Consider the following 88,661-nt stretch of genomic DNA (forward strand, 5'->3'; position numbering starts at 1 on the left):
TGCCTGATTTAACAAAGCCGCGCTGCTCATAATCACGGTAGTACCAAAACTCCTGTGTTTCGCTACTGCCATCATACTTAATCGTCTTCTCTGGTGCTGTCATGGCACCGACTTTTAGACCACTGTCATTAATATCATAGAAGAAGGTATCGACCGAGTTAACCGTAGCCTCATCTTCTGGGAATGTCGGCGCTGTGGTGCCGTTCACACTTTCAAACGTTGGCATCCACTCATTGCCAACGGCAGTAAACGTAAAGTTGTTAGCGATAATAGGAAGGTTAACCGAATAGCTAATGGTTTCAGAGTCCGCCACCCCATCTTCAATGTCGATAACACCATCATCATCTTCTGACACTGTAAGTTTCTTTTTCCCTTTAGCCGCACCTACAGCTTCATCATTCGCATTAACAGCCATACCATAGCCGTTACGGGTATTATCGATGGTGCCATTGAGATCATAAGTGTCTAGGTCGATATTAATAATTTCATAAACAGGCGCTGCTTGAGCTCCCTGTAGTACGCTTAATACACCAACAGCTACTAACGTTAGGGTTTTATCCAACTTAAACTTCATTAACTCGCTTCCTATTTCTTATTTTTTAGCTTACTTCAATGACTCGAGCTCTTCCCATCGCTCAAAGCAACTTTCAAGCTGGCTTTCCTTATCGGACAATGCTTTCAAGTTTTCATTCACTATTTTTTGCTCCTGAGCATAAAACTCAGGTGAACTAACAACTGTTTGCAGTTGTTCGATTTCCACCTCTAACTGCTCCATTAAGGCAGGTAGAGACTCTAATTCGCGTTGTAACTTGTACGAAAGTTTCTTCTCGGCTTTTTTAGCCACTTTCGCTGGCGCAACGGCTTTGGCTTCACTCACAGGAGCTTCGACAGCTTTTGTCTCTTGAGGTTCCTCAGAATAAAATCTGGCTCCTTGAGAAACTGCATCTTGGTAGCCGCCTACATACTCACTCCAGCCACCATTACCGGTAAACCACCAACTACTGGTTACTGTATTGTCGATAAACGCACGATCGTGACTTACCAATAACAGCGTTCCCTTATAATCGGCAAGCAGCGACTCTAACAACTCTAAGGTTTCAATATCAAGGTCGTTTGTTGGTTCGTCGAGAATAATTAAGTTTGCAGGTCTTAGCAATAAACGCGCTAACAGCAAACGGTTTTTCTCACCGCCTGACAGAGCCTTAACTGGCGTTCTCGCACGCATAGGCGAGAACAAGAAATCTTGCAAATAACTTAAGATATGGCGATCTTGACCGTTGATGGTTACCGTTTTCTTACCTTCACCAACGTTATCTTCAACTGTTTTCTCAGGATCTAAGGCTTCGCGATACTGGTCAAAGTATGCAATTTCAAGTTTCGTACCGACTTTCACACTACCTGATTGTGCTTCTAATTGACCAATAAGTAGTTTAACCAGTGTTGATTTACCACAGCCGTTAGGGCCGATTAACGCGATTCGGTCACCACGCATTACCGTCGCGCTAAAGTTTTTAACTAAATTCTTCTCTGGTAAATTGTAATCAAGGTTTTCGATATCAAACACCAACTTACCTGAGCGCTCGGTATCGGCAACGGTCATCTTGGCATTGCCTTGACGATTAAGACGCGCCATTCGCTCAACTCTAAGCTCTTTAAGCGCACGTACGCGCCCTTCATTGCGGGTACGGCGTGCTTTAACCCCTTGACGGATCCAAGCTTCTTCCTCTGCTAACTTCTTATCGAAATGAGCATTTTGCTCGGCTTCTACTCGAAGCCATTCAGCCTTACCATCAAGATATGCTTGATAATTACCAGGCCAAGAAGTCACCACACCACGATCTAAATCGACAATTCGAGTCGCCATACGTTGAATGAAGCCACGGTCGTGACTGACAAACACTATGGCGCCACGATAACTCAGCAGGAACTGCTCTAACCATTCAATCGTGTCGATATCTAGATGGTTGGTAGGCTCATCGAGTAATAAAAGATCTGGATCGCTAACTAAAGAGCGTGCTAGAGCAACCTTACGCTGCCAACCTCCCGATAGTTCAGACAAAGGAGCATCAGGGTCAAGGCCTAGTAATTCGCAGTTTTGGTTAATGCGATTATCTAACTGCCAACCATTAAGGTGGTCGATATCTTCCTGCAAACGCTCCATCTGCTTAAGCATCCGCTCCATCTCATCTGGAGTAGCGCTACCAATATCGTGAGAAAGTTGATGGTAACGCTCAAGTTTCTCACCGACCTCTTTCAAGCCTGCGGCGATATAAGCATAAACAGTACCTTGCTCGGCCTTAGGTGGGTCTTGCTGCAAACGACTTACTTTAACGTCGGTGGCGATATTAAACTCCCCCTCATCCAGTAATACGTCGCCACTTAAGATCTTCATCAGGCTAGATTTACCGGCACCATTACGACCAACGATACAAACACGTTCGCCAGCTTCAATTGTAAAATCAGCATTTTGTAATAATGGGGTATAGCCGTAGGCTAAAGATCCGTTATTAATACGTACAAGACTCAACTTACGCTCCTAAAAATTCTTCTAATGCTTCGAGATCAAACGGCCAATTAAGTTCACTTTGGCTATCGGCAATTTTTACGACCGGGATTCGAATACCATATTGCTCAGCTAAATTGTCATCATCACAGATATCCAAGGCATCATATTCAACGCCGGCCTGCATGAGTAAATCTGCTGCTAATTCACACAGATGGCACGCATCTGTGTGATATAAAATAACTGAGGCATTAACCTGCATGGGTAATTAACCATGTGTTATGGATATGCGGATTGCGTTTGTAATCCAGTGGCAGTGTTTGATTATCGATGTTTTTGATCGACATACCTTGTGCTTCCAACTCCGCAATTTCCATCTTAAATTTACGTTTGTTGTTAGAGAAAATGATCTCCCCACCTGGATTTAGCAACTTGTACACATCAGTGAGCATCGCAACATGATCACGCTGAACGTCAAATGAGTCTTCCATACGCTTCGAGTTTGAGAAGGTCGGAGGATCGATAAAAATCAGGTCAAACCTATCATGAGTGCGTTTTATCCACTGAAGGCAGTTTGCCTGAACAAACTGATACTTATCACTGTTTAAGCCATTTAACGCAAAGTTCTCTTTCGCCCAATCAATATATGTATTGGACATATCGACTGTTGTAACAGACTTCGCCCCACCAAGCGCCGCATGTACAGATGCAGAACCTGTATAAGAGAACAGGTTACATACGCTGCGTCCCTTAGACTTGTCCCCTACTAACTTACGCGTTAAACGGTGATCCAAAAACAGCCCGGTATCTAAGTACTCTTTCAGGTTTAACTTAAACTTAGCGCCATACTCAGTAGTAATAAGTTCAAGCTTGCTTGCGACTAACTTCTCATATTGATTCGTGCCCTTCTTACGTTCACGGGTCTTCAAAATAATATGGTTAGGGTCGATGCCTATAGCGCCTGGTAGTGCAATAAGCACATCGGTCAATCGGCGTTTTGTGACAGCATCTGGAATTTGTGATGGAGCTGAATACTCTTGAATAACCACGTAATCGAGATACTTGTCGACTGCAACATTATACTCAGGTAGATCCGCATCATAGAGACGATAGCTATCGATCCCCTCTTTCTTAGCCCATTTTTCTAACTGTTTAAAATTCTTTTTAATACGGTTAGCAAAAGGCACTGCGATATCACTGACATCACCTTCGATCTTAATGTTTGCAGGGTCTACACGGCGGGTATTTTGTGCATGAACTGTATAAAGATTGAACGCACACTCAAGCGCACCGTTGTTCATCTTCATCTGCTTATCAGCTTTAAGCTTCAATGCTGATAAAAGTTCGACATCGCTATTTAGGATCGCAATGTTCCAGCCGCCAAATTCAGCTTTAAACTTATCACCTAGCTGGTAATACAGTTGAAGTAGTGAAGTCACATTGCCTAAACGCTCACCGTATGGTGGGTTTGAGATTAAATATCCCGTTTCTACCGGTACTTTTACATCAAGCGCGTTACATACACTAAAGTCGATAAGCTCGAGTACACCTGCATTTTCAGCATTACGTTTTGCTAGCGCAACCAGCCTAGAATCAATATCTGAACCGAAGAACTTGATACTACAACGGGTTTTACCGATCGAAGCACGTGCCTCGGCTTCATTTAACAGCTCTTGCCAAACTTTTTTGTTATGAGGTAACCAATGGTCAAAACCAAAACGCTCACGATGGATACCTGGCGCAATATCACAAGCCATCATTGCCGCTTCAATCAAAATGGTGCCACTACCACAGAATGGATCGAGTAGATCCATTGGTTTAGCCTGCCAACCACTGCGAACTAGCATATTCGCTGCAAGGTTTTCTTTCAGGGGAGCCTCACCGGTAGTCGAGCGATAACCGCGTTTGTGCAGCGCTGGGCCAGAGAAATTAAAACCAATAGTGATCTCACCACGTCTAAAGTGGGCATCGATTCTAAAGTCGGCGTCCACTCTTTCAACATTCGGACGAGAGAAATCATCATCTCTAAAACGGTCCACAATCGCGTCTTTGATTTTCAAGGCGCCGAATTGGGTGTTCTTAATGAAGCCGCCTAGACCATGAAAGTCGATGCTAAAGGTGCTGCGATTGGAAAACTGCATCTGCCAGTCAATACCATAAGCAGCGTTGTAAAGTTGCTCAGGTGACTCACAAGGACCTTTATAAATGACAAAAATGATTCTGCTCGCTAAACGCGACCACAGCGTAATACGATATCCAAGCTCTAATGAAGCCGAAAAATAAACTCCGGCAACACTTTCTTTAATGTCTGAAGCGCCAAGCTCGGCAAGCTCAAGTGATAACGCGTATTCATAGCCCCGAGGAGCTGCAGCAAAAAAATTTAACATTGATAATCGACACACAGTAAAAATTAGTTGGACATTATACCTGTTAGCGCCGTTAAATGATAAAAGTTATTGGCTAAAGCTTAATTTAAAAACAGTAATAGCAATTTAAGCGCCTATAAATCGAAAAAGGCTCAAAAAACAGCCGAGTAAATCATTTATTTAAAATGTTTCTTGCAATGTACCTATGCCATCGCTATAGTTCGCCACCTCTTCGGGGCAGACACTGAGTACTAACTCTATAGAACTGCTTTGAAGTTTAAATTCGGACGCGGGATGGAGCAGTATAAAAGCTACTCGGACTCAACTATTTATAAAAGAAGGCGAAGGTCGTTGCCAAGCTTTTGTAGAAAGTAATCCAGCTGTCGAAACCACTTCCTTATGATGAAGTAAAACTGATAATTACAATTCGGACGCGGGATGGAGCAGTATAAAAGCTACTCGGACTCAACTATTTATAAAAGATGGCGAAGGTCGTTGCCAAGCTTTTGTAAAAAGTAATCCAGCTATCGCAACCACTTCCTTATAATGAAGTAAAACTGATAATTACAATTCGGACGCGGGATGGAGCAGTTTGGTAGCTCGTCGGGCTCATAACCCGAAGGTCGTTGGTTCAAATCCAGCTCCCGCAACCACTTCCTTATAATGAAGTAAAACTGATAATACAATTCGGACGCTGAATGTAGCTGTTTGGTAGTTCGTCGGGCTCAGCTCTTTATGAAAGGCAGGCAAAGGTCGTTGCCAGTTCTGTTATCGAAAGTAATCCAGCTCCCGCAACCAATTCCATTTCGAAGAATCTAGCTAACAACTAGGCCAGCGAAATCTGGTTTTTTGTGTCTGAATTTATAGTTTTCTCCTAGAGTCCAAGCTTTAGCGTAAAAAACTCATCAACGACAAAAATATCAGTAATGCACCAACCTGCGACAGTTTGTAACCATTAGCACTATCTTATTGCCCCTCTTTCCCAAATTGTTAAAATCATACGCGCTACAAAACCACAACATAATAAATACAAATAAGAACCACAACAATTTGTTGATGTCCTAATAGAGAGAACAAAATGAATAAAGCAATCCCTCTCCTACTGTGTGTTAGTTTAACTGCTTGCGGTGGCAGCGATGGTGAAAACACAGAAACTCCACCACCGGCTCAAGCACCCGATTTACAAGCCGATGTCTGCTATTTGATGTCGACAACTATGGGAGATATCACCCTAGCGATCGACCTAACGAATATGCCAATTACCGGAAGTAACTTTAAAACCTATGCAGATGAAAACTTCTATAACGGCACTCTATTTCATCGAACCATCAATAACTTTGTAATACAAGGTGGCGGCTTCACTAGCGGCTTAGTAGCCAAGCCTGGAAACGACCCCATCACAAATGAAGCAAATGTCGGGATCAGTAATGAACGTGGCACCATAGCAATGGCAAGAACGAATGCGGCTCACTCTGCTACCAGCCAGTTTTTCATCAATGTTTTAGACAACCCTCAGCTTGATGCTTCGAGTTCTAGTTATGGATACGCGGTATTTGGAAAAGTGTTGCAAGGAATGGATGTTGTCGATCAGATAAGCATCGTTGATACCGATAGCGCAGATGTACCAACAACTGAGATTATTATAAACACGCTAATCGAAACAAGCTGTGCGATTGATTAATAGTCAATAAATCGATTGCCGCGTCATATCAAATATGACGCGGTATACACTCATTAAAAATCAAAACTCAGTAAGCTCTATCACTATTAATCGGAACACTTATATTTAGCCATTAATAAAAACCAGCATTAAAAGAAGCTCCTTTCTACTGTAATCGAAGCTTCAAAATTTAAGTGATTGATTAACCGAGTCGTCAAATCTTACGACAAAAGGTTTCGGCGGCTCGATTTATTGAAGCATAAAGAAGAAACAGGAGAAGTAAACCGAATATAATATCGGCCTAATAAAGCTTAGTGCTGTGTGATTTTTAGGCTGCTCGAAACTGTTGCTGAGTCTTAACCGATAAAGGTGCTAATCTATCATGCATTACTTTTATCGTCTCAAACTGTTTTAAGCTTTTCGAATCCGTTAAACGACACTCTGCAGACAGGATCATCACTAAAGATGCCTGCAAACCAGACTCAATGACCATAGCTAGAACTGTATGTTCGCTCGTAGTTAGTTGAAATAACTTACCAACTTCACTATAAACGCATTGATTTGACGTATTAAAAAACCAAGACTTTGGCATCTGAGGTTTTAATAAAAAATGTGCAGCGGTTGCATTTAAGGCTATTTGAACTAATAGCGCATCATTAAGTGCAAGTGTTTTCGATAAACGGTCAACCAGATCGATATAGAACTTAGCATGCTCGACACTAAACTCCATTATTTCTTTGGCATCAGGTATTAGGGACTTCAATTTATAAGGTGACAAAAACTCCATGTCATCTCCTAATGAAACACTTAATACACCATACGTTTCATTATATCCCCATTGCCAATCCCTTTTTGGCATTAATAACATAACGTTTACCTTTATTTAGATACAATTGGATAATAGATGATTATTTCATCAATATCAAAATAAATTTTGTTCGAAATGATATTTAATTTTACAAGAAAAAACGATCATTAAGATCCAATTAAGATCCTAATGATCATTTTATGATCTAAATATTAAATTTAGATCGAAACAGACTTATTTAATTCGGTATGCTTCAACAATATCTTTAATTAACTTTGGACCTTGATAAATAAATCCAGAGTAAATTTGCACCATTTCAGCGCCAGCATCTAATTTATCGAGTGCGTCTTCTGCGCAATTAATGCCGCCAACACCGATAATTGGAAGTTTCCCCTTCAAACAATCGGCAAGTTGTTTGATCACTACTGTTGATAATGAATTCAATGGCTTACCACTCAAGCCACCTGCTTCATTAGCATTTAGCAATCCGCTAACACCATCGCGAGTCAAGGTTGTATTGGTTGCAATTGCCGCATCAAATTCACTTCGAATTAATGCTTCCGCAATTTTTTCAATCTCTTCGCTAGACAAGTCTGGTGCAATCTTAAGTGCAATAGGTACGTACTTACCATACTTTTCAGCCAGTTCTTTTTGCTTCTGTTTAAGAGATCCAAGTAGATCATCCAATAGATCGCCATATTGCAGTGAGCGTAAACCAGGCGTATTGGGTGATGAAATATTAACAGCAATATAAGCTGCGTAGGGATAAACCTTATCCATACAGATCAGGTAATCCTCTTTACCCTGCTCTACGGGTGTGTCTTTATTCTTACCTATATTGACACCCACCATCGCATTTGACTTGGCAGCTTTCAGATTAGCAACAAGATTATCTACACCTTTGTTGTTAAAGCCCATACGATTAATAATCGCTTTTGCAGGCTTAAGTCTAAAACAGCGTGGCTTATCGTTTCCTGGTTGAGGACGCGGTGTGACTGTACCAACTTCAATATGGCCAAAGCCCATCGCATGGAAAGCATCGATACATTCGCCATCTTTATCCATACCAGCAGCAAGACCTACAGGGTTTGGAAAAGTCAGACCCATCATAGTAACTGGGGCAGGCTTAATATTTTGCGCATAAAAGCAATTTAAAGGTGAATTACCAGTAGATTTTAAACTGCCGATAGCAAAATTATGGGCCAGTTCTGGATCCATCTGAAACATGAACTTTTGTGCGATTTTATAAAACATGTTTTCTCCTAGACCGAAAAAAGCCCCGGCATCTGCCAGGGCTTCTGATTTAAATCAGATTACTTTTGACCTTCACAATGAAGGATCAAAAGGTTAAGTTCACGTAAGGCTACAGAGAACTTTGCAAACTCATGGCTTTGCGAAGTCTTAAAGTCAGCGAGCATATGGAACCAACGCTCCAATAAGCTCTGATTTGACTCAATCCATTCTGAAATGATCTTATTCGCATCACAGCTTTCAGTACAAGTTCTCAATACGACAGAACTAAGTGCACGCTGCTGCCAATCAAGCTCTTCTCTAAAGGCCGCTCTAGCAAGCGCTTGCCAGTGGTTCGAAACTGGTTGAGCACTGATTTGCTCTAGGAACCAATGTAAATCAACACTCGCTCCAAGCTTAAAGTAAGTTTCGGCCACTAGCGGAACTGGCTTGCTTTCAAGATCACAGATTTGGGCAATATCCAGCGCAGAGAATAAGGTGCTTACATTTGCGACAACCATGGCCACATCTTCTGGTACACCTTCATTAATCAACGCATTCGATTCAGCACGAATACCTTCGACTTCTTCGTTAACCATATATTGGTGAACGCTTGCCTTCAACTCATCAAATACTGGCTTGAAGAACTCAATCGTCTGTTCGATATTCAAGTTACGATTGCGATGACGCAAGAACCAACGACTCGCGCGGCGAATATTACGGCGTAACTGATGCAGCATTTCACACTGTACAACAGCTGGAATGACGCCATTCAAATCTGTAATTGATTTAGTTAAATCTGCTAAACCAAACACTTCGCGTGCCATAGTATAACAAATGGCAGCTTCCGCTACTGAGGCACCTGTCTCATCTTGCATACGTTGAACGAAATTAAGACCCATATCATTGACTAACTCATTTGCCAATGAAGTGGCTATAATTTCCCCTCTCAGTGGATGCGATGCCATATTTTCGATGTACTTTTCCTGTAACTGCTTAGGGAAGTACTCGATCAATAGCTGACTCAAGAAGCTATCTTCGGTGATCTCAGGAGTTAACAACTGCTCCTTTAACACCATCTTAGCGTAAGCAACTAAAACTGACAGTTCTGGTCTAGTTAATGACTTTCCGTTAACTAGACGGTCGGCCAACTCATCTTCATTTGGTAAGAACTCAAGTGCTCTATCTAGCTTACCCTCTTTTTCTAAGTGATGGATGAAACGAATTTGCTCTTTTAACTGCTCAGCACCGCGCACCTGAGTGACAGAAATTGTTCTGGTTTGATCTTTACAGTCCTGTAGAACAATACGGCTCACTTCATCGGTCATCTCTTCAAGCAAGCGGTTACGCTGTTTAAGCGTCATCTCGCCATCGGCAACCAGAGCATTAAGCAAAATCTTAATATTCACTTCGTTGTCAGAGCAATCAACACCGCCAACGTTATCAACGAAGTCAGTATTCATACGGCCGCCATTAGCACAGTACTCGATACGGCCTAGCTGGGTACAACCTAAGTTACCACCTTCACCAATAATCTTTGCTTTAACTTCATTACCATTAACACGAATAGCATCGTTAGCACGGTCACCCACTTCGGCGTGAGATTCGCTTGTCGCCTTAACGTATGTACCAATACCACCGTTCCAAATAAGGTCCACTTGCATCTTAAGTAACTCTTTAAGTAACTCAAGTGGTGTCATCGATGCTTTCTGGCTCCCCAACATCTTCTTCATCTCTGCAGACAAAGGAATTGACTTAGCAGAGCGTAAAAATATGCCGCCGCCTTTGGAGATAAGCTCTTGGTTGTAGTCTTCCCAGCTTGAACGTGGCAGTGCGAACAAACGCTCACGCTCTTCATAACTGGTGGCAGCATCAGGATTTGGATCGATAAAGATATGCATATGGTTAAACGCTGCAACTAAGCGCGTATGCTTTGACAGCAACATACCATTACCAAACACGTCACCCGCCATATCACCGATGGCTAAACAGGTAAAATCGGTTGTTTGACAGTTAATGCCCATTTCACGGAAATGGCGCTTAACCGACTCCCATGCACCACGCGCGGTAATGCCCATCTTCTTATGGTCATAACCGTTACTGCCACCCGATGCGAAGGCATCACCTAACCAGAAGTTATATTCGATGGCGATCTCGTTTGCGATATCAGAGAAAGTTGCCGTGCCCTTATCGGCTGCAACAACAAGATATGGATCATCCTCATCATGTCGAACGACATTGTCAGGGGCGATCACTTCACCATTGATAATGTTGTCGCTGATATCGAGTAAACCACGAATAAATAAGCGGTAACATTCTTGCCCTTCAGCAAAGAATGCCTCACGACCACCGTCTGTTGGCAGCTGTTTACAAACGAAGCCACCTTTTGCACCAACAGGCACGATAACCGTATTTTTAACTTGCTGCGCCTTAACTAAGCCTAGTACTTCGGTACGGAAGTCTTCACGTCTATCAGACCAGCGCAAGCCACCTCGAGCCACTTTACCACCACGAAGATGCACACCTTCAACACGTGGCGAGTAAACAAAGATTTCGTACTTAGGCAGCGGCTTTGGCATCTCTGGGATCATAGCCGGTTCAAACTTGAACGAGATGTATGTTTTTGGTAGACCGCCTTCGGTTACCTGATAGAAGTTAGTACGATTTGTCGCATTAATAAGGTCAAGGTAACGACGAATGATACGGTCATCATCTAAGCTAGAAACGTCATCTAAGCGTAGATCAATCTGCTCAATAAACTTGTTTAACGTACGCGTTTTCAACTTAGGGTTGAACTTACGAATGTACATTTTAACTAGTAAATCAGCAATTTGAGGGTAACTTGCGAAAGTCTCTTCAATATAGGCTTGGCTAAATGTAGAATCGATTTGACGCATATATTTAGCGTAGGCACGAAGTACCGATACCTCTCGTCCAGTAAGGCCAGTAGAGAGAACAAGACGGTTAAAGCCATCATCTTCTAACTCTTTCTTCCATACATGAGACAAGGCCGTCTGGAAACGTTCTTGGCTATCGGCCAAATCATCAGAGGCAACACCTTGAGTCGTCATCAAGAAGTCTAAAATCCAGAATGTTGCACCATCTGCGGTTTTAACTTCATAAGGCCTTTCATTAATCACTCGTAAACCGAAGTTTTCAAGCATAGGCAACACATCTGAAAGATGGATCGGCTCATCCTTATGGAACAGCTTAAGTCGGACTTTATTGTCGTTTAACGCTGTTTCCTGAGGCTGATAAAACAACATACCCAACTTATGGTCATCATCAAGCGCTTCAAGGTGCTGAATATCCACAACTGCTGAGCTTGGCAATACATCTTCTTTATAGCTACGTGGGAATGCATCTACATAGCGCTTAATCAGGCTGTTACCTAGCTCTTCACCTTGGGCACTGAACACTGCGCTCGCTAGCTTGTCTTCCCAAGAGCGAGCCGCTTCGGTCAAATTATTCTCAATCGCTGCCACATCGACGTCCATATTATTATTGTCAACTTTGATGATGTAATGCGTTCTTGCCAAAGTAGACTCTGAAAAATAGGTGGTGAACTCCACATCTTCACTACTATTAAAGTGTTGCGCCAAAATACGCTGAGTATCTTCACGTAACTTGGTGTTATATCTATCTTTTGAGACGTAAACCAAGCATGAAAAGAATCGCCCAAAACCATCTTTACGAACAAACAGTTTTAGCTTGTCACGATCTTGCATCTCCAACACGCCGTGAGCGATTGAGGCAAGTTGTTCAACACTGGCTTGGATTAATTCATCACGAGGCAGAGTCTCGAGAATATGCATTAGGGCTTTATAGTCGTGTGAACGTGGCGCTAAACCAGAACGATCCAATACGCGCTGAACTTTTTGCGCTAACAGTGGGATTTCACGTGGGCTGCGGTTATAAAGATTAGAGGCATACAAACCGATGAATCTATCTTCACCAATTACATTACCTTGCTCATCGAAGCGTTTAACACCGATGTAATCGACATAAGCTGGACGGTGGACACGACTCTTCTCACTGCTCTTAGTCAATACCAATAGGCTGTTATCTAAGGCTTCTTTGCGTGCATTTTCCGAGAAGTTAGACAAAAGCAAACCTTTTTCGCTTTCTGCTTTTGTCGATTTACTCATCAAACCCAAACTGGTCGACTTATCAGCAACAAGTTCTAAGTCACCTTCCACTTTATGTAAGTCGTATCGGCGATAGCCGAGCAAGGTTAGATGATGATCATTAAGGTAAGAGAGGAAGTTTCTCGCTTCATTAAGCTCTTCCTTTGTACCGGGATAAGGACGATTTTCTAGCTCAGTGATTGTCTCACCAAGCTTTGCCGACATCGCTTCCCAATCGTTAACCGCTGCTGCAACATCGCCAATGACCGACTCAATCTCTGTAGTGAGAGCCTTGATATCGTCATCGCTACTTTGACGGTCGATCTCAATTAAAAACACAGCAACTTTATCGACGTTTTCTTGTTGCTCAGGGCTATAACTTACATGGGTTACCACGCCGTCTTTACGCTCGATAGCCATCGGCGTATGCAGCATCATATGTGCGGTAATGCCTAAACGATTAATTGCCATTCCGACAGAATCAACCAAGAAAGGCATATCTGGCTGAATAATTTCAATGATCGAGTGGCTTGACTGCCAGCCATGCTTAGACTGACTAGGGTTAAACACTCTGATATGACCTTCCCCGACGGCGGTCTTATTCAGTGCGTTCCATTGACTTAAAACAGCGCCATATAGGTCACTGTCGTTACGCGCATTAAGGTCGTCTTTCGACATATGCGCATAGAGGCAGGTGGCGAACTGTTCTACTTGTTTAGCTTGTGAATTGGGTACTTTAGAGTGAATTAGGTTGACTACGTTTTCGAGCAGTACTGAAGGCATTGCATCTTTCAAGGCCATGTTGCTATTTCCTTAGGGGCTATGGCAGCGCTTTTTAATTTTTATGGATGCTTCGTAAACTGACCTGAGCCTATTTCTGTGACCTAGGTCATAGCGCGAAGTTTATTACTAAATCCCCTTCATTTCGAGAACTATTTTAGTGGTACAGCCTCCAAAAATGGCCCTAACCTCGAATTTTCTCCTTATATATGAAATAACAATCGGTAAGAACGTTTTTTTATGCATAAAAAAAAAGGAGCTAACGCTCCTCTTTTATCTGTTCTACTTGGGCTGCCGCCAAAACATAGCGGCTATCGCTGGCAAGATAATTATGGCTCCGAGCATATTTACCAAAAACATGAATGTGAGCAAGATCCCCATATCCATTTGGAACTTAAGAGCCGAGAGGAACCAAGTACTGACACCTATCGCTAATGTAAGCCCTGTGAAAATAACGGCGCTACCACGTTCGACTAGCGCTTCATAATATGCTTGTTTTACAGGCATACCATCTCGTAAACGCACGGCCATTGTCGACAAAATATAGATCCCGTAGTCAACACCAATCCCCACACCCAGTGCTATCACTGGCAAGGTGCTCACCGCTAGGCCAATATCAAGCTGAGTCATTAATGCTTGAGCTAAGGTTGATACAACATACAGAGGTAAAATCACTGCAATAGTTGCTCTCAATGAACGGAAACTGATTAGACAGAGAAAGAAAACGGCGCCATATACATATAACATCATAGGTAGCTGAGCCTCAGCTACAGCTTCATTGGTTGCCGCCATCACTCCAACAGGACCCGATGCCAACTTAAACTGAATTTTATCTGTATCCATCTGCTGTTGAAGCTGGTTCACTTTATCGATAACCACTTCAATGGTTTCAGCCTTATGATCTTTTAGGAACAGATACACAGGCATAACCGAACAATCGCTGTTAAGAAGCCCTGATGTTGTAGGAACCTGGCCTACCGCCTGCACTAAGCTAGCTGTCGTTCGGGGCAGAACGCTCCACTTAGGGTTACCCTCATTGAAACCTGAGTTAACACGTTTTGCTACCGATGCCAAACTCGCTGTCGACTCAACGCCAGGTGTGTTACTGACCTGCCACTCGAACTCATCTATTTGAGTCAGCACCGAGTGATAGGTACAAGCCTCTGGAAAAGCCTCTACAATAACTGTCATCACATCGGTTGTGATTGAGAACTTATCGGTAATAAAGAAAGTATCTTGATTATAACGAGAGTCAAGATGCAGCGCAGGCGCACCACCTTGCAGATCGCCAACCTTCATCTTATTCGCCTGCTGTAATCCTGCCGCATACAAAGCTGCAGTGATCAATAACACCCAAACCGCATATTTTGGTGTTGCGAAATTTGAAAGCTTCAGCCAGATATCATTAATAGGATTGGGTTTGTTCTCTGGCTTTGGTTCAACATGGGTAAAAGAGATCACTAACGGCAAGAGCACCAAGTTAGTTAAGATGATAACTGCCACACCTAAGGATGCAGAAATTGCCAGTTCGCGAATGATCCCAATATCAATTGCCAGCAGGGTCATAAAACCTATGGTGTCTGATAGTAAGGCGACACCACCAGGGATCAATAGGCTTCGAAATGCGAGTGCTGACGCTGCCTTTGTAGTTTGCCCATCGGTAACGCGCCTTCTAACCGCGTTGATCATCTGTACGCTATGACTAACGCCTATCGCAAACACCAAGAACGGAATAAGAATAGACATTGGGTCTAAACCAAACCCGACAACCGTAAGTAAACCTAACTGCCAAACCACCGCTATCAAACTACAAAGCAGTGGTAAAATAGTCAGCACAACCGACTTGGAAAAGTAGTAAACCATCACAGCAGTAACTAGGATCGCGATCAGGAAAAATAGCAATACACCTTTTGCGCCATCCGCAACATCGCCAGCCATCTTGGCGAAACCTATGATATGGATCTTTATCCCATCGGCTTCATACTGCTCACGTAACTGCTTTTCTAACTGTTCGGCAAACGCTAGCGTATCAAGTGCCTCGCCAGTTTGTGGGTCGAAATCCATTAACTGGGCGCTAACCATAGCTGCTGAATAGTCCTCAGCAATTAAACGGCCAACGATGCCCGCTTTCTCAATATTGCCACGAACAACCTTTAACCCCTGCTCAGTGGTTGTGAAATCCGCAGGGATCACAGGTCCGCCAGCAAACCCATCTTCAACGACTTCGGTAAAACGGGTAGAGGGTGAAAATAGAGACTTAACCTGCGCACGATCCACTCCAGGGATAAAGAACAACTGATCATGTACATTCTTGAGTGCATCGAAGAAGTTGGCATTAAAAATATTACCGCTAGTGTCTTCTACCGCCACCATGATGCTATTCGCACCACCAAATTGTTTTTGGTGCTTCAGGTACGTCTGCATATAGCTATGGTTAAGAGGGATATTTTTTACAAACGCAGCATCCATTTTAAGATTACTCGCCTGCATCCCAAGGAAGATTGTCGCTAGTGCAAAAAGAAATATGACAAATGCTCTATGACGAAATAGATAAGATTCGAATCCATTAACTAATTTATCTAACATAGTAAGGTCCTATTATTTTTGTTCTAATTTGATGAGACCTTTATTGCCCGCCACCCATAAGTTTCCTTTTGAGTCTTCAGCAATCGCGACTAGGTTTTCCCCCTGACGCTGCTCTACAAGTTGACTTTCACCTGTTACAGATATGTCGATAATAACGCCTGCATTACCCACTAATCGCAACATACCTTCACCAAGCCTAATTCCTGCATTTATCGTTGAATCAACTGGTAAGCTAACCCTTTGCCAATCTGTTAAGCCTAAATCGGATTTAAACACATTACCCCTAAGGCCCATGACAAATGCGGTATCATCTACCACTGCGGCATTAAACAAAGAGCCTTCATAGATAAAGTCTTGCTTTAGCCAGTTGTGGCCTTGATCAGTTGAGGTAGCAACGAGACCTAACTCCCCCACCATAATGAGAGTATCCTCTGTTGCGTGAATAATACGGTTAAAGTGCGGCAGTAATGTGCTCCTCTCTGAAAGGTAAAGCGCTTCATCCTCGGCTTTAAGCTCTTCCAAATAGGCGATATCCTCTTCAAAAAGGAGCTCTTGGTGGTATTCACTATTCCATGTTTGGCCGCCGTCATTGGTGCGGTAAAATAAACCGTAGGCACCTACCGCAATACCATGTTGCTCTGTAAAAAATAGAATATCTAAGAAAGGTTTCTCTATCTCTTGAGACTGCATCTGCAGCTGCCAAGACTTCCCGCCATCATCGCTGTGGAGTATGGTCGCGTCATGACCCACGGCCCAGCCCTTATCGGGTGTGATAAAAAAGGCCTTAGTCAACAAGGCTTGTGTTGGCGTATTGACCTGTTTCCAAGAATCTTGATAAATGAATGCGTGACCTCGATCGCCAACGGCAACCAAAGTCTGTTGATTATTTACGATGTCTAAGACTAAAGAGTTCGCAGCAAGAGGCTGAATTTGTTGTTCTAATCTATTCTCTTGTGCCAGTACAGGAAATGCCTGAGAAAGACTCACTAAACTCAATATTGAGACAAATCGAAGCATGCTAAACGACATACAGACTTCCTTTAAAATAGTGAGGGGCTTTCGCCCCTCTACAAGCTGGTTTAACGAATACCTGCACGGCGTAATGCCGCCGGAGTGAAGTTAGCTTCACTCAACTTGGCATCGAAGTCATACATACGGCCTTCATTATCTAAGCCCATCGCGATATAGCGACGTGATTGAAGATCATGGAATACTTCTAAAGTGCTCCACTGAGTAGGAACTTCGTAGTAGTTTAGGCCATGGGCAATCGCAACTCGGTAAAGCTCATCTCGGTTATCATATAGATCCGCGACAGACACCTGCCATGAGTCCTCATCGATATAGAAAGTACGTGTCTTATAGATATGACGCATGCCCTCTTTCAACGTCGCCTTAACCACCCAAACACGGTGCTTCTCATAGCGGACATATTCTGGATTGATATGACCAGGCGTGATGATCTGCTTATACTCAAGCTTATCTGAGTGAAGCTTGTAATCATTGTATGGGATGTAAAGCTCTTGCTTACCAATTAACTCCCAGTTGTAACGTACTGGAGAGCCATTAAACATATCAAAATCATCGGTTGTTCTTAGGCCGTCAGATACAGTACCGGGCGTATCAAATGCGACATTAGGTGCTTTACGGACGCGGCGCTGGCCCGTGTTATAGGTCCAAGCTTGGCGTGGAAGCTTCTCTTGGTCCATCGTCTCTTTTACTAGCAGTGCAGTACCCGCTAAGCGGGCTGGCTGGGTAACAACTTGCTTAAAGAAGAACAATGTATTGTCTTTTGAAAGCTTATCTAGTGTCATCTCTGGACGAGAGTATTGAAAGCGGATCTCTTCGGCAGTCTCAACCAAAGTGTAGCTACCGCCAGCAGTTGGTGCAGCTTGGCTTCGCGACGTCTTAATATCTATGCCACGGAAACGTAAAACGTGATTCCAAATCACCTCCAAACCGTTTTCAGGTATAGGGAATGGAACACCAATTGACGCTCCCTTAATCCCATTACCACCGTCAATAAGCTCAGCGCGAGTCGCGTTTTCTTTAGTTGCATCATAAACAAACTGAGGCACTGAAGCAGAACGGCGGGTCTTATAAACATTCATTTTGAATGTTTCTGGATATAGCTCAAACAACTTGATCTGCCCATCTGATAAATACTCTTTGTACTTATCTTTATTGGCATTAGTAATCGTAAATTCGATTTTATCTTCGGGGAAAGGATCAAGGTGATGCATTCCTTTACTGTAACCCGCAACAGGTTTTGTAATGCCACCATCCCATGCAGGGATAGAACCATCGGCATTCGCCGCCTTCTCTCCACCTAACGGGGTTAACTCAGTACCTAGTTTTGCAGCATCTGCTTCAGACACTTTAGCCAAAGCACTTGGTGCGCTTAAAGCAAACATCACTGCTACAGGCAATATCGCAAGTTTATTCATTGTTATTGTCCTTGTGATTTAGATTGAATACTTAATGTTGAACGATACATAATCTCTATCGGCCATTGCATTGGTTGTCCCTACGCCACCGAAGAAGGTGTTGTAAGAGATATCAGCGCCCCAGCGGCTCTGATAGTCAAAGTTAACGCCAACGGCAACCGACTTCTTACCTTCGGTAAACAGGAACATAGGGTCTGGCGTAATACCATCTACGTCATGAGAGAAAATGACTCTAGGTGCAATATTCACCCCACCCCATACGTTGTTGTAATCGGCCTTAGCCACGAGACGATAGCCCCAAGCAAAATCGGTTGGGAACGGGTTAGTTTCAGGGCCATTGTGCAAGGCTTCAATAATGCCTGGCATATCTGGGTTGCCACCGGAACGAGAGGTACCAGGTCCGTTGAGTCTAAGTTCATCATGACTCGGCATGTCGTGGATCCACACACCACCGATCTCTGCCAACATGGTCAAGTTGTCTGTACCAAGAGTCGGCCCAAATAGGTGGGTAAACGTGGTTTGTGCTTGAGTGGTGTCTAAGCGGATAAAGCCTTCTGCATATTCACCTGGACCATAGTTTTCAACTTGTGAAATACCATCAAAATCCGGACGAATTCCAGCATTAGCTAGCTGCTGCGGCATAGCGGCAAAAAGTAACTCTACATCATCAATCTGTAGCGGCTCATCAAGACGGTGAGCAATTTCACCGGCCACAGAAGTATCACCTAGAAGCGTGTTAAAGCTAAAGCCCATTAACTGAATATCTTCAGGATAAACAATCTGTGCCTTTGAGAAGGTCTCTAGCGCTAGTAGATCTTCGCGCGTCATAGCTTCGCCCGACTGTGCTTTACCACCTAGTCGCTGCAGGTCGCGGCCAATCGCTCCTTCAGTAAAGTTAGCCGTGGTACCACTAATCAGCGGACGACGACTATGATAGTTCATGTAATACAAACCAAACTCGGTTTCACCCAACTCAGGAGAGTAGTAACCAAGTTTTACACCCCATTGACCATCATCACTTGCCTCGGCAGGATCTTCGACCAATGTGGCCTTAGTAGGGTAAGCTAATGCTAGCTGTGCTAGATCACTTGGATCAACCTGACCCGAGCCCACCATGCCGACAAGGGTATTGTATTCAGACATTAAAAAGTCGAGATTCATATCAGGGTTAGCGTTAAAACCTAACTGGGCGTTCTGGTTATAACCACCGTAGCCTGCAAAATCGTTAGTTGAGAAAATCGATCCAGGTGTTGGCACCCAAACTGGTTCCCAATCGTATTGATAGAAGCCTTCTACCGATAGATTGTCGGTTACACCGAACGAAGCCCAAACCATACCTTGTGGTCTGAAAGCCTCTTTTAGTTCCGCACCTGGAGCATTAAGGATATTAAGATCGACTGGGTTGATCACACCAATACCGTGTGCAATCAAAGTGCTTTCTCCCCAAGAGACAACTTGATTACCTACACGGATAGACAAAGGGTTCGCACCATCATTGAAATCAAAGTCAGCATAAACAAATGCATCCAATAAACGGATATCTTTACACTGAACTTCTGACGCCTTGCTGTCTGCGCAAGGATCAAACTCCTGACCTGTTAAGGGATCATTAAAGCCGAAATCACCATCATTAAGTTTGCGATCATAGAAATACATACCACGGGCAAACAAACCAAAATTCTGGTATTTCAATGATAACTCGTGAAGGCCCTTAACGATCTCAGAGGTGGTGTCCCCTTGAGAGTACAATAAGTTACTCAAGTCACCGTTACTCGAATAAGACCCTGGTTGGGCCCAGATCTCTGCCGAGCTATATTTAGTGTCACTAAAAGCAGAATAACCAGACCAATCGAAACGCGGATGGTTTACCTTACCAATTTGGTTATCCCAATCTCTACCCTCAACGCGCCAACTTGCACCAGCAGTCCAAGTCGAATCGAATGTGCCTTCCACCTCGCCCCAATTAAATGAGACCGCATTAGCATGGTCTGTCATGCCAAAACCAAGCGCTGCGACTATCCCCAAAGCGAGCGCCGACTTATTAAAGCCGTTTTTAACCTTTTTCATTTTAGCTTCTCTCCGTAACCTGCTGGATTCTTTTGTTATAGGAATTAGTAGCCAACATTTCGTTAACCTACAGGTGACACCATTGTTACAGCATTTATACGAAGTGAGCAAGGATGAAACATAGAAAATCTTCAAAAGATTTCGTTACTTAAGGGAGATCTTATTGATGGTTTTCGCCGCTGTATTTAAATCAGCAAGAGATTAACTGCCAGATGAGGGGTTGAAAGGCCATTTTCCTCGTAATTACAATGACCTGAAATTGTGTGACTAGTGGTTGCCGAGACGTTTTAAATAATCGACCGTTTGAAGTAATTACTCTAAATCTTTGTAAGGCTGATCAAGTTGCCCTGCCCATCGACAACCATATTAAAGTAAGCTTTTATTCCTGTACTGGATAAAAAAGGCCGAAAATGACGTGCGTTGATCCACAGCGTGCGCCCTTTAATATCGATAACTTCTACTTTATTAACTTCACCACGATAGTAAGGAAGAAACTCTTGATAACTGATATTAAGTGGAAATTGAAAAACTTGATGGGATGATGCCAAAACCTAATTCTCATAAAATAGTTGGATCTCAATTAAGTCAGCGTATCATACGATGACTGTAATTGAGATCCAATATATCATTGACGCTTTAAACTAATGCTTTAGTAACCTTCTCGTAGAGATCTTTCGATAAACCTTCAACAGCGAGAATACGTTGAAGCTGTTGTTTCATCATTGACTGTCTATCGGCATCGAACTTTTTATATTGAATTAACGGCGTAATGATTCGAGCAGCAACTTGGGGGTTAACGCTATTTAACTTAATAATAGCGTCAGCCAAAAACTGGTAGCCCAAGCCATCCTTTCGGTTAAATTCGAAGGTGTTCGCTGCAGCAAAGGCACCAATCAAGGAGCGGACTCTATTGGGGTTATTGAAGCTAAACGCGTCATGTTCAAACAATGACTGCAATTGGTGAATACATTTACTGCAGGCCAATGTTGCATGTAACACGAACCACTTATCCATAACCAATGGCGTATCTTTCCATTGATCCTCAAATTGACTCATCAACTCATCACGAATAAGTGATGACTCACCGTTGAGCGCTGATAGTGCAGCCAAGCTATCTGTCATATTCTCTGCAGACTGGAATTGCTGTTTTGCAAGGGCGGCGTAACTTTGCTCTACCTTAAGCAATAGACTCAAACAAACATTCTTAAGTGCCCTAGCCCCTGCATCGTCGACCTTTTCTAACTCACGAACCCGAGCTAACAATTCATCTTCGCAGTCAGAAGCGATCTCAAATACAACAAACTCTCTCGCTAAAGCAAGACTGTCGAGATCTACCACCTCTTTTTGCTCAATAAGCGAGCCTGCACTCGGTAGCGTTAAAATTTCTGCCATCAAGGACTGGTCGAGATCGTTCGCTAGAATGACCCCCTTAAATGCATCAAGGATCCTTGGGTCAATGTACATAGCTTGATTATTTTGCAGACGCTCGACATTTTGCCAAACAGACTGGCTAAACAGTGAAACAGATGCTTCCCATTTAGCTACTTCACTGGTGGCAAAGCGCATGATATGGACAAGATGTTCAACAGTGTAATTAAAGTTAAGTTTTACTGGCGCAGAGAAGTTCTGTAGTAACGACGGGATAGGTTTATGCATAATCCCATCGAAAGTGAAGACTTGTTTTTCTTCTTTAACATCTAGCACCTTATTAAATACTGTGTTGCCGTCAACATCTAGAAGCTCGATATCAAAAGGAATATGCAATGGCAACTTTTCCGCCTTATCAGGCGTTGAGGGTGTCATTTGTGATAGCGTCAGCTGATACAGATTAGCCTGTTCGTCATAGTGTTCCTCGACGTCAACTTGAGGCGTTCCAGCTTGACTATACCAACGCTTAAATTGGCCAAGATCCACATTACTGGCGTCTTGCATAGCAGCAACAAAATCATCACAGGTCACGGCTTGACCATCATGGCGCTCAAAATATAGCTTCATACCTTGTTGGAAAGCAGCTTCGCCAAGAAGCGTATGCATCATGCGGATCACTTCGGCGCCCTTGTTGTAGACAGTGACCGTGTAAAAGTTATTCATTTCTATAACGGACTCTGGCCTAATAGGGTGTGCCATTGGTCCTGAATCTTCCGCAAACTGCTGGTTTTTCATAACCTTAATCGCATGGATACGATTTACGGCACGAGAGCCGAGGTCAGAACTAAACTCTTGATCTCGAAAAACAGTTAAACCTTCTTTCAGACTCAGCTGAAACCAATCACGACAAGTGACTCGGTTGCCCGTCCAATTATGGAAATATTCATGACCTACAACAGACTCGATACCATGATAATCATCATCGGTTGCCGAGGCTTTATCGGCTAGGACAAATTTAGTATTAAAAACATTTAGACCTTTGTTTTCCATCGCCCCCATATTGAAGAAATCAACCGCAACGATCATATAAATATCGAGATCATACTCCAAATTAAAACGGCTCTCGTCCCAAGCCATGGACTTTTTAAGTGAGGCCATGGCATGGTGTGCTTTGCTTAGGTTGCCCTTATCAACAAAGACCTGCAGCTTCACCTCTCGATTACTACAAGTGATAAACTTATCTTCTAATAGGTCAAAATCACCGGCAACCAGTGCAAATAGATAAGCAGGCTTAGGGAATGGGTCATGCCATTTAGCATAGTGACGTCCCTCCTGCGTATCGCCACTACCAATCAAGTTGCCATTGCTTAGCAAGTATGGGAATGCTTGCTTGTCAGCCTCTATTTGTACCGTATAGATAGCTAGTACATCCGGCCTATCCAAGAAGTAAGTGATACGCCTAAAGCCTTCTGCCTCGCATTGAGTACAATAGGCACCATCAGACATATACAAGCCTTCAAGACTAGAGTTAGCCTCCGGATCTAACTGCGTGATAACCTCAAGTTCAAAATCTTCTAGAGCAGTTTCGATAACAAGCTCTCCAGGCAACTGCTTATAGTCTGCCTTCTTGCCATTAATCATTACACTAAGCAGCGTTAACTCATCGCCTACCAACACTAATGGCTCTTGATGCTTGCCTTGACGAGTCACTTTGCTGATTGCAACAACTTTTGTCTGCTTCTCTGCAAGAGTGAAGTCTAAATCGATATGGGAAATCTGAAACTTAGGTTTCTGGTAATCTTTGAGGAATTTAGCTTGTGGCTGTGACATGAATAAACCTCTTATCTATTATTTTTGTATTAAAAAAAACGCGCTTTAAGCGCGTTTTTTTATTTACCCAATTTTACTTTTTTTGGTTTTTAGCTAACTTTTCGATATCAACCAAATCTAAAGTGATATACGCCGTTTCATCTAAGAAGGCATCGGCGACTTCAACATCATCAGGGATATCATCCAGAGACTTAACTTTTTCCTGCCCTTCTCTAACGAGTCTATCGTTAGCTCGGGCAAGCTGCTTCGCGTCATTCTCTTCACGTTCGGCTAGGCGCTCGCTCTTAACCAAAGAAACCGTTTTGTCATCATGGTTTTCTTTAAATTCAGCAATGTCTTGGAAGATATAGCCAAATTCAACATCAGACTTAATTCGAGCTTTATGCTTACCATCTAAGTTAGCAATCAACTGCGGATAAATTTCACCGAGCGTACCATATTGGGCTACAGGTACTTTGTCCCAAGGTAGTGCATTTTCCTCTTCCGCCTCGCCATACTCGCCTGGCTCTAACGCACTCGGGAATGGAATATCCGGTGTCACACCTTTAAGCTGGGTACTTCCGCCGTTGATGCGGTAAAATTTTGCAATCGTGTACTGTACGTGGCCAATAGGCTTCTCATACATATCATAAATACGGCCTAAACTCTTATGTTGCTGTACCGTACCCTTACCAAAGGTCGACTCACCAACAATCAAGGCACGATCGTAATCTTGTAATGCCGCGGCGAAAATCTCAGAAGCCGATGCACTATATCTATCAACCATCACAGTCAAAGGACCATCATAGGTTACACGACCATCGTTATCGCGATTTTGTGAAACCCTGCCATTGGCATCGCGAATTTGAACAACTGGGCCTTGCTCGATAAATAAACCAGTCAACAAAGTCGCTTCGGTTAAGGCTCCGCCGCCATTACCACGAAGATCAATGATGACTCCTTCAACTTTGGCTTCTTTTAGCTCAGCTAACTCTTTAGAGACATCTTTCGACAGATCCATATAAAATCCAGGGATCTGAATAACACCGACTTTACGATTCGCATATGGTCCGTCTGTAGGTTCAATCACTTTAGACGTTGCGGCACGATCTTCTAAACGAATTTTATCGCGAACGATAGTGAGTTCGAATGTCTTAGCGCTCGTTCCGCCTTTCTTTGGCAAGATCTCTAGTACGACCTTACTGCCCTTAGGCCCTTTAATGAGTTCAACAACATCGTCCAATCGCCAACCGATAACGTCGACAATCTCTTCACCTTCCTGACCAACACCGACAATTCTATCTTCGGGTGACAACTTCTCACTCGTAGCAGCGGGACCGCCAGCAACAAGACTCTTAATAACGGTATAATCGTCATCCACTTGAAGCACCGCACCAATGCCTTCTAGACTTAAATTCATCTCCATTTGGAAACGTTCGGCATTGCGTGGAGATAGATAACTCGTGTGCGGTTCGACCGTACGAGCAAAGGCGTTCATCACACCTTGAAACACATCTTCACTATGTGTCTGACTCAGGCGTTTGATGGCATTGTTATAGCGCTTTTCAAGCACTGTAACGATCTCGTCCCAGTTTTTACCAGTAAGGGAAAGGTTTAACGCATCATATTTTACGCGTTGACGCCAGAGTTCATTTAACTCGGCTTCGTTTTTTGGCCAACTGGCATCTTCTCTGTCGTACTCATATTTATCGCCAGGAACATCAAATGCCATCTCGTCATCAAGCAAAGACAGAGCATAGGCAAAACGTTCGTAACGACGTTTTTGCACCAGCTCATACATAGCATAAGCTTGATTCAAGTTGCCACTTTTCAACATATCGTCGAACTGAGTCGAGTAAGGCTTAAAACTGTCTATGTCTGACTGCAGTAATACATTCTTACGGTAATCTAACTGTTTTAGATAACGCTCGAATACTTGCTGCGAGAATACATCATCCATATCAAAGCGATGATAATGAGAACGAGTGAATAGCCCGGTAACACGCTTACTAGCTACCTTATGTTGCGGCTCCTGCTTAAGAGCGGGTAACTCGCTGAATTGAATAGTGGGACTCACCGCCCACGCCGAGAATCCGACAAAAATACCGGCAATGGATACAGCCAGAGAAAGTTTTCGCATCAACAAGTCACTCCTTTATGTGCTTTTAAGCCATTACAGCAGTATGTGTTCAGCTCTAACTTTAATGGTTAAACCAGAGTCTAACTGAACTTGAACATCTTCTTTTTTGATGTCCAAAATCACACCAGCGACTGGTGCCTTACCTAGTTTGACATTCACGCGCTGATTTGGTTTCAATTCAGTTAAAACAGCAGGCGTTAAATTTTCTGCCACAACGGCTTCTTTTACAGGTTTGCTGCTTTGAGCGGTTTTTGGACGCTTAGCAACTGGCTTCTTAACCGGCTTTTTAGTAGCTTTAGGTGCTGGATTAGCACTCTTTGCCTGAGCCATTCTCTTAGCCTTAGCTTTGTCTTGGCTCTCTTTAAGTGTAGCTGCCGCGTGGTCAATATGCTCTTGCTCAAGCTCACCACAAGCATTGCCATCTAAATCGATACGCTGTGCACCAGCTTTTACGCACTTAAGGTAACGCCAGCTGCTGGTGTACCTTCTTAACGCGATTCTAAGCTGAGTTTTACTGACTTTAGAATCATCAGCTAACCTTTCCGCTAAATCTTGAAACAATCCAATTTTTAATGGCTTCGTTTCGCCTTCAGCTATAAAGCACAAAGGAAATGTTTCGTACAAATACGCAAGAATAGCGTTGGTATCGGTCAACTTTTCTGTTGATTCCATCTTTACTTCCACAGTTTAAAAAAGGGACACCGCCGACAACCACAAGGGCATGTATCAACTTATGTGTCGTTTATATTCGTTTGATCAAGGCACAAATAACAAATGAAAAATTGTTAACATCTGTTTTCGCCCTTAAAACCAAACCTACCTTAGCAACAACAAATCACAAACTCCATGCATTCAATTCTAGAATACAGATGTGTTCGCTTAATTTCATTACTCAAAGCGCTTATTATAGAGAGGCTTCAAATGATTGCGACCTACAATTAGCGATAATTGGTCGTAGATTAATCAATTAGGCAAATTTCGAGACTTTTAACCAAAGTTTCGATGCCAAGTTGATCAATTTCACTGAATCTTGATAACGAAGGGCTATCAATATCCAGCACTCCAATAACCTTTCCATTTCGACGCAGCGGTACGACTAACTCAGAATTGCTGGCACTATCACAGGCGATATGACCAACAAACTGATGAACATCATCGACTCGTTGTGTGCTGTTGGTCACAACAGCCGTACCGCAGACCCCCTTGCCAACGGGGATGCGCGAACAAGCAACCTTACCTTGAAATGGCCCCAGCACTAACTCATTGTTCTTGAGTAAATAGAAGCCAACCCAATTTAGATCCGTAAGGTTATCGTTTAATAGCGCAGAAAAATTAGCTAATGCTGCAATCGTATCGTCTTCACTGGCCAGTAATGCCTGAACTTGACGATTCAGAGTGTCGTAAAAGTCATTCACAAAAATACTTCCTAACAGTTTTATCTACAGCTAAAAATACAATTGCAGCATTCTAACAACAAATCCTAGCTATTTAACAAGCAGTTTTATTTAGGTTCTTTGTTTTCAGGCTTTTTGACTGCTTTTTTAGGCGTTGCCTTCTTCGTCAGTGAGCCGCCCTTGAGTAATATTTGCAGGTCATCCTTGTTCTGAGCAAGGAAAAAGCTTAGCTTCTCCACATCACGTTCATCGAGTTCTAATTCGCTCTTACTTAAGAAAGGAATAAGGTTGTCAGCGATATCTAGCATCTTATCGTAGGCATCAGCCTCCTTCTTCGATGTAAAAGTCATCTTTTCAACCCCTTCTCTAACGACAACAAATTGAGTTACAACGGCCATATCCAACCTCACACTGTTTTTATATACAGTGGAGAGTCTCACATATTGAACTTCTTATGCAAGTTTTCTTGATTATCTGATAAACTTATCGGGTTAATGGCTCTGTAATTTCAATCGCATAGGCTCAAAGTACAGCGCGTGCGTATGATTGACGCATATACTGTACACTTGGATATTAAAACGAATGGGAAAGGAAACTGTAGATAGCAGTATTACTTTGTGCGGTTCCTGTGACTTAGTCATTCGGAAACGAGCACTACCAACTGGCGTACGTGCTGTATGCCCACGATGTCACACCGCGTTATACGATACACCATACTGCTCAATAAACGGTATGTTAGCCTTATGCTTAACGGCCATTTTCTTTTTTGCTCCAGCCAATTTATTCCCGGTACTCGAGTTAGAGTTCTTAGGGAGTATGAGAACCACAACAGTCATTGAGGGGGCGTTATCGGTCTACCATCAGGGCTATTGGTTGGTGGGGATTGCCGTTTTAACCTCTGCTGTCATCGCACCTGGCCTATTACTGCTCTCGATACTGATGCAGATTTTAATCGTCAAATATGGATTAAGCTCCCCTTCTCTGAGGACGGCTCTAAAACACGCCTTAAAAATACAAGGGGTACTCACTCAGCTTACCATGTTAGAAATTTTTGTGATTAGCTTCTTAGTGGCGGCTTTTAACTTAGCCGACTTTGCCACAGTTTCTTTTGGGTTCGGCACGTTCTGCTTTACTATGTTATTTGTAATGACACTATTTTTAATGCGGGAGTATGATTTAGAACATATGTGGAGCTATCTCGATGAGTGATAATCACTCGACCATGTTAGGCAAAGATATCGGTCTTACCTCATGCCCAACTTGCCATAAGGTGACCTGCGCTAAATCGACCAACTGCAGTCGCTGTGACGCAGCGCTGACTGTTAGAGACTATTCCAGTGTGCAAAAAAGCTGGGCCTTACTCATAACGGCGATGATTTTGCTGATCCCAGCCAATGTTTACCCTATCTCTACCTTAACCAATCAAGGGCGGGTGACCCAAGATACTATCTTTTCCGGTATTGCCCACTTAGTCAAAACCGATATGATCCCAATCGCGATCATACTGTTTGTTGCCAGTATCTTAGTGCCCATCCTCAAGATTGTCGGCTTAATAATTTATTTGTCTGCGATCAGTTATAAATTGCCTATCTCTAAAAAGAAGCTGATGACAGGATTTCACGTCATTGAATGGATCGGCCGCTGGTCGATGTTAGATCTGTTCGTTATCTCTCTTACCGTTGCTGTCGTTAATATGGGACAGCTATTAGACGCTAAGCCTGCCCCCGCCGCCACAGCGTTCGCCTTAGTAATTTTACTCACGCAGTTAGCTGCAAAAGTCATAGATACCCGTTTACTCTGGGATAGATTGGAAGCAAAAGATGACTCAAGTACAAACGCCTAAAATCGTAAAGAAAAAACTATTTTCACCGATTTGGTTATTACCTATTATCGCCCTCGCATTAGGGGCGTGGCTCGGTGTGAAGAGCATACGCGAATCGGGCGTAGAGGTGACAATTCACTTTCCTAGTGCAACAGGCATGGACATAGGTAAGACTCTGGTCAAATATCAGGGGCTGACTGTCGGCAAAGTCGTCGACATGAGTATCGATGATGATCTGCAAGGCGTAAATGTTGACGTTCTCATGGACTATCGCGCCGCCCCATTTGTTAATGAGGGAACAAAGTTCTGGTTAGTAAAACCTAAAGCATCAATTACTGGTGTAGAAGGGTTAGATACCCTATTTTCCGGTAATTACATTAGCATTTTACCCGGTGAAGGTGACTCTCGCTCCTTCTTCGAAGCCGAAACCACGGCTCCAGTTATCACCCCTGGTGTTGAAGGCCTAATCGTACATATCACCACTAAAAAGTTAGGGTCGTTAGATGTAGGATCACCGGTTTTTTATAGACAGATCCCTGTGGGACAAGTTGTGGGCTATCATCTAGAAAGTGCCGATGAAATTTTAGTTACCGCCTTTATCCAGCATCAATATGCTCAACTTGTAAAGGTCGACTCCCAGTTTTGGAACGTATCAGGAATAAGCGTTGATGCCTCTCTCTCTGGCGTGAAAGTCAGTAGCGAAAGCCTAGCCTCGATACTTGCCGGAGGAATTAGCTTTAGCTCAAATGATACCGCTAAGTCCGCAGAGAATAAGCATGAGTTTACCCTTTATGATAATCAAGAAGACGCATTGGGCGGCGTGCAATTTACCCTTAAGGCAAGCGGTGAAGAATCGGTCGCTCAAAATGCACCTATCGTCTATCGAGGCATAAAGATTGGTCAAATAACCCAAAAGGACTTGAGTGATGACGGCATTACTTTAACTGCAAAAATTGATAACACCTATCAGGAACTCCTAACCGAAACGGCAGATTTTTGGCTAGAGGGGGCCGACATTTCGCTATCTGGGATCAAACATCCTGAGCGTTTAATCACTGGCAGTGTGATCAATTTTGTGCCTGGAACCGGACCAGCAAAACAAGAATATAACCTATTAACACAGTCACCTGAGCCAAACAACGTCAGCAAGCTTGCTCTAACACTCTATTCGGAGTCAAATCCAGGAGTCGGTGCTGGGGCCGAGATCCGCTATAAACAGATAAAAATAGGCCAAGTACTTTCTAGTCAACTTAATAATGCCTTAACCCAAGTTGAATACCAAATAGAGATAGATCCCGATTTCACTGACTTAGTCAGTGCAAATAGCCACTTTATCGCAGAGTCAGCTCTAGCTATTGACGCCAGCCTAGAGGGTATTCAAGTCAAAACCCGCGATTTAAATACTTTAGCCAACGGTGCATTAAACCTAGTGAGAGGCTCAAGCAAAGCTTTAGCGACCAACAAAAGTTCATTACGTGTATTTGCGAGTAACGATGAGGCCAAGGACTTTTATGCCAGTCAAAACCTCATCAAAAAACGTCTTCTAAGCCAAGACGCAGCAGACTTATCCGCGGGCTCCCCCATCTATTATAAGAAGATGCAAATTGGCCAAGTAACTGGTGTTCAATGGCAAGCGTCCGATAACGACTTTGTTATTGATATGACAATTGAGCGAGCCTTTGAAAGCTTACTGAACAGTCAAACCGTATTTTGGCGAAACAACGCCGTATCTATTAATGCAAGCTTATCTGGGGTCGAGGTTGACGTTGCTCCGTTAAAAGGAGCATTAAAAGGTGGCATTAGCCTTGGACTAATCGAAGGCGAACGAGTGGCCGATGGTCGCTATCTGTATGACAGCCGATTTTTAGCCCTAAGTCAGGCACAAGCAATTAGCCTTACCTTCCCCGCCAGTGTAAAGCTCGCAGCAAAGGCACCTATTCGTTACCTTGGCCATAAGGTAGGTGAAGTAGACCAAGTCACCTTAAGCCAAGATCTGAAACAGCTGAATGTAACAGCCTACCTGTATGGTCAATATGCTGCCAACTTTAACCAAAAGGATGCTTCCTACTCGATCATCGATGCCGATATCTCGTTAGCGGGTATTAAGGCACCTGAAACCCTTATCACAGGCCCATATATTGAAGTGTTCCCAGGACAAAGTGCAGTAAAGTCATCTAGCTTTACTGGCCAGATTGAAAAGCCTTTCTATAATATCGACGACGCCCTAACCTTTAGCTTAAGCAAGGCTAATCTCGGCTCGGTAAAAGCAGGAACCGCTATCTTCTTTAGAGGGGTAAAAATCGGTCAAGTCGATGGTTACCAACTATCTGAGCAAGGAACTGGCGTAATTATGCACGCCCATGTTAAAAATGAGTATCGACACTTAGTTAATCAATCTAGCGTATTTTGGGATCTTTCAGGAGTAAAGGTCGATGTGGGTCTTTTCTCAGGTGCACAGATTGAAACCGGCTCTTTGGAAACCATCTTGGCCGGTGGCATAGGGATGGCTACGAAAGAGACCACGACAGCAGCTAACGCGCTAGCTAAACAACAGACGTTTAAGCTTAACGCCAAAGTCGATCCAAACTGGCTCAATTGGTCACCAGTGCAGACAAGCCTGACTAAGTCAAATTAACTAACCAAATTCGAGCTAAGCGCTCACTTAAAGCAAGTGGGAAAGAGTACGTTGAGTACTCACAAATAAAAACGAGGCCATTAGCCTCGTTTTTATTTGTGCTTTGCTCTAAACAGGCTGAAGCATTGAGAATGCTTAGCCATAGAACTGATAACAAACCATTATTGCCGCGATGATCCCTGCTAGGTCGGCAAATAAGCCACAAGCCAGCGCATGCCTTCCATTACGGATCCCGACAGCGCCAAAATATACCGCTAACACATAGAAAGTCGTTTCGGTACTTCCCTGTAATATTGCCGCCAAACGCCCAGCAAATGAGTCGACGCCATAGTGCTGCATGGTTTCAAGCATCATAGCCCTAGCACCAGAACCACTGAAAGGTTTCATTATCGCTGTTGGCATGGCATCGACAAAGCGTACATCTCCACCTGCGAACGCGACTAAACCTGCGATCAGTTGCAGCAAATAATCTAACGCGCCAGAGGCCCTTAAAAGTGCAATGGCGAGTAACATCGCGAGTAAATAGGGGATAAGCTTAATCGATTGTTCAAAGCCCTCTTTCGCCCCCTCAATAAACTCATCATAGACAGCGACTTTTCGCATCCCAGCAACGAGGACAAAACTAAAGATAAGTAGCAATAATATGCCATTACCAAGGCCGGTGCTCACCTCACCGATGGCCGCTACTGTCAAGGTACTTAAATAAAATACTAAGCCTACGATAGAGGAGAGAATAATACCCGCATAACCAAGCACAACCATATTGATTAAAGAGAGTCTTTGAACCAAAGCCACAGCAGTTAAGCCAGCAAGGGTTGATGCAGTTGTTGCGAGTAAAATCGGCAAAAAAACATCAGCAGGTGCTGCCGCTCCTTGCTGGGCACGGTATAAAAATACGGTCACAGGCACTAAGGTGATCGAAGAAGTATTTAAGACTAAAAACAAGATCTGAGCATTGGTGGCCACACTCTTATTAGGATTTAAGGTTTGTAAGTCCTGCATCGCCTTGAGTCCTAGTGGCGTGGCAGCATTATCTAAACCTAGCATATTCGCCGTAAGATTCATGGTGACGCTACCGAAAGCGGGATGCCCTCTTGGTACCTCTGGCATCAATTTTGACAATAACGGCTCAAACATTTTCGAAAAAACGGCAACGACACCGGCTTTCTCACCCACCCGCATTAAGCCCATCCAAAGCGATAACACGCCGATTAATCCTAGCGCGATTTCAGCCGCTAATTTAGAGCTCGAAAAAATGGCACTCACGCTTTCAGACAGTATCTGCGTGTGTCCCGTTAGCACTTGAACCAGAATTGCAATGAGTGCGGTAGCGAAAAAGCCAAACCAGATCTTATTTAGCACCCAAGTTCCCTCTTATCATTTAGTTAATCTGTTATAATCCCGCTACTTTACCGCATTATCTTCGACATATGGCTCATTTTAATCAGAATTTTCTCGATAGTATCGAACGTGATCTTCCATCTCACTTATCAATGGAAGACTTTATCGCCTTTAGCAATAAGCCGTTGCGACTTTCTATCCGAGTCAATACGCTCAAAATCAGTAGCGATAACTTTATCGACTTGATGACGCAAAAAGGCTGGCACTTTGACCCTATTCCTTGGTGCAAAGACGGCTTTTGGGTGACCTTGAGCCAAGACATTCAGTTGGGCAATACCATCGAGCACCTGCAAGGTCTATTTTACATTCAAGAAGCCAGCTCCATGTTGCCGCCAACAGCGCTGTTTGACGCCAGCCAAGAGCAGCAAAGCATTTCTTGCGATAGCTTAGTGCTCGACATGGCCTCAGCACCGGGCTCTAAGACCACTCAGATCGCTGCCCTTATGCAGAATCGAGGCCTACTCGTCGCCAACGAGTACTCGGCAAGCCGCGTCAAAGTGTTACATGCCAACGTGGCTCGTATGGGCGTGGCTAATTGTGCCTTAACCCATTTCGATGCTCGGGTGTTTGGTGAGTATATGTTCGAGACCTTTGACTCGATTCTACTCGACGCCCCTTGCAGCGGTGAAGGCACCATTCGAAAAGATCCTGACGCACTCAAAAACTGGGATAACAATGACGCAAAAGGGATTGTCGACACTCAAAAAGAACTCATAGAGTCGGCTTTTCTTGCATTAAAGGTTGGGGGAAGTCTGGTCTACTCCACGTGCGCACTTAGCCGCCAAGAAAACCAAGATGTTTGCCATCACTTAAAAGCCTTATATGGTGAAGCCGTTGAGTTTCTCCCTTTAACGGATCTATTCCCGCAAGCTGAGAAAGCCTGCACCGAAGAGGGATTTTTACATGTCTGGCCGCAGATCTATGACAGTGAAGGTTTTTTTGTAGCCAAGATCCGCAAACATGTGGCCGTAGAGCGCCAAGTTCCGGAGCCAAGAAAACAGAAGAACTTTCCGTTTACCCCTGCAAAGCCCAAACAAGTTGAAGAGTTAACACAGTACTTTAAAGACAGTTTCTCTATTGACTTACCCGATAGTGCCCAAGTGATGGTACGAGATCTGGAGTTTTGGCTGTTTCCAAACCCTGTTATGCCATTAATAGGTAAGATGCGTTTTCAGCGCATAGGAATAAAACTCGCCGATGCATTAAAAAAAGGCTACAAAGTCCGCCACGAAGCGATCTTAGCGCTATCATCTCCCACGCGCTTTGAGCTTAGTGATGAACAGGCTAAGGACTTCTTGATGGGGCGAGACATCGGCCTGCAAGAAAGAGTTAAACCTCAAGGGGAAGTGATCGTCAGTTACGCTAACAATCCGCTTGGCGTTGCCAAGCACTTAGGCAATAAATTAAAGAACAACCTTCCTAGGGACTTAGTAAAAGATAAGATTGCACTGTATCAATAATACACAATTACTTACATTTGCGGGTGGCTTGTCAAAAAATAACCACCCACAATGCTAAAAGCTAGTCTACACTCTATATCATTAGTCTTTAGCGAAGATGTGGTTTAACCTTTTTTTACCAGCAATGGTAAACAACAGTAGCGCACGGCTCCTTGTGAGCCATTCCCCTAGACCCAGAACAATCGGAATAGTTTTGGGTCTTTTTTTGTTTGGAATTCGTGCAAAAGCTAAAGCTAGCGCCCCGCTAGCCTTGCTGCATCTTTAAATAACCTGAAGAAATTATCTGTGGTGTACTGGGCTAGTTCAGGGTACTTCTCCCCTCTTAGCTCTGCCACAAACTCGGCAACATCTCGCACAAATGCTGGTTGATTCTCTTTGCCACGATGAGGAACTGGGGCTAAATAGGGAGAATCAGTTTCAACCAACAGCCTGTCTTTTGGTACCTTTCTGATCACGTTGCGAAGCTCAGCGGCATTTTTAAAGGTCACAATACCTGAAACTGAAATGTAGAAACCTAAGTCGATTGCCGCCTTGGCCATCTCCCAATCTTCTGTAAAACAATGCAATACGCCGCCAACAGTATCCGCGTTACCACGCTTTAGAAAATTAATGGTATCTTCTCGGGCATCTCGAGTATGAATAATGAGTGGTTTATTGACTTTGACAGCAAGATCGATCTGCTGTTCAAAGCAGGTCTGCTGTAGACTTTTAGTTTCATTGGCATAGAAATAATCTAAGCCTGTTTCACCGATAGCGACAACTTTTTCATCACGAGCAAACTGCTCAACCTCTTGAATATTCAAACCATCTTGTACATCTAGAGGGTGAACGCCGGCTGATAGAAATACTTCATCAAATGCAGCCATCTTCTGCTTCATTTCCACAAAGCCCTGCTGTCTTACGTTGACACAAAGAAAGTAGGCGATATCCCGCGCTTTAGCCGCAGTGATAATCTCTTGAAGTGATGCCTGATCGGGGGCGATTTTTAAACGATCTAAGTGACAATGTGAATCGATAAGCACGATGAAAATCCAACAAACAACAAAAAGGACCGCAAGTCTACCCAGCTACATAGTGCAGGTCAAATCACCCGAGGCAAGTTGCCGTGACAGGAGCTGCTCAATTTGATGTTTATGAAAATCAGGCTCAGTTAAAATTTTCACCCCTATTCCGGCCGGACGCCCGCCGGAGGCGCCTAAGGGATTAATCCAAATAACCGAACCTGAAAAGTTATGAGCTTGAATATCACCAGGGAGTTGATAGGAAACCTGTATCTCTTGACCAAGCGTGAAACTTTCGCTGCAACTGACAAATATACCGATAGGTTTAATAAACGGCATATAGGCGCGGTAGAGTTGCTGTAAAGAATCAAATTTGACAACAAGATTAGTCATAGGTGTTTATTGGCTCATTAACTGATTATACTCAATGGTTAACCCCTCAAATAACGCTAACGAATTCACGTTTGGCATTACCGATAAGCGGGTTTCTAGCTGCATCACTTTCGCCGCAAAATTAGCGAGGTTAGCTCTAATCAGTGGATCACTATCTTGCTTCTTAACTAAAGCCCTGTGTATCACTAGATATAAAACTTTAAGAGCATCAGAAACTTGCTTTTCATTTACATTTATTAAACTAGCACACAGATGCCCTGACGACAAACTTTGTGTCCAACCCTTTCGGTAGCTAAGCAAGCTTTGATATCGCTCTGTTTCAACAGCAGACAATACCGCCATAGGCCCCCCTACAACAGGTAAACACCAAGATGGATCATCTTCGAAGCGGTGTTGCTCTTTTAACCACTGTTTTACCTGCAATTTACTTGGAAGTTCAACACGTAACCTCTGACAACGGCTACTGATGGTTGCTATTAGCCGACTCGGAGAATTGGCTTGTAACAGCAAAATAGTATCCTTTCCCGGCTCCTCGAGTGTCTTAAGTAAGGCGTTAGCCGAAGCCTGATTTAAGCGTTCGCTATTTAAAATAACGGCAACTCGTCTGCCTCCCTGCTGGGCGGTGGTCGTCAGCTTTTGACAAAGTTCTCGAACCTGATCGACTTTAATCTGCGCTCCATCGGCTTCAAGCCGATAAAGATCGGGATGACTATTGGCTTCAATCAGTTGGCAAGCCTTGCAAAAGCCACACGCACCGCCGTGACCAAGCTGATTACAGAGTGACATTTTGGCTAATTCGAGCGCTAATGACTCTCCGCCATAGCCAGCATCCATGCCTATCAGATAGGCATGACCGACTCTAGCCGTGTTGATCTGCTCAGCAAAATTATCCAGGGTAGTTTGCAGCCAAGGAAGCGTGGTCATATTACCAACTCTGCTCTTGAAGGATTGCAATGATATCTTTATGCACCTGCGCCATCGTTTGGCTCGCATCGACAATCTTTATAGACTCATCGGCATCGGCAAATGACAAGAAGGTTGCCCGTGCACGATTAAAGAAATCTATTTCCTGCTGCTCAATTCGGTCCAGCTCTCCACGACGAGCGGCACGCTCTAAACCGAGCTTAGGCTCGATATCCAGATACAGGGTTAAATCCGGCTTAAAGCCTTTTAGGGTCGCATCACTAATTGCCGATACTAGCGGCATCAAGCCTCGCCCACCACCTTGATAGGCAAGCGAAGACAAATTATGTCTATCACCGAGTACCCACTCACCATTGGCTAAGGCAGGCTTAATCACGTTCGCTACCAGCTGCGCTCTAGCTGCGTAAAACAGCAGGCATTCAGCTTCGTCACACAGAGGGTCAGTGTCGTTGGCAACCTTTACAAGATCTCGCATCTGCTCGGCGAGCGGCGTGCCGCCTGGTTCACGAGTACAGATTGGTGCTTTACCTGTATGCTTTTCTATAAAGTCTCTAACAAGTGCGATGGCGCTAGATTTTCCTGCTCCCTCTAACCCTTCAATGACGATAAACTTGGCTGACTGAGCTGCTTGTGATTGTGTATTCATCGATTTCTCTGATATTTGTTCACTGCGCGATTATGCTCGTTCAGCGTTCTTGAAAAAACATGGCTGCCATCATTTCGTGAAACGAAATAAATGTAATCAACATCCGCAGGGTGTGCGGCGGCCTGAATAGCCGCTAAACTCGGCGCGGCAATCGGCGTTGGTGGCAAACCATTAATTCTGTACGTATTAAAGGCCGTAGTTTCGCGCAAATCTTTGCGGGTAATATTGCCTTCATACCTATCACCCATACCATAGATCACAGTCGGGTCTGTTTGCAGACGCATCCCTTTACGCAAACGGTTAACAAAGACAGCCGCTATCCATGGGCGCTCGCTGGCTTTGCCCGTCTCTTTCTCGATAATGGACGCTAAGATAAGTAGTTCATAGGCCGACTTTAGTGGCAGATCCTTTTGACGGCTCTGCCAAGCCTTATCGAGCTCAGCTTGCATCTTAAGATAACTCTTATTGAGCAACGCTTTTTCACTACTGCCTGCACGGTAGTGGTAGGTATCTGGAAAAAACTTGCCTTCAGGCAGTCCTGAGTCATCGCCATTTTCCCGCAACACTTGGATAAACACCTGATCTTGTTGAGTCAGTCTTGGCTGTAAGTCCAGAACCTGGCGCCACTCTTTAACCGTTTGCCCCTCTAATAAAGTTACACCGAAAGATTTCTCTCTCCCGCTAATGACTTTATCAAGCAGACTGTTGACGGTGTCCTTTGGTGTGACATCGTATAGTCCTGAGCGAATATTGGCCAACTCAGGTTTTAAACGAACCAACCATTTTAACTTCCAGCCCTCATCGATCAATTTCTCTGATTCTAAAACAGCAATAAACTGACTAAAGGTGGTACCACGTTTAATATCAAGCTCCTGTGAAGCCGTTATCTTAATCGGTTGTTCACCATATGCCTGTAGCGTGCTATATCCCCAATATGCGCCAACGGCAGCTAAAGTTAATAGCGTAAAAAGCGTTGCAAAAAGACCTATTATTGCTTTTTTCATAATGTCAGACTGAGATGTTCTCTTATTCTAGAAGTCCAAGATGCTAGGCTAAAACGCCTATCGGCGATAGCTACAACATCAACGAGCCCAAATAGGCTATTGGTTATAAATACATGCTTAGCGTCCGCTAGCATGCTGTAATGAAAATCGGTTATTCGAACGCTATATCCCATCGCTAGAAGTTGATGGATGACTTGTTCTCGCATCATACCTGCCACACCGGAAAAACTGATGCGAGGAGTAATTATTGCTTTATCCACCACAAAAAATATATTGGCCATCGATGACTCAATAACATTGTCATCGGAATCTAGCACCAGCCAATCTTGAGCATTCTCTGCTAAGTCCACAGACTTAATCAGTACCTGCTCTAAGCGATTGCAGTGCTTTATGCCAGCTAACTTAGGCTGCCGACCTAACCTAACATCAGATAGCGCTAAGCGAATCCCCTGTTGTTGCCACTGTTCGTAGTGAGTCGGTAAGGCATGAACAGAGACAACCTCTGTAACATTGAGTGGCGCAGAGGCTAGAGAACTGGATTCAAGTGAGTCACGGTCGCGCTGCGCGCTATCAAGAATGATTGCCGAGTTGTGCCGAACAACGGCGGCACCATAACCTCGACCGCCTACGCCTCGCGTCAGCAGCAATTTGATACAAGCCTTGGGGTTAGCCTTAGCTAGAGCCTTGAGTTGCAGTGTCAAAGCGCTCGATGGTTGCCAGTTGAAACCAAGTCGATAAGCGCCTTGAGTAAGACGCTCAAAGTGGGTGTTTAAGAATTGGATCTCGCCTTGATGCACTCGCATCGTCGCGAATAAACCATCACCATAAGCCAATCCCCTATCAAGGGGATTAACATTCTTATCGGGCTGTCCATCGACCCAAACTTGTGTCATTAGCTATCCTGGCTAATTCGGCTAGCGACAGCTTCTTGTTGATCCTTATATTTAGCGCTTTCACGCTTGTTATAAGGTCTGGCAACAGCATGTGCTAAACGCTCGAAGTTAAGTGCGCCAATCGTCATGTTAGGTTTCAGTGCCAAGGGTAATTTACCATTGTTATAAAACTCTAATACGATTTTACCCTGCCAACCCGGGTCGATGCGGTGAGCAGTCACGTGTACCATCAAGCCCAAACGAGCAAGAGATGAACGACCGTCAAGCCATCCGACAATGTCTGCCGGTAACGTCACGGTTTCGTGGGTAATAGATAGCGCCAACTCTCCAGGGTGAAGAAAAAATGACTCACCCTCTTCGATAACTATGGTCTCACTCATCACGCGATCCAAGGCCTCTTGCACTTCGGTGCTCGGGCCGCTCAAATCGATATAAGGGGCGGTGTGATCTTTAAAGACTCGAAATTGATTACCTAGCTTAACATCGACACTCACACCACTGATCGCCTCAGGCGCGGGGCGTGGTTCCATAGTGATAGTGCCATTGTCTAAACACGCTTCAATCTCAATGTCTGTTAAACGCATGATCCCTAGGCTCCCTTATATTGATAAGTGATCTTATTTTGCTAATAAGTGCTGAATACGCGCCTTTAAGATATCAGTAGCGATACGGTTCTTACCACCACGCGGTACGATGATATCGGCATACTGCTTTGATGGCTCGATGAACTGCAAGAACATTGGACGGACAGTCTCTGTGTACTGTGACATGACCGACTCCATTGTTCTACCTCGCTCAGCAACATCACGAGAAAGACGACGCATAAAGCAAATATCTAGCGGTGTATCCATAAATACGGACGCATCCATCTCTTTACGCAGAGCTGGATCGGTTAGTAACAAAATACCTTCAAGAATAATGACTTTCTTTGGTGTAAGGGTCACTTTCTCATCAGTACGAGTGTGCTCGTTATAACTATAAACAGGAATATCGACCGCATTACCCGCTTTAAGCTCACGCAGATGACTGCATAACAACTCATGATCCAAGGCTTTTGGATGGTCGTAATTTGTCAAAATACGCTGGTCCATCGACAGATGACCTTGATCACGATAATAGGAATCTTCTGCAATCACGCCAATTTGATCTGTGCCTAAATCGCGGCAAAGTTCTTCATAAATCGTCTTAGCGATAAGACTCTTACCCGATGCTGACGCACCTGCAATACCAATAACAACACAATCTTTAGAGTTCATTAAACTAACCTTTATTCGTCATCAGACATGCTGATTGATACTTTTGGCTGCGCTTGACATAGTGCAAGCTGAGCCCCAACTTTTCTCGCGATTTCACGATAAATCCCTGCAACTTGGCTAGACTCATCGGCAACGACTGTAGGCGTGCCTTTATCCACATCTTCACGAATGTTTAACTGTAGAGGCAATTGACCTAAGAGAGGTACATTGTAGCGAGTCGCCATTTTCTGGCCACCCTCTGCACCGAACGGGTGATCTTTATGGCCACACTCAGGACATAGATGGAAACTCATGTTTTCCACGATGCCTAATACCGGAATGTTCACTTTTTGGAACATGCTGACGCCTTTCTTAGCGTCTGCTAGCGCGATATCTTGTGGAGTGGTAACAATCACCGCTCCGCTAACAGGCACTTTTTGTGAAAGCGTCAATTGAATATCACCAGTTCCTGGTGGCATATCAATAACGAGATAATCAAGCTCTGGCCACTCGGTTTCGGTGAGTAGCTGAACTAATGCGCCGGCGGCCATTGGACCGCGCCACACTGCCGCTTGGTCGCCATCGAGCATGAAGCCGATAGACTGCGCCGCAATACCGTGTGCAGGAGCAAAGGTCATGATCTTGCCGTCTGGTGAGACGGGCTTGAAATCTTCCACACCCAACATCATCGGAATCGATGGACCGTAGATGTCAGCATCCAAAATACCGACACTTGCGCCCTCTGCTGCTAATGCCAACGCGAGGTTAACTGCAGTCGTCGACTTACCCACACCACCCTTGCCTGAGGCAACGGCAATCACTTGCTTGATATTAGGTAGCGGCTCAACGGCACTGATAGCCGAAACGGTATCTGGTTGGAAGTCAATTTCGCATTCAACTTCATCAATTGCATCCAATACAGCTAACGCTTTCGTCACGGCCATCACGATGTCGCGATACTGAGTTTGACAAGGGTATGAATAACATAATCCCAACTGCAGTCGCTTACCTTCAATCGCAAGTTTAGTGACCATACCTGCGCTTAACAGACTCTTATTCAGATACGTGTCTTGAAAGGTATCGAGAATTGCTAATACAGGGCTAAGAAGATCATCATCAAGATGATAATTTGGATGTGTTGAAGACAAAATACGGACCCCCTAAATATAATTTGCGCAATTGTACCAGATATTCTGGCAAACATTAGTCTAGATTTAATCCACTTGTGCGAGCTTTTGATGAAACTATGCATTGGATCGGTTAGTATCTATGCCATTCCAATTAGGTTCCCAGCGATTTTGAGAAAAGATGGCAAATTCACAACGTAAAATCCTAGTCACAAGTGCACTTCCGTATGCTAATGGTCCAATCCATTTGGGTCATATGCTTGAGTATATTCAAACCGATATTTGGTCACGTTTTCAAAAGCTACGTGGACACGAATGTCACTATATCTGCGCTGACGATGCTCATGGCACGCCGATCATGCTTAAAGCACAGCAGTTGGGGATAACTCCTGAAGAGATGATCGCTCAAGTTCAAAAAGAACATGAGAAGGATTTTGCTGACTTCAATATTCAGTTTGATAACTTCCACAGCACTCACAGCGATGAAAACCGTGAGCTAGCGAGCCAGATCTATATCAAGCTGCGCGACTCAGGCTACATCAAGACCAAAACGATTTCTCAGTTATTCGATCCTGAAAAATCGATGTTCCTACCTGACCGTTTTGTTAAAGGTACTTGCCCGCGCTGTAAGTCTGAAGACCAATATGGTGATAACTGTGATAACTGCGGTGCAACCTATAGCACAACTGATTTAATCAACCCTAAATCAGCAGTATCTGGTGCGACACCTGTAATGAAAGACACTGAGCATTTCTTCTTCGATCTGCCTGCATTCGAAGGCATGTTAAAAGAGTGGATTAACTCAGGCTCTTTACAGCAAGAGATGGCCAACAAGCTAGGTGAATGGTTCGAGCAAGGTTTGCAACAGTGGGATATTTCTCGTGATGCCCCCTACTTCGGCTTCGAAATTCCTGATGCACCGGGTAAGTTTTTCTACGTATGGCTAGACGCACCAATCGGTTACATGGGCTCATTTAAGAACCTATGTGACAAGCGTGACGATCTAAACTTCGATGATTACTGGAGCAAAGACTCAACTGCCGAGGTGTACCACTTCATCGGTAAAGATATCGTCTACTTCCACAGCCTATTCTGGCCAGCCATGTTAGACGGTGCAGGCCTGCGTAAACCAACTAGTGTTTATGCGCACGGCTATGTGACGGTGAACGGCGCTAAGATGTCAAAATCAAAAGGCACCTTCATCAAGGCGCGTACTTACCTAGACAATCTAGATCCTGAGTACCTTCGTTACTATTATGCCGCGAAGTTAAGCAGCAGAATTGATGATCTAGACTTGAACCTTGAAGATTTCGCCCAGCGCGTTAACTCTGACCTAGTCGGTAAACTGGTTAACCTAGCGTCACGTACCGCAGGCTTTATCTCTAAGCGTTTCGATGGAAAACTTGCAAAAATTGCAGATACTAGCCTGACAGAGAGCTTCTTAGCTAAGCAAGAAAGCATCGCTAACTTCTACGAGACCCGTGAATTCGGCAAGGCAATGCGTGAAGTGATGACACTTGCAGATATCGCTAACGCCTATGTGGCAGACTCAGCTCCTTGGCAATTAATTAAAGACGATGCTAAGCAAGAAGAAGCACACCAGGTTTGTAGTAATGCACTTAACCTGTTCCGTATCTTAGTGACTTACCTTAAGCCAGTACTCCCTAAGCTTGCGCAAGATGTTGAAGCCTTCCTACAGATGGAACTGAAGTGGGATAACCTAGACATCGATCTTGCAGGCCATGAAATCGCTAAGTTTAAGGCGCTAATGCAACGTGTTGAGATGAAGAGTATTGAAGCGATTATCGAAGCTTCGAAAGAAAACCTTCAAGTTGCTGCAGAGCCAGAAGTGAAGAAAGAAGTGAAATCACCGCTTGAGCAAGACCCAATTAGCAACGAGATCAGCTTCGATGATTTCGCCAAGATCGATCTTCGTATCGCGCGTATAGCTAAAGCTGAGCACGTCAAAGAAGCCAACAAGCTTTTACGACTTGAGCTAGATTTAGGCGGCGAGACAAAGCAGGTATTTGCAGGTATTAAGTCTGCTTATGCACCTGAAGATCTAGAGGGTAAGCTCACGGTTATGGTAGCAAACCTTGCTCCACGCCAGATGCGCTTTGGTGTATCTGAAGGCATGGTACTCGCAGCTGGTCCTGGCGGAAAAGATCTGTGGATTATGGAGCCACACGAAGGTGCTCAACCAGGTATGAAAGTTAAATAAACTTCTCACCTTGACACCTCGTTAAAACACTAAAAAGCCGCTTATTTGATAAGCGGCTTTTTTATTGACGGCCCGTCGTTCCCCATTGACTCGAATTAATTTCGGAACATGGGCGCTCAAACGAGCAATAATCGATGCTAACCTGTTAATTTAGACTAAACAGGATTTACGATATCGACAAAATGATGCTTAATGCCAAACTGCTCGGCTAGGTGATCTCCTAATGCCTGAATACCATAAAGCTCTGTCGCGTGATGACCCGCTGCATAGTACTGGATCCCCTGCTCAACGGCGCAGTGATAAGTACGCTCCGAGACCTCTCCACTGATAAACGCATCGAGTCCCATATTCGCCGCGATATCGATATAATCTTGCGCACCGCCCGTACACCAGGCAACCTTGCTCACTACGGCATCGCTATCGCCTAAGTGCTGACATGGACGATTAAGCTTTACTGAAATTTGTTCGTTAAAGGCTTTAGCCGATAGAGGCGTTGCGAGCCGACCTTGCCACATCAAACCTTGGGCAACATTCTCAATGGGCTTTGGTTCAACAATGTCTAACACTTTTGCCAACTGCGCATTATTACCCAAGTCAGGGTGAGCATCTAACGGTAGGTGATAGCCAAATAAGCTAATATCGTTTACCAGTAGGGCTTTAATACGCTTTTGTTTCATACCAACGATAATTTCAGGCTCACTTTTCCAAAAGAAACCATGGTGAACCAAAATCGCATCGGCATTGAGTTCCACAGCCGCATCAATTAATGCCTGACATGCTGTGACCCCAGTAACAATAGTATTAATCTCTGCCTTACCTTCGATCTGCAAACCGTTTGGAGCATAGTCTTTAAAATTAGATACTTGTAAAAAATCGGCCAAGTATTGGCCTAATTCGGTCCGAGTCATAAATCCGCCGAGAGTAGCAAAAAGTCTATTTTAACCTATTGTTAGTATAAATAGACAGTTAACTCATAGATAAGACGCCGAGCGTGTCTGCTTAAAAAGCAAACCGATTTAACTCACTATTTACGCTAAAGTGCTCAAAACGTCATATAAATACAGCCAGTTCCGGCTAAAATTGGACTTTACAGTGCATTAAACGATAAAATCAGTACAAACCTTCAAGTACACACAAAAATAAACAGGTTATTATTATGTCAAAACTGACCAAAGAAGAAGTTATCAGCTCACTTGAGACTGCGCTAACTCAGCGTGATGGCCAAGCTGTTAAAATTGAACAGAAAGGTAGCTGGTACAAAATCGATGGCGGTAAATCTTTACGCTTTAGTGATTTAGAAGCGATGTTAGCTGAAGTCGGTGGCGATAGTGCACCTGTTGAGGCTAAAGCCGAGAAAAAGGCTGTTGCAGCTAAACCTGCGGCTAAGAAAGCCCCAGCGAAAAAAGCAGCTAAGCCTGCAGCCAAGAGTGGTGGTAAAACACCAAAAGAACTCTGGCGTGAAAAGCTAGCTGGTAAGGGTCAACTCCCTCGCGGTTTTTAATCCTGTTCGATTAAAACTGTCACAGCGAAGGCACTTAGTCTAAAACTTGTAGGCTTCGATTCAGCTTAGCTGGAATTAAAAATAAAAAACTCCGTCACTTTTTTAAAGCGATGGAGTTTTTTATTTTGAGCCACTCTCTTTTTAGTCCTAAGCTAAAACAACGAACCAATACTCACTGGCTATGTAGCTGTTCTCATTGTTGAGTAAAATACTCCCCCTTGTTACGACAGACCATGAACCCTTACGCCGCTACTATAAGATGCTTTTGCTTACAAATTGCAGTTCCAAGAGTGCAAGATAACCGAGTATTAGGATTGATTATTGAGTTTAAAACGCTACTATGATTGCACCAGCCTCTTTAAAGATTCAGTACATTTAAAGGGGTCCTTTCATTCGCCAAATCGGGTGTTTAACCTTTTGGTCGGCAATGTAAGCACCACTAAAAGATGACATATTTTTTAACCCAAGTTTTTTTAACTTAAGTTTGGTTTTCACAAAGCTGTTGTCTATAAAACTAAGTATTTCTAAAGCAGCGTACGCAGAAAGATTAGATTTAATTCGTAGGATAAGCAGTATTTTATTGAGGTACTTTTGAACAACTCTCCCAATAGTTCGGCCACTCACAAGCAAGCATTTGGTGTTCACTTAGCTTTATTGATCCCTATGTTGTCTGCCATTGTCGCTATCACACCGCTTGCTATTGATATGTATCTGCCAGCAATGGCAACACTTGCCTCAAGCTTTGACACCGATATCACCTTAGTGCAGCAATCACTCAGCCTGTACTTAGGCGGCTATGCATTAGGCATGCTCTGTTTCGGCCCCTTAGCGGATAGATTTGGGCGTAAACGGCTAGTAGTGCTTGGTTTAAGCGGTTTTATGCTCAGCAGCCTCGCAATCGCCTTTGTGACCTCTATCGAATCATTTCTAATTATCCGCTTTATACAGGCCTTTATCGGAGCGGCAGCAACGGTGGTGGTCCCTGGTTATATTAAAGAGTTATACGGTAAAAATACCGCTAAAGGCATGTCTTACGTCAGCCTAATTATGATGTTGGCGCCACTGATAGCGCCGAGTATCGGCAGCCTTATTTTAGAAGTTGGCGAGTGGCAGCTAATCTTTTTTATATTGGCATTCTATGCCTTTGTTTTGCTAATGCTGGTTAGCCTTAAACTTAAAATGCCTAGCGATACAGACAACAGCTGCCGAAGCACTCAATCATTTTTTGGTGCCTACGCGACTGTGTTTACTAAAAAAGGCGTCAAGCTCAATATTGCTAGCGGCGTACTGACCTCATTTGCATTTTTCTGCTACCTCACAGCTTCGCCTTTCGTGTATATGGAAGTATTTGGCCTAGACAAATCACTGTTTGCGGTTCTGTTCAGCACCAATGTCGGCGCATTAATGCTGGCCAATGTGGTTAACAGTAAGATTGTCGGGCGCTACGGTTCTAAACGCATGCTTAAAGTCTCGACGTTTTTCGGAGCTATCGCAGGCATAGCCCTGCTAAGCGTGAACCTGATTGACTTAAGCTATCACTTTACTGTACTCATGCTACTGCCACTTATGGCTTGTCTCGGTATTATGTCGGTTAATGCCGATGCTATCGTGTTGATGAAGTTTCAAAAAGAAACAGGTACAGCAACGGCTGTCATCGGCACATTACGCTTTGGCTTTGGTGCATTAGCAGGCCCTTTGCTCGCACTGTTTTATAACGGAACCGCAGTGCCCTTCTCCGCACTAATGCTAGCTGCAGTACTGTTAGTGGCACTGTGCCAGTTTTTAAGCCGTCACGAGCCAGCGACCTTAACAGAATGAATTAAGCTCTTTAAAGCCCCCCTGCCTGTAAGACTCAGGCGAGCATAGGGGGAAGTGGTGGTCACTTATCTCAATATGAGCGTAAATTAAAGAGAGGCTGGCGAAGCTTTATGTTGCGATTAACAAGAAGCTAAAGCTTAACTGTGTAAGCCAGCAATCTCTTATCACCTTCAAAGTGAGAAAATTATTACTCGCCCGTTAATTCTTCACTGTTTTTGCTCACTATTTTGTTATCAATAATGAATTTTCTTCATTCAGAACAGTTTTTCCCCTAAAGCACTTGTAATAACACAAGGGTTTTATATGATGAAAACGCACTCATTTGTTGAGTGTTTGCCACGCAATTCGATTGCGCATTAATCTCTATCTTAGATTATTTGGCATTTCGCGAGCAAAGATTACCGTCTGAGCTTAATTATTAGAGCGATTACCGTCGCTGTATCAAGATACTGCATACCGTAGCGGTAACTTAAGAGGAAATACTATGGAGAAGTTATCAGGCGCCAGCATGGTCGTCCGTTCTCTTATTGACGAAGGTGTTAAACATATTTTTGGTTATCCAGGCGGTTCCGTACTGGATATCTATGATGCCCTGCACGAAAAATCTAATATCGAGCATATTTTAGTCCGTCACGAGCAAGCCGCCGTTCATATGGCCGATGGTTATGCCCGCGCCACCGGCGAAGTTGGCGTTGTCTTAGTGACCTCAGGTCCCGGTGCTACCAATACAATAACCGGTATTGCAACGGCCTATATGGATTCAATCCCTATGGTGGTGATCTCTGGACAGGTTCCAAGCCACCTAATCGGTAATGATGCGTTTCAAGAATGTGACATGATCGGTATTTCACGCCCTGTCGTTAAGCACAGCTTCTTAGTGACCGATCCCCGTGACATTCCAGCCATTATCAAAAAAGCCTTCTATATCGCCTCTAGCGGACGTCCTGGCCCTGTCGTTGTCGACGTGCCTAAAGACTGCATGAACCCACAAGTTCTGCACGATTACCAGTATCCTGAAGATATCAGTATGCGTTCATACAACCCAACGACATCTGGCCATAAAGGGCAGATCCGTCGTGGCCTACAAGCACTGTTAAACGCTAAGAAACCAGTACTCTATGTTGGTGGCGGCGCGGTGATATCTGGGTGTGATGCGCAAATACTAGCGCTGTCTGAAAAGCTTGGGATCCCCGTTGTCAGCACCTTAATGGGCTTAGGTGCATTTCCTGGCACCCACAAGAACAGTGTTGGCATGTTAGGCATGCACGGCTGCTACGAAGCCAACATGACGATGCACAACAGTGACCTTATTTTCGGTATTGGTGTGAGATTTGATGATCGAACCACCAATAATGTCGAGAAGTACTGCCCTAACGCCAAAATTTTACACATAGATATCGATCCTTCCTCTATCTCAAAGACCATAAGAGTCGATATCCCTATCGTTGGCTCTGCTGAAAAAATCCTCGACGATATGCTTAAGCAGATTGAAGCAAACGATTATGGCATCATAGATCCTGCAGCCAATGATGAGTGGTGGAGCGATATTGCTAAATGGCGTGCAGTTGATAGCCTCAAATACTCCACCAACGACAAAAAAATTAAGCCCCAGCAGGTTATAGAAGCCCTTCATAAGCTAACCAATGGTGATGCCTATGTGGCATCCGATGTGGGTCAGCATCAGATGTTTGCTGCGCTCTACTATCCATTTAATAAACCTCGTCGCTGGATCAACTCTGGCGGCCTAGGCACCATGGGCTTTGGGTTACCAGCCGCCTTAGGTGTAAAGTTGGCGATGCCTGAAGAAACCGTTATCTGCGTGACGGGTGATGGCTCGATTCAGATGAATATTCAGGAACTTTCTACTGCACTGCAATACGATATACCTGTAATTATTATTAACTTGAACAATCACTTCTTGGGTATGGTGAAGCAGTGGCAAGACATGATCTATGCTGGTCGACACTCACAGTCCTATATGGACTCGGTACCAGATTTCGCTAAAATTTCTGAAGCTTATGGCCATATAGGTATGACTATTAGTAACCCAGCTGAACTTGAAGCGGGTCTTGAGAAAGCGCTTAGTATCAAAGACAGACTGGTATTTATGGATATCCATGTCGATGAAACAGAGCACGTCCACCCAATGCAGATCCGTGGCGGGGCAATGAATGAAATGTGGCTAAGCAAAACGGAGAAAAGCTAATGCGTCGTATTATATGTGTATTACTTGAAAACCAGCCCGGCGCCCTTTCACGAGTTGTTGGATTGTTCTCTCAGCGTGGTTATAACATCGAAACCTTAACCGTTGCGCCAACCGAAGATAGTACCCTGTCGCGCCTTACGGTTACCGTTAATGCCGATGAATATATTTTGGAACAGATTGAGAAACAATTACATAAGCTTATCGATGTCCTTAAGGTCTCAAATATCACCGAGTCCGCTCATGTCGAACGAGAACTTGCCCTCATTAAAGTTAAAGCACACGGAGATAACCGCGAAGAGGTGAAGCGTTTAGCGGATATTTTCCGTGGCCAAATCGTCGATGTCACCCAAAGTCTTTATACCATGCAGCTAATCGGTACCAGCGAAAAACTCGATGCCTGTATCGCAGCACTCGCAGATTTTACAAAGGTGGTCGAGATCTCTCGCTCTGGTGTTGTTGGCTTAGCCCGCGGCGAAAAGGCGATGAAAGCCTAGCCTTCTAATAGAGACATAGCAAAAGGGAGCCAAATGGCTCCCTTTTTAAATTCATGTATTAGTAATAACCTAGGGGCTTAGCAGCCATTACTCGCTATCGAGTAATTTTGAGCTACCAATCTCAATTTTACGCGGTTTCATCGCCTCAGGGATTTCACGCTTAAGATCGATATTCAGTAAACCATTCTCTAAGTTAGCACCAATCACAGTAACGTAATCGGCAAGCTGGAATGTACGCTCAAATCCGCGCTCAGCGATACCTTGATACAGATATTTTCGCTCATCGGTTGCCTCGGCTTTCGTGCCCTTGACTAACAGCTTGTCACCTTCGCTTGTGATCTCAAGTTCCTGCATCGAAAAACCTGCCACAGCCATAGTGATACGGTAGCGGTGTTCATTAATCAGTTCGATGTTATAAGGAGGGTAACCAGAATTGCCTTTATTCGATGCGGCATGCTCGGCAAGCTGTGCTAAACGGTCGAATCCAATAGCGCTACGGTATAGTGGTGTTAGATCATAATTTCTCATGGGTATATCCTTGTCTTAAGCAATATTTTTAAAAGTTAGGTGGCCGACAACTGTCGCACCACAACGAAGCGGTTATTCGCTTCTAACTTATCCTTTGCCCCTAAGGCACAAAGTCTAAGTCAATTATTTAGGCCCTCATCGAGCGACCCTACAACATATATGTGGACGTAAAAAACGTTTTCAAGAGAATTTATAAAAAATTTATTTTCTCTTTTTATAAAAACCAAATAACAGATAGGAAAGCTTAACTTTAACACTGAGTCTAACTTGGACACGTTTAAATGAATCTTTAAGCCATTAAACACAACCTACTCCGTCATTTTCATTCGTTTTGTCGTTGGCCCAATTGATGATGCCCTATACTGAAGTCGGTTGTTTAGGGCTGAAAAAAATCCAGTACCTGCCAAGGCAAGTACTGGATTTTTAAACGGATCAAGTTAGTAAGCTTTAGCTCCTACCTTAAACAAATACTACTGTTTAACCTAGGTGCTAAAGCTTGGCCATCAAGCAATATACTGCTTATTTGGCACAGCTCTTAACTTCTGAACCACCACGGAAGAACTTAGGATGTCCACCGTTAGCAGGCGCGTATTCAGCAACCTTGATATTTGGATTTTTCTCAAAGTATTCACGAAGTACCGATGCATCACTACGTTGCGTATCAATGTAGTTCGCATGAGCGGTAACAACTGGATAATCATCGCCACCTTTAGCGCTGAAGTTAATCAGTGAGAAGGTGTAATTATCTGCAAGGTTGAACTCACGGTCACCTAGAGAAGCGATCTGTACAATATCTGCAGAAGTTGCGTCTGGGTTGATCTCTAACGCATCACAAGACACATTCATTTCCATTGGGTAAAGCTGTGGCATACCGCCACCGGTCTTAAGCGCTACGTTTGCTAGGTAATCTTGAACTTCAGCACCTGTCATGGTCACAAATGCAACATCATTGGCAAATGGCTGTACCGTGAGTACATCGCGGTATGAAATCGTGCCTTCCGCAATCGAATCACGGATACCACCTGAGTTCATCACACCAAAATCAACCGTTGGTTCAAAATTAGCAGTAACCCAATCTGCATAGGCGCGTGTTAGCAACTGGCCTAAGTTTGTTTGCTCAGCACGAACAACACCACGATCACCTTCTAGCTTACCGTCAGTGCTTGAAATCGTCACATCGAGTAATTCCTGCCCAAGATCTTGGTAGTGCTGCAATGCATCGAGTACAAGCTGGTCTTGTTCAATTTCTTCTGTAATGAAAACAAGCTCTTCGTTTTCATTCTCTTCTTTCAAGTTAATTGGGATCAGCTTATAACTTGAAAGTGATAGTTGTCCGTCAATGTATTCGAAGTCAGCACGGCCTACATACTTACCCCACTCATGAGCTTGCATGATGAAAGTACCATTCTTTTCATCAGGCTTACATTCATCACCTGGTTTAAAGTCAGCGTAACCATCACCTTCCATACAAACTGGGTTTTGTGAGTGACCACCGATAATCGCTTGTAACTTACCTTTTGCGACTGATTCAGCTAACTTAACGTCGCCTGGTGCTTCTGTACCATGCTCGCCATTAGCGTAGTGACCCATATGAGTAAGAGCGAACACCATATCAACTGTTTCATTAGTTTCGATTTCAGTTAATACTTTTTGAATTTCTTCTTGAGGATCGGTGAAATGTAGGCTTGCTACGTTATCTGGGCTAACAACTTTTGGCGTATCTACAGTGGTAAAGCCGATAATAGCAACCTTAAGGCCATTAATTTCAAATACGCGGTAAGGTTCAAAGTAGCGCTCTTGAGTTGGATCGCCATTTAAGTCTTTTTTGTAGATGTTTGCCGCTAACATTGGGAATTGAGCAATATTAGCTTGCATGTCTAATACTGTTAACGGGTTATCAAACTCGTGGTTACCAACAGCCATGGCATCATAACCCAGCATACTCATACCGATAAAGTCCGGTACAGCATCTTGCATATCCGACTCTGGTACACCTGTATTAATATCACCACCAGATAGCAGGATAGTGTCACCACCAGCACGTTCTACTTCGTCACGAATACTGTCGATAGCAGTCTTACGTGCTGCCATCCCATATTCACCGTCTTTATTAGCCCAGAAGCGGCCATGGTTATCATTGGTGTGAATGACGGTGAAAATTGTACAAGCATCGCCCGCATCGGCACAGGCTTTAGATACGTAACTATGGTTATCGTCATTGTCACTACCACAGGCTGTTAATGCAGACACAACAGCCGTTGCAACTAGTCCTTTTAGCAAAATCTTATTCATTACAATCAACCCCTTGATTATTTTTTTATATTTTGTCGCTTAAAATTTATCACCTACAAAATGCGATGATTTTTTACCGCGCCTCATCTTAGCAAAGCTTAGGCACAAATTGTGTCACATTTATTACACATCGTGATCTAAACGACTCTTTTATATACAAATTCTGCAATTGACAGTTCTCCATATAAAACAGGGGGTAGTTTATAAATTAACTGAAAAAGCATTAATCCAAATATAGGAAGGGGAATAAAAAATAAATCACTAAAATACACTGAGTTAGAAGAAGTTAGAAATAACGCGCATTATCCTAAAGACAGAACAGGCAGCGACCAAAGTCGCTCCCCGGAACTGCACAAAAAACAGGCTAACAGATTTTATTTACCGCATGCCAACACAGATTGTAACCAAAACGAAATATCTTGAAGTTGCTCAGGCAGAACATTGTGACCCATATTGTATGTTTTCCATTGGGTATTAAACCCTGCGCGTTGCAGCAATTCAAAGGCCATCAGACCTGCATCCACTGGAACCACATCATCTTCAACACCGTGGTGTTGTAAGATTGAGGTGTCACGATTCAAATCTGTAAGCCCTTTAGGCAAGGAATCACCACTTGGCAGATAACAGGACAACGCCATGATCCCCGCCAGTTTGTAAGGCAACCTAAGCCCGGTATATAGGCTCATCACCCCACCTTGACTAAAACCTGCTAATACAATGTTTTCCGACGGGATCCCAAGCGCTATTTGTTCTTCAATCAAAGCAATGATCTGTTGCTCACTCTGCTCAACACCTTGCTTATCTGCTCGTTCATGCAGATCCATGCTCTTGATATCGTACCAAGCCCGCATGATATATCCGCCATTAATGGTCACCGCTTGCTCTGGTGCATGGGGAAAGATAAAGCGGATGCTATGAGCATTACCTAAACCTAATGCTGGCACCACAGGAGCGAAACCTGCACCTGAGTCACCTAGGCCATGAAGCCAGATAACGCAGGCCTTAGCGGCGACTGTGGGTTCAATGGTAATACGTTCTAATTGATTGGCAGACATATGGTTCCTTTCTTTTTAGTATGCTCGCAAAAGCAAAGTAATAGCTAAGCGATAATGCGTATTGGGTATCGAAGCAGTAAAAGATAATATTAACGAAGGTAACACTCGCTAGTTACGCAATACCGAGCTCGTCTTTGATCTCTTGTAGTTGCTCGTTTGAATCGAGCTTAATATTCCATCGAACCGCGCCAGCATCGGCCACCAGCATCAATGCGTCTTGATGAAACTTAATGTCATCTACCATGGCATAGAGCTGGCAACCATTGTCCAGTCGTACCTGAACTTCAAATGGCGAGAGAATGAGCTTTCCCGCGGAAAATTGAATAATCATAATGAACTATCTTCTTTAACCATCACAAAAAAGCCCAACATTGTTGGGCTTCAATCAACTGATTGATATCAGTTTAATGTTGATGCCCGCCTTTTCCGTGAGCATGGCCATGGGCGATCTCTTCGCTGGTTGCATCACGTACGTCCATAACTTCCAGATCGAAGGTTAACTCACGGCCCGCAAGCGGGTGATTGATATCAACAGTCGCCATGAACTTACCGACTTTTAATATAGTCACTTGGCGCTGACCTTGATCAGTGTTGATCAATGCACGCATGCCTGGCTTCCAGACGCTTGCACCTTGCAAATGCTTTACAGAAACACGCTGTTCGCAATCTTCGTTACGCTCGCCATAAGTTTCGCTCGCTGGCAGAGTCACAGAAAACTTAGCCCCAACCTCTTTGCCTGTTAGCGCATCTTCGACGCCAGGCATCATGTTGTCATGGCCGTGAAGGTAAGCAATCGGGTCTAAACCTTCGTTAGTTTCTAATACTTCACCCTGCTCATCGCGTAGTGTGTAGTTAAACTGCACAACTGAATCGTCTTTAATACTCATGGTATTCCTTAACACTGTTAGCTCAAATTTAATGGCCGCAGCTTAGCAAAACTGACTAGAAGCCTCTAGTTTTATCTGCTGTTATGCCTATACCCTAAAGGGCTTTGGGGCCATTATAGGTTCAATGCCTCGCGCCTGGCACGATAGCGATATGTTCAATCTGTTGCAGTACCTCTGTGTTCGCCAACGCAAGCTGGCAAACGCCAGAGGTGATTTGATGCTTAGTTGAACAGTCAACACTCCACTGGCGCAACAGGTACCCCGCTAAAGCGGCTCTTGAGGTTAATGTTAGCTGTTTATCTTGCATTTGATAGTCCAGCTCAATCGCTTCGGGGTGGGTCAATGATGGGTGTGGAACAAGTACTAGCTGTACCTCTTTATGCCACATTAAATCATTCTCGCTGCGCTCATTGTCGTTGATCTCTGCGCAGATAAGCTCAATGGACTTAATACGTGTTGCAACAAAGTCACTAAAGACCCCATTAACCCTGTCATAGGCCCTTACATGCCAGCGTTGGCCATTATTCACCAACGCATGGGGAACGATTTCGCGGATTTTTTCCCCAGAGGAGACCGACACATAGGCTACCTTTACCGCCTGTTTATCTTGGATGGCTCGCATCAGTGCAGCAACGACTGAGGTGTGGGGATGAATCAGTTGCACCGCATCTATGCATACCCGACTCGGCTGTACGGGATGAGAAAGACCGTCACCGAACCCTTTCGCTAATCCGTGCAGAATTGCTTGGGGCTCATGCTCAAATAGCGGGGTGAAGTCACTGAGACGATGGTAGCTCTTAGTCTGATGCACTAGGCGCATATTATCTGGCGCTAATGTTTTGTAACTTTGAAGGTCTCGGGTTGCAGCTGCGAGTCCTGTGGCAAATTTCTTAATCAAGTCTTGACGAGAGACTTGGCCAAAATACTGCAAACTAAAGTCGATAAAAGCTAAACGTTGCCGCTGTGCGTGCGTTAAATCATCCATAATATTCCCCAACAAAATTTTATGGATGTTAATCTAAGCGACAATGAATAAGGGTGCAATCGTTTTGATTACACCCCTAGCATTTTACAACTCTATTTAACTTTCAATGCGTTAAACGTAGCCTCGTCGGGATAGCCATCGGCAACTAATCCTTGGCTCTTTTGGTAGGCTCTCAGCCCTTTCAATGATTTCGCCCCTAAAATACCATCGGGCTTGCCGACATCATAACCTAGGGCATTTAATTGACTTTGTAACTCTTTCACACGAGCGCGGCTAAGATTTGGCATCTTAGGCGGCGTGACATTAAGTGCTACACCACCATTGATCCTGTCGGCAAGATGGCCGACTGCAATGGCGTAAAAGGTTGAGCGATTCCAGCGCATGATCACATCAAAATTGTCATAGCCTAAAAATGCAGGCCCGGTATGCCCCGATGGTAGATACAGTGCAGCCTGCATATCCGGCGTACTTAATGGAGAGCCATTAGCCTGAGTGATCCCAAGTTCCGCCCAGCGAGCCAAAGGCTGCGCTTCGGCCTTACCTAGGTGAGCATAAGTGAAATTTGCCGGTAACGTCACTTCTCGTCCCCAACGCTCATTGCGCTTCCAGCCGAGATTTTGTAAGAAGTTTGCCGCAGAGGTTAACGCATCTGCAGTACTGTTCCACAGGTCTGCTTTACCATCTCCATCGCCGTCAATGGCGTATTTTGCATAGGCCGATGGCATAAATTGAGTGTGCCCCATTGCACCAGCCCAAGAGCCGACCATATCGGTTTCGGCAAAGTTATAACGCTCTTTAAGCTTTAACGCCTGCATCAACTCAGTAGTGAAATAGCCACTGCGCCTTGGATCGCATGCAAGGGTTGCCAAGGAGTCTAGCACTGACATCTTGCCCTTGTAGGATCCAAAGTTAGTTTCTAGTCCCCAAAACGCTAGCAGGTACTGAGGCGGAACCCCATACTCCTTTGCCAATTTTTGTAATAGCACTTTATGCTCGCGATAGAGCTTACGCCCCTGCTCCACTCGCCAATCGGTAACACGTTTACTGAAGTAATTCTCAAAAGAGCTACTAAATTCCGGTTGCTTTTGATCTAGCTCTATCACTCTTGGTACATATTTCACGTTTGCCAAAGTGTGCTCGATAGTTTGCTGAGATAAACCCTCAGATTTTGCCGTCTGTTGTAGACTGGCGACACAACTAGCCCAATTAGGCTGCTCCACCGCGTAAGCAGTAGAGGTCGAAAGAAGAAGCGCTGTAGCCAGGGGGATTGATTTTAACAATTGAAGACTCCCAAAATGAATGACTGTAACGTATAAAATGACTCTGTTTGATTAAACTTTCCTTAAACACACTTAATCTCGCCTAAGCCTTGAGTATTGTTTAATCAAACCTTTGTAAAATATCATACTATGTTCGCTGCATAATATAGACTAAATTCACTTAAATATTACGACCAAATGATGTTTGTGTTGCAAGTGCTCAGTTTGCAAACGAATGTCGCTGAATTATCCTACTTTTATCCTCTTTCAACTTAGATATATACTTTAAATAGCTTGCTAAAATCCGGCGCCAACTGCAGACTATTACTCATTAAAGCTCGTCTTTCGATAGCTTATCGATATCTAACCAAACAAGAGATTAATCATGACTGAAATGACTCCTGCATTAGAAAGTTTCATCAACAACGTAAAACTATCCCAAGTTGTTTGGGGTCTTCAAGATGAGACAGGTGAAGGCTGGGTTGTCTGCGACTCTTCTGAATATGAAGCCACAGACGTGATGCCTTTATGGTCAGAAGAAGCGCAAGCTAAAAGCCACTGCACCGACGAATGGAAAGACTACAAAGCTGTCGCGATCACTCTTGAAGAGTTTCTAGAGTTCTGGGTTAGCGACCTTAACGATGACGGCGTACTGATTGGCGTAGATTGGATTGCCGATCAAGATTGCCAAGAGGTCGACCCTATCGTTCTAGCCACATCGCTTGTGGACATTGAAAAAGAGTAAGCCCTAGTCTTAAAATGATAAAATTGCCAAAGCGCACAATCTAATCCGTTGTGCGCTTTGTTTTTATAAAAAAGGAAACGTTTCAGTGCAGGATTTAGCCCCCTTAATCGATATCCCCTTTGATCGTAGGCATAGTTGCTGGTTTTGCGGCGAGCCTAGTAATCAGCAATGGAGTTATCTAAAAGAAACCTACACTCCTCACCCCTCTTTAACGGTTCCCTGCTGCGGTGAATGCTTAAGACTCGCTAAACAACATAAGCTTACTTCGATTTGGGACTGTAAAATGGCGGTCAAAGATGAGCTAATGCGGATCTACGAGAAACACCTTGCTATCGGCGTTAACTGGACCAAACAGGAGCTAGAGGAATCTGAGTTCGAGGACAAGGTCTTCGGTGGCTTTAAGAAAAGCGGCTGGATGATGTATGAGATCGCACGGGATAGGGTGAACTACAGCGGTTGGCCTCTGAGCCTTAATGGTGTTGTCATCGACGATTATGGCTATAACGCCTCATTTAGCTTCGATGGCGTTAGTTATCGTTCGGTCAGCCAGGCTATAGCGTTTTATGCCAAGCAATTTACCCTCGACAAACGCTTTTTAGAAGATGTTATCGCTATTGTGGGTAAAGATAGGTTTGGCTTTGCGGTGCGTATCGCCCAGATAAATATTGCTGCAGTGCCTGAATTAAAAAAGCAGGTATTACGAGAGTTAAGAGAAGAGCACGCAGAATAACTTAGATCTAAATTAGTTTGCGACTCTTCCATTGCAGAGCTTAGCTAAACAGCTAAGCTCTCTCTTAATCTGTCCTGCACCACCTCTACCAACAGATCCGGCTGAAACTTAGAGATAAAGCGATCGCAGCCGACTTTTTCGACCATGGCATTATTGAAACTACCACTAAGCGAGGTGTTTAAGGTAATAAACAAGTCTGCCATGCGTTTGTCACTGCGTACCTCATGGGTAAGCTTGTAACCGTCCATCTCGGGCATCTCGGCATCAGTGATCAGCATTAAGATGTGATTGGTTATCACTTTTCCCTCATCGCACCAACGCTTTAGAAGGTTCAGCGCGACTAAGCCATCTGTCGCCTCAATCACCTCTAAACCTAATTGCTCGAGCGTTTCGCGCACTTGTCGCCGCGCGGTTGCCGAGTCATCGACAATTAACACTCTACGACCATGCATCTGAGGTAAAAGGCGCTCATCGAGGACTCCCTCTGACAGCTTAATGTCGTAATGAATGATCTCAGCAAGCACCTTCTCTACATCGATAATCGAAACCAGCTCTTGCTTATCTTGATATTCGATACGTGTTATTGCAGTTAAGTAGTTATCTCGGCCTACCGTTTTCGGTGGCGGCATGATGTCGCCCCAGGTCATGTTAACGATGTGTTCAACCTTATCGACCAAGAATCCCTGAACGGAACGGTTATACTCTGTAATGATGAGATTACTTTCAGGCTGAATAACGGACTGCCTAAAACCTATCGCCTTTCGCAAATCGATAACAGGTATAGACATTCCACGCAGGTTTGCAACGCCGATGATACTGTTATGGCTGCCCGGCATTGCACTTAATTTAGGAACTTTAACCACCTCTTTCACTTTAAAAACATTAATAGCGAAGAGCTGAGTGGCACTGATCCTAAACAGCAATAGCTCAAGTCGGTTTTCACCAACGAGCTTAGTACGTTGATCGACACTTGCCAGCATTTGCGTCATAACAGTCCCTTACATTTTTATTGTTTTAGGCCAATTATAAAGAATTTCCCTTAGAAATCATTTACCCACGCCACAGTTTAGCTAATTTATTAACATCCACCGCTTGCCACAAAAATAAACACCAATAATAGAAACCATAAAATGATCGGGACTACTACTACTGCCGTATATAACTATAGTCCTTAACTTGTGTGAGTATTATGTTATTACCACTTTTTCCACTTTCAGTTTGTATTTTACCCGGCGGCTTTGCGCAGCTGAGGATATTTGAAGTGAGATATCAAAGACTAGTAAAAGAGTCATTAAACAATGAACTCGGCTTTGGTGTGTGCATGTTAGATGAGGACAAAAAAACACTGCTTCCTATCGGAACTCGGTGCAAAATTATTGATTTTGAAACCTTAGAAGATGGATTACTGGGAATAACCATTACTGGAGTCGATAAGTTTAAACTCGATTACTTCAAACATGAGAACGATGGCTTAAAGCGAGGCAAAGTGACAATTATGCCGTCGTGGGAGCCCACACCAATAGCGATTAACCAGCAAAAGTTAACGCTAGTATTAAAAGAGCTATTGACTCATTACCCCACTCATTTAAGCCGGTATAACCTAGAGAACTTTACTGACTTATCATGGGTTTGCCAAAGGTGGTTAGAGATCCTTCCTTTACCACTTATTGAAAAGCAGCATTGTATTGCAAGCAACGACCATCGGATTGCGTTAAGTCTCTTAGACGATATTCTAAAAGAAAGTGATCTAAACTAAAAATGCTTACGTACACACCTTTATCCTATATGGCGAACAATGACCGCCTTTTCACATAAAGAGTGGTAAGAATGCAAAATATTCAATCACAAAGTCGCCAAAGTGATTATGATAAAGCATATTTAGTCACAAATAATCAATCTATGGACGACAAAGATGCAGAAGCGATTATAGACAAGCTGTCAAAAAGCTTGACTGAGGTAGCCGAAAGTCGCGACAGGCAGGCTTATGCCCAACTGTTTAGTTATTTTGCGCCAAAAATTCTCAGTTTTGGAAACCAAAAACTCGCTAATCAAGGTTTAGCCAAAGATTTAGTTCAAGAGACAATGACAACTGTTTGGACCAAAGCGCACCTTTTCAACCCAGAAATAGGTTCTATCACCACTTGGGTCTTTACGATAATGAGAAACCGTTGCTTCGATATGCTTAGAAAAGTTCAACATAACAAAGAAGACACCTATGCTGATGATATTTGGCCAGTATTCGAAACCGTCATAGCTGATGAACATCCTGACCACATTCTCACAAGCAAGTTACTCAAACATGTAGATGCGTTGCCCCTACGTCAAAGACAAGTTGTCAAAGGGATTTATCTTCAGGAATTAAGCCAACAAGAACTCGCCAGTAAATTAGACGTGCCTTTAGGCACAATAAAGTCAAGACTCAGACTAGGCCTTGTAAAGCTGAGAAGCATTTTGGAGAAAGATTATGATTAAGTATCATCCAAAAGAGGAGATGCTATTACAGCATGCTCAAGGGCAGTTGCATCTCGGTCTTGCAAATGCAGTATCCGCTCACTGTGAGCTTTGTGCTGCATGTAGGAACAAGCTAAAAAAGCTTACCGAACAGTTAGCGCTAGATAACCTTGTAGACGATGAACCTTTGGTTGAGTCTAAAATTACTGAGTTGGATTTCAATGACATGATGGCTCAGATCATGGAATTACCTGCAACGGCCCTGCCGAGCCACTCCACAACTAGACAACTTGTGCAAGTCAATGGCTATCAATACCAACTACCTCGCGCGTTAGTTCAACAAGCAAATAAGTCGTGGAGCGGATTTGGAAAAATAAGTCGTATGCGACTAGATGCAGATGAAGGCTCTGCACGGGCAAGTTTATTACATATCGATGCTAATGGAGAGATCCCCGAACACACCCACGCTGGTCGAGAAATTACCCTACTTATAGCAGGCACTTTTGAAGATGAGTTTAGCCAATATGTACCTGGTGACTTTATTGAACTTGATGGCCAACATAAACACTCACCTAAAACAGCAAATGGATGCTTATGCTACACAGTTGTGGATGCGCCACAGCACTTCACTAAGGGCATAAGTAAGCTCCTCAACTCGATTGGCGAACTGATTTATTAACACTGACTTTAAAAGTTAAAAGGCCGCAAATGCGGCCTTTGTTATCAATATGCCAAAATACTAGGTCTGAGTCGCAGCAACAGGCACTACAGGTACAATACGAGAACCATGTTTAGTTACCACATTCATTATCCCGAAATGTAACTCTTCTGACACCAACTGAAACTCAGCAAAATCAGTGGTTCCAATATAAGCGAACACATTGAGTTGTAACCCATATAGGCCAAAGCCTTTAAAAGTCACTCTCAGTGGACTCTCCTCCACTTTTTCATGTTCTTCTAATAGGGTGCGTATATCATCGATGATATTGTGGATCTGCTCTGTCGTTGTCCGATAGTCTAGGCGAATATCCGTTTTCAGACGGATTTTTTCCCTTTCAGAAATGTTTTCAATATCCATTTCTGACAGTCGAGCATTTGGTACATTGATCACCGAACGGTCTATGGTTCTAATGCGAGTACAACGAAGTCCAATCTCTTCTACCGTACCTGTAATATTGCCAAAACGGCCAATATTTCCCACTTTAATTGGTGCCGATGAATAGAGGGTTATCGTACCGATAAAGTTTTCAATCGACTGCTTTGACGCCAAAGCGATAGCGATACCGCCAATTCCTAAACCCGCCAATATCGTTGATGCATCAAAGCCCAAATGTTCTAGCCAGATAAGCACCGATAATGCTACCAGCATGACTCGAGTAAAATTAGCAAGAGGCCTCAATAAAGACGCACTCTGACTATTGCCTCGCTTTATCCAACGTAAACGCAAACTGTTTTGAATGACGTCGGTCAAAGACCAGATGAACCAGATCACCGCAATTAAGAGTAAGACGCCTGTATTCACCACCTCAATCACGTTAGCAGACAGTGTAGTGTGTGCCATCCAGGCTCTTACCAGCAATAATGCAACCAGCAAACGAAATGGACCGACAACCAGATGAGCGACATCTTCTTTATACTGGTAATCACTGCGCAAAATGACCTTTTTAGCGATCCAAGTGATCGGTATGACCACCAATAAAGCCAGTAGTAGGTAGCAAATGAGTAGTGCCCACTCCCAAAGGTTTAACTTAAACAGGTGCCCCTGCGGAATATGCTGTACAAACCACTCTACCACGGGGCCATAGCCCAACTCGCTATATAGCAACGGCACTTTTGCAACCGTTGCGTTAGAGACCTTCCAAATTGAGCCTAACTCTTTGTCTGGAACCTTTTGTAGTAATAGCGTAATTTCACTGCCTTTCACCTCGACTCGGCCGAAGGCGTCCCGGTAATTGGGTAACTGATCATTACTGCTTCCGCTGGGTGTATCATCGACCTCTTGCAAATTAACCCAGATATTACGCTCGATAATGGCGATTAATTGCTTAGCATATTCAGGCCCGAGTTCGGCATCCATGCTTTCAGGCAGGTAACGTAAATCTAAGTATTTGGCAGCCTTGTCATAATTTTGCTCAAATGCCGCTTCAAAAAGGCCTGCGAGCGTGCCTCTTGGCGTGTCTCGAAATAGACTGTCTTTATAGTCATAGGATTCCTGTTTGGGTAACAGAGGTTCAGACGCTTCGGTAGGTTGTTTAGCTTTATTGGCTACCGATACAATTCCAGTTGCATGAGTAAAAAACGAGGTCGAAAATACCATAAGCAGGAGTACGGTATAGATAATTCGCAGCGGCATATAGACTCCATTCAAAAATAGGTTCCCTTGCTGTCACAGCAGCACTACCGTTACCTTAACAAACTCCAACTCCTTGTTAACACTTTATTATGGCAATTATTTAGACAAAAATTCCATTTAGCTTATTGACAAGGCTTTTTTACTGAATATAATTCGCCCAGTTTTTAAGAAAGTCCCTTTTAGATAGTCAGTTGTAAAATCCACGATTCGTCGTTCGATCCCCACATAAGCGTTATCTCAACAGGTTAGATCATCTTTACTGACAGTCATATCACTGTCATAACTTTATGCTTAACTTTAGCTGCTTGTTTTATGTTTATTTTGAGATCTAGTAAGCAAATTTACAGATATTATTGAACACAAGCTGCTTGTATAAGCATAAAAAGATGAGTACTCTCACATAGAACTTAAAATTCATCTTTCGCAAAAATGCTAAGGATATCTTATTGTTAAAAAACACTACCGATAATAGGTAGCAATAAATATAAGGAGTGTGGCCATATGTCATACCTAGTAAATGGACATGAAATTACCGTTAACTTTCCAGTAGACTCAATTTCAGTCAACAAAACATCAATCGCCTTTACCGACAGTCGAGGCAAAAATAGACAGACCTTTTCTAAGCGTACCGAAGCGCTATCATTTATGAAATGGTTATTGTCTGGTAATAAATAAGCTAGCAACAGCTAAAAACTGACTCTTCGATACACCTCCTCTCACCGTATCGAATGTTTGTCTTCATAGGCAAACGAATAGGACTGAACATCTACTCAGCTATTTAGTCAAATTCATTTGGGTTAGGCCATACCTTAAAAAGGTATTAAGCCTAACCAAATGGAAACTTTCGTTCTGTTCCAATTTCCCTTACTAATAGCCATATTTACGTTGGTACCTAGGTAGCATAGTCGCATTACCTAATAAGCCACCTTGATGAATGTAAAGCATTGGCGACTTCGAATCGACCTCGAGTAATTTCTCAACACACATCCAGCCAAGAGGATCGTACAGCAGTTCAAACTCAATACCTGATGCACAAACCTTGTTATACATCTCGTAAAATGGCTTATACAGCTTACCGAAATGGTACTTCTTATCTAACTCGACAATCTGTGGGTGCAAACTCTCATCCGCAACAAGGTAGGTAAACTGCTGTTTTAAATATTCACGGTCTCCGACACACGCACAGGTAGATACTTGGATATGAGGCGCATTTATCGCGAGGAACTCACTGAGAAATACTGCAGTCGTTCCCGTACCAGAGGGTAAGAAAACCCGTAACTGACTTAATTGCTGCGCATTAGCCCACTCTATAACCTCTTGAGCCAGTTTGTGGACACCATATCTTGCATACTCACAGCGCCCACCCTCAGGTACAAACAGCAATTCATCGTTCCCTGGCAGCACTTTTTGTTCGATATATTCGATGCAACTCAACTCTTCTCGGTCGGCAACTTTAGATAGGTCAATCACATTGGCGCCATTAGCGATAGCCTGTGCATAATTGCCAACAGTCGAAGTGAGTACCTGCTTGGCTATATGATCGACATAGAAATCTAACTGTAATCCCTTAATTTTGGCGAGCGCCGACATGGAATATAGGGAGTTGGCAACGGGTGAGCCATGACCTACCAAAACCTTTTTCCCTACGACATCATTATCGAGAAAGTAAGCAAATTTTCGGGCTTTATTGCCAGAAAACGCTTCACTAAGCAGATCGTCACGTTTTACATAGATCTGAATACCATTAAAACTAATTGACTCTACAGGGGTATTAACTAACAAAGGCGATTTACTCACATTCCATTATTAATGCTTAACGAGGGTCACTTCAAACGACAACGTCCTGAAGATGAACTCGATAGCCGTTAATTTATCGATTGATTCTGACTAATGTCGCTATTGTAAACCTTATCTCTCACTGTGCGTAACCATTTAACGCGGTGATAAATAGCGTGTTTGAATTGAAAACATCAGTTAGTCAATCGCAATTATTAATCGTGTTTAAATCGCTAACAATTAGTCAAACCCGCTACTCCCACCCAATAACAATCTAAATAACTCTTTAAAATACAATAAAATACATTTTTGGCACGAAAATCGCTAAAGTATGATTTGCCCACATGGGCAAGTGTAAATATAAGGAGCCGTTAATGGCAGTACTTCGTTTAGTGTTTAATATTGCTTGGTTTGTTTTAGGTGGATTTGTGATGGGACTCGCATGGTGGCTCGCTGGGCTGCTCTGCTTTATCAGCATTATTGGCATCCCATTCGGTAGAGCCTGTTTTGTGATCGGCGAAATGACATTCTGGCCTTTTGGACAAGACTCCATCAACAGACGCACACTGACAGGTAACGAAGACATTGGAACCGGTGCATTTGGTATGGTGGGGAACATTATCTGGTTCCTATTTTTCGGGATCTGGTTAGCGATAGGTCATATCGTCCATGCGCTGGCTTGTGCCGTCACCATCATAGGGATCCCATTTGCCTTTCAGCACCTAAAGTTAGCCATTTTGAGCTTAACGCCTATCGGTCAAACTGTGGTTGCAAAAGCTTAAGGTTTTGCAAAGAAACTCTCGATTAGCTGCTGACAAAGCTTTTCGGGACAATCCAAGCTCAGGTCATGTCCAGCGTAGTCAAACTCTATAAGCTTGCTCCGATAATGCCGAGCAAGCTTTTGACTGCAGTCAGGATTAACCAACTTATCCTCCAAACCGCTCACTAGCGTTATCGGTACACCAATCACCGCCGGACAATTGAACTGCCAACAGGCCCAAAGTTGCCGTAGCACATTGGTAAAACGCGTATGGATTTTTGCTCGGTATTGAGTCCACTTAAGCGCTAGGCGGAGGTTATTTTTTTGAGTCACACTCGTTAAGGCAATAATCGTGGCTTCCAGTAGACTGCTCTTCGGGGCTTTAACTCTGCGGCGAAATGCGCTAAACACAGCACCAATTTGAAAACGCTGATACCAAGGTGACAAATTCGCCGCGCTAGTGTTGAGCACAGCCAGACCTTTTATTTTACCGTCACGGACAGTGCACTCAGGCTGTGGCTCTAGACTTGCCATCTGCAGGGCTACCATGCCGCCCATTGATAGCCCGACGAGATAACAGTCATCACTGGTCATCCGGCGAAGGCGTAAAAGGAGTTCCTTGGCATATTCATCAATATTCAATGGGCTCTTGCAATGAACAAAGTCGCCATTACCTAAAATATCTAGCGAGATAACCTTCCCTCCATTAGGCACTCTCTTTTGCAGCAAATGAGCAAACTCGCTCCAATGTCGTTTATCCCGCATCAAGCCACGAATTAACACCACAGTTGCCACCTATGCTCCTTTTTTACTCAAAAACGTACTTAGTCCCCTATTGGGCCATGTTTTGCTTCAAAATCTTTTGTATATCTATCTTAGTTATTCCCAGATTAAAGCGATCCCGCCATTTGCGACCATCCGCATCATTTTTAAAAGCAATGAACAGCTCTTTGTAGGTCAATAATTTCTTATTAAATTGAAGTTTGTCTCGAATATGTGCCATGTTCGGTTGGGCAAGCAGATACTGCAGCACATGCTCATCGATAATCGCTGCATCTATCCGGCCAGTAGCCACCTTATTCAAATTATGCAGATCCGATGCGACCGCTTCAAAAGGCTGGCTGCCTTGAGCAATCATCTTGTCAAGCTCACTGGTATTCACATAATCTTTAACGATCCCTATCGTATAGTGATTAAGATCCCTTTGTTGCATCCAACTAATAGGGTGTGACTTTTGCTCCACTATACCTAGAGCACTTCTACCCATCGGCAGTGAGAAAATAAACTTATCGGTCGGGTAAGCATATTCAGGAAGGTAACCTGAATATTTAGAGTCATTACGCGATGCCATTCTTACGGCTCGACTCCAGGGGTAGAAATCTACAACGAGTGTATGTCCTACGGCCTCCAGAGCAGCTCTCGCGACTGCAATGCTGGCGCCTTGGTTCTTTAACTGTGCGCCTGAAAAAGGCGGCCAGTGTAGTGACGTTAAATATAAGGTCTCTGCATAAAGGGGATTTGAAAAACCGATAAACCATAGGCACAAACAGACTCTAGCGAGCCTTCTACAAAAAGCTCGCCAAACGGTTGAAAGCTGAATAGACACGTTAAGAGCGGATCTCACATTCCCACCTTAAACTCACAGCAACTGCCGATATACTCTCCCTTGCTACGCTGTCAGCACTTTGCTTTAACTACTCCAATATTTTAGTCAAAACCTTGGATAACACCAGTCGCAGCCCTGCTCTCACCAAGAGTTCAGGCAAAAATCCACCTAGGTTTCATCTAAGGAGTCTTTGTTACAATTAAGCCAAATCATCACTTTAACTTTGGTTTACACTAATAGTTAGCAATGACAAACAGATTACTGAAGAAAGGTGACTATATGATGAAAAAAGCAATTATTACGCTAGTTGGCGCAACGCTGACGCTAGCTGGCACGCTATTAATCATTCTGCCTGGTCCGGCTTGGTTGCTGCTGCCCATAGGCCTTGCAGTATTGAGCCTTGAATATCCTTGGGCACGCCACTGGCTGAAGAAAAGCCAAGATCACCTCAGTCATACAGCACGTTGGATAGATAGAAAAATACTACTGCGAAAGCTAAACAAATAATAATGAGACCGTTTTGGCTTTTCTTAAACGGTTTTTTATCTCAATAAAGCTCTAATGAGGATTAGGACTGCGACTCTGACTTAATACTTGTTCAACCTACCTAACATTAGGTAGCCTGTCTGCGACCTATATCGCAAAATATCAATCCAAATCCACGATAGTCCTAATCGAAACAAAGCGTTATATTCTTTTTCCAAAGCTCATTATTATTGCCTCATAAATTAACCCTACAAACTGCAATGTTTACTTGAGGTCATTATGAATAAGCTTAGTTTACTCTCCATCGCACTACTTTCTACCTTATCTGTCAGCGCAAATGCCGCGAAAGAACCCATTGAAATCATCCCTGCGGCTGTGATCACCAACCCAGAGAAAGTAGAACTTGGTAAAATGCTGTTTTTCGAACCAAGATTATCCAAGTCAGGTTTCATTTCATGCAACTCTTGCCACAACTTATCAATCGGTGGCGTTGATGCACTACCGACATCAATCGGTCATAACTGGCAAGAAGGCCCAATTAACTCACCTACCGTACTTAATGCAGAGTATGGTCTAGCACAGTTTTGGGACGGTCGCGCCAAAGATCTTAAAGAGCAAGCGGGTGGACCGATTGCCAACCCTAAAGAGATGGGCTTTAGCCATGAGCTAGCCGTAGACACTGTACGGTCTATGCCTGCTTACCAGGCACGCTTTGAAAAAGTGTATGACTCTAAAGATGTTAACATCGATATGATCACCGACGCGATTGCAGAGTTTGAAAAAACCTTAGTCACACCAAACGCACCGTTCGATCTATACCTTCAGGGTGATAAAGATGCAATTTCGGAGCAGGCCAAGGCGGGTTACCAACTATTCAAAGATAAAGGCTGCGTAAGTTGTCACAATGGCCCAGCTGTTGGTGGCACCATGTATATGAAGATGGGCCTTGTTAAGCCATTCCACACCAATAATCCAGCTGTGGGTAGAAAAGGCGTTACAGGCAAAGAAGCCGATAAGTTTGTATTCAAGGTCCCAACATTACGTAATATCGAACTTACCTACCCGTACTTCCATGACGGTAGCGTTTGGGAGCTTGAAGAAGCAGTTAACACCATGGCCGATATTCAGCTTGGGCAGAAACTATCAGATAAAGAGGTGAAAGAGATGGTCGCATTCCTTAACGCTTTAACTGGTGAGCAGCCACAAATCGTGTTACCAATCTTGCCACCTTCTAACAAGAACACGCCTCGCCCCGTGCCATTTGAAGGCTAAGCGCGCTTAATCATAAGCAAACCAAAAGAGCCGCATTTTGCGGCTCTTTCTATTTTATAGCTACAAGGGCTTGGGCGGAAAATATCTTATTAAACAGCCTTTTGATAGTAGAGACTTTGAAAACGATCCAAGATGGCAATTAACACCCCTTGGCAACGCATGTTACTTAAGATGCCGGGACTAAACCTATCGATACGAGCCATGGCGGTTAACAGGAGCTGGCACTCGTAAAACGACGCATCGGCTATGTATTCGGGTCTATCCACCATATAGCTATTCTGATACCACTCGCTCCAGTTAAATGACTCCAGTAAGAGACCAGCCTTGTTAAGATCGGCGACAAATTCTTGAAGCCTTTTATCGGAGACATGATGCTCTCCTAGCTTAAGATCGCTTACATACTTACTGTACAGGCTAGTAACGTAACCTTGCAAAATTGAGTTGTTCATCATAAACCTCCACCTAACCTAGGTAGCTATACATCTTAAATTGACGCCGAGCCATAATCGGCTACTAACTTAAGTCTGCATATGCTGTACCAAGCTTCATTAAGGCTATTCTAATAAATGTAAACTGAACTCAAGCTTAACGTTTAGAGTTGAGTTAAAAATCTTAATTTCAATCATTTAATTAATTCCTTAGTCAATTAACATTTAACACCTAGAGACAAAAGAGCTGCTATGTAGGCTCACTTCGAATCTTGTTGCATAGTGGTAATGCCAGAGGCGTAGTCGCATTTCTATATCCATTCTGCAAATCTAGTGTGGGTAAAATTGACAAGCGCTCGACAATAAGCACAGGGGTTTCCTCGTGCTAGGTATTTTCCGAAGCAAACTCCTCCATAATTAAACTAGTAAACAGGCGTCCCGCTCGACCGAGTGGACGCTCCATGGTTGAAACCAGCTGAGGGGTAAAGCTGTAGCGACTGCCACCGCTAAAATCCACTTCAACAAGTTCGCCACGGCTAAGCTCCTCTTCAATAAGAAAGTCTGGCATCCAACCAAAGCCAAGCCCCATCATGAGTGCGTCCTTCTTCATCATAAAGCCTGAGAGGTAAAACACCTTATCTCCCCCAAACTGCAACTCATCTCGGTAATGTTTATCGGCCGAAGAGTCTTCAATGGTCAACTCCACATGGTGCTGTAGTTCGAATAAACTCAGGCTTTGCTCTTTCGCTAAAGGGTGCTCAGCACTGACCACCAATACACTGGTGATCTGCGGCAGTGGTTGAGGACGATAATTAGGGCCAGTGCGGTAATCTTTAACTAACATCAGATCGGCACTGTCCCGCTCGAACCTATCTTGAACGCCCCCCAAGAACTCCATATTAAGTTGAACCTTTGTCGGCAACTGTAGTTGCGACAGCCGTTTAAGCGCCCGCATTATCGGATTCATCGGCAGAGCACCATCGATAATAATCTCAAGTTTAGGCTCCCAGCCTTCACTAAATCGACTGGCTAGATGTTCAATATTGGCCAGATACTGCAGCAGCTTTTGCCCCTCAGCCAAGATAACCTCTCCCTCGGGGGTTAGCTCGGCCCGGTATTGGTCGCGACAAAAAAGGTTTACACCAAGATGTTGCTCGAGCTTCTTCACTTGATAACTCACCGCAGATTGGGCTTTATGCAGGCGCTCTGCGGCCTTAGCGAAGCTGCCCTCTTCGACTAATACCTGTAACACTTTAAAAGCGTCGACATCGATGCGCATAAACTTCTCTCCCGTAAACCAAAGCTGACCATCAAAAAATTAGATTGAGTTAGGTTAATTATTATTCTTTTTTTTGTTCATTCAAGCAACTAAATTGAACCTAGATCACATTATTATCTTGATAAGTGCGCTTGAGCGCCGAAGGAAAGCGAATATGCCATCTTATGTGAAGCAAGGAATGGTGCCCCCTAAGCGCCATATCACATTTAAAAAAGACGATGGAGAGCTCTATCGTGAAGAGCTGTTCTCTACCCATGGCTTTTCTAATATCTACTCCAATAAGTACCACCACAACATGCCAACTAAGGCATTAGCGGTGAGTCCTTACAGCCTATCTCATGGTGAAGACTGGCAAGATTCTTTAGTACAGAACTATAAACTCGACACTAAAAAAGCTGACAGCAGTGGTAACTTTTTTAGTAGCCGTAACAAGATATTCTTTAATAATGATGTGGCCATGTATACCGCCAAAGTCAGCGAAGATTGTGACGAGTTTTACCGTAACGCCTATGCCGATGAAGTGATCTTTGTTCACGAAGGTCAAGGCACACTCTTGAGCGAATATGGCGCACTAACCGTTAAAAAATGGGACTATCTCGTGATCCCTCGGGGCACGACTTACCAATTAAAGTTTGATGACTACAGCAATGTACGCCTATTTGTCATCGAGTCATCGAGCATGGTTGAAGTCCCTAAGCATTTTCGAAATGAATATGGCCAAATGCTTGAGTCTGCTCCCTATTGTGAGCGCGACTTGCGCACACCTGAATTACAAGATGCCATCGTAGAGAAAGGCGATTTTCCGCTTATTTGTAAATTTGGCGACAAGTATCAACTCACCTCACTTGAGTGGCATCCATTCGACTTAGTGGGTTGGGACGGCTGCGTCTATCCTTGGGCGTTCAATATTCAGGAATATGCGCCTAAGGTTGGTAAGATCCACCTTCCACCGTCGGATCACTTAGTCTTTACCGCACACAATTTTGTGATCTGCAATTTCGTTCCCCGTCCCTACGATTTTCACCCTGAGTCGATCCCCGCGCCCTATTACCACAGTAACATCGATAGCGATGAAGTGCTGTATTACGTTGACGGCGATTTTATGAGCCGCACGGGGATCGAAGCGGGTTATATGACATTGCATCAAAAAGGAGTTCCCCACGGACCACAGCCTGGTCGCACTGAGGCCTCTATCGGTAAAACCGAAACCTACGAATACGCAGTGATGGTCGATACTTTCGCCCCACTGAAACTAACAGAACATGTAAAACATTGCATGAGCGACGACTACAACCGCTCTTGGATTGAAAGCTAACCAAGACGATTTTTTCAAGACTTTAAGCTATCAAAAGAAGCCATCAATAGAATGGCTGGTATGTAGCAACAAATTGACAGAGGACACAACAATGGCAAGCGAACAAAACCCACTGGGCCTACTCGGCATCGAATTCACCGAGTTTGCGACACCAGAACAAGACTTCATGCATCAGGTCTTTATCGACTTCGGATTTTCACTACTAAAGAAGTCTAAATCAAAAGACATTCTGTACTACAAACAGAATGACATTAACTTTTTATTGAATACCGAGCGCAAAGGGTTTTCTGCCGAGTTTGCTAAGAGTCACGGCCCAGCGATTTGCTCTATGGGTTGGCGCGTTGAAGATGCACAGCTTGCTTTCGATGGTGCGGTAGCACGCGGAGCAAAACCTGCCGATGAAGCCGCAAAAGATATGCCTTATCCTGCAATTTACGGCATTGGTGATAGCTTAATTTACTTTATCGATACCTTTGGTGCAGACGATAATATCTATGCGACTGACTTTGAAGACTTAGACGAGCAGATCATCGTTCAAGAGAAAGGTTTTATTGAAGTAGACCACCTTACCAATAATGTCTACAAAGGCACTATGGAGTATTGGTCAAACTTCTATAAAGATATCTTCGGCTTTACAGAGGTACGCTACTTTGACATCAAAGGTTCGGAAACTGCACTTATCTCTTATGCACTGCGCTCGCCAGATGGCAGCTTCTGTATCCCTATTAACGAAGGCAAAGGCAACGAAAAGAACCAGATCGATGAGTATCTACGTGAATACGATGGTCCGGGCGTACAGCACCTCGCGTTTAGAAGCCGTGACATAGTAGCTTCACTCGATGCGATGGAAGGCACATCGATTCAGACCTTAGATATTATCCCTGAGTACTACGATACCATCTTCGACAAATTACCGCAGGTAACCGAAGACCGTGATCGTATTAAGCATCATCAGATTTTGGTCGACGGTGACGAGAGTGGTTACCTACTGCAGATCTTTACCAAGAACCTATTTGGTCCCATCTTTATTGAGATCATCCAACGCAAGAATAACCTAGGCTTCGGTGAAGGTAACTTTACCGCCCTATTTGAGTCGATTGAGCGTGATCAAAAACGTCGCGGTGTGCTTTAACTCAAAAATGATTTAGTACTAAAGCGACTCAACACTAAAAGGCAGAGAGTACGCAAACTGGCAGCAGCCCAATCGCTAAAGCGCTAGGGCTGCTTTTAACCTTGTGTTGCTAGCACTTTTACCACATGAGCTTTCATATAAATTTGCTCATTTAAGCATTTGGATTATTTTTTTCCTCTAGTAACATCGCTTTTAGCCTATTCAGCCCTTTGCCTTTATTTGTTATTTTCCACGCCATAAACAACTCTTGAGGTGCTGGTTTGTCTTCTAATTCAATTGCAACCAACTCTCCAGATGCAAGGTAGGGGTGAGCCATAGATAGTGGTAAGTGACCAATACCTATCCCAGCAAGAATCGCAGCAATCTTTTGCATAATAGAACTCACATAAAAATGTTGACTGCCTTGGAGCAAGTTAGCTGACCATGGAATTTCATGTTTCGCCGTATCATGCACAATAATGTTTCGATATTGACTTAATTCACTTGCTTGAATCGGCTCTATAGCGTGCAATACTTTGACAGCAAGCTCATGCGATTTGCTAACAACCAATACACTGTTTAACTCCCCAGTCTTTATTGCTCTGATCCCTTTTTGATTAGGTACGGGAGCTGGCGCGCCAATCACTAAATCCACTTTATCTTCAATTAATGCTTCCCAAGTGCCATTCATAACCTCTTCTTGCACATCAACTTCAATGTTTTGATGTTCAGATAAAAATTCTTGTATGACAGTAAATACAGGCTTGATATCAATAATGGAGTCGCAAGCGATGCGAATTTTAGGCTCCCAGCCATTGGCGATGGTTTGCGTTTGCTCTGACAAAGTATTGATTGCAGATAAGAGCTTACGGCCTTCCGCTAATAAATGCTTACCAGCAGGTGTAAGCACTGCTCGCCTTCCTTGTCGTACAAACAAAGTTACGCCTAATTGTTCTTCTAGTTTTTGCACTATATAAGAAAGTGCTGAAGGGACTTTATTTAATTGCTCTGCTGCTGCGGCATAACTGCCGCGATGTTCAATCGCATCTAAGACCATTAATGCTTCAATGCTAAGCGGAGGCGTATTCATTGTTTAACCTTCATTGTTTTTTAGCCAAGTTTTATGTCGACAATGAGTGAGCCACTCCCCCTCATTAAATGTTCAATTTTTTTGAACAAACAAAACAAATATTAAGGGTTATTCAATGATCATTCAACTTATACAATAGCGACATATTAACAAGAACCCATTATTAAGACGTCACTAATAATGACGTTGAATTACTATTAAGGTGAAAATCATGAACATTAAAAGCATTGCTCGCATCATCACTAAAACTGAACAATCAGCATCAACACTACCACTACGTTTAATTGCTGGAATAATTTTTATGGCTCATGGCGCACAAAAACTATTTGCTTGGTTTGGTGGTTATGGCTTAGAAGGAACGGGGCAATGGATGGAATCAATTGGACTTGCCCCCGGTTACTTAATGGCATTAATGGCTGGTAGCGTAGAGTTTTTCGGCGGTATATTATTAATAGTCGGGTTGCTGACCAGACCAACCAGCTTTGTTTTAGCTATCACTATGATCGTCGCTATTGTTAGTGCCCATATTGATAACGGCTTATTCATGGCAAACAATGGTTACGAGTTCGCGCTGACATTGCTCGCTATATCAATCTCATTAGTGTTTAGTGGCGCAGGTAAGTTGTCTGTTGATAACGCAGTCGCGCAGCGTTTAGCTTAATCAATCGTAAAAACAGAAACCAACTTATCACTCGAGGCTCCTACCATGACATCAGTAAAGAACAGCTGGAACAGCAGTATCAAAAATGGCGAGTATCAGCGTAAAGAGTCACAATTTAGGCATTGGATAACCCCAGATGGCAGTGCCGGCATTAGCGGGCATGGAGGATTTAAAGCAGAAGCTGACCGTTATCATTTATACGTATCACTTGCTTGCCCGTGGGCGCATCGAACCTTAGTTTTCCGCCAGCTAAAAGGCTTAGAGGATTTAATTACCGTAAGTGTTGTGCATCCAGATATGCATGATAAAGGCTGGAGCTTTAAGCATGATGAATCATCTGCACAGCTTTATGGCACAACGGGTGATGAGTTATACGGAGATCGCTATATTGCTGACAAGTATCTCTCTCAAGACCCCAATTATAGTGGCGTGAATAGCGTACCAATTTTATGGGACAAGAAAAACAACGTCATCGTTAACAATGAATCATCAGAAATCATTCGCATGTTCAATAGTGCCTTTAATGACATTACCGGCAATACACTTGATTTTTATCCAGAGCATTTACGGGAAAAAATTGATATTGAGAACGAGCGGATTTATCACAACATTAATAATGGTGTGTACAAAACAGGTTTTGCAACGACACAAGAAGCCTACGATAAAAATGTTAGCGCCTTATTTTCAGTACTTGAACAGCTTGAGAGCAAACTATCGACACAGCGATATTTAACAGGGGATGAGCTGACAGAAGCAGACTGGCGCTTGTGGGTTACCTTAGTACGTTTTGATTCGGTTTATCACACGCACTTTAAGTGTAACCTAAAGCTAATCGAGCAATACAACAATCTTTACCGCTTTATGTTAGAGCTATACCAAATACCTAATATTGCTAAAACTGTTAATCAAGCACATATAAAACGTCATTACTATGCCAGCCATTTAGCTATAAACCCCTACGGTATTGTACCAATAGCCCATAAACAAGATTGGACAGTTCCTCATGCTAGAGATGAGCAATTTAGCTAAAACATACGAGCAAACGCAGATATGTCACCCAATATAATATTTGATGCTCGTATAGCTCATTGATAACAAGAATTACCGCTCTGTTTATCAATGAGATTTATATTTAAAGCGCAAGGAGATCTTATGATCAAACATTATCCCTATAACGGTTTAGGCTATGCTAACCACGGCTGGCTCAAAACTAAACATCACTTTAGCTTTGCTCATTACTATAACCCTGACCGTATGGGCTTTGGTAAACTACGTGTTGTCAATGATGACTGGGTTGAAGCTGGCATGGGATTTCCATCTCACCCACACAGGAATATGGAGATTATCAGCTTCATTCGCTCAGGCGCGATCACCCATCAAGACAGTAGCGGAAACAAAGGCATCACTGCAGCGGGTGAAGTGCAAGTAATGAGTGCAGGCTCAGGCATTATGCACTCGGAATATAATCGCACCAAAGACCCATTAACCCTTTATCAAATTTGGATTGAGACTAATAAGCAAAACGTTGAGCCTCGCTGGGAAAGTCAAAAATTCCCTACGCTGCAGCAAGAATCACTAACGCTGTTGGTATCAGGGTATAATGAGGACAAAAGCAAGGGAGAGAGCGAGCCGCTTTTTATCAACCAAGAAGCACGTATCTATGGTGGCCGATTAGCCCAAGGGACAATGATAGAGCATCATATTAACAATCAGGCTTACATTTTAGCCTCTAGCGGTATGTTCGACATTGTAGATACCTCGGGGAGGCAAATAGACAAAACCTCCATGAATAAAGGTGATGGCGCGGAGGTCACTCAGTCAAAATCCATTTTATTAAGCGCTACAACCGATTGTGAAATCATTATTATTGATACAATCGATTAGCCAAGTTATTACCACGATACATAATCAATCCTTAAGTGTTTCAAGCTATTAACCAACCACCAGCATAAACAACGGCCCTATCATCAGCTCAATTTCACCGTGAGAATTGGCCTTCTAATGTGACAGCACCTCATGATCATTCGTGGTGAAATTCTGCACTTTAGAAAAGCTCGCTAGAGCGATATTGACTGGGTTAACCATAGCTTTGCTTCCAGCGTGCTTGATATTACTAAAAACCTGCCTCTCGGCAGATTTTTAGTAATATCAGCTCTACCCTAAGTTAGGTTTATTCTCTACACTATGCCCCTTTTCTATCTATGCTCGATTAATCTCAATTTAAACTAAATAATGCCAGACTTAACTTTATTAGCGGTGTTTTTACCGACCTTCTTCTTTGTTTCTATTACCCCAGGTATGTGCATGACCTTAGCCATGACACTTGGCATGAGTATTGGCTTTCGCCGCACCCTATGGATGATGGTTGGTGAGCTGGTTGGTGTCGCCTTAGTTGCCGTTGCTGCGGTGATGGGCGTTGCTAGCATCATGCTTAACTACCCTGAACTTTTTGCCATATTGAAATGGGTAGGCGGGCTGTACCTGTGTTATATCGGCGTCAATATGTGGCGTTCAAGAGGCAAGATGGCCATCATTGAAGGTCAGCAAACGCCTAGCGTCAGTAATGTAGAATTGATCTCACAGGGCTTTTTCACCGCTATCGCCAACCCTAAAGGCTGGGCGTTTATGGTGTCACTACTGCCGCCTTTTATCAGTGTCGAGCGAGATGTTGCTCCGCAGCTTATCGCGCTGGTCAGCATCATTCTATTCACTGAGCTCATTAGCATGATGGCCTATGCCGCTGGTGGTAAGAGCCTGAGAATATTCCTAAGTCGTGGCGACAATATCAAATGGATGAATCGCATCGCTGGTAGCTTAATGCTCGCCGTTGGTATCTGGTTAGCGCTGGGCTAATCCTAATTTAAGCGCGAGACGTAAGTTTACTCCAATAATGCCAAGCCAATGCTTGGCATTTTTATTTATCTTTTTCGGCTACCCCACCATTTACAGCCGTCATCATTGGGTAATAAACAAGGCAAGGCTATCAGAAACAAGTAGTGAATATCGACTGAGCTATGACAGAGCTCGCCAAGCAGACAGTTGGTTATACAGGTGTATTACCATGATGGGTTACACACCTGTATAATCACCTGAATACAACTTACAGAGAACTGCGATATGCCCAGAAAATTAATCCTAAGTTTCACTTACACTATTAATGCCTTAATCATGACTATGGGTTTACTCACCTCAACCACCTCAGGTGCAATGACCATCGAAGGCAAGAAAGTATCGGTCATCGCCAATGACGCAACTATCTATGTATCAGCCTACATGGCCCCCGTGCTGTGCTCAAAAGGTGGCATAAAACTAACTGCCGTTGGCGAGTATGCTGTCGATATTGTCTCGCTCTACTGCCTAAATGAAGCGCAGGTAGATAAACTCATCGAAGGGCTACAAGAAGCGAAAGCCGAATCGGCAAGACTAAAGGCATTGTCGAAATAGAGCGTTGGCAAACACGAGTAAAAAATAGCACTGCGAATACTCATAGGCTAACGCTGCACACTTGCATTTGTTTTCTATTAACGTCACATTGCTGTCATAAGGTTTGAAATAACAATGTCATCACTAATTGTATTCAAGCCTTCATAGACAACGACTAGCGTTTAGCGATAACAATAAATACAAAGGATTGAAAATGTGCGCCTTTAAGACTCTCATGTTTACACCACGCTCGCTTAAATCTGATTCCCTTAAAGCTTATTCGATTAAAGCATTGGCCTTCACCATTTCAATGGCTATCCCCTTAGCGCTTACGGCCACAACTCCCCTGCCAGCGATGGCCAAAGAAACCTCTATCTATAGCCATATTGCCACCGCTCAGCCTATCTGGGCCAAACACGGCATGGTGTCGAGTCAAGAAGCCCTTGCCACGCAAGCGGGGGTTGAAATCTTAAAACAGGGGGGAAATGCCGTCGATGCGGCGGTAGCCGTTGGCTTTAGTTTAGCGGTAACCCTGCCAAGAGCCGGCAATATCGGCGGTGGCGGATTTATGCTGGTTCACTTAAGCGAGCCTAACAAAACCATCGCCATCGATTACCGCGAAATGGCGCCCGCTAAGGCCCACCGCGATATTTTTCTCGATAAGGATGGCAACCCCGTTAACAAACTCAGCCGCGAGCACGGTTTAGCTGTCGGCGTTCCCGGCACTGTGATGGGCATGGAGCTGGCTCTCGAAAAATACGGCACCATGACCATGAAACAAGTAACCGATACTGCGATTAAAATGGCTAAAGATGGCATTATCGTGACCCCTGATCTACAAGCCTCATTATCGGGACTTAAGAGGCGCATCGCACAATGGCCCAGTTCTGCCGAAATTTTTTACAAAGCCGATGGCAGCGATTATCAAAGCGGTGAGTTATTAAAACAGCCCGAACTTGCACACTCCTTGTCACTCATTGCCAAACACGGCAGTAAAGGCTTCTATCAAGGCGAAACCGCAGACAAGCTGGTTAAAGCCATTCAAGAGGCTGGTGGGATCATGACCTTAGCCGATCTCAAAAACTATAAAGTGATTGAGCGCGAGCCTGTGGTCGGAGAATATAGAGGCTATCAGGTAGTATCTATGCCACCTCCCTCTTCTGGTGGCATCCATATTATTGAGATGCTCAATATGTTAGAGGGTTATCCGATTAAGGAGTTAGGTCACAACACCGCCGCCACATTGCACTTAATGACCGAATCCATGAAACGCGCCTATGCCGACCGTAGCGAATACTTAGGCGATCCAGACTTTTATGATGTGCCTGTCAACGCACTGCTCAGTAAAGATTACGCCAAGCAACTCGCCAAACAGATCTCACCCGACAAGGCGACACCTAGCAGCGAAATTAAGCCCGGCAAACTTGCCCCCTATGAGAGCAATCAAACCACACACTACTCTGTGGTTGATAAGTGGGGTAACGCCGTCTCTAACACTTATACCCTCAACTTCAGTTATGGCTCGGGTCTCGTGGCAAAAGGCACGGGGATTTTGCTCAATAATGAAATGGATGACTTTTCAGCCAAGCCTGGCACCCCGAACGGTTATGGTTTAGTGGGCGGCGAAGCCAACGCCGTTGAAGGCAATAAGCGCCCATTGAGCTCAATGAGCCCAACCATAGTGATGAAAGACGGCAAGCCCTATATTGTCACGGGTAGCCCAGGCGGGTCGCGCATTATCACTACAACCATGCAGATCATCATGAACGTCATCGATCACGACTTGAATATTGCCGAGGCGACCTATGCCCCTCGTGTTCACCATCAATGGCTACCGGACGTACTGCGGGTTGAGCACTCTCTTAACCGCGATACCCAAAGCTTGCTAAAAGCTAAAGGTCACGAGGTGAAAGTCAACAATGCCATAGGCTCTACTCAGTCGATTATGCTGACAGAGCAAGGCATATTTGGCGCCAGTGATCCCCGCCGCGCAGGTAGTCAGACAGCTGGTTACTAATAGTGATTTCTAGAGAGCTATTTATTTACTGAAGCTTTGCAATTAAGCCACTAAAACATAAGAGCGACACTCGGCCCTTACTAATATCGCGATAGTAAGGGCCGTTTTTATGAGTTGTGCAAAAGCTAGACAAACACGTAAACATTAAGCAAAACATCTGCGTAGCAGCCCAAAGCGATTACTCAGTCACAGTTTTCGATTCTATAACTCACTAGGATGCTAAACAAAGCTAAAACAGCCATTTAAATAGTCACTCATTTTGCGGAGCCAAACAATGAGCCCTACACAAGCAAACCAACAATCCCAAAAAGTAACCCCCATTATCCTCGACTGCGATCCAGGCCATGACGATGCCATTTCCCTAATTTTGGCCATGAGCAGCAGCGCATTAAAGCCGTTAGCCGTCACCACCAGTGCGGGCAACCAAACCCCAGATAAAACCTTAAACAACGCACTACGTATTCTAACGCTACTAGAGCGTCACGATGTCCCAGTTGCTGCGGGAGCACCTAAGCCTTTAGCTCGTGAGCTGATCATTGCCGATAACGTTCATGGTGAGAGTGGCCTAGATGGCCCAAAACTACCCGATCCGGCTTTTGAGCCACTATCGATTTCAGGTATCGAATTAATGGCGCAGAAAGTCCGTGAAAGCGATGAAGCTGTCACTCTTGTGCCATCTGGCCCACTGACCAATATCGCACTGTTTTTAGCTACTTACCCAGAGCTGCATAACAAGATTGAGCGTATCGTACTGATGGGCGGCGCAGCCGAAGCTGGTAACTGGACACCTGCAGCTGAATTTAACATCTTCGTCGATCCTGAAGCGGCTGATATGGTGTTTAAGTCGGGTATACCTATCACCATGTGCGGCCTAGATATCACTCACCAAGCACAGATCATGGATGAAGATATTGAGCGTATTCGTACCATTAACAACCCAGTCGCCAAGTGCGTCGCCGAACTTTTGGATTTCTTTATGATCTACCACAGAGATCCAAAATGGGGATTTGAAGGTGCGCCGCTGCACGACCCTTGCACCATCGCATGGTTACTCAAGCCTGAGCTATTTACCTCATATAATTGCTGGGTCGGTGTTGAAACCAAAGGCGAATACACCCAAGGAATGACGGTGGTTGACCGTTATCAGTTAACCAATAATCCACACAACACCCAAGTATTGTGCAAACTTGATAGACAAGGATTTGTAGACTTAATTGTTGAGTGTTTAGAAGCTTACAACTAATTAGTTTAGCCTTCGAATGAAGGCTGATTACATTTTCTTTGAGCTGTAGCTACGGGGAAGTGTGTACTGCATTTTAACTTCATGGATATCAATCGCCTGCAGCGTGCTTATGTGCTGACACTGCTGCAGCACGGTGAGTAAAGCGAAACTTTGTGTGACAGACGAGAAGCAAGGATTCTGAACTGGCCGTTAGATATGGACATTGTTACAAGTCAATCTAGAAGACTCTCGTTTAAGTAGATTAAAGATTATCTAGCGGGCTAACGGTTCCAGCATAATGTTGACCAAGCACATGAGTATAGATTTGAGTGGTATTAACATCATTGTGACCGAGTAGCTCCTGAATGCTTCTTATATCTCTCCCTGCAAGAAGTAAATGTGTAGCAAAGCTATGCCTAAAGGTATGGCATGTAACACGCTTGATGATATTAGTTTTTCGCACCGCTGCCGCAAGCGCTTTTCGAATAACACTCTGATGTAAATGGTGTCGACAGTAGGTTTTAGTATAAGGGTTATCACTTGTGGTACTTGATGGGAAAACAAACATCCATCCTGCTTGCCTAAATGCATTGGGGTATTTACGTTCTAATGCATTGGGTAAAGATGGCCCAATACCATTGGTATTGTCTTTAATTTGAATAGCACGCGCAGCATCAATATAAGCAGGGAGTTTATTAGCACATTTTTGACTGAGAATGGTTTGTCTATCTTTGTGGCCTTTTCCATTTCTGACAGTGAGTGAGCAACGTGCAAGATCGATATCCTGAATACGCAATCTCAAACATTCTGAGATACGTAGCCCGCTGCCATAGAGTAACTGGACAATAAGCTGGTCTCGCCCATTGAGCTGGCAAAGAACCTCTGCAACTTCGTCTGTTGAAAGTACAATAGGTAACTGCCTTTGCTTGGTTGCATATCTAAAGCCCAAGTCACCTAACTCTTGTTTTAAGTGCTTATGATAAAGATACACAAGTGCATTAAGCGCAACCTTCTGTGTATTAATTGCGACATTACGCGAGTTAGATAAAAAGCTTAAGAATTGCGTCACTTCAGCATGCCCCATGACTTCTGGGTGGCGCTTTCTTTGAAAGTTGATAAAGGCTTTAATCCAATATAAATATGCTTTTTCAGTTTTGATACTATAACCGCGCATACGCATACCTTGACTCACTTGAGTCAAAAAAGGGCTTTTTTTAGCTGTCATGGGAAGTCACTCTTAAACTGTTTATTTATACAGTATTATCTGCTTTGCTCATTTTTCCAGAAAAATATTGTACAAATGATGCGCACTTATACTTGAGGAGAAAATATTTGTCCTGTAACATCAATGCCTTATATTGGTGTTTATTTAAATAACAGGTTTAATAAACGCGCATGCGCACTATACAAATAATGAGATGGACGCTCCTCCCTTTTACGTTGTCTAAATGATTTTACGTAAGTGGAGAAGATTATGAATAACATTTCAGTTGTTGGAGTCGATCTAGCGAAAAACGTTTTTCAAATCCATGCTGTAGATGCTAAAGGCAGAACTCTTGTCCGGAAAATGCTTCGTAGAGCAAAGTTTTTGAATTTTTTTGGCAATATACCTCATTGCTTGATCGGTATGGAGGCATGTTCAAGTTCTCACTATTGGGCTAGAGAAATAGAAAGACTAGGCCATACGGTCAAACTTATGGCTACACAGTATGTGAAGCCATATGTGAAAACAAACAAAAATGATGCGAATGATGCAGAAGCCGTTTGCGAAGCTGTAACTCGACCCAACATGCGCTTCGTCACGGTGAAAGATGAAGAGCAACAAGCTCTGCTATTAGTTCATAGAGAACGAGATGGCATAGTGAAAGAACGGACATCATTGATCAATCGTATTCGTGCCTCCTTAGCTGAATTTGGTATTGCCATTCCAGTAGGGCCAAGAAGGCTGCATAGCTGGTTTAGAGATGATTTTTCAAGTGCTGAACAGTTATTGCCTCAACTAATGGTTTGTCATGTGCTGAGAATGAAGAGAAGGCTTAATCAATTAGAGTCTGATCTAGATGTGCTGGAAAAAGAAATAGCTCAATCAAGTAAAGGCAATCCACAATGTCAGCGCTTAGAGGCTGTACCGGGTATAGGTCGACTCACGGCTTCAGCATTAGTTGCCAGTATTGGTACAGGCAAAGAGTTCAAATCTGGGAGACAGCTTTCGGCTTGGCTAGGGCTAGTCCCCAAACAAAGCTCTAGCGGAGGTAAGCCACGATTATTAGGGATCAGTAAGCGTGGTGATGGTTATTTAAGGCGTTTATTTATTCATGGTGCTAGAGCGGTAATACGGCACATGAACCCAAAACGGAAAGTCACAGTGTGGCTGCGAGATTTAGAATGCAGAGCACACAAAAATGTTGTCATTGTCGCGCTAGCCAACAAATTGGCAAGGATAGCGTGGTCAATGCTAGCAAATGGAACTGATTACGATGAGTCATTCATCTAGTTAGTTGGTAATAAATTAAGTAAAGACACTCAAAGGTTTGCGTAGGCATAAAGAGAATTGAAGACAAAATAGGTAAGACCGTAGCTCATTAAAACTGACCCTAACATCGTATGTAAGAATACGTCCAAATGATTAGTCATGAGCTAGCGGAACTCATCAGGGATCAAGGCTTAAGCCTTAACTAGAATCCGAATAGATGGCTGCAATACCAACTTTGAATTCAATGACAATTTAGCTTGCACAAAACGGAGCGTCCATAGATGTTAGGAAGCACCCGAGGGTTCAATGGACGAATTAGGCACGGCAATAATCACCTTAGAAGAATATTTGTTTCGTTCTAGTACTCGCGCTTCAGCAGCAGAGCTTCAAAAACTGATAGCGGACGATTTTATTGAAATCGGTGCGGCTGGAAATCAATTTGGTAAATCCGAGGTTTTGTCTCGTCTTCCTAGTGAAGATGCTCCTGAAATTACGGCAGATAACTATGAGTTGAGAAGATTGAGCGACGAGTGTGTTCAGCTGCTTTACCGAGCAACACTTAAAAGAAGAGGCGACACTGAACCATCGTATTCAAAGCGTTGTTCTATTTGGGCTATGAACTCAGGTAGCTGGCAAATGTGCTATCACCAAGGAACACCATGCCAGCCTTTCTGAATGGTGCTCCTAACAATGCACTATAGGCGGATTCCAGACAGGCCGGCTCCCGCTAAGTGGAGCGTTAGGTATTTATTTGACCATTTTACTCATTTTCAAGATAAATACTCGTAAGTAAATTTATCAATAAACAAAATATGGTTTAGTTTGTATTCAGGGAAGCAGGATGGAAAAACAAGTAGAGAAGATCAGCGACAGCCGAAGAGATATGCTAAAAAAAGCCACTGCAATGGTAACCATTGTCGCGACTAGTGGCCTCACAGGTAATGTTCAGGCACAAGCACAAAATGCTGTTGCTAATTCGAGTAAAGTGGAACCCAAATATTTACCAACTCCAAAACAGGTTCCTGCAACTGAAGGTGTTTTGCCACTCTCAGGTGGTGCAGGGCTTTATTACTGGGATACAGGCGGTGAGGGTCCAGCAATTGTACTTTCACATCCAGGTAGAGGTAGCGCATTAACTTGGCCTTATCAACAACCTGCTTTTGCTAAAGCAGGGTTTAGAACAATTGCATATTCAAGACGCGGATATTTTGGCTCTCCAGCCGGTTCAAAAAATGACACCGGTAATTATGCTGATGATCTTAATGCTTTAGTTGAGCATTTAGGTGTAGATAAATTCCATATTCTGGGTCTGGCAGCGGGAGGTTTTGCTGTTTCTGATTATGTAGTTTCTTATCCCGAAAAACTACTTAGTATGACTATCGTCTGTAGCCTCTTTGGCTTATGGGATAAAAGTATCGATGAACGACTAGACTTTATTCTTCCTAAAGCTTTTGGTGATTTACCGCCCGAGTTTAAAGAGCTTGGCCCCTCCTATCGTTGGGCGCACCCTGAAGGGGTAAAGGATTGGATTGAAATGGAGAAAAAGTCTAAAGGTGATGGGGTTAGGCACGGACAAAAAGCGAAAAGTAATATTACATGGGACAAAATTAGAGCTGCTAATGTTCCTACTTTTTTTATTGCAGGTGGGGCTGACTTATATCAACCGCCTTCTATGATGCGAGCTGCCGCTCGAGAAATACCCCATAGCGAGACACTTGTGGTTCCAGAAGCTGGGCACGCTGTCCAGTGGGAACAGCCTGAAACATTTAATCGTTCGGTTCTCGAGTTTTTCAGAAAACACAGTTAAATTCTCTTGGACGAGTTAAAGTTGAGCAATACCTAACAAGTCACTCAAAAGGACAAATAACAGTTGGCTTTTGCTCCTTCGTCGCTTATTTTAGCCAACAATTATTTGCCTCTTAGTGAGGCGTTAGCAATATTGCAGGAGGCATAGTTGGGTAGATATCAATTTAAAAAGCATTATTATATTAGTCCCTTAAGTGAACCACTTTTATGTCTTCTTTTATGTATTCCATTTTTGTTTTTTAGAGAAAGCATTCCTGATAATCTCTGGGGAAAAGCTATTTTTCTTATAGGAGGTATACCGTTCCTATTAATTTGGCTAGTTGATCGTATTTATAAGGTAATTAAACACCCAAAATTATTTGTATTTGATTTAACTTCAAACAGTTTAATTATTGATGGTGCTGTTTACTCCTTTGATGACTTAAAGTTTTTTTACATATCAGAAAATGATGATGCTTTTAAGATGGAGTTTGAGTTTCCTAGCCCTAAACAATTTGAAGCAGGATATAACCTTAAAACACTTGGTATGTATAAACTTGACTCATCACTACAAGAGTTTAATGATTCAATAAAAAACATGAAACATATAAAAACGTTCTCATAGGATTAAACATATTGCTAACAAGGCAATTAAACGGAAAATTTACAGTTGGCTGTTTTTCGTTCCTCAAACATTTTAGCCAACAGTAATTTTCCGCTTATTGCGGCGTTATGTTTCTAAGGATGGAATAGTTTGAGCGAATTTATTACCGCAATTTGGCCGTTACTCTGCCTTTCAATGTTCCCTTTAGCTATATGGTATTTGGTGGAAGCAAAAAGTGTTTTGAATCTCATCAAGTCCAGTCACCCACAGGTTTGGCTTGAACTGGGAAAGCTTCAACTTATCAGAAACAACACCATCAGTAATTCTTTTAAGTTTATGGTATTTATACTAAAAGCTGACTATAGATCGCTTAATGATGATACCTTATCAAGGAAGGGGAATTTACTAAGAGTTTTGTTAATTGGCGGACATTTGGTAGCTTTATTTGCATTTATTACCCCGATAGTTATTGGTCGACTGTAAACATAACAAGCCTCTGAATTAAGATTCACCAACGATATGTGGGGTCAGTGTAAACTTTATTTAAACACCATAAATTTACTAATTCCATGACCTACCTATAGACCTTTAGCACTAAATGACTTTTGTCCAAAAGCGCTCTACCCTCTTGTTAATGAGACCATTGATTACGAATGCTTAGGCGATAAATAAAAGGTATTAAACTAAATCCTTATCTACAGCAGTCCCCTTAACTACATATAAATCAATTACGCAAGGTGATTCAAGTCACACTCTTTACTCCCAGCTAATGAGAAAATAGCGGCCTTTCATAGCCTAACCCATTCCAGCTAAATTCTTATGCAATCCACAATATCAAACAACGCTGCCTCTTCATTTAAAGGCAACGCACTCGCTGCTTTCTCATTTCTGTTATGGGGCTTGATGCCACTCTATTATCACTTTCTTCCTAATGCGAATATTAACGAGTTATTGGCGTTTAGGATCTTGTTCTCTGTCCCCTTTATGGTACTCGTATTTCTGCTCATGGGCCGTAGCTTGCCCACTATTTCACAGCTTAAAGCCGACAAGAGGTCGGTACTACTCTGTGGACTTGCATCCCTTATCATGTGTGTCTCTTGGTATAGCTTTACTTGGGCGATTACCCATGGGCAAGTGCTTGCGGCCAGCTTAGGCTTTTTCATTAACCCGCTCTTTGCGATTGGTTTAGGTGTACTGTTTCTTGGGGACAAACTAACTGCAGCGCAAAAAATGGCTGTGGTATTGGGTACTTGTGGCATAAGTTACATGGTCTACAGCTACGGCGAACTGCCTTGGCTTGCACTCAGCATGGGCAGTTTTTTTGCTCTCTACGGCTTATGTAAGAAGTTTATTCGCTTCGACTCGCTCACCTCTGTAACAATAGAGGCACTTTTATTGATGCCGATTGCCGCGATCTATTTATTATGGCTGTGGAGCTCTGATCAGAGTGTAGCGATATCGGCTGCATTATCAGGACAAACATCGGTATTACTGCTCTATATCGGCTCGGCGCCCGTAACCTTAATGCCTTTAGTCTTCTTTGCATTGGCCATTAGAGCCACCAGCTTATCTATGATAGGACTGATGCAATATATCGAGCCTAGTTTGCAGTTCTTGCTGGCTGTGATTGTATTCAATGAAGTGTTTGATCAAGTTAAAGCGGTAAGTTTCGCCCTGATCTGGACGGGACTCTTGTTATGTTCATTAGAAGCTCTGCCGGCGCTAAGACACAAGTACCGAGCCAGCCGACATCCTAGTTAATACATTCTTATGAGAACCGCAGCCATTAGTGTTGCGGTTCACCTCTCCTTCCGGTCTAAGAAGGGGCTAGATTCTAGGACGCTTCGCTGCGAGGACGGACTTCGTCCTGCTAGGAACATCAAAAGCATGACGGGCTAAAGCCCGACCTACAACAAAACACCGCTTTTCCGTAAGCGCAGCGTACCGTGAGTGACGCAGTCACGTTCCCTAGGCCACAGGCCGTTCCGCTGTTACCGTCTTTGCT

Annotated in this window: 78 protein-coding genes and 1 tRNA gene; 35 read left to right on the forward strand and 44 right to left on the reverse strand. The window is 43.7% G+C overall.

The annotated features are described in order from the left end of the window. The 4 genes from K5Q92_RS09055 to rlmKL form a co-directional block, all read right to left on the reverse strand. Positions 1–574 (reverse strand): DUF3466 family protein (locus tag K5Q92_RS09055; RefSeq protein WP_220768682.1); only part of this gene is annotated, 574 nt, incomplete at its 3' end. Positions 575–604: 30 nt separating this feature from the next. Further along, entirely contained in the window at positions 605–2,527 is a 1,923-nt protein-coding gene (locus K5Q92_RS09060; RefSeq protein WP_220768683.1) for an ABC transporter ATP-binding protein, read from the reverse strand. A gap of 1 nt (position 2,528) precedes the next feature. Further along, positions 2,529–2,765: a glutaredoxin family protein gene (locus K5Q92_RS09065; RefSeq protein WP_220768684.1), complete on the reverse strand. Its 237-nt coding sequence runs from the start codon at positions 2,763–2,765 to the stop codon at positions 2,529–2,531. Further along, positions 2,755–4,890: a bifunctional 23S rRNA (guanine(2069)-N(7))-methyltransferase RlmK/23S rRNA (guanine(2445)-N(2))-methyltransferase RlmL gene (gene rlmKL / locus K5Q92_RS09070; RefSeq protein ID WP_220768685.1), complete on the reverse strand. Its 2,136-nt coding sequence runs from the start codon at positions 4,888–4,890 to the stop codon at positions 2,755–2,757. The genes K5Q92_RS09065 and rlmKL overlap by 11 nt, the downstream gene beginning before the upstream one ends. A gap of 555 nt (positions 4,891–5,445) precedes the next feature. Here rlmKL and K5Q92_RS09075 point away from each other — a divergent pair. Both K5Q92_RS09075 and K5Q92_RS09080 read left to right on the forward strand, forming a co-directional pair. Next, positions 5,446–5,522 (forward strand) — tRNA-Met (locus K5Q92_RS09075). A gap of 425 nt (positions 5,523–5,947) precedes the next feature. After that, entirely contained in the window at positions 5,948–6,550 is a 603-nt protein-coding gene (locus tag K5Q92_RS09080) for a peptidylprolyl isomerase (protein WP_220768686.1), read from the forward strand. 307 nt (positions 6,551–6,857) lie between these two features. Here the strand turns inward: K5Q92_RS09080 and K5Q92_RS09085 are convergent, their stop codons facing one another. The 13 genes from K5Q92_RS09085 to K5Q92_RS09145 all read right to left on the reverse strand — a co-directional run bounded on the left by K5Q92_RS09085 (position 6,858) and on the right by K5Q92_RS09145 (position 27,680). Then, positions 6,858–7,397 carry a cell division protein ZapC gene (locus tag K5Q92_RS09085; RefSeq protein WP_220768687.1) on the reverse strand — a complete coding sequence of 180 codons (540 nt, stop codon included), beginning with the start codon at positions 7,395–7,397 and terminating at the stop codon, positions 6,858–6,860. Between the two features lie 174 nt (positions 7,398–7,571). Then, positions 7,572–8,591, reverse strand: a complete 1,020-nt coding sequence (gene pyrD / locus K5Q92_RS09090; RefSeq protein ID WP_220768688.1) for a quinone-dependent dihydroorotate dehydrogenase — start codon at positions 8,589–8,591, stop codon at positions 7,572–7,574. A gap of 59 nt (positions 8,592–8,650) precedes the next feature. Beyond that, entirely contained in the window at positions 8,651–13,495 is a 4,845-nt protein-coding gene (locus K5Q92_RS09095) for an NAD-glutamate dehydrogenase (RefSeq protein ID WP_220768689.1), read from the reverse strand. Positions 13,496–13,756: 261 nt separating this feature from the next. Beyond that, on the reverse strand, positions 13,757–16,060 hold the full coding sequence (locus K5Q92_RS09100) for an RND family transporter (protein ID WP_220768690.1): 2,304 nt from the start codon (positions 16,058–16,060) through the stop codon (positions 13,757–13,759). A gap of 12 nt (positions 16,061–16,072) precedes the next feature. After that, positions 16,073–17,089 carry a YCF48-related protein gene (locus tag K5Q92_RS09105; protein WP_220768691.1) on the reverse strand — a complete coding sequence of 339 codons (1,017 nt, stop codon included), beginning with the start codon at positions 17,087–17,089 and terminating at the stop codon, positions 16,073–16,075. Between the two features lie 50 nt (positions 17,090–17,139). Beyond that, positions 17,140–18,504, reverse strand: a complete 1,365-nt coding sequence (locus tag K5Q92_RS09110) for a DUF1329 domain-containing protein (RefSeq protein ID WP_220768692.1) — start codon at positions 18,502–18,504, stop codon at positions 17,140–17,142. A gap of 18 nt (positions 18,505–18,522) precedes the next feature. After that, positions 18,523–20,571 (reverse strand): DUF1302 domain-containing protein, encoded by a 2,049-nt coding sequence (locus K5Q92_RS09115; RefSeq protein WP_220768693.1) that lies wholly within the window; start codon positions 20,569–20,571, stop codon positions 18,523–18,525. Between the two features lie 317 nt (positions 20,572–20,888). Further along, positions 20,889–21,119: a DUF2835 domain-containing protein gene (locus K5Q92_RS09120; protein WP_220768694.1), complete on the reverse strand. Its 231-nt coding sequence runs from the start codon at positions 21,117–21,119 to the stop codon at positions 20,889–20,891. Between the two features lie 88 nt (positions 21,120–21,207). Next, positions 21,208–23,769 carry an aminopeptidase N gene (pepN, locus tag K5Q92_RS09125; protein ID WP_220768695.1) on the reverse strand — a complete coding sequence of 854 codons (2,562 nt, stop codon included), beginning with the start codon at positions 23,767–23,769 and terminating at the stop codon, positions 21,208–21,210. 73 nt (positions 23,770–23,842) lie between these two features. Further along, entirely contained in the window at positions 23,843–25,888 is a 2,046-nt protein-coding gene (gene prc, locus K5Q92_RS09130; protein ID WP_220768696.1) for a carboxy terminal-processing peptidase, read from the reverse strand. A gap of 33 nt (positions 25,889–25,921) precedes the next feature. Beyond that, positions 25,922–26,560 carry an RNA chaperone ProQ gene (gene proQ / locus K5Q92_RS09135; RefSeq protein ID WP_220768697.1) on the reverse strand — a complete coding sequence of 213 codons (639 nt, stop codon included), beginning with the start codon at positions 26,558–26,560 and terminating at the stop codon, positions 25,922–25,924. Positions 26,561–26,847: 287 nt separating this feature from the next. After that, positions 26,848–27,303 (reverse strand): GAF domain-containing protein, encoded by a 456-nt coding sequence (locus K5Q92_RS09140; RefSeq protein ID WP_308443581.1) that lies wholly within the window; start codon positions 27,301–27,303, stop codon positions 26,848–26,850. Between the two features lie 86 nt (positions 27,304–27,389). Continuing rightward, a complete protein-coding gene (locus K5Q92_RS09145; protein WP_220768698.1) occupies positions 27,390–27,680 on the reverse strand; it encodes a YebG family protein in 291 nt (96 codons plus the stop codon). A 184-nt stretch (positions 27,681–27,864) separates the two neighbouring features. Between K5Q92_RS09145 and K5Q92_RS09150 the strand changes: the two genes are divergently transcribed. The 3 genes from K5Q92_RS09150 to K5Q92_RS09160 are packed head-to-tail and all read left to right on the forward strand — an operon-like array spanning position 27,865 to position 31,739. Beyond that, a complete protein-coding gene (locus K5Q92_RS09150; RefSeq protein ID WP_220768699.1) occupies positions 27,865–28,491 on the forward strand; it encodes a paraquat-inducible protein A in 627 nt (208 codons plus the stop codon). Next, the gene (locus tag K5Q92_RS09155; protein WP_220768700.1) at positions 28,484–29,125 is read left to right on the forward strand and encodes a paraquat-inducible protein A; all 642 of its coding nucleotides are present in this window, start codon (positions 28,484–28,486) and stop codon (positions 29,123–29,125) included. Before K5Q92_RS09150 ends, K5Q92_RS09155 begins: the two co-directional genes overlap by 8 nt. Beyond that, a complete protein-coding gene (locus tag K5Q92_RS09160) occupies positions 29,103–31,739 on the forward strand; it encodes an MlaD family protein (RefSeq protein WP_220768701.1) in 2,637 nt (878 codons plus the stop codon). The genes K5Q92_RS09155 and K5Q92_RS09160 overlap by 23 nt, the downstream gene beginning before the upstream one ends. 135 nt (positions 31,740–31,874) lie before the next feature. Here the strand turns inward: K5Q92_RS09160 and K5Q92_RS09165 are convergent, their stop codons facing one another. Then, positions 31,875–33,101 carry a nucleoside recognition domain-containing protein gene (locus tag K5Q92_RS09165; RefSeq protein WP_220768702.1) on the reverse strand — a complete coding sequence of 409 codons (1,227 nt, stop codon included), beginning with the start codon at positions 33,099–33,101 and terminating at the stop codon, positions 31,875–31,877. Between the two features lie 68 nt (positions 33,102–33,169). Here K5Q92_RS09165 and rsmF point away from each other — a divergent pair, with 68 nt between their 5' ends. After that, positions 33,170–34,600 (forward strand): 16S rRNA (cytosine(1407)-C(5))-methyltransferase RsmF, encoded by a 1,431-nt coding sequence (rsmF, locus tag K5Q92_RS09170; RefSeq protein ID WP_220768703.1) that lies wholly within the window; start codon positions 33,170–33,172, stop codon positions 34,598–34,600. Positions 34,601–34,833: 233 nt separating this feature from the next. Here the strand turns inward: rsmF and K5Q92_RS09175 are convergent, their stop codons facing one another. The 9 genes from K5Q92_RS09175 to apbC are packed head-to-tail and all read right to left on the reverse strand — an operon-like array spanning position 34,834 to position 41,844. Beyond that, positions 34,834–35,622, reverse strand: coding sequence for a TatD family hydrolase (locus tag K5Q92_RS09175; RefSeq protein ID WP_220768704.1), 789 nt, complete (start codon positions 35,620–35,622; stop codon positions 34,834–34,836). Positions 35,623–35,667: 45 nt separating this feature from the next. Beyond that, entirely contained in the window at positions 35,668–35,994 is a 327-nt protein-coding gene (locus K5Q92_RS09180) for a PilZ domain-containing protein (protein WP_220768705.1), read from the reverse strand. A gap of 6 nt (positions 35,995–36,000) precedes the next feature. After that, the gene (gene holB / locus K5Q92_RS09185; RefSeq protein ID WP_220768706.1) at positions 36,001–36,918 is read right to left on the reverse strand and encodes a DNA polymerase III subunit delta'; all 918 of its coding nucleotides are present in this window, start codon (positions 36,916–36,918) and stop codon (positions 36,001–36,003) included. Position 36,919: 1 nt separating this feature from the next. Next, positions 36,920–37,564, reverse strand: coding sequence for a dTMP kinase (gene tmk, locus K5Q92_RS09190; protein WP_220768707.1), 645 nt, complete (start codon positions 37,562–37,564; stop codon positions 36,920–36,922). Next, entirely contained in the window at positions 37,561–38,568 is a 1,008-nt protein-coding gene (mltG, locus tag K5Q92_RS09195; RefSeq protein ID WP_220768708.1) for an endolytic transglycosylase MltG, read from the reverse strand. The genes tmk and mltG overlap by 4 nt, the downstream gene beginning before the upstream one ends. Continuing rightward, positions 38,565–39,461, reverse strand: a complete 897-nt coding sequence (gene pabC, locus K5Q92_RS09200; RefSeq protein WP_220768709.1) for an aminodeoxychorismate lyase — start codon at positions 39,459–39,461, stop codon at positions 38,565–38,567. Before pabC ends, mltG begins: the two co-directional genes overlap by 4 nt. Then, positions 39,461–40,045, reverse strand: coding sequence for a dCTP deaminase (gene dcd, locus K5Q92_RS09205; RefSeq protein ID WP_220768710.1), 585 nt, complete (start codon positions 40,043–40,045; stop codon positions 39,461–39,463). The genes pabC and dcd overlap by 1 nt, the downstream gene beginning before the upstream one ends. 33 nt (positions 40,046–40,078) lie before the next feature. After that, positions 40,079–40,717 (reverse strand): uridine kinase, encoded by a 639-nt coding sequence (gene udk, locus K5Q92_RS09210; protein ID WP_220768711.1) that lies wholly within the window; start codon positions 40,715–40,717, stop codon positions 40,079–40,081. Positions 40,718–40,728: 11 nt separating this feature from the next. Next, a complete protein-coding gene (apbC, locus tag K5Q92_RS09215; protein WP_220768712.1) occupies positions 40,729–41,844 on the reverse strand; it encodes an iron-sulfur cluster carrier protein ApbC in 1,116 nt (371 codons plus the stop codon). A gap of 160 nt (positions 41,845–42,004) precedes the next feature. Between apbC and metG the strand changes: the two genes are divergently transcribed. Next, a complete protein-coding gene (gene metG, locus K5Q92_RS09220; protein WP_220768713.1) occupies positions 42,005–44,044 on the forward strand; it encodes a methionine--tRNA ligase in 2,040 nt (679 codons plus the stop codon). Positions 44,045–44,199: 155 nt separating this feature from the next. On the opposite strand, the gene K5Q92_RS09225 is transcribed toward metG, so the two are convergent. After that, positions 44,200–44,952: a Nif3-like dinuclear metal center hexameric protein gene (locus tag K5Q92_RS09225; protein ID WP_220768714.1), complete on the reverse strand. Its 753-nt coding sequence runs from the start codon at positions 44,950–44,952 to the stop codon at positions 44,200–44,202. Between the two features lie 248 nt (positions 44,953–45,200). On the opposite strand from K5Q92_RS09225, the gene K5Q92_RS09230 reads away from it, so the two are divergent. From K5Q92_RS09230 to ilvN, 4 genes are all read left to right on the forward strand, one after another. Continuing rightward, the gene (locus K5Q92_RS09230; protein ID WP_220768715.1) at positions 45,201–45,545 is read left to right on the forward strand and encodes a hypothetical protein; all 345 of its coding nucleotides are present in this window, start codon (positions 45,201–45,203) and stop codon (positions 45,543–45,545) included. Positions 45,546–46,208: 663 nt separating this feature from the next. Beyond that, complete coding sequence (locus K5Q92_RS09235) at positions 46,209–47,363, forward strand: multidrug effflux MFS transporter (RefSeq protein ID WP_259649535.1); 1,155 nt, start codon at positions 46,209–46,211, stop codon at positions 47,361–47,363. Positions 47,364–47,847: 484 nt separating this feature from the next. Next, positions 47,848–49,569, forward strand: a complete 1,722-nt coding sequence (locus tag K5Q92_RS09240; protein WP_220768717.1) for an acetolactate synthase 3 large subunit — start codon at positions 47,848–47,850, stop codon at positions 49,567–49,569. After that, entirely contained in the window at positions 49,569–50,063 is a 495-nt protein-coding gene (gene ilvN / locus K5Q92_RS09245) for an acetolactate synthase small subunit (protein WP_220768718.1), read from the forward strand. Before K5Q92_RS09240 ends, ilvN begins: the two co-directional genes overlap by 1 nt. Before the next feature lie 87 nt (positions 50,064–50,150). Here ilvN and K5Q92_RS09250 read toward each other — a convergent pair whose 3' ends face one another. The 7 genes from K5Q92_RS09250 to K5Q92_RS09280 form a co-directional block, all read right to left on the reverse strand. Continuing rightward, positions 50,151–50,591, reverse strand: a complete 441-nt coding sequence (locus tag K5Q92_RS09250; RefSeq protein WP_220768719.1) for an Hsp20 family protein — start codon at positions 50,589–50,591, stop codon at positions 50,151–50,153. 519 nt (positions 50,592–51,110) lie between these two features. Then, the gene (gene ushA, locus K5Q92_RS09255) at positions 51,111–52,883 is read right to left on the reverse strand and encodes a bifunctional UDP-sugar hydrolase/5'-nucleotidase UshA (protein WP_220768720.1); all 1,773 of its coding nucleotides are present in this window, start codon (positions 52,881–52,883) and stop codon (positions 51,111–51,113) included. 374 nt (positions 52,884–53,257) lie between these two features. Then, positions 53,258–53,938, reverse strand: a complete 681-nt coding sequence (locus K5Q92_RS09260) for an alpha/beta hydrolase (protein ID WP_220768721.1) — start codon at positions 53,936–53,938, stop codon at positions 53,258–53,260. Between the two features lie 112 nt (positions 53,939–54,050). Next, positions 54,051–54,269, reverse strand: coding sequence for a DUF3389 family protein (locus tag K5Q92_RS09265; protein WP_220768722.1), 219 nt, complete (start codon positions 54,267–54,269; stop codon positions 54,051–54,053). Positions 54,270–54,342: 73 nt separating this feature from the next. Then, positions 54,343–54,825 (reverse strand): peptidylprolyl isomerase, encoded by a 483-nt coding sequence (locus tag K5Q92_RS09270; protein WP_220768723.1) that lies wholly within the window; start codon positions 54,823–54,825, stop codon positions 54,343–54,345. A 121-nt stretch (positions 54,826–54,946) separates the two neighbouring features. Continuing rightward, entirely contained in the window at positions 54,947–55,810 is an 864-nt protein-coding gene (locus K5Q92_RS09275) for a WYL domain-containing protein (protein ID WP_220768724.1), read from the reverse strand. Positions 55,811–55,902: 92 nt separating this feature from the next. Beyond that, entirely contained in the window at positions 55,903–57,090 is a 1,188-nt protein-coding gene (locus K5Q92_RS09280) for a lytic murein transglycosylase (protein ID WP_220768725.1), read from the reverse strand. Between the two features lie 364 nt (positions 57,091–57,454). On the opposite strand from K5Q92_RS09280, the gene K5Q92_RS09285 reads away from it, so the two are divergent. Both K5Q92_RS09285 and K5Q92_RS09290 read left to right on the forward strand, forming a co-directional pair. Further along, complete coding sequence (locus K5Q92_RS09285; RefSeq protein ID WP_220768726.1) at positions 57,455–57,814, forward strand: DUF2750 domain-containing protein; 360 nt, start codon at positions 57,455–57,457, stop codon at positions 57,812–57,814. 85 nt (positions 57,815–57,899) lie between these two features. Continuing rightward, a complete protein-coding gene (locus K5Q92_RS09290; protein ID WP_220768727.1) occupies positions 57,900–58,544 on the forward strand; it encodes a hypothetical protein in 645 nt (214 codons plus the stop codon). Between the two features lie 44 nt (positions 58,545–58,588). Here the strand turns inward: K5Q92_RS09290 and K5Q92_RS09295 are convergent, their stop codons facing one another. Then, entirely contained in the window at positions 58,589–59,533 is a 945-nt protein-coding gene (locus K5Q92_RS09295; RefSeq protein WP_220768728.1) for a chemotaxis protein CheV, read from the reverse strand. 200 nt (positions 59,534–59,733) lie between these two features. Here K5Q92_RS09295 and K5Q92_RS09300 point away from each other — a divergent pair, with 200 nt between their 5' ends. The 3 genes from K5Q92_RS09300 to K5Q92_RS09310 all read left to right on the forward strand — a co-directional run bounded on the left by K5Q92_RS09300 (position 59,734) and on the right by K5Q92_RS09310 (position 61,674). Further along, positions 59,734–60,300 carry an LON peptidase substrate-binding domain-containing protein gene (locus K5Q92_RS09300; protein ID WP_220768729.1) on the forward strand — a complete coding sequence of 189 codons (567 nt, stop codon included), beginning with the start codon at positions 59,734–59,736 and terminating at the stop codon, positions 60,298–60,300. A gap of 71 nt (positions 60,301–60,371) precedes the next feature. Further along, on the forward strand, positions 60,372–61,016 hold the full coding sequence (locus K5Q92_RS09305) for a sigma-70 family RNA polymerase sigma factor (RefSeq protein WP_220768730.1): 645 nt from the start codon (positions 60,372–60,374) through the stop codon (positions 61,014–61,016). Beyond that, positions 61,009–61,674 (forward strand): ChrR family anti-sigma-E factor, encoded by a 666-nt coding sequence (locus K5Q92_RS09310; protein ID WP_220768731.1) that lies wholly within the window; start codon positions 61,009–61,011, stop codon positions 61,672–61,674. Before K5Q92_RS09305 ends, K5Q92_RS09310 begins: the two co-directional genes overlap by 8 nt. Positions 61,675–61,734: 60 nt before the next feature. Here the strand turns inward: K5Q92_RS09310 and K5Q92_RS09315 are convergent, their stop codons facing one another. Next, positions 61,735–63,348 (reverse strand): mechanosensitive ion channel family protein, encoded by a 1,614-nt coding sequence (locus K5Q92_RS09315; protein WP_259649533.1) that lies wholly within the window; start codon positions 63,346–63,348, stop codon positions 61,735–61,737. Between the two features lie 501 nt (positions 63,349–63,849). Here K5Q92_RS09315 and K5Q92_RS09320 point away from each other — a divergent pair. Continuing rightward, complete coding sequence (locus K5Q92_RS09320; RefSeq protein WP_202721980.1) at positions 63,850–64,023, forward strand: hypothetical protein; 174 nt, start codon at positions 63,850–63,852, stop codon at positions 64,021–64,023. Between the two features lie 192 nt (positions 64,024–64,215). On the opposite strand, the gene K5Q92_RS09325 is transcribed toward K5Q92_RS09320, so the two are convergent. Further along, positions 64,216–65,130: a pyridoxal-phosphate dependent enzyme gene (locus K5Q92_RS09325; RefSeq protein WP_220768755.1), complete on the reverse strand. Its 915-nt coding sequence runs from the start codon at positions 65,128–65,130 to the stop codon at positions 64,216–64,218. A gap of 368 nt (positions 65,131–65,498) precedes the next feature. Between K5Q92_RS09325 and K5Q92_RS09330 the strand changes: the two genes are divergently transcribed. Next, positions 65,499–65,906 (forward strand): YccF domain-containing protein, encoded by a 408-nt coding sequence (locus K5Q92_RS09330; protein ID WP_220768732.1) that lies wholly within the window; start codon positions 65,499–65,501, stop codon positions 65,904–65,906. Here the strand turns inward: K5Q92_RS09330 and K5Q92_RS09335 are convergent. Beyond that, entirely contained in the window at positions 65,903–66,679 is a 777-nt protein-coding gene (locus K5Q92_RS09335; RefSeq protein WP_220768733.1) for an alpha/beta fold hydrolase, read from the reverse strand. The two genes, K5Q92_RS09330 and K5Q92_RS09335, sit on opposite strands and share 4 nt — an antisense overlap. 37 nt (positions 66,680–66,716) lie before the next feature. After that, complete coding sequence (locus K5Q92_RS09340; protein WP_374758447.1) at positions 66,717–67,430, reverse strand: substrate-binding periplasmic protein; 714 nt, start codon at positions 67,428–67,430, stop codon at positions 66,717–66,719. A 339-nt stretch (positions 67,431–67,769) separates the two neighbouring features. On the opposite strand from K5Q92_RS09340, the gene K5Q92_RS09345 reads away from it, so the two are divergent. Further along, positions 67,770–67,997, forward strand: a complete 228-nt coding sequence (locus K5Q92_RS09345; protein ID WP_220768734.1) for a PGPGW domain-containing protein — start codon at positions 67,770–67,772, stop codon at positions 67,995–67,997. Positions 67,998–68,255: 258 nt separating this feature from the next. Further along, positions 68,256–69,248, forward strand: a complete 993-nt coding sequence (locus K5Q92_RS09350; RefSeq protein ID WP_220768735.1) for a cytochrome-c peroxidase — start codon at positions 68,256–68,258, stop codon at positions 69,246–69,248. A gap of 89 nt (positions 69,249–69,337) precedes the next feature. Here K5Q92_RS09350 and K5Q92_RS09355 read toward each other — a convergent pair whose 3' ends face one another. Both K5Q92_RS09355 and K5Q92_RS09360 read right to left on the reverse strand, forming a co-directional pair. Beyond that, positions 69,338–69,700: a DUF6508 domain-containing protein gene (locus K5Q92_RS09355; RefSeq protein ID WP_374758445.1), complete on the reverse strand. Its 363-nt coding sequence runs from the start codon at positions 69,698–69,700 to the stop codon at positions 69,338–69,340. 361 nt (positions 69,701–70,061) lie between these two features. Continuing rightward, positions 70,062–70,955, reverse strand: coding sequence for a LysR family transcriptional regulator (locus tag K5Q92_RS09360; RefSeq protein WP_220768736.1), 894 nt, complete (start codon positions 70,953–70,955; stop codon positions 70,062–70,064). Positions 70,956–71,109: 154 nt separating this feature from the next. On the opposite strand from K5Q92_RS09360, the gene K5Q92_RS09365 reads away from it, so the two are divergent. Both K5Q92_RS09365 and hppD read left to right on the forward strand, forming a co-directional pair. Beyond that, positions 71,110–72,270, forward strand: a complete 1,161-nt coding sequence (locus K5Q92_RS09365; protein ID WP_220768737.1) for a homogentisate 1,2-dioxygenase — start codon at positions 71,110–71,112, stop codon at positions 72,268–72,270. Between the two features lie 91 nt (positions 72,271–72,361). Next, positions 72,362–73,402 carry a 4-hydroxyphenylpyruvate dioxygenase gene (gene hppD / locus K5Q92_RS09370; RefSeq protein ID WP_220768738.1) on the forward strand — a complete coding sequence of 347 codons (1,041 nt, stop codon included), beginning with the start codon at positions 72,362–72,364 and terminating at the stop codon, positions 73,400–73,402. Positions 73,403–73,553: 151 nt separating this feature from the next. Here hppD and K5Q92_RS09375 read toward each other — a convergent pair whose 3' ends face one another. After that, positions 73,554–74,471: a LysR substrate-binding domain-containing protein gene (locus K5Q92_RS09375; protein WP_220768739.1), complete on the reverse strand. Its 918-nt coding sequence runs from the start codon at positions 74,469–74,471 to the stop codon at positions 73,554–73,556. A gap of 211 nt (positions 74,472–74,682) precedes the next feature. Here K5Q92_RS09375 and K5Q92_RS09380 point away from each other — a divergent pair, with 211 nt between their 5' ends. The 7 genes from K5Q92_RS09380 (at position 74,683) to rihA (ending at position 81,815) form a co-directional block, all read left to right on the forward strand. Further along, a complete protein-coding gene (locus K5Q92_RS09380; RefSeq protein WP_220768740.1) occupies positions 74,683–75,132 on the forward strand; it encodes a DoxX family protein in 450 nt (149 codons plus the stop codon). Positions 75,133–75,177: 45 nt separating this feature from the next. Further along, positions 75,178–76,161, forward strand: coding sequence for a glutathione S-transferase family protein (locus K5Q92_RS09385; protein WP_220768741.1), 984 nt, complete (start codon positions 75,178–75,180; stop codon positions 76,159–76,161). Between the two features lie 123 nt (positions 76,162–76,284). Further along, positions 76,285–77,016, forward strand: coding sequence for a pirin-like bicupin family protein (locus K5Q92_RS09390; protein WP_220768742.1), 732 nt, complete (start codon positions 76,285–76,287; stop codon positions 77,014–77,016). A 348-nt stretch (positions 77,017–77,364) separates the two neighbouring features. Beyond that, positions 77,365–77,985, forward strand: a complete 621-nt coding sequence (locus tag K5Q92_RS09395) for a LysE family translocator (RefSeq protein ID WP_220768743.1) — start codon at positions 77,365–77,367, stop codon at positions 77,983–77,985. Positions 77,986–78,249: 264 nt separating this feature from the next. Further along, positions 78,250–78,576 (forward strand): hypothetical protein, encoded by a 327-nt coding sequence (locus tag K5Q92_RS09400; protein WP_220768744.1) that lies wholly within the window; start codon positions 78,250–78,252, stop codon positions 78,574–78,576. 214 nt (positions 78,577–78,790) lie between these two features. After that, the gene (gene ggt, locus K5Q92_RS09405) at positions 78,791–80,572 is read left to right on the forward strand and encodes a gamma-glutamyltransferase (RefSeq protein WP_374758446.1); all 1,782 of its coding nucleotides are present in this window, start codon (positions 78,791–78,793) and stop codon (positions 80,570–80,572) included. A 274-nt stretch (positions 80,573–80,846) separates the two neighbouring features. Then, positions 80,847–81,815 carry a pyrimidine-specific ribonucleoside hydrolase RihA gene (gene rihA, locus K5Q92_RS09410; RefSeq protein WP_220768745.1) on the forward strand — a complete coding sequence of 323 codons (969 nt, stop codon included), beginning with the start codon at positions 80,847–80,849 and terminating at the stop codon, positions 81,813–81,815. Positions 81,816–82,056: 241 nt separating this feature from the next. On the opposite strand, the gene K5Q92_RS09415 is transcribed toward rihA, so the two are convergent. Continuing rightward, entirely contained in the window at positions 82,057–83,019 is a 963-nt protein-coding gene (locus tag K5Q92_RS09415) for an integron integrase (protein ID WP_220768746.1), read from the reverse strand. Positions 83,020–83,268: 249 nt separating this feature from the next. Here K5Q92_RS09415 and K5Q92_RS09420 point away from each other — a divergent pair, with 249 nt between their 5' ends. The 6 genes from K5Q92_RS09420 to rarD all read left to right on the forward strand — a co-directional run bounded on the left by K5Q92_RS09420 (position 83,269) and on the right by rarD (position 88,417). Beyond that, a complete protein-coding gene (locus tag K5Q92_RS09420) occupies positions 83,269–84,288 on the forward strand; it encodes an IS110 family transposase (RefSeq protein WP_220768747.1) in 1,020 nt (339 codons plus the stop codon). Between the two features lie 285 nt (positions 84,289–84,573). Further along, positions 84,574–84,942: a DUF4440 domain-containing protein gene (locus tag K5Q92_RS09425; RefSeq protein WP_220768748.1), complete on the forward strand. Its 369-nt coding sequence runs from the start codon at positions 84,574–84,576 to the stop codon at positions 84,940–84,942. 166 nt (positions 84,943–85,108) lie between these two features. Next, positions 85,109–86,074, forward strand: coding sequence for an alpha/beta fold hydrolase (locus K5Q92_RS09430; RefSeq protein ID WP_220768749.1), 966 nt, complete (start codon positions 85,109–85,111; stop codon positions 86,072–86,074). A gap of 147 nt (positions 86,075–86,221) precedes the next feature. Further along, a complete protein-coding gene (locus K5Q92_RS09435) occupies positions 86,222–86,677 on the forward strand; it encodes a hypothetical protein (protein WP_220768750.1) in 456 nt (151 codons plus the stop codon). A 129-nt stretch (positions 86,678–86,806) separates the two neighbouring features. Beyond that, positions 86,807–87,139 carry a hypothetical protein gene (locus tag K5Q92_RS09440; RefSeq protein ID WP_220768751.1) on the forward strand — a complete coding sequence of 111 codons (333 nt, stop codon included), beginning with the start codon at positions 86,807–86,809 and terminating at the stop codon, positions 87,137–87,139. A gap of 336 nt (positions 87,140–87,475) precedes the next feature. After that, positions 87,476–88,417: an EamA family transporter RarD gene (rarD, locus tag K5Q92_RS09445; protein ID WP_220768752.1), complete on the forward strand. Its 942-nt coding sequence runs from the start codon at positions 87,476–87,478 to the stop codon at positions 88,415–88,417. Positions 88,418–88,661 lie beyond the last annotated feature (244 nt).

The sequence above is a fragment of the Shewanella sp. MBTL60-007 genome (assembly GCF_019654915.1).
Lineage (GTDB): Bacteria > Pseudomonadota > Gammaproteobacteria > Enterobacterales > Shewanellaceae > Shewanella.

Bases quoted from the DNA above. Each gene is read 5' to 3' on its own strand.
- K5Q92_RS09295 (WP_220768728.1), bottom strand. From the start codon at position 59,533: ATGACGCAAATGCTGGCAAGTGTCGATCAACGTACTAAGCTCGTTGGT.
- K5Q92_RS09105 (WP_220768691.1), bottom strand. From the start codon at position 17,089: ATGTCGTTTAGCATGCTTCGATTTGTCTCAATATTGAGTTTAGTGAGT.
- K5Q92_RS09160 (WP_220768701.1), top strand. From the start codon at position 29,103: ATGACTCAAGTACAAACGCCTAAAATCGTAAAGAAAAAACTATTTTCA.
- K5Q92_RS09385 (WP_220768741.1), top strand. From the start codon at position 75,178: ATGACATCAGTAAAGAACAGCTGGAACAGCAGTATCAAAAATGGCGAG.
- holB (WP_220768706.1), bottom strand. From the start codon at position 36,918: ATGACCACGCTTCCTTGGCTGCAAACTACCCTGGATAATTTTGCTGAG.
- tmk (WP_220768707.1), bottom strand. From the start codon at position 37,564: ATGAATACACAATCACAAGCAGCTCAGTCAGCCAAGTTTATCGTCATT.
- K5Q92_RS09380 (WP_220768740.1), top strand. From the start codon at position 74,683: ATGAACATTAAAAGCATTGCTCGCATCATCACTAAAACTGAACAATCA.
- K5Q92_RS09425 (WP_220768748.1), top strand. From the start codon at position 84,574: ATGGACGAATTAGGCACGGCAATAATCACCTTAGAAGAATATTTGTTT.
- K5Q92_RS09415 (WP_220768746.1), bottom strand. From the start codon at position 83,019: ATGACAGCTAAAAAAAGCCCTTTTTTGACTCAAGTGAGTCAAGGTATG.
- K5Q92_RS09320 (WP_202721980.1), top strand. From the start codon at position 63,850: ATGTCATACCTAGTAAATGGACATGAAATTACCGTTAACTTTCCAGTA.
- K5Q92_RS09345 (WP_220768734.1), top strand. From the start codon at position 67,770: ATGATGAAAAAAGCAATTATTACGCTAGTTGGCGCAACGCTGACGCTA.
- K5Q92_RS09315 (WP_259649533.1), bottom strand. From the start codon at position 63,348: ATGCCGCTGCGAATTATCTATACCGTACTCCTGCTTATGGTATTTTCG.
- pyrD (WP_220768688.1), bottom strand. From the start codon at position 8,591: ATGTTTTATAAAATCGCACAAAAGTTCATGTTTCAGATGGATCCAGAA.
- K5Q92_RS09360 (WP_220768736.1), bottom strand. From the start codon at position 70,955: ATGCGCATCGATGTCGACGCTTTTAAAGTGTTACAGGTATTAGTCGAA.
- rlmKL (WP_220768685.1), bottom strand. From the start codon at position 4,890: ATGTTAAATTTTTTTGCTGCAGCTCCTCGGGGCTATGAATACGCGTTA.
- K5Q92_RS09365 (WP_220768737.1), top strand. From the start codon at position 71,110: ATGCCATCTTATGTGAAGCAAGGAATGGTGCCCCCTAAGCGCCATATC.
- K5Q92_RS09305 (WP_220768730.1), top strand. From the start codon at position 60,372: ATGCAAAATATTCAATCACAAAGTCGCCAAAGTGATTATGATAAAGCA.
- ggt (WP_374758446.1), top strand. From the start codon at position 78,791: ATGTTTACACCACGCTCGCTTAAATCTGATTCCCTTAAAGCTTATTCG.
- K5Q92_RS09230 (WP_220768715.1), top strand. From the start codon at position 45,201: ATGTCAAAACTGACCAAAGAAGAAGTTATCAGCTCACTTGAGACTGCG.
- K5Q92_RS09225 (WP_220768714.1), bottom strand. From the start codon at position 44,952: ATGACTCGGACCGAATTAGGCCAATACTTGGCCGATTTTTTACAAGTA.
- K5Q92_RS09285 (WP_220768726.1), top strand. From the start codon at position 57,455: ATGACTGAAATGACTCCTGCATTAGAAAGTTTCATCAACAACGTAAAA.
- K5Q92_RS09155 (WP_220768700.1), top strand. From the start codon at position 28,484: ATGAGTGATAATCACTCGACCATGTTAGGCAAAGATATCGGTCTTACC.
- K5Q92_RS09110 (WP_220768692.1), bottom strand. From the start codon at position 18,504: ATGAATAAACTTGCGATATTGCCTGTAGCAGTGATGTTTGCTTTAAGC.
- proQ (WP_220768697.1), bottom strand. From the start codon at position 26,560: ATGGAATCAACAGAAAAGTTGACCGATACCAACGCTATTCTTGCGTAT.
- K5Q92_RS09095 (WP_220768689.1), bottom strand. From the start codon at position 13,495: ATGGCCTTGAAAGATGCAATGCCTTCAGTACTGCTCGAAAACGTAGTC.
- pabC (WP_220768709.1), bottom strand. From the start codon at position 39,461: ATGACACAAGTTTGGGTCGATGGACAGCCCGATAAGAATGTTAATCCC.
- K5Q92_RS09390 (WP_220768742.1), top strand. From the start codon at position 76,285: ATGATCAAACATTATCCCTATAACGGTTTAGGCTATGCTAACCACGGC.
- rsmF (WP_220768703.1), top strand. From the start codon at position 33,170: ATGGCTCATTTTAATCAGAATTTTCTCGATAGTATCGAACGTGATCTT.
- ilvN (WP_220768718.1), top strand. From the start codon at position 49,569: ATGCGTCGTATTATATGTGTATTACTTGAAAACCAGCCCGGCGCCCTT.
- K5Q92_RS09300 (WP_220768729.1), top strand. From the start codon at position 59,734: ATGTTATTACCACTTTTTCCACTTTCAGTTTGTATTTTACCCGGCGGC.
- K5Q92_RS09270 (WP_220768723.1), bottom strand. From the start codon at position 54,825: ATGAGTATTAAAGACGATTCAGTTGTGCAGTTTAACTACACACTACGC.
- K5Q92_RS09395 (WP_220768743.1), top strand. From the start codon at position 77,365: ATGCCAGACTTAACTTTATTAGCGGTGTTTTTACCGACCTTCTTCTTT.
- dcd (WP_220768710.1), bottom strand. From the start codon at position 40,045: ATGCGTTTAACAGACATTGAGATTGAAGCGTGTTTAGACAATGGCACT.
- K5Q92_RS09145 (WP_220768698.1), bottom strand. From the start codon at position 27,680: ATGGCCGTTGTAACTCAATTTGTTGTCGTTAGAGAAGGGGTTGAAAAG.
- K5Q92_RS09310 (WP_220768731.1), top strand. From the start codon at position 61,009: ATGATTAAGTATCATCCAAAAGAGGAGATGCTATTACAGCATGCTCAA.
- pepN (WP_220768695.1), bottom strand. From the start codon at position 23,769: ATGTCACAGCCACAAGCTAAATTCCTCAAAGATTACCAGAAACCTAAG.
- K5Q92_RS09350 (WP_220768735.1), top strand. From the start codon at position 68,256: ATGAATAAGCTTAGTTTACTCTCCATCGCACTACTTTCTACCTTATCT.
- K5Q92_RS09265 (WP_220768722.1), bottom strand. From the start codon at position 54,269: ATGATTATTCAATTTTCCGCGGGAAAGCTCATTCTCTCGCCATTTGAA.
- rihA (WP_220768745.1), top strand. From the start codon at position 80,847: ATGAGCCCTACACAAGCAAACCAACAATCCCAAAAAGTAACCCCCATT.
- K5Q92_RS09115 (WP_220768693.1), bottom strand. From the start codon at position 20,571: ATGAAAAAGGTTAAAAACGGCTTTAATAAGTCGGCGCTCGCTTTGGGG.
- K5Q92_RS09375 (WP_220768739.1), bottom strand. From the start codon at position 74,471: ATGAATACGCCTCCGCTTAGCATTGAAGCATTAATGGTCTTAGATGCG.
- K5Q92_RS09330 (WP_220768732.1), top strand. From the start codon at position 65,499: ATGGCAGTACTTCGTTTAGTGTTTAATATTGCTTGGTTTGTTTTAGGT.
- udk (WP_220768711.1), bottom strand. From the start codon at position 40,717: ATGAACTCTAAAGATTGTGTTGTTATTGGTATTGCAGGTGCGTCAGCA.
- K5Q92_RS09260 (WP_220768721.1), bottom strand. From the start codon at position 53,938: ATGTCTGCCAATCAATTAGAACGTATTACCATTGAACCCACAGTCGCC.
- K5Q92_RS09065 (WP_220768684.1), bottom strand. From the start codon at position 2,765: ATGCAGGTTAATGCCTCAGTTATTTTATATCACACAGATGCGTGCCAT.
- K5Q92_RS09250 (WP_220768719.1), bottom strand. From the start codon at position 50,591: ATGAGAAATTATGATCTAACACCACTATACCGTAGCGCTATTGGATTC.
- rarD (WP_220768752.1), top strand. From the start codon at position 87,476: ATGCAATCCACAATATCAAACAACGCTGCCTCTTCATTTAAAGGCAAC.
- K5Q92_RS09355 (WP_374758445.1), bottom strand. From the start codon at position 69,700: ATGATGAACAACTCAATTTTGCAAGGTTACGTTACTAGCCTGTACAGT.
- K5Q92_RS09080 (WP_220768686.1), top strand. From the start codon at position 5,948: ATGAATAAAGCAATCCCTCTCCTACTGTGTGTTAGTTTAACTGCTTGC.
- K5Q92_RS09400 (WP_220768744.1), top strand. From the start codon at position 78,250: ATGCCCAGAAAATTAATCCTAAGTTTCACTTACACTATTAATGCCTTA.
- metG (WP_220768713.1), top strand. From the start codon at position 42,005: ATGGCAAATTCACAACGTAAAATCCTAGTCACAAGTGCACTTCCGTAT.
- K5Q92_RS09180 (WP_220768705.1), bottom strand. From the start codon at position 35,994: ATGACTAATCTTGTTGTCAAATTTGATTCTTTACAGCAACTCTACCGC.
- K5Q92_RS09235 (WP_259649535.1), top strand. From the start codon at position 46,209: ATGTTGTCTGCCATTGTCGCTATCACACCGCTTGCTATTGATATGTAT.
- ushA (WP_220768720.1), bottom strand. From the start codon at position 52,883: ATGAATAAGATTTTGCTAAAAGGACTAGTTGCAACGGCTGTTGTGTCT.
- prc (WP_220768696.1), bottom strand. From the start codon at position 25,888: ATGCGAAAACTTTCTCTGGCTGTATCCATTGCCGGTATTTTTGTCGGA.
- K5Q92_RS09085 (WP_220768687.1), bottom strand. From the start codon at position 7,397: ATGTTATTAATGCCAAAAAGGGATTGGCAATGGGGATATAATGAAACG.
- K5Q92_RS09240 (WP_220768717.1), top strand. From the start codon at position 47,848: ATGGAGAAGTTATCAGGCGCCAGCATGGTCGTCCGTTCTCTTATTGAC.
- K5Q92_RS09430 (WP_220768749.1), top strand. From the start codon at position 85,109: ATGGAAAAACAAGTAGAGAAGATCAGCGACAGCCGAAGAGATATGCTA.
- mltG (WP_220768708.1), bottom strand. From the start codon at position 38,568: ATGAAAAAAGCAATAATAGGTCTTTTTGCAACGCTTTTTACGCTATTA.
- K5Q92_RS09150 (WP_220768699.1), top strand. From the start codon at position 27,865: ATGGGAAAGGAAACTGTAGATAGCAGTATTACTTTGTGCGGTTCCTGT.
- K5Q92_RS09275 (WP_220768724.1), bottom strand. From the start codon at position 55,810: ATGGATGATTTAACGCACGCACAGCGGCAACGTTTAGCTTTTATCGAC.
- K5Q92_RS09100 (WP_220768690.1), bottom strand. From the start codon at position 16,060: ATGTTAGATAAATTAGTTAATGGATTCGAATCTTATCTATTTCGTCAT.
- K5Q92_RS09420 (WP_220768747.1), top strand. From the start codon at position 83,269: ATGAATAACATTTCAGTTGTTGGAGTCGATCTAGCGAAAAACGTTTTT.
- hppD (WP_220768738.1), top strand. From the start codon at position 72,362: ATGGCAAGCGAACAAAACCCACTGGGCCTACTCGGCATCGAATTCACC.